Annotated in this window: 99 protein-coding genes, 1 tRNA gene and 1 pseudogene (1 of these 101 running past the window's edge); 47 read left to right on the plus strand and 54 right to left on the minus strand. The window is 65.9% G+C overall.

Annotated features, from left to right (window positions below):
* Positions 1-777 (plus strand): annotated as a pseudogene (locus tag ACT4ML_RS18670) (DUF7282 domain-containing protein); the annotation flags it as partial.
* Positions 778-962: 185 nt separating this feature from the next.
* Here the strand turns inward: ACT4ML_RS18670 and ACT4ML_RS18675 are convergent.
* The gene (locus tag ACT4ML_RS18675) at positions 963-1,466 is read right to left on the minus strand and encodes a DUF7344 domain-containing protein (protein WP_138244624.1); all 504 of its coding nucleotides are present in this window, start codon (positions 1,464-1,466) and stop codon (positions 963-965) included.
* Between the two features lie 361 nt (positions 1,467-1,827).
* Positions 1,828-1,989 (minus strand): DUF7563 family protein, encoded by a 162-nt coding sequence (locus ACT4ML_RS18680; protein ID WP_007109247.1) that lies wholly within the window; start codon positions 1,987-1,989, stop codon positions 1,828-1,830.
* Positions 1,990-2,590: 601 nt separating this feature from the next.
* On the opposite strand from ACT4ML_RS18680, the gene ACT4ML_RS18685 reads away from it, so the two are divergent.
* The 3 genes from ACT4ML_RS18685 to ACT4ML_RS18695 all read left to right on the plus strand — a co-directional run bounded on the left by ACT4ML_RS18685 (position 2,591) and on the right by ACT4ML_RS18695 (position 4,614).
* Positions 2,591-2,923, plus strand: a complete 333-nt coding sequence (locus ACT4ML_RS18685) for a winged helix-turn-helix domain-containing protein (protein ID WP_138244623.1) — start codon at positions 2,591-2,593, stop codon at positions 2,921-2,923.
* 229 nt (positions 2,924-3,152) lie between these two features.
* Positions 3,153-3,428: a PadR family transcriptional regulator gene (locus tag ACT4ML_RS18690; RefSeq protein WP_006431458.1), complete on the plus strand. Its 276-nt coding sequence runs from the start codon at positions 3,153-3,155 to the stop codon at positions 3,426-3,428.
* A 196-nt stretch (positions 3,429-3,624) separates the two neighbouring features.
* Positions 3,625-4,614, plus strand: coding sequence for a DUF1616 domain-containing protein (locus ACT4ML_RS18695; RefSeq protein ID WP_444722222.1), 990 nt, complete (start codon positions 3,625-3,627; stop codon positions 4,612-4,614).
* Between the two features lie 321 nt (positions 4,615-4,935).
* Here ACT4ML_RS18695 and ACT4ML_RS18700 read toward each other — a convergent pair whose 3' ends face one another.
* The gene (locus tag ACT4ML_RS18700) at positions 4,936-5,472 is read right to left on the minus strand and encodes a DUF7344 domain-containing protein (protein WP_138244621.1); all 537 of its coding nucleotides are present in this window, start codon (positions 5,470-5,472) and stop codon (positions 4,936-4,938) included.
* Positions 5,473-5,939: 467 nt separating this feature from the next.
* Here ACT4ML_RS18700 and ACT4ML_RS18705 point away from each other — a divergent pair, with 467 nt between their 5' ends.
* From ACT4ML_RS18705 to ACT4ML_RS18725, 5 genes are read left to right on the plus strand one after another with little or no spacing between them, the layout of a single operon-like run.
* Positions 5,940-6,527 carry a DapH/DapD/GlmU-related protein gene (locus ACT4ML_RS18705; RefSeq protein WP_444722223.1) on the plus strand — a complete coding sequence of 196 codons (588 nt, stop codon included), beginning with the start codon at positions 5,940-5,942 and terminating at the stop codon, positions 6,525-6,527.
* Positions 6,524-7,741 (plus strand): DegT/DnrJ/EryC1/StrS family aminotransferase, encoded by a 1,218-nt coding sequence (locus ACT4ML_RS18710; RefSeq protein ID WP_444722224.1) that lies wholly within the window; start codon positions 6,524-6,526, stop codon positions 7,739-7,741. The genes ACT4ML_RS18705 and ACT4ML_RS18710 overlap by 4 nt, the downstream gene beginning before the upstream one ends.
* Complete coding sequence (locus ACT4ML_RS18715) at positions 7,738-8,763, plus strand: Gfo/Idh/MocA family oxidoreductase (RefSeq protein ID WP_444722225.1); 1,026 nt, start codon at positions 7,738-7,740, stop codon at positions 8,761-8,763. Before ACT4ML_RS18710 ends, ACT4ML_RS18715 begins: the two co-directional genes overlap by 4 nt.
* Positions 8,763-10,250 (plus strand): nucleotide sugar dehydrogenase, encoded by a 1,488-nt coding sequence (locus tag ACT4ML_RS18720; protein ID WP_444722226.1) that lies wholly within the window; start codon positions 8,763-8,765, stop codon positions 10,248-10,250. The genes ACT4ML_RS18715 and ACT4ML_RS18720 overlap by 1 nt, the downstream gene beginning before the upstream one ends.
* Positions 10,243-11,337 (plus strand): glycosyltransferase family 2 protein, encoded by a 1,095-nt coding sequence (locus ACT4ML_RS18725; protein ID WP_444722227.1) that lies wholly within the window; start codon positions 10,243-10,245, stop codon positions 11,335-11,337. Before ACT4ML_RS18720 ends, ACT4ML_RS18725 begins: the two co-directional genes overlap by 8 nt.
* A 148-nt stretch (positions 11,338-11,485) precedes the next feature.
* Here ACT4ML_RS18725 and ACT4ML_RS18730 read toward each other — a convergent pair whose 3' ends face one another.
* On the minus strand, positions 11,486-11,692 hold the full coding sequence (locus tag ACT4ML_RS18730) for a hypothetical protein (RefSeq protein ID WP_444722228.1): 207 nt from the start codon (positions 11,690-11,692) through the stop codon (positions 11,486-11,488).
* Between the two features lie 105 nt (positions 11,693-11,797).
* The gene (locus tag ACT4ML_RS18735) at positions 11,798-12,898 is read right to left on the minus strand and encodes a DUF354 domain-containing protein (RefSeq protein WP_444722229.1); all 1,101 of its coding nucleotides are present in this window, start codon (positions 12,896-12,898) and stop codon (positions 11,798-11,800) included.
* Between the two features lie 163 nt (positions 12,899-13,061).
* On the opposite strand from ACT4ML_RS18735, the gene ACT4ML_RS18740 reads away from it, so the two are divergent.
* Positions 13,062-14,051, plus strand: a complete 990-nt coding sequence (locus ACT4ML_RS18740; RefSeq protein ID WP_444722230.1) for a glycosyltransferase — start codon at positions 13,062-13,064, stop codon at positions 14,049-14,051.
* 95 nt (positions 14,052-14,146) lie between these two features.
* Here the strand turns inward: ACT4ML_RS18740 and ACT4ML_RS18745 are convergent, their stop codons facing one another.
* The 4 genes from ACT4ML_RS18745 to ACT4ML_RS18760 form a co-directional block, all read right to left on the minus strand.
* Positions 14,147-15,118: an NAD-dependent epimerase/dehydratase family protein gene (locus tag ACT4ML_RS18745; protein ID WP_444722231.1), complete on the minus strand. Its 972-nt coding sequence runs from the start codon at positions 15,116-15,118 to the stop codon at positions 14,147-14,149.
* A 5-nt stretch (positions 15,119-15,123) separates the two neighbouring features.
* Positions 15,124-16,053, minus strand: coding sequence for a DUF362 domain-containing protein (locus ACT4ML_RS18750; protein ID WP_444722232.1), 930 nt, complete (start codon positions 16,051-16,053; stop codon positions 15,124-15,126).
* On the minus strand, positions 16,050-17,159 hold the full coding sequence (locus ACT4ML_RS18755; RefSeq protein WP_444722233.1) for a Gfo/Idh/MocA family protein: 1,110 nt from the start codon (positions 17,157-17,159) through the stop codon (positions 16,050-16,052). Before ACT4ML_RS18755 ends, ACT4ML_RS18750 begins: the two co-directional genes overlap by 4 nt.
* A gap of 121 nt (positions 17,160-17,280) precedes the next feature.
* Positions 17,281-18,213, minus strand: coding sequence for a polysaccharide deacetylase family protein (locus ACT4ML_RS18760; RefSeq protein WP_444722234.1), 933 nt, complete (start codon positions 18,211-18,213; stop codon positions 17,281-17,283).
* A 269-nt stretch (positions 18,214-18,482) separates the two neighbouring features.
* Between ACT4ML_RS18760 and ACT4ML_RS18765 the strand changes: the two genes are divergently transcribed.
* Positions 18,483-20,075, plus strand: a complete 1,593-nt coding sequence (locus ACT4ML_RS18765; protein WP_444722235.1) for an alkaline phosphatase family protein — start codon at positions 18,483-18,485, stop codon at positions 20,073-20,075.
* A gap of 96 nt (positions 20,076-20,171) precedes the next feature.
* Here ACT4ML_RS18765 and ACT4ML_RS18770 read toward each other — a convergent pair whose 3' ends face one another.
* Positions 20,172-21,569, minus strand: a complete 1,398-nt coding sequence (locus ACT4ML_RS18770; protein WP_444722236.1) for a PAS domain S-box protein — start codon at positions 21,567-21,569, stop codon at positions 20,172-20,174.
* Positions 21,570-21,758: 189 nt separating this feature from the next.
* On the minus strand, positions 21,759-23,066 hold the full coding sequence (locus tag ACT4ML_RS18775; protein ID WP_444722237.1) for a hypothetical protein: 1,308 nt from the start codon (positions 23,064-23,066) through the stop codon (positions 21,759-21,761).
* 383 nt (positions 23,067-23,449) lie between these two features.
* Here ACT4ML_RS18775 and ACT4ML_RS18780 point away from each other — a divergent pair, with 383 nt between their 5' ends.
* The gene (locus ACT4ML_RS18780) at positions 23,450-25,243 is read left to right on the plus strand and encodes a hypothetical protein (protein WP_444722238.1); all 1,794 of its coding nucleotides are present in this window, start codon (positions 23,450-23,452) and stop codon (positions 25,241-25,243) included.
* Between the two features lie 672 nt (positions 25,244-25,915).
* Complete coding sequence (locus tag ACT4ML_RS18785; RefSeq protein ID WP_444722239.1) at positions 25,916-26,869, plus strand: hypothetical protein; 954 nt, start codon at positions 25,916-25,918, stop codon at positions 26,867-26,869.
* 720 nt (positions 26,870-27,589) lie between these two features.
* Here the strand turns inward: ACT4ML_RS18785 and ACT4ML_RS18790 are convergent.
* The 4 genes from ACT4ML_RS18790 to ACT4ML_RS18805 form a co-directional block, all read right to left on the minus strand.
* Positions 27,590-29,656, minus strand: coding sequence for a right-handed parallel beta-helix repeat-containing protein (locus ACT4ML_RS18790; protein WP_444722240.1), 2,067 nt, complete (start codon positions 29,654-29,656; stop codon positions 27,590-27,592).
* Between the two features lie 489 nt (positions 29,657-30,145).
* A complete protein-coding gene (locus ACT4ML_RS18795) occupies positions 30,146-31,609 on the minus strand; it encodes a flippase (RefSeq protein WP_444722241.1) in 1,464 nt (487 codons plus the stop codon).
* Between the two features lie 34 nt (positions 31,610-31,643).
* On the minus strand, positions 31,644-32,816 hold the full coding sequence (locus tag ACT4ML_RS18800; protein ID WP_444722242.1) for a Gfo/Idh/MocA family protein: 1,173 nt from the start codon (positions 32,814-32,816) through the stop codon (positions 31,644-31,646).
* Between the two features lie 502 nt (positions 32,817-33,318).
* The gene (locus ACT4ML_RS18805; protein ID WP_444722243.1) at positions 33,319-33,915 is read right to left on the minus strand and encodes a DUF7344 domain-containing protein; all 597 of its coding nucleotides are present in this window, start codon (positions 33,913-33,915) and stop codon (positions 33,319-33,321) included.
* 822 nt (positions 33,916-34,737) lie between these two features.
* Here ACT4ML_RS18805 and ACT4ML_RS18810 point away from each other — a divergent pair.
* Positions 34,738-35,697 carry a transcription initiation factor IIB gene (locus ACT4ML_RS18810; RefSeq protein ID WP_444722244.1) on the plus strand — a complete coding sequence of 320 codons (960 nt, stop codon included), beginning with the start codon at positions 34,738-34,740 and terminating at the stop codon, positions 35,695-35,697.
* Here ACT4ML_RS18810 and ACT4ML_RS18815 read toward each other — a convergent pair.
* On the minus strand, positions 35,690-35,878 hold the full coding sequence (locus tag ACT4ML_RS18815) for a hypothetical protein (RefSeq protein WP_444722245.1): 189 nt from the start codon (positions 35,876-35,878) through the stop codon (positions 35,690-35,692). The genes ACT4ML_RS18810 and ACT4ML_RS18815 overlap by 8 nt on opposite strands.
* A gap of 135 nt (positions 35,879-36,013) precedes the next feature.
* On the opposite strand from ACT4ML_RS18815, the gene ACT4ML_RS18820 reads away from it, so the two are divergent.
* Together ACT4ML_RS18820 and ACT4ML_RS18825 are read left to right on the plus strand one after the other, a co-directional pair.
* Entirely contained in the window at positions 36,014-37,939 is a 1,926-nt protein-coding gene (locus ACT4ML_RS18820; RefSeq protein WP_444722246.1) for a DEAD/DEAH box helicase, read from the plus strand.
* A 131-nt stretch (positions 37,940-38,070) separates the two neighbouring features.
* Complete coding sequence (locus ACT4ML_RS18825) at positions 38,071-39,795, plus strand: helicase HerA domain-containing protein (RefSeq protein WP_444722247.1); 1,725 nt, start codon at positions 38,071-38,073, stop codon at positions 39,793-39,795.
* A gap of 70 nt (positions 39,796-39,865) precedes the next feature.
* Here the strand turns inward: ACT4ML_RS18825 and ACT4ML_RS18830 are convergent, their stop codons facing one another.
* Positions 39,866-40,987 carry a DegT/DnrJ/EryC1/StrS family aminotransferase gene (locus ACT4ML_RS18830; protein ID WP_444722248.1) on the minus strand — a complete coding sequence of 374 codons (1,122 nt, stop codon included), beginning with the start codon at positions 40,985-40,987 and terminating at the stop codon, positions 39,866-39,868.
* Positions 40,988-41,233: 246 nt separating this feature from the next.
* Here ACT4ML_RS18830 and ACT4ML_RS18835 point away from each other — a divergent pair, with 246 nt between their 5' ends.
* Together ACT4ML_RS18835 and ACT4ML_RS18840 are read left to right on the plus strand one after the other, a co-directional pair.
* Positions 41,234-42,862 carry an alkaline phosphatase family protein gene (locus tag ACT4ML_RS18835; protein ID WP_444722249.1) on the plus strand — a complete coding sequence of 543 codons (1,629 nt, stop codon included), beginning with the start codon at positions 41,234-41,236 and terminating at the stop codon, positions 42,860-42,862.
* Positions 42,859-43,869, plus strand: a complete 1,011-nt coding sequence (locus ACT4ML_RS18840) for a lipid II:glycine glycyltransferase FemX (RefSeq protein WP_444722250.1) — start codon at positions 42,859-42,861, stop codon at positions 43,867-43,869. The genes ACT4ML_RS18835 and ACT4ML_RS18840 overlap by 4 nt, the downstream gene beginning before the upstream one ends.
* A gap of 132 nt (positions 43,870-44,001) precedes the next feature.
* On the opposite strand, the gene ACT4ML_RS18845 is transcribed toward ACT4ML_RS18840, so the two are convergent.
* Positions 44,002-44,226, minus strand: coding sequence for a hypothetical protein (locus tag ACT4ML_RS18845; protein WP_444722251.1), 225 nt, complete (start codon positions 44,224-44,226; stop codon positions 44,002-44,004).
* Positions 44,227-44,528: 302 nt separating this feature from the next.
* A complete protein-coding gene (locus tag ACT4ML_RS18850; protein WP_444722252.1) occupies positions 44,529-44,822 on the minus strand; it encodes a MarR family transcriptional regulator in 294 nt (97 codons plus the stop codon).
* A gap of 388 nt (positions 44,823-45,210) precedes the next feature.
* Here ACT4ML_RS18850 and glmM point away from each other — a divergent pair, with 388 nt between their 5' ends.
* Positions 45,211-46,536, plus strand: coding sequence for a phosphoglucosamine mutase (glmM, locus tag ACT4ML_RS18855; RefSeq protein ID WP_444722253.1), 1,326 nt, complete (start codon positions 45,211-45,213; stop codon positions 46,534-46,536).
* An 84-nt stretch (positions 46,537-46,620) separates the two neighbouring features.
* Here the strand turns inward: glmM and ACT4ML_RS18860 are convergent, their stop codons facing one another.
* Entirely contained in the window at positions 46,621-46,827 is a 207-nt protein-coding gene (locus ACT4ML_RS18860; RefSeq protein WP_138244590.1) for a DUF7563 family protein, read from the minus strand.
* Positions 46,828-47,218: 391 nt separating this feature from the next.
* Between ACT4ML_RS18860 and glmU the strand changes: the two genes are divergently transcribed.
* Positions 47,219-48,400, plus strand: a complete 1,182-nt coding sequence (gene glmU, locus ACT4ML_RS18865; RefSeq protein ID WP_444722254.1) for a bifunctional sugar-1-phosphate nucleotidylyltransferase/acetyltransferase — start codon at positions 47,219-47,221, stop codon at positions 48,398-48,400.
* Between the two features lie 450 nt (positions 48,401-48,850).
* Here the strand turns inward: glmU and glmS are convergent, their stop codons facing one another.
* A complete protein-coding gene (gene glmS / locus ACT4ML_RS18870) occupies positions 48,851-50,662 on the minus strand; it encodes a glutamine--fructose-6-phosphate transaminase (isomerizing) (RefSeq protein WP_444722255.1) in 1,812 nt (603 codons plus the stop codon).
* Positions 50,663-51,319: 657 nt separating this feature from the next.
* On the opposite strand from glmS, the gene ACT4ML_RS18875 reads away from it, so the two are divergent.
* On the plus strand, positions 51,320-51,502 hold the full coding sequence (locus tag ACT4ML_RS18875) for a DUF5786 family protein (RefSeq protein WP_138244587.1): 183 nt from the start codon (positions 51,320-51,322) through the stop codon (positions 51,500-51,502).
* Between the two features lie 190 nt (positions 51,503-51,692).
* Here the strand turns inward: ACT4ML_RS18875 and ACT4ML_RS18880 are convergent, their stop codons facing one another.
* The 6 genes from ACT4ML_RS18880 to ACT4ML_RS18905 form a co-directional block, all read right to left on the minus strand.
* The gene (locus ACT4ML_RS18880; protein WP_444722256.1) at positions 51,693-52,448 is read right to left on the minus strand and encodes a helix-turn-helix domain-containing protein; all 756 of its coding nucleotides are present in this window, start codon (positions 52,446-52,448) and stop codon (positions 51,693-51,695) included.
* A 241-nt stretch (positions 52,449-52,689) separates the two neighbouring features.
* Entirely contained in the window at positions 52,690-55,968 is a 3,279-nt protein-coding gene (locus ACT4ML_RS18885; protein ID WP_444722257.1) for a bacterio-opsin activator domain-containing protein, read from the minus strand.
* Between the two features lie 243 nt (positions 55,969-56,211).
* Positions 56,212-56,634: a universal stress protein gene (locus ACT4ML_RS18890; RefSeq protein ID WP_444722258.1), complete on the minus strand. Its 423-nt coding sequence runs from the start codon at positions 56,632-56,634 to the stop codon at positions 56,212-56,214.
* Between the two features lie 377 nt (positions 56,635-57,011).
* Positions 57,012-57,740, minus strand: a complete 729-nt coding sequence (locus ACT4ML_RS18895; RefSeq protein WP_444722259.1) for a cytochrome c biogenesis CcdA family protein — start codon at positions 57,738-57,740, stop codon at positions 57,012-57,014.
* 1 nt (position 57,741) lies between these two features.
* Complete coding sequence (locus ACT4ML_RS18900; protein WP_444722260.1) at positions 57,742-58,332, minus strand: redoxin domain-containing protein; 591 nt, start codon at positions 58,330-58,332, stop codon at positions 57,742-57,744.
* Between the two features lies 1 nt (position 58,333).
* Complete coding sequence (locus ACT4ML_RS18905; RefSeq protein WP_444722261.1) at positions 58,334-59,107, minus strand: SCO family protein; 774 nt, start codon at positions 59,105-59,107, stop codon at positions 58,334-58,336.
* A 185-nt stretch (positions 59,108-59,292) separates the two neighbouring features.
* Here ACT4ML_RS18905 and ACT4ML_RS18910 point away from each other — a divergent pair, with 185 nt between their 5' ends.
* The 3 genes from ACT4ML_RS18910 to ACT4ML_RS18920 all read left to right on the plus strand — a co-directional run bounded on the left by ACT4ML_RS18910 (position 59,293) and on the right by ACT4ML_RS18920 (position 63,455).
* On the plus strand, positions 59,293-60,420 hold the full coding sequence (locus ACT4ML_RS18910) for a DUF7350 domain-containing protein (RefSeq protein WP_444722262.1): 1,128 nt from the start codon (positions 59,293-59,295) through the stop codon (positions 60,418-60,420).
* Between the two features lie 287 nt (positions 60,421-60,707).
* Complete coding sequence (locus tag ACT4ML_RS18915; protein WP_175416325.1) at positions 60,708-60,884, plus strand: hypothetical protein; 177 nt, start codon at positions 60,708-60,710, stop codon at positions 60,882-60,884.
* A 1,365-nt stretch (positions 60,885-62,249) separates the two neighbouring features.
* Positions 62,250-63,455, plus strand: a complete 1,206-nt coding sequence (locus ACT4ML_RS18920) for an orc1/cdc6 family replication initiation protein (protein ID WP_138244579.1) — start codon at positions 62,250-62,252, stop codon at positions 63,453-63,455.
* Positions 63,456-63,653: 198 nt separating this feature from the next.
* On the opposite strand, the gene ACT4ML_RS18925 is transcribed toward ACT4ML_RS18920, so the two are convergent.
* Complete coding sequence (locus ACT4ML_RS18925) at positions 63,654-64,802, minus strand: M24 family metallopeptidase (protein WP_444722263.1); 1,149 nt, start codon at positions 64,800-64,802, stop codon at positions 63,654-63,656.
* A 220-nt stretch (positions 64,803-65,022) separates the two neighbouring features.
* Here ACT4ML_RS18925 and ACT4ML_RS18930 point away from each other — a divergent pair, with 220 nt between their 5' ends.
* The 3 genes from ACT4ML_RS18930 (at position 65,023) to ACT4ML_RS18940 (ending at position 68,288) form a co-directional block, all read left to right on the plus strand.
* Positions 65,023-66,738, plus strand: a complete 1,716-nt coding sequence (locus tag ACT4ML_RS18930) for an alpha,alpha-trehalose-phosphate synthase (UDP-forming) (protein WP_444722345.1) — start codon at positions 65,023-65,025, stop codon at positions 66,736-66,738.
* A gap of 3 nt (positions 66,739-66,741) precedes the next feature.
* Positions 66,742-67,578: a trehalose-phosphatase gene (gene otsB / locus ACT4ML_RS18935; protein WP_444722264.1), complete on the plus strand. Its 837-nt coding sequence runs from the start codon at positions 66,742-66,744 to the stop codon at positions 67,576-67,578.
* A gap of 356 nt (positions 67,579-67,934) precedes the next feature.
* Entirely contained in the window at positions 67,935-68,288 is a 354-nt protein-coding gene (locus ACT4ML_RS18940; protein WP_138244576.1) for a winged helix-turn-helix domain-containing protein, read from the plus strand.
* Between the two features lie 47 nt (positions 68,289-68,335).
* On the opposite strand, the gene ACT4ML_RS18945 is transcribed toward ACT4ML_RS18940, so the two are convergent.
* The 5 genes from ACT4ML_RS18945 to ACT4ML_RS18965 all read right to left on the minus strand — a co-directional run bounded on the left by ACT4ML_RS18945 (position 68,336) and on the right by ACT4ML_RS18965 (position 73,112).
* On the minus strand, positions 68,336-69,145 hold the full coding sequence (locus ACT4ML_RS18945) for a peptidase M10A and M12B matrixin and adamalysin (RefSeq protein ID WP_444722265.1): 810 nt from the start codon (positions 69,143-69,145) through the stop codon (positions 68,336-68,338).
* 53 nt (positions 69,146-69,198) lie between these two features.
* Complete coding sequence (locus ACT4ML_RS18950) at positions 69,199-69,519, minus strand: hypothetical protein (protein WP_444722266.1); 321 nt, start codon at positions 69,517-69,519, stop codon at positions 69,199-69,201.
* 236 nt (positions 69,520-69,755) lie between these two features.
* Positions 69,756-71,861 carry a bacterio-opsin activator domain-containing protein gene (locus ACT4ML_RS18955; RefSeq protein WP_444722267.1) on the minus strand — a complete coding sequence of 702 codons (2,106 nt, stop codon included), beginning with the start codon at positions 71,859-71,861 and terminating at the stop codon, positions 69,756-69,758.
* A gap of 147 nt (positions 71,862-72,008) precedes the next feature.
* A complete protein-coding gene (locus ACT4ML_RS18960; RefSeq protein WP_138244572.1) occupies positions 72,009-72,260 on the minus strand; it encodes an MTH865 family protein in 252 nt (83 codons plus the stop codon).
* Positions 72,261-72,350: 90 nt separating this feature from the next.
* Positions 72,351-73,112, minus strand: coding sequence for a hypothetical protein (locus tag ACT4ML_RS18965; RefSeq protein WP_444722268.1), 762 nt, complete (start codon positions 73,110-73,112; stop codon positions 72,351-72,353).
* Positions 73,113-73,306: 194 nt separating this feature from the next.
* On the opposite strand from ACT4ML_RS18965, the gene ACT4ML_RS18970 reads away from it, so the two are divergent.
* Positions 73,307-73,696: a ribbon-helix-helix domain-containing protein gene (locus ACT4ML_RS18970; RefSeq protein ID WP_444722269.1), complete on the plus strand. Its 390-nt coding sequence runs from the start codon at positions 73,307-73,309 to the stop codon at positions 73,694-73,696.
* Positions 73,697-73,740: 44 nt separating this feature from the next.
* Here ACT4ML_RS18970 and ACT4ML_RS18975 read toward each other — a convergent pair whose 3' ends face one another.
* From ACT4ML_RS18975 to ACT4ML_RS18990, 4 genes are all read right to left on the minus strand, one after another.
* Complete coding sequence (locus ACT4ML_RS18975; RefSeq protein WP_444722270.1) at positions 73,741-75,351, minus strand: cobyric acid synthase; 1,611 nt, start codon at positions 75,349-75,351, stop codon at positions 73,741-73,743.
* 60 nt (positions 75,352-75,411) lie between these two features.
* Positions 75,412-76,884 carry a hypothetical protein gene (locus tag ACT4ML_RS18980; protein ID WP_444722271.1) on the minus strand — a complete coding sequence of 491 codons (1,473 nt, stop codon included), beginning with the start codon at positions 76,882-76,884 and terminating at the stop codon, positions 75,412-75,414.
* Entirely contained in the window at positions 76,881-77,636 is a 756-nt protein-coding gene (locus tag ACT4ML_RS18985) for an ABC transporter ATP-binding protein (protein WP_444722272.1), read from the minus strand. Before ACT4ML_RS18985 ends, ACT4ML_RS18980 begins: the two co-directional genes overlap by 4 nt.
* A 104-nt stretch (positions 77,637-77,740) precedes the next feature.
* Complete coding sequence (locus ACT4ML_RS18990; protein ID WP_444722273.1) at positions 77,741-78,430, minus strand: cob(I)yrinic acid a,c-diamide adenosyltransferase; 690 nt, start codon at positions 78,428-78,430, stop codon at positions 77,741-77,743.
* Between the two features lie 129 nt (positions 78,431-78,559).
* Between ACT4ML_RS18990 and ACT4ML_RS18995 the strand changes: the two genes are divergently transcribed.
* Entirely contained in the window at positions 78,560-78,919 is a 360-nt protein-coding gene (locus ACT4ML_RS18995; protein WP_444722274.1) for a helix-turn-helix domain-containing protein, read from the plus strand.
* A 42-nt stretch (positions 78,920-78,961) separates the two neighbouring features.
* On the opposite strand, the gene ACT4ML_RS19000 is transcribed toward ACT4ML_RS18995, so the two are convergent.
* The 4 genes from ACT4ML_RS19000 to msrA all read right to left on the minus strand — a co-directional run bounded on the left by ACT4ML_RS19000 (position 78,962) and on the right by msrA (position 82,549).
* Complete coding sequence (locus tag ACT4ML_RS19000) at positions 78,962-80,182, minus strand: FAD-dependent oxidoreductase (RefSeq protein WP_444722275.1); 1,221 nt, start codon at positions 80,180-80,182, stop codon at positions 78,962-78,964.
* Between the two features lie 128 nt (positions 80,183-80,310).
* Entirely contained in the window at positions 80,311-80,736 is a 426-nt protein-coding gene (locus ACT4ML_RS19005) for a CBS domain-containing protein (RefSeq protein WP_444722276.1), read from the minus strand.
* A gap of 107 nt (positions 80,737-80,843) precedes the next feature.
* A complete protein-coding gene (locus ACT4ML_RS19010; RefSeq protein WP_444722277.1) occupies positions 80,844-81,863 on the minus strand; it encodes a hypothetical protein in 1,020 nt (339 codons plus the stop codon).
* Positions 81,864-82,018: 155 nt separating this feature from the next.
* Positions 82,019-82,549, minus strand: coding sequence for a peptide-methionine (S)-S-oxide reductase MsrA (msrA, locus tag ACT4ML_RS19015; RefSeq protein WP_444722278.1), 531 nt, complete (start codon positions 82,547-82,549; stop codon positions 82,019-82,021).
* Positions 82,550-82,669: 120 nt separating this feature from the next.
* Here msrA and ACT4ML_RS19020 point away from each other — a divergent pair, with 120 nt between their 5' ends.
* A complete protein-coding gene (locus tag ACT4ML_RS19020) occupies positions 82,670-83,440 on the plus strand; it encodes an enoyl-CoA hydratase/isomerase family protein (protein ID WP_444722279.1) in 771 nt (256 codons plus the stop codon).
* Between the two features lie 81 nt (positions 83,441-83,521).
* Here the strand turns inward: ACT4ML_RS19020 and ACT4ML_RS19025 are convergent, their stop codons facing one another.
* Entirely contained in the window at positions 83,522-84,187 is a 666-nt protein-coding gene (locus tag ACT4ML_RS19025) for a 2,5-diamino-6-(ribosylamino)-4(3H)-pyrimidinone 5'-phosphate reductase (RefSeq protein WP_444722280.1), read from the minus strand.
* 174 nt (positions 84,188-84,361) lie between these two features.
* On the opposite strand from ACT4ML_RS19025, the gene ACT4ML_RS19030 reads away from it, so the two are divergent.
* The 5 genes from ACT4ML_RS19030 to ACT4ML_RS19050 all read left to right on the plus strand — a co-directional run bounded on the left by ACT4ML_RS19030 (position 84,362) and on the right by ACT4ML_RS19050 (position 90,434).
* Positions 84,362-85,051, plus strand: coding sequence for a metallophosphoesterase family protein (locus ACT4ML_RS19030; protein ID WP_444722281.1), 690 nt, complete (start codon positions 84,362-84,364; stop codon positions 85,049-85,051).
* A gap of 21 nt (positions 85,052-85,072) precedes the next feature.
* Positions 85,073-87,583 carry a polyphosphate kinase 1 gene (gene ppk1, locus ACT4ML_RS19035; protein ID WP_444722282.1) on the plus strand — a complete coding sequence of 837 codons (2,511 nt, stop codon included), beginning with the start codon at positions 85,073-85,075 and terminating at the stop codon, positions 87,581-87,583.
* A 264-nt stretch (positions 87,584-87,847) separates the two neighbouring features.
* Positions 87,848-88,075, plus strand: a complete 228-nt coding sequence (locus ACT4ML_RS19040; protein WP_444722283.1) for a DUF7511 domain-containing protein — start codon at positions 87,848-87,850, stop codon at positions 88,073-88,075.
* 274 nt (positions 88,076-88,349) lie between these two features.
* On the plus strand, positions 88,350-89,345 hold the full coding sequence (locus ACT4ML_RS19045; protein WP_444722284.1) for a PhoU domain-containing protein: 996 nt from the start codon (positions 88,350-88,352) through the stop codon (positions 89,343-89,345).
* Between the two features lie 105 nt (positions 89,346-89,450).
* Positions 89,451-90,434 (plus strand): aldo/keto reductase, encoded by a 984-nt coding sequence (locus ACT4ML_RS19050; RefSeq protein WP_444722285.1) that lies wholly within the window; start codon positions 89,451-89,453, stop codon positions 90,432-90,434.
* An 89-nt stretch (positions 90,435-90,523) separates the two neighbouring features.
* On the opposite strand, the gene ACT4ML_RS19055 is transcribed toward ACT4ML_RS19050, so the two are convergent.
* The 3 genes from ACT4ML_RS19055 to ACT4ML_RS19065 all read right to left on the minus strand — a co-directional run bounded on the left by ACT4ML_RS19055 (position 90,524) and on the right by ACT4ML_RS19065 (position 94,845).
* Positions 90,524-90,895 carry a 30S ribosomal protein S8e gene (locus tag ACT4ML_RS19055; RefSeq protein ID WP_138244553.1) on the minus strand — a complete coding sequence of 124 codons (372 nt, stop codon included), beginning with the start codon at positions 90,893-90,895 and terminating at the stop codon, positions 90,524-90,526.
* A gap of 203 nt (positions 90,896-91,098) precedes the next feature.
* Positions 91,099-92,586, minus strand: a complete 1,488-nt coding sequence (locus ACT4ML_RS19060; RefSeq protein ID WP_444722286.1) for an outer membrane protein assembly factor BamB family protein — start codon at positions 92,584-92,586, stop codon at positions 91,099-91,101.
* A gap of 3 nt (positions 92,587-92,589) precedes the next feature.
* Positions 92,590-94,845, minus strand: coding sequence for an NADP-dependent malic enzyme (locus tag ACT4ML_RS19065; RefSeq protein WP_444722287.1), 2,256 nt, complete (start codon positions 94,843-94,845; stop codon positions 92,590-92,592).
* Between the two features lie 153 nt (positions 94,846-94,998).
* On the opposite strand from ACT4ML_RS19065, the gene ACT4ML_RS19070 reads away from it, so the two are divergent.
* Entirely contained in the window at positions 94,999-95,466 is a 468-nt protein-coding gene (locus tag ACT4ML_RS19070; RefSeq protein ID WP_444722288.1) for a phosphopantetheine adenylyltransferase, read from the plus strand.
* Between the two features lie 200 nt (positions 95,467-95,666).
* Here ACT4ML_RS19070 and ACT4ML_RS19075 read toward each other — a convergent pair whose 3' ends face one another.
* Positions 95,667-95,975 (minus strand): transcription initiation factor IIB family protein, encoded by a 309-nt coding sequence (locus ACT4ML_RS19075; RefSeq protein ID WP_444722289.1) that lies wholly within the window; start codon positions 95,973-95,975, stop codon positions 95,667-95,669.
* A gap of 233 nt (positions 95,976-96,208) precedes the next feature.
* Between ACT4ML_RS19075 and ACT4ML_RS19080 the strand changes: the two genes are divergently transcribed.
* The 4 genes from ACT4ML_RS19080 to ACT4ML_RS19095 all read left to right on the plus strand — a co-directional run bounded on the left by ACT4ML_RS19080 (position 96,209) and on the right by ACT4ML_RS19095 (position 98,636).
* Complete coding sequence (locus ACT4ML_RS19080; protein WP_006431372.1) at positions 96,209-96,382, plus strand: hypothetical protein; 174 nt, start codon at positions 96,209-96,211, stop codon at positions 96,380-96,382.
* 46 nt (positions 96,383-96,428) lie between these two features.
* Positions 96,429-96,513 (plus strand) — tRNA-Leu (locus tag ACT4ML_RS19085).
* 541 nt (positions 96,514-97,054) lie between these two features.
* Complete coding sequence (gene dacZ / locus ACT4ML_RS19090) at positions 97,055-97,867, plus strand: diadenylate cyclase DacZ (protein ID WP_138244548.1); 813 nt, start codon at positions 97,055-97,057, stop codon at positions 97,865-97,867.
* A 1-nt stretch (position 97,868) separates the two neighbouring features.
* Positions 97,869-98,636, plus strand: a complete 768-nt coding sequence (locus tag ACT4ML_RS19095) for a mechanosensitive ion channel family protein (RefSeq protein ID WP_006431370.1) — start codon at positions 97,869-97,871, stop codon at positions 98,634-98,636.
* A gap of 65 nt (positions 98,637-98,701) precedes the next feature.
* On the opposite strand, the gene ACT4ML_RS19100 is transcribed toward ACT4ML_RS19095, so the two are convergent.
* The gene (locus tag ACT4ML_RS19100) at positions 98,702-99,523 is read right to left on the minus strand and encodes a nucleoside phosphorylase (RefSeq protein WP_444722290.1); all 822 of its coding nucleotides are present in this window, start codon (positions 99,521-99,523) and stop codon (positions 98,702-98,704) included.
* Between the two features lie 60 nt (positions 99,524-99,583).
* Here ACT4ML_RS19100 and ACT4ML_RS19105 point away from each other — a divergent pair, with 60 nt between their 5' ends.
* Entirely contained in the window at positions 99,584-100,018 is a 435-nt protein-coding gene (locus ACT4ML_RS19105; RefSeq protein ID WP_444722291.1) for a DUF488 domain-containing protein, read from the plus strand.
* 193 nt (positions 100,019-100,211) lie between these two features.
* The gene (locus ACT4ML_RS19110) at positions 100,212-101,261 is read left to right on the plus strand and encodes an RNA-guided endonuclease TnpB family protein (protein WP_444722292.1); all 1,050 of its coding nucleotides are present in this window, start codon (positions 100,212-100,214) and stop codon (positions 101,259-101,261) included.
* 240 nt (positions 101,262-101,501) lie between these two features.
* On the opposite strand, the gene cdd is transcribed toward ACT4ML_RS19110, so the two are convergent.
* From cdd to ACT4ML_RS19145, 7 genes are all read right to left on the minus strand, one after another.
* Positions 101,502-101,900, minus strand: a complete 399-nt coding sequence (gene cdd / locus ACT4ML_RS19115; RefSeq protein ID WP_444722293.1) for a cytidine deaminase — start codon at positions 101,898-101,900, stop codon at positions 101,502-101,504.
* Between the two features lie 74 nt (positions 101,901-101,974).
* A complete protein-coding gene (locus tag ACT4ML_RS19120; RefSeq protein WP_444722294.1) occupies positions 101,975-103,021 on the minus strand; it encodes an ABC transporter permease in 1,047 nt (348 codons plus the stop codon).
* The gene (locus ACT4ML_RS19125; RefSeq protein ID WP_444722295.1) at positions 103,014-104,261 is read right to left on the minus strand and encodes an ABC transporter permease; all 1,248 of its coding nucleotides are present in this window, start codon (positions 104,259-104,261) and stop codon (positions 103,014-103,016) included. The genes ACT4ML_RS19120 and ACT4ML_RS19125 overlap by 8 nt, the downstream gene beginning before the upstream one ends.
* The gene (locus ACT4ML_RS19130) at positions 104,258-105,901 is read right to left on the minus strand and encodes an ABC transporter ATP-binding protein (protein ID WP_444722296.1); all 1,644 of its coding nucleotides are present in this window, start codon (positions 105,899-105,901) and stop codon (positions 104,258-104,260) included. The genes ACT4ML_RS19125 and ACT4ML_RS19130 overlap by 4 nt, the downstream gene beginning before the upstream one ends.
* Positions 105,902-105,905: 4 nt before the next feature.
* Positions 105,906-106,958 carry a BMP family lipoprotein gene (locus ACT4ML_RS19135; protein WP_444722297.1) on the minus strand — a complete coding sequence of 351 codons (1,053 nt, stop codon included), beginning with the start codon at positions 106,956-106,958 and terminating at the stop codon, positions 105,906-105,908.
* A 129-nt stretch (positions 106,959-107,087) separates the two neighbouring features.
* Entirely contained in the window at positions 107,088-108,533 is a 1,446-nt protein-coding gene (locus ACT4ML_RS19140; RefSeq protein ID WP_444722298.1) for a phosphomannomutase, read from the minus strand.
* Positions 108,534-108,615: 82 nt separating this feature from the next.
* On the minus strand, positions 108,616-109,254 hold the full coding sequence (locus ACT4ML_RS19145) for a MaoC family dehydratase (RefSeq protein ID WP_444722299.1): 639 nt from the start codon (positions 109,252-109,254) through the stop codon (positions 108,616-108,618).
* 266 nt (positions 109,255-109,520) lie between these two features.
* On the opposite strand from ACT4ML_RS19145, the gene ACT4ML_RS19150 reads away from it, so the two are divergent.
* The 5 genes from ACT4ML_RS19150 to ACT4ML_RS19170 form a co-directional block, all read left to right on the plus strand.
* Positions 109,521-109,835 (plus strand): AbrB/MazE/SpoVT family DNA-binding domain-containing protein, encoded by a 315-nt coding sequence (locus ACT4ML_RS19150; protein ID WP_138244539.1) that lies wholly within the window; start codon positions 109,521-109,523, stop codon positions 109,833-109,835.
* A gap of 8 nt (positions 109,836-109,843) precedes the next feature.
* On the plus strand, positions 109,844-110,329 hold the full coding sequence (locus tag ACT4ML_RS19155) for a hypothetical protein (RefSeq protein WP_444722300.1): 486 nt from the start codon (positions 109,844-109,846) through the stop codon (positions 110,327-110,329).
* 42 nt (positions 110,330-110,371) lie between these two features.
* Complete coding sequence (locus tag ACT4ML_RS19160) at positions 110,372-110,920, plus strand: poly(R)-hydroxyalkanoic acid synthase subunit (RefSeq protein WP_444722301.1); 549 nt, start codon at positions 110,372-110,374, stop codon at positions 110,918-110,920.
* Entirely contained in the window at positions 110,917-112,500 is a 1,584-nt protein-coding gene (gene phaC, locus ACT4ML_RS19165; protein ID WP_444722302.1) for a class III poly(R)-hydroxyalkanoic acid synthase subunit PhaC, read from the plus strand. Before ACT4ML_RS19160 ends, phaC begins: the two co-directional genes overlap by 4 nt.
* Before the next feature lie 105 nt (positions 112,501-112,605).
* On the plus strand, positions 112,606-113,258 hold the 5' portion of the coding sequence (locus tag ACT4ML_RS19170) for a beta-ketoacyl-ACP reductase (RefSeq protein ID WP_444722303.1). Its footprint extends 91 nt past the window's final position; the window shows 653 of its 744 coding nt (coding positions 1-653); the start codon lies at positions 112,606-112,608; its stop codon lies beyond the right edge, outside the window.

Here is a 113,258-nt window from a genome sequence, read left to right on the forward strand (position 1 = left end):
GAGCCCGTCGATAACGAGACCGACGAGGAACCCGTCGACAACGAAACCCCAGTCGATGAGGAGCCCGTCGATAACGAGACCGACGAGGAACCCGTCGACAACGAAACCCCAGTCGATGAGGAGCCCGTCGATAACGAAACCGACGAAGCTCCGGTCGATGAGGAACCCGTCGATAACGAAACCGACGAAGCTCCGGTCGATGAGGAACCCGTCGATAACGAAACTGACGAGGCTCCAGTCGACGAAGAGCCCGTCGATAACGAGACCGACGAGGAACCCGTCGACAACGAAACCCCAGTCGACGAGGAGCCCGTTGACGGAGAAGTGACGGCCGATTCGTTCGAGGTCGCTGATCTCGAGGCACCCGAGAGCGCCGCAGTCGGTGACACGCTCACCGTGATGGCGACGATCGAGAACCCGACCGACGAGGAGCGCACCGAGCGAACCCAGTTCCGTCTCGACGGTGACCTCGTCGCCGAGCAGAACGTGACGCTCGAGGGCGGCGAGAACGATACCGTCGAGTTCGAGGTCGAAACGAGCGACTTCGAGGCCGGCAGCTACGTCCACATGGTGCTGACCGACCAGTCCGGCGAAGTCGCGATGATCGAACTGACCGAGGAGACCGAGACCGGCGTCGACGACACCGAGTCGAACGACACCGGACTCGGAGACGATGAGAACGAAACGAACGAGACCGACGACGGTCTCGACGCCGACAACGAGACTGACGGCGTGACGACCGACGACTCCGCCGCGATCGGATTCGTCGTAGCCTAAGCGGAGAGACCCAACGGACAGCGCGTCTTTTCGCGCCGTTGCGGTGACGACGGCGACGGTACTCGATTTTTCAACGACGCTGCCACCGCCATTGGCCTCGAGAGGGCGGTCGGTGTCGACGGACTGGTATCACGGAACATCGACCGACCGGTTCGTCGAGAGAAACACGGAGTCTGCTGTGGTCGCTACCCGAGTAGCCGATAGAGGCTGCTCGCCGCGACCGCGAGGAACACGAGCACGCTCGAGAGCACGGGATCGATGCTCGAGGCGAGCGGCAGATCAAGTCCGGCCAACGCGATGACGGCGAGGCCGAGGATGCAGAGGCCGAGGTGGAGCCGTAAGACCTGCGAGTGATCGTCGGCGTGGCCGTCGACGTACTGGAGCACCTCGTCGAAGTGACGGCCGGACTGGATCGTCTTCGCGTCGGAGTCGTACTCGATCACGGCGTCTTCCTCGAGTTGGGGGAGATGCGTCTGCTGGAGCGAGACGTAGACGCTCTTGTAGAGGTTGTTCGGGACGGGCGTCGTCTCGGACTCGGTCGCGGCGATCTCGGTCGCCACGTCGGAGACGTCGATCTGTCCGCCCTCCTCCGCGAGCAACTGAACGATAGCCCGCCGTCTATCGTTGCCGAGGATGTGAAACACCTCACTCTCCGCGAGCGGTTCAGTCCTGTCCGTTTGAACTGACATCGATCAGAGAGAAGGGGGACGGGCTCTCGAGGGACAATCCACCACCAGTGACCATGTATCCCCACTTCACTCACCACTAACTTTAACTTTTGCAGGTTACGCCATCGTTCGATTCCGACCGCGAACGCGAGTGTTTCGCGAACGACGGTAGGAAGCGAATACGGGCGTCCATGCCGTCGGTTCAGTCGGTCGAATCTCTCCGACAGTCGATGGTGAGTGCCGGGATGAAGACGACGGGTGCCGGTCCGAAGAGAGCGGACCGAGCCGGCGTGCGGTCTCGAGCCGGTCTCTGTCTGCTTCAACGGAGCGGCGGCTCGGGTATCGAGCGTGACTGACAGTGGGAAATGAGAAACCGGAGGGCTCAGTCTCCGGGGAGATGACCGCCGGATTGCATCTCCCGATAGGTCGTACAGGACGGACAGCCGTGAACGATGTCGCCGTTATCTCCGAAGACGCGAGCGAACTGCTGTGTCACGTGCGTCCCGCAGTTTCGACACCGAGCACCGGCTGTCGACGATTCCATGGGCTTCCAATCGTGTTGTGTGGAGTTCATGGTTTGGGGGGTGTACTCGGACGCGTATCCCGAATTCGCCGTCGGCCGAAGCGGTCGTCCCGGCCGTGGCGGACTCGGTTCGGCGGCGGTACCGCCGATCTCCCGCGATACCCGTCCGGGCATCATCGTATCGAGGGGAGCAAACGCGAATAAAGGACGTTGACCGTTCACTCGAGGCGGTGGCGTGAGAACCGGGAAACACCCTCTTTCCGGCCGATATGCGCCGCGAGACGTTTTAAAACTGCAGAATACGGAATACGCGCTCGATCGACCTCAATCCGAATTCAGCCGTATTGGGCCGTGTTGGGCGGTCAAACGCTGAGTTGATCGGATCGAAAATGGACCGAAAGCTGTGGTTTCCGGATCGAAATACGATCTTACGTCGCGCAACGAAATTGCGCCGGACAATAAGGTACATCGTTATAAAATACCACTATCGCTTACCGATTTTTGTGCTGGAATGTAATGGTGGAACCCCCGACAGTGGTGGCCCAACTGCCGACTGTCTCGAATCGTCACCTCTCACGGAGAGCGAACGGATCCTGCCCGTCATCAACGGGTGACCACGACTATGTCAACGCAAGCGAGTAACACGCGATCGGAGTCGACTGCCAATCCATCGGCCCAGCTCGATGTCCTCGGGGACGACTGTGCCCGGACGATCCTCATGGCGACGAGCGACGGCCCGAAGACGGCAAAGGAACTGACCAAACGGACGGATAGTTCGTCGGCGACCGTCTACCGACGAATCAACAACCTCCTCGAGAGCGATCTCGTCGCGGAGTGCGTGCGGTTCGACGACGACGGGTCGCACACGACCGCCTACGAGGCGACCGTCGATGTCCTCCGCGTTCGGATCGACGCGGACGGGATCGATGTCGCAGTTTCGGATACCGAGGACTAATCGACCTCGAACGTCTCGAGCACTGACCACTCGGCGCTCTCTACGAATCCTACCGACACTGCCACGTGTTGGCCGACTCGAGCGCGGAGACGATTTCGCGCCCGAAACCGGAAACCGGTTGCGGAATAGTCAGTTTCGACCGAGTAATTCCGTTTAAATGGGACGAACGGGTCCTGTATGAGACGGATAACAAATATCTATTCAGTAGAACGGTCAGTGTGATTGAGCAATGCACGATCTGACCGGCTTCCAGCGTGATCTGTTGTACGTGATCGCTGGTGCTGACCGACCGTCGGGGCAGACCGTCAAGGACGAAGTCGAGAAGTACTATAGTTCGGAGATCAATCACGGGCGGCTGTATCCGAACCTGGACACCCTCGTCAATAAGGAACTGGTCGAGAAGGGGCAACTCGACAGGCGAACGAATTACTACGCGATCACAGACGCCGGTCGACAGCGGATCGAAGAGCGCCGGGAATGGGAGGCACAGTACGTCGACTTCTAGGGGCGAACGCCGATCGGGACGGAGACCGGACTCCCGATGAGTGTTCTCTATCGCGTTCTGAGCCGGTCAGCAGCCGGTTTGTATCGGTAACTCGGCCATAACAAAGAACCGAAACGTGGAGCGATGCCACGAGAATGGCATTCGTATGGTCAGTACGTAGATCGAACGCCGAACGGCGAACGCCGGTGTATCGTCGATGAGCCATCGGACGAGTACCTGGACGCGGTTCGAATTCGTTCGTCGTTACCCGTTCGACCTCGCGGCGGTCTCGATCGGCGCAGTGTTCGCATATCTCGTCGTGACGTCGTTCGCGAGCGAGAGCACCCTGCGGTTGGCCGTGACGTTTCCGCTCGCCCTCTTTCTCCCGGGCTATGCGCTCGTTTCGATCCTGTTCCCGGCCGGCGCACGAGACGCACGGGAGACGGCGTCGACGGCCGCCGAGAGCCGCCCGCGCGGAATCGACGCCACCGAACGCGCGGGACTCGCCTTCGTTCTATCGCTGGCGATCGCCCCGCTCGTCGTCTTGCTGTTGCCGCTCGTCGGATTGTCGTTGACCGCGACGTCGATCGCCGCCGCTCTCGTCGTCGTTACGGTCGTCACCGCGCAGGTCGGCGTCCTGCGACGGCTCCGAACGCCGGCCGGGGAGCGGTTTTCCGTCTCGCCCATCGCGAGTCTCGGGTCGCTCGGACGCGGCGATACGGCGCTCGCGACGGCCTCGTCGATACTGCTCGTATTGGCGGTCGGGACGGCGGTCAGTGCGCTGTTCGTGGCGTTTCTGCTCCCCGCGTCGGCGGGCGGGTTCACCGAACTCGCCCTCTATAGCGAAGACGAAGACGGGGAGATCGTCGCCGGCGAACTGCCCAGCGAGGTCGAGTCGGGCGAATCGATCCCGCTGACGATCGCGATCGAGAATCAGGAGGGGAGCGATCAGGAGTATACGGCCATCGTCCAGGAACAGCGCCTCGAGGACGGTGAGGTCGTCGACAGAGCGGAGTTACGGCGGATCGAGGCGAGCGTCTCGGACGGCGCGACCGGGACCGGGGAGCGGTCGGTGACGCCCACGGCGGAGTCGGGCGAAACGGTTCGGATCAGCGTATTGCTCTACGAGGGCGAGCCGCCGGCGTCGCCGACGAACGAGAACGCGGACGAGGAAACCCACTTCTGGGTAACGGTCACCGGCGAGTAACGCGCTGCCGACGGCTCGAGAAGCGATCGACGATCGAAGCGTCATCCGTCGGCGGGCGACGGTTGGGATTCGAGTTCGATTTTACTGGTCTCCGACGAGAGCGGCGACTGGATGGTTCTCGGTCGTTCGACGGAGAGGAGTACGGACGAGACGACGATCTCGTCAGCGAACGGCACAGAGACAATCAGTCACGGCCACCGTGGCTGGTGGCTGTCACAGCTGTCGCCGTCTCGAGCACCGACGTTGAGCAGTTTCGGAAGACGGGTGGACAGGAACAGCTGCGTGTGAGTGCGACGGGGACCGCAGTAACACGACCGGTGATTATCGACTCGCACGTCCGAACGGGAGGGCGAGTCCCGGACGACGCGAGACGTGCTGTGCGACCGAGAGAACGAGGACGGCGAGACAGAGCACCAGAGCGACGACCGGCGCGGCGGCCGTCGTCAGCGGGCCGATCGCGAGCGCCGAGAGCCCGAACGCGACGACGCCGATCGCGGTCACGGCGGCGTAGAGCCGGTGCCACTGTCGCCGGTCCTCGAGGTGACGATCGAGGTACGGCTCGAAGCGGTCCTCGCTCGGCAGGAGCTCGATCTCGTGTCCGTCCGGGTCCCAGTCGACGATCCCGTGGTCCTCGAGCATCGGCAGGTGGGTCTGGTACAGCGAGATGTAGACCCGCCGGCGCTGGGTCCGGGTCACGTCGTCGGGAGCGGTGTCGTTCTCCCAGGCGGCGACCTGCTCGACGAGCGGTGCGAGATCGCAGGAACCGCCCTGTCGTTTCAGGAACTGGACCGTGCGCCGCCTGCGCGCGTTGCTGAATACGTCGAACAGTTTGGCCTGTGTGAGTTCGCTGTCAGACATGTGTGTCCTCGTCGTCTCGGATCGGATCCCGTTCCCGTCTGACGGGTGTAGTCGGATTCCTCACAGTACCGGGTGCCAGCCTGTGACACTTTACTATCACTCGGCTACCCCTGCGAAAGGGAATTGTACCAGTTAGCGGCGATGACTGACTCCTACGCCGATGTTTCAGCGCTCGAGGCGGGTGCGAACGCACGATCGCGGCCACGCGCGGACGGCTCGCGGCGATCGCGGTCACACCCCCTCGGCGAGGCTGTAGTTCGCGGCTACGGGACGCTCAGGCCGGGGATAACAAAGCCTCGTTACCGGCTGTTTGAGCACGATTGCCCACGCGGGTATCGATTCACTATGAAACGAATACGCGACCGACCACGATGTCGATTAGCGGTCCGAACGGACGCGACGACGCGGTGTCGCGTTCGCTCGAGCGAGACCCGGAACGACCCCCGTGACGACGGCGGTGATTCGCGATGAGCGAGGCGATTCGCGACATCGTCCGCGGCGACGACTGTACGATCGAGGACGCGACGGTCGGCTACGGCGAGTTCGACGAGCCGACGCGGATCGGCGACGACGCGACGATCAGGGCCGGTTCGATCGTCTACGGCGACGTGACGATCGGCGACGGGTTCGCGACGGGACACGACGTCCTCGTCCGCGAGGGGACGACGATCGGCGACGACGTGCTCGTCGGCACCAAGACGGTCATCGACGGGCAGACGACGATCGGCTCGCACGTCAGCCTCCAGACGAACGTTTACGTCCCGACCCAGACGACGATCGGCGACAACGTCTTCGTCGGGCCGGGGGCCGTGCTGACGAACGACCAGTACCCCGTCCGGACCGACGACGGACTCGAGGGGCCGACGATCGAGAACGGCGCGTCGATCGGCGCGAACGCGACGCTGTTACCCGGCGTCACGATCGGCGAGAACGCGTTCGTCGCGGCCGGGGCCGTCGTCACGGAGGACGTGCCGGCCGACAGCATGGCCGTCGGGTCGCCGGCGACTATTCGGGACTTACCGGAGGAACTGGAGGGGGCGAACCAGCTCGCATGACCGACACCGAGACGAATCCCGAGACGGAGACGAGCATCGACGCCGGCACCGGTACCGGCGCGGGAGCGGACACGACCGAGGCCGAGATCGACCCCGAACAGGGCGCGACGCCGGTCCCGATCGCCGATCCCGAACTCAGCACCGACGCCGTACAGCGAGTCGAATCGATTCTCGAGGACGGCCGGCTCGCCGACGGCCCGGAAGTCAGGGCGTTCGAGGAGGAATTCGCGGCCTACTGCGGGACCGAGACGGGCGTCGCGACGGCCAACGGGACGACCGCGCTCCACGCCGCGCTCGAGGCCGTCGGGCTCGAGGAGGGAGAGGCGGTCATCACCTCGCCGTTTTCCTTCGTCGCGAGCGCGAACGCGATCCGGCTGGCGGGCGGGAAACCGGTCTTCGCCGATATCGACCCCGAGACGTACACGCTGGATCCGGCCGACGTCGAACGGGTACTCGACGAGCGGGACGACATCGTCGGCATCCTCCCGGTTCACCTCTACGGCCTGCCGGCCGATATGCCGGCGCTGTGTGACATCGCCGAAGCACACGACCTGTTCGTCATCGAGGACGCCTGTCAGGCCCACGGGGCGAAGATCGACGGCGGGCGAGTCGGCGAGTTCGGCGACGCCGCGTGTTTCTCGTTCTATCCGACGAAGAACATGACCACCGGCGAGGGCGGGATGATCGTCACCGACCGCGACGACGTCGCCGACCGCGCCGCGAGCTACGTCAACCACGGCCGGGACATGAGCGGTACCGGCGGCTACGATCACGTTGCTCTCGGTCACAACTACCGCATGACGAGCGTCGCGGCGGCGATCGGCCGCGTCCAACTCGAGCGGATCGCCGAATTCAACCGCGCGCGCCGCGAGAACGCCGCCTTCTACGACGAGCGGCTCGCCGACCTCCCGCTCGAGACGCCGACGGAGCCGACCGGCTCCCGGCACGTCTACCACCAGTACACCGTTCGAACCGACGACCGGGACGCCCTCGAGGAGACGCTCTCCGAGCGCGACGTCGGGACGGGCATCTACTACGAGACGCCGATCCACCGCCAGCCGGCCTACGAGACGGTCAGCACGGCGGCGGCGTCGCTCCCGGCGGCCGAACGGGCGGGTGACGAGGTACTCTCGCTGCCGGTCCATCCCGGCCTCTCCGAGCGCGACCGACGGACCGTCGTCGAAGCAGTTCGCGATCACTTCACTACCCAATGAGCACCACCAGACGGACGGACGAGACGACCGACGAACCGATCCGAGCCGGCGTCATCGGCGTCGGCTCGATGGGCGAAAACCACGCGCGCGTCTACGACGAACTGCCGGCGGTCGAACTCGCCGGCATCACCGACCGCGACGAGGAGATCGCCCGGCGGGTCGCCGCCGAGTACGGAACCGAACCGGTCGCCCTCGAGACGCTCCTCGAGCGCTGTGACGTCGTGACGGTCGCCGTCCCGACACACGCCCACTACGAGACGGTCTCGACCTGTCTCGAGGCGGGCGTCGACGTGCTCGTCGAGAAACCGATCGCGGAGACCGTCGAACAGGGCCAGCAACTCGCCGAACAGGCCCGCGAGGCCGGACTGGTCTTACAGGTCGGCCACATCGAGCGATTCAATCCGGCGGTCCAGACGGTCGCGGACCTGATCGACGATCTGGACGTGATCAGCGTCGAAGCCGAGCGACTCGGGCCGCCGATCGATCGGGCGGCACCGGGCAACGTCATCTTCGACCTGATGGTCCACGATGTCGACATCGTCGGTTCGATCCTCGACGACCGGCCCCACTCGGTCACCGCGATGGGGACCGAAAACGGCCAGTACGCCACCGCGACCATCGAGTACGACGACGTCGTTGCGACGGTAACGGCGAGCCGCGTCACCCAGAAGAAGGTGCGCAAACTCACCGTCACCGCCCGCGAGTGTCTCGTCGAGGTCGACTACCTCGAGCAGTCGGTGTTGATACACCGCGACTCCTACCCCGAGTACCTCACGGACGACGGGCAGTCCCGGTACCGCCACGAGAGCGTCGTCGAGCGGCCCCGGGTCGACACGGGCGAGCCGCTCCGGAACGAACTCGAGTCGTTCGTCGCGGCCGCTCGAGACGGCTCCGAACCGGCGGTCACCGCCGAGGACGGCATCCAGGCCCTCGAGACGGTCCAGTTGATCGATCGGCTCGCGATGGGGCCGGTAGACGAAACCGATGACGAGCCGCCACAGGAACCGGAGGTGGAGGCCTGATGGCGGAATCTCCGACCGATGGAGAGGGGCTCTACGGCTCGAGCCAGTCGCCGGGCCGACAGCGCGACCGGGTAACGAGCGGCGACGTTCCGGTCGCCGTCTACGGGCTCGGCAAGATGGGGCTCCCGCTCGCGGCGGTCTACGCCGAGACGACGGGGAACGTCACCGGCGTCGACGTCGATCCGACCGTCGTCGAGACGATCACCGACGGCGAGAGCCACGTCGTCGGCGAGCCCGGCCTCGACGACCTGGTCGCCGAACAGGTCGACACCGGTCGCCTTACGGCGACGACCGACGGGTCGGCGGCCGCAGACGCGGCGCGGATCCACGTCATCATCGTCCCGACGCTGCTGGACGACGAGAACGAGCCGAACCTCGCGACGGTCGAATCGGTCGCCGACGACATCGCGGCCGGCCTCGAGCCCGGCGATCTGGTGATCGCCGAGTCGACGCTCCCGCCGGGGACCTGTCGGGACGTCCTCCGGCCCCACCTCGCGAGCGAGAGCGGCCTCGAGCCCGACGAGTTCGGGCTCGCGTTCTGTCCGGAGCGCACGTCCTCGGGGACGGCGCTGCGGGACATCCGCGGCCAGTATCCCAAGGTCGTCGGCGGCGTCGACGACGAGAGCACGCGCGCGGCGGCGATCGTCTACGACGAACTCTCGGACAACGACGTTCACCCGGTCTCGGACGCGACGACCGCGGAGTCCGTCAAGGTGTTCGAGGGAATCTACCGCGACGTGAACATCGGGCTGGCAAACGAGTTGGGTCGGCTCGCGGACGAACTCGATATCTCCGTTCGCGAGGCGATCGACACGGCCAACGACCTGCCGATGTGCCAGCTCCACGACCCCGGACCGGGCGTCGGCGGCCACTGCATTCCGTACTACCCGCACTTCCTGCTCGGCCGAACCGACGAGCCGATGGCCGTGACCGAGACGGCGCGCCGGGTCAACGACGAGATGCCCGCGGTCGTCGTCGACCGCCTCGAGCGGGAACTCGCGGCGACCGGCACCGACCTCGCGGACGCCTCGGTCGTCGTCCTCGGGATAACGTATCGGCCGGGCGTCGAGGAGACCCGCGCGTCGCCCGCGCTGGGGATCATCGACGGTCTGCGCGAGCGAGGGGCCGACGTCGCGGGCGTCGACCCGCTCGTCGATCCGGCCGACTACGGCGCTCGAGCCGTGGGAATCGACGAAATCGCCGACGAGGGGTTTGACGCCGCCGTGGTCGTCACCCCGCACGCGGACTTCGACCGGATCGACTGGCCCGCCCTCGAGCCGATGGTGGTCCTCGACGGCCGGGACGCGGTCGACCTCTCGGCGACGGCCCACCGCGAGTACGACCTCGGCGGCTCGAGCGACGGCCGACCCCCGCGGGGGTCGCCCGCTCGCGAGGGCGGTGCCGGGTCGACGGAGACGAACGAGCGAGCGGCCGCCGCCGACGGCGAACCGGCGGCCCACCGCACGGACGGAGGGAACGATGTATAAGGGCAAACAGATCGGCGTCGTCGTGACGGCCTACGACGAAGCGGCCTTCGTCGGCCGCGTCATCGAAACCGTTCCGGACTTTGTCGACCGGATCTACGCAATCGACGACAGGTCGCCGGACGAGAGCTGGGACGTGATCCAGCGGGTCGCCGACCAACTCAACGAGGAGGCGGACGACGAGACCGCCGACTCGGAGCTCGCGGTGGCCGACGGCGGCGATGGTCGCCGCGTCGTCCCGATCCGCCACGAGGAGAACCACGGCTACGGCGCGGCGGTCAAGACCGGCTACCGGCGCGCCGCCGAGGACGGGATCGATGTCGTCGCGGTGATGAACGGCGACGGACAGATGGATCCCGCTATCCTCGACCGGATCATCGACCCGGTCGTCACGGGCGAGGCCGACTACGCGAAGGGCAACCGGCTGCTCAGTGCCGAGGACCGCGCGGACATGTCGACGTTCCGCTTCGTCGGGAACGCGATGCTCACCGGCCTCTCGAAGTTCGCCTCGGGCTACTGGTCGATCGGCGACCCCCAGAACGGCTACACGGCCATCTCGCGCGAGGCGATCGAGGAACTCGACCTCGAGTCGATCACCGACCAGTACGGTTTCCTCAATCACCTCCTGACCCACCTCAACGTAGCGGGCTGTCGGGTCGCTGACGTGCCCATGTCCGCGGTCTACGGCGACGAAGAGAGCAGCATCAAGTACGTGCCGTTCGTCCGGTTCGTCTCGCTGCTGTTGCTCCGGAGCTTCTGCTGGCGGCTGAAGACGCGGTACGTGGTCCGGTCGTTCAACCCGGCCGTCGTCTACTACGCCGCCGGGACCGCGGGGCTGGCCGGCGGCGCGGCGGGCGTTCTCGGCTCGGCCGCTCGAGCGATCGACGGAAACGACGGGTTCACGGCCGGCCTCGCCTCGTTCGTCGCCGGCCTGCTCGGGCTCGTCTCGCTCGGCACCGCGATCAGGCTCGACGCCGAGGCCAACGAGGACCTCGAGGTCCCGTGTGCCGACGCGACGGAACAGGAGCGACGCGACGGAGCCGACGGGGATCGCGACGAGCGAGCCCCGGCACGGAGCGAACCGCGGTAACGGGCTCTCTCGAGCGGGCGCGATAGTCGAACGAGAGTGCGTCGTTCGAGTTTCGGACGGTTGCGAGCGACGAGGAGAATTTCTGCCGATCGGTCGAACGACGAACGATCTCTCTACTGACGGACCGATCTCGTGTCGTCGATGTCGGTCACTCGATCGAGTACGTCACGATGTCCTCTCCCTCACAGGCGGGACACTGGGTCGTGCCGGCCGAGACGTTCGTCCCACAGTTTCGGCACTCGTGGACGACCGTGACCGAGGGCACGTTGTCGCCGCCCTCCGGGGCTGTGTCGGGTGATTCAGCGGCTGTCTCACCGCCGGAGAACAGCTCACTGAGGAGTGTAGAGAGACTCATAGAACGGGGGACTAGTCGGCTCTTTTCCGGAGATGACCAAAAGTGTTTCGTGACCGGCGAACCGACGGAATTAGCGATATCGCCGCGAGATCCCGCCGAGCACCGCTACATCGACCGCGATCGCGGTTGCAGCACTCGCTTCGTCGATCGCTCGAGGCGCTCGAGTTCGCCGCGGGACGTGGCCACGTCGACGAGCAGGTCGGTGAGGTTCACGAGGTCGCCGACGTACTCCCGCCGCTGTTCTTGCCACCGAGCGTTCGCCTCGTCGTCGGCGAGGATCTCGAGGGAGCGATCGCGGACCGCGTCGTACGAATCGAACTGCTCGGCCAGCCCGGCGCGCTCGAGTTCTCGGAACTCGCCGTACTCGTGGTCGTCGGTGCCCCGATAGCGGAAGGCGGGCGTGCCGAGCAGCGCGGCCTCGGTGGCCATCGTGCCGGTGTCGGCGACCAGCAGCGAGGCCTCGGCCATGGCGTCGTGGATCAGCGCGGGATGGAGGTCGTAGGACCGCGCGGGGAGGTCCCGAAGGTCCATCTCACCGCCCTCGTCGGAGACGAAGACCGTCGCGTCCTCGCTCAGGCGCTCGATCAGGTCCCGTCGCTGTTCGGGGCGGAACCCCTCGAGGTCCGCGTCGTGGAGGGCGTCGAGGGCGTTGAATCGGACGAGGACGTACGGCTCGTCGGGTTCGACGTCGAGGTACTCCCGGACGTCGCTGTCGGCCTCGAAGACCTCGGGGTGGAGATAGGCGCACTCCTTGAAGCCGTCGAAGGTGTAGTGGGCGTCGCCGAGATCGCGGCGGGTCACTTCCGGGGAGAGGATACAGTCGGCGAAGGGCCGCGAGACGGTGTGGTTGAAGTCGCCCGGTTCGTCGTCGAGGACGAGCACGACCGGCGTCCGAGAGAGCGTGCCGGCGTAGGCCGCGTAGGGGCCCCGACCGAAGATCACGTCGGGATCGAACCGGACCGCTTCGGTCCCGATGGTGAGGAACTGGCCGCCGACTTCGCGAGCGAACCCGAGCCTCGAGTAGCCCTCCGTTTCGTGGTCACCGTACACTCGGTAGGGCATGTCGAAATAGTCGAGTAGGTCGGTCGTACAGGCGTACTCCCGGGTCAGCACGAGCACGTCGTGTCCCGCACGCTCGAGGCGGTCGACGGCGTGTCGATACAGGTGGACGTGTGCTGGCGTATTCGCCAAGACGAGGATCCGCATCGAGGATAGCTACCCGTCGTCGACCCTTTGTAATACCATCGCTACGGGGGTTCGCGAGCGGAAGTCGCCGTATACGGTCCGCACGTCTAGGTGTACGTGAAGAAAACTCGAGCGGGCCCTGCGGATAACAAAACGCCGCGAGGCCGTCTCTTTCCCCACCGAGATGCACGTCCTCACGCTTACCGCAAACGCCGACGCTCCCTTCATGAATCAGCAGATGGCCGCGCTCGAGGATCGAGGCGTCTCCTTTACCACGGTGCCGGTGGCCGGGGAGGTCGACGCCGACACCGATCGGAGTCCGGCGGATTACATCCGGACGGTACCGGAAGTCATCAAGGAGGCCGGAAACGGCTACGACCTGATCCACGCCCACTACGGACTGACGGCACCGATGGCGCTCGCACAGCTCCGCAAGCCGGTCGTCCTCTCGCTGTGGGGGTCGGACGTCCACGGTCCCATCGCCCCCGTCAGCCGGGCCTCCGCGCCGTTCTGTGACGAGGTCGTCGTCATGTCCGAGGAGATGCGGGAGGTGCTCGGCCGCGACTGTACGGTGATCCCCGACGGGGTCGACTTGGAACTGTTCCGGCCGGAGCCACAGGAGCAAGCGAAGGCAACCGTGGGCTGGGACGACGACGAATCTGCATACAACGTGTTGTTCCCGTACTCGCCCGCACGCGGGGTGAAGAATTATTCGCGGGCCGAACGCGTCGTGAACGTCGTCGACAACCTCCTCGAGCGCCCGGTCCGGCTCCGGACCGTCTACGGTGTCGACCACGACGCCGTCGCGGACTACATGAACGCGGCCGACGCGCTCGTCCTGACCTCCGACAGCGAGGGGTCGCCCAACTCGGTCAAGGAGGCGCTCGCCTGCAACCTCCCCGTCGTCGCCGTCGACGTCGGCGACGTTCGGGAGCGACTGGCCGGCGTCGACCCCTCCCACGTCGCAACGAGCGACGAGGATCTCGTTCGCGGACTGATCGACGTCCTCGAGCGCGACGAGCGGTCGAACGGCCGCGAGGCCGCCAGCGAGGTCAGCATCGAGCGGACGGCCGACCGAATGCTCGCGGTCTACGAGCGGGTCGCCGGGACGGTGATCGAGACCGAGGCCAGCAGCGAGCGAAAGCGGGTTCAGGGCGCGGCCGGGCTCGAGTGAGCCTCGCGGTCACGACAGGTTACAACTTCTGCTGAGGACCGATTCCAGACAAATAGGGCTTCTCCCGCGTCGATTTCCGAAGCAAGGAGCGACGACTACCGCATTTCCGTCCGATACCACTCCATCGCTTCCGGAACGTGGTCCTCGATCGGCCGGTACTCGTAGCCCAGTTCCTCGCTCGCTTTCCGCGAACTGTAGAACAACCGCTGGGTCGCGAGATTGGCCATCTGCCGGTCGAAGGGGAACATCCGGCGGTCGGCGACGGCGTCGACGACCTCGGCGACGGGGCCGGCGGCCTGAATCGCGGTCGCCGGGACGCGGATCCGGGCGGGCGAGCCGCCGGCGGCGTTGGCGATCCGGGAGACGGCGCACTCGTAGGAGAGGTTCTCGCCGCCGAGGATGTAGTGTTCTCCGCTGGTGCCGTGCTCGTACGCGGCGAGAATGCCATCGATGACATCCGAGACGCCGACGATGCTCAGGCCGCCCGGGAGGTGGGCGGGCATCGTCCGGTCGACGCCCATCGAGAGCAGTTGGGCGGTGAACTCCTCGTCGCCGGGACCGAAGATCGAGGTCGGATGGACCGTGACGGCGTCCCCGTCCGTTTCGGCGTACCGATCGACGAGGTCCTCCGCCTCGGCCTTCGACGCCTGATAGGCGCCGATCGGCTCGGCCACGTCCGTCTCGTCGGCGAGCTCGGCGTCCGCCGGGGGACGGCGCGTGCCGGCGGTGCTGGTGAAGACGACGCGGCCCGTATCGCCGTCGCGACAGGCCTCGAGCACGCGCTCGGTTCCGTCGCGGTTGACTTCCCAGACGGTCTCGGGGCCGGCGCTCCAGAGGCCGATCCCCGCGAGGTGGAAGACGGCGTCGGCTCCGTCGACGAGATCGCGCAGGGTCTCGCCGTCGGAGAGATCGCCGACGTACCACTCGACGCCCTCGAGGTCGCCCCGGTCCGAGGTCGGGCGGCTGAGCCCGCGGACGGTCCAGCCCTCCGCGAGCAGGCGGTCACAGAGCCGCGAGCCGAGGAAGCCGGTGGCACCGGTGACCGCGGCCGTGCGCGAATCGGTCATCACGGTCATCGACCGCCCTCGAGTTGCGGCGGGACGGCGTCGCCGGACACCGCCGCGTAGACGCGGTAGGCGGTCGAGACGGCGGGGTGGGTCTCGTCCGGCGGCGGCAACTCGCCGTCGGAAACCCGTTCTCGGAGCCGGTCGAAGTCGACGTCGCCCTCGACGGAGACCGGTCCGTCGTCCCCGCGAGCCGTCTCGAGGGCCGCGTCGGTCTCGAGCGAGCGGCCGAGCAGTGCGGTCGCGGTCGCGTCGATATCGACGGGAGAACCGGCAAACAGGGTATCGCCCGCGGCGGGCGCGTCGCCGTAGACGGTCGTGGCGTCCAACACGGCGAGGGCGGGGTCGACGGTGCGGGTCGCCGCGACCGGCACCCGCGCGGGATCGGCGTCGCAGTCGACGGTTCCGGCGAGCGTTCGCATCGCGCCCGCGACCGGCCCGTCCTCGGACGGCCGCAGCGACGGGACGACGACCGCGGTGCTCTCGGCGAGCCGAGTCGGAACCGAGACCGCGGTCGGGCTCCCGTCGACTTCGCAGATGTCGTCCACGCGGCGGTCGTCGGCCAGATCGACGAGATCCGCATCGAAGCGCTCGAGCAGGCTCGCGTAGCCGAGGTACTCGGCGGTCCGATCGAAGGCGATCCGGTCGTCGCTCGCGCCGGCGACGGCGATTTCGGCGTCCGTCCGCCCCTCGAGGCGGGCGACGATCGCCCCGATCACGGCGGGGTCGGTGACCATGCCCGAGGAGGGGTGAAACGGGTAGTGGGCGTCCGGAACGAGCGTGATCCGGTCGGCGTCGGCCAGCGTCTCGAGGGCGGGCTCGAGGAGGTCCCGAACGGGCGACTCGAGGGCCGCCATCCGGGCGTCGACATCGGGAATCCAGCTGCCGCGGCGGTCGGCGGCGTCGACCGCGGTCGCGCGGACCGGCGTCGCGCTCATAGGGTCACCTCCGGCGTCTCGGGTTCGGCCGTCTCGTCGTCGCTCTCGGCGGCCAGCTCGTAGGCCGTTTCGGCGAGTTCGATCGTTCGCCGACCGTCGGCCCCGTCGACTGGCGGCCGCTCGCCCTCGCGGATCGCGCCACAGAAGTCCGCCAGCGCGTCGTAGTGGGCCTGCAGGTAGAATGTCGGCCCGAAGACGTCCGGCTCGTCGTTCGTGAACCGGCCGGCGACGTTCGACAGGGCGGACTTGGCCGCGCCCGCGTAGAAGTTCTCGGGCAGGTGCTCCTGGTTGCTGATCGTCCCCGTCACGCCCTCGAGGCGCAGCCGGGTGTTGACCTCCGGGAGCTGCTCCCACTGGTAGGTGCCACAGTGGAGCGTGATCGTCGTCCCCGTCTCCGGAGCCGCCATGAGCACGGTCGCGGCGTCTTCGGCCTCGGTCTCGAGCGTTCGTCCCATCGACGCGTCTTCGACCTCGAGGTCACCGAACAGCCACTCGAGGAGGTCGAAACAGTGAACGCCGAGTTCGACGAGGGAGCCGCCGCCGGCGGCGTCGGGGTCCATCGGCCACTCCGGCGGTGCCTCGTCGGCGGGCGGCTTCCCCAGCGGGTGGTCGTTGAGCCGCGTGATCGAGGCGTAGGGGACGTGGCCGACGCCGCCCTCGTCGTAGGCCTCCTTGACGCCAGCCATGTCGGGCTGGTAGCGCAACGTGTGATCGACGCCGACGGCGATGCCCGCCTCGCGGGCGGTCTCGAGCATCTCGTCGGCCTCCTCGGTCGAGCGAGCGAGCGGTTTCTCGACGAAGACGTCGACGCCGGCCTCGGCGGCCCGTTCGACGGCCTCGGCGTGGAGGAACGGCGGCAGTGCGACGACCGCCGCGTCCAGTTCCTCGGACTCGAGCAGCGTCGCGTAGTCGTCGTACGTTCGAGACACGCCGGCGCGTTCGGCTCGGTCGCGGTTCCCGGGAACGGCGTCGGCGGCCGCGACGACCTCGACGTCGGGCATCGCGACTGCGGACTTCAAGTGTACCAGACCGATGTTGCCGACGCCGAGTATCCCGAGGGACAGTGCACTCGAGTCGGTCCATCGATTCAGAAGCGGTGGTGCCATCTGCCCGAAAACGGGTCGGCTGCGGGCTTTGTTATCGTCGTCATACCCGTCCGCGACGGGGAGTAGCGCCTCCATTCGACCGCCGGTCGGCGATCGGCGGTCTGCGGTCAGCGGTCGGTGGTCAGTTCCAGCTCGCCGTCGCCTGCTCGTCAAACCCCGAGGGACTCACGATCCGATCGGCGACGTCGGCCAGCGTCTCGACGGTGAGATCGGTCGCGGACCGCTGGCGCTCGAGGTGGGAGAGGATCGCTCGCATCCGCTTGTCGTCTCGCTCGCGGGTCAGGTTGTTCGGGTGGAGCCACATGTGAAAGAGGCCGTCAGTGCGTGCGGCCTCGTCGATCCCGCGGCGAGCCAGCGCGACCATGGGGTCTTCCCAGATCGATTCCGCGACCGTTCGCGCCGGCCCCTCGAACCCGAAGAGGAACATCGACGCGGGGACGTTGACCAGGCCGTGCTCGTCGACGACCGGCTCGACCAGCATCGACTGATCCCGGATCGTCGAGTCGAAGACGCCCCGAACGCCGTCTCGAGTCGGCGATTTGCCGCGGTAGGCCGTGACGCCTTGCTCGGCCAGCACGTCGCGGTGGCCGATATCGTTGCGCGGATAAATGAACGAGTCGATCGACTGGTTCCAGTCGGCCGCGATCTCGCGGCTGCGCTCGAGTTCGGCGACGGCGAGATCGCGGTCCGTCTCCGGGCGGCCGAACAGGACGTGGGAAAAGGAGTGGCTGGCGAACTCGTGATCGACGTCGGACTCGAGCACGTCGTCGACGAGGTCGGGACCGAACCGAAGCTCCTCGCGATCCGCCCAGTCGGCTCGCTCGTGCTCGAACCACCCGTCGGGGGCCGGATGGTCGGCGTGGCTGCCGTCACAGGAGTCGAGCATGAGGTGGCCGACGACGGCCCACGTCGCGGGCACGTCGAACTCCTCGAGGAGTTCGACCATGACCGACCAGCCCCGCCGGCCGGCGTCGACGCGGTCGTTCGGCGGTTCGGCGAGGTCGTGAAATCCCCAGCCGAGTTCGGCGTCGAGGGAGATTACGACGCTGCCCACTGATCCCACCACGATTGAACGCGTTTCATATCCGGACGGTCGCGTTTGGATGGCTTTGTTATGGAGGTCTTGTCGAGACCGCGACCGGACACCACTGGGCGCGTGAGCCGTCCAGTGAGCGCCGGCAGACGGACGAGCGCCGACCGATGCGGTAACGTCACCGAACAGCGTTGCCTCGAGCGGAGCGGTCCCTGAAACCTCTCTATAACAAAGCGCTCATCGGGCGACTCACAGGACAGCAGGCGTCTTCGACGTCTCATACAATAATCATGAGCGGATCTACGACTCCCTCCGAGCGAGCGTTCGTGCTCGGACTCGACGGCGTGCCGTGGAGACTCATCGAGCGATGGAGCGACGAGGGGGAACTCCCCAACTTCGCCCGGATGCGCGAGGAAGGCGCGTCCGGAACGCTCGATAGCACTCGCCCACCGACGACGCCGCTCGCGTGGCCGTCGATCGCCACGGGGGTCTGGCCGGACAAACACGGGATATACGGCTTCCAGAACCTCTCGTCGGAGTATAGCCACGAGATGTATACGAGCCAGGATCTGGCACAGCCGGCCCTCTGGGACCAGCTCGGGCCGGCCCACGTCGGGAACGTCCCGATGACGTATCCGGCCCGCGAGATCGACGGCACCATGGTCACGGGGATGATGACGCCCTCGACGGACCGGGAGTTCGCGCATCCGCCCGACCTGCAAGACGAGATCGACTCCCGCATTCCGAACTACGAGATCAGCCTCGACTATCCCGAGTACGCCGACCGGCTGGACGACTTCGAGGTCGCCGTCGACGACATGCTCGCGAAGCGCCGCGAACTGATGCGGACCCAGATGGACCGCGCGGGCGACGACTGGCAACTGTTCTTCTTCGTGTACACCGCACCGGACCGGTTCCAGCACCTCATCTGGGACATGGACCGGTTGCTCGCCCACTACAAGAAACTCGACGAGGTCCTCGGCGAGGTCATGGACTACACGGACGACCACGACGCGGACCTCTACGTCGTCTCCGACCACGGTTTCGGTCCGATCGAGGACCTCGTCTACGTCAACCGCATCTTAGAACAGGAGGGATACCTGTTCCGGCGCGAGGACGACGGGACCCGCGGCGCGCTCGCGAGCCTCGGCATCTCCCGGGACGCGATCACGGGCGCGCTCAATCGGGTCGGAATCACCGAGGAGACGCTCGTCCAGTCGCTGCCCCGGCGGCTGGTCGACTCCGTCGCCGAACAGATCCCCGGCGATCACGCGCTCTACGACGTCGACTACGACCGGACCGTCGCGTTCGTCCACGACACCGGCAACTGCTACATCAACGACACCGAGCGCTTCGACAGCGGCGTCGTCTCGCCGAGCGAGGTGCCGCAGGTGAAAGCCGACATCCGAGCCGCCTTCGAGTCGGCGACCGACGACGACGGCGAGGCGCTGCTCGAGGTCCACGACGGTGACGAACTGTTCCCGACGGACGAGGACTCGCCGGATCTGGTGGTCGGCGGCCGCGGCGTCTACGAGTCCCGCAGCGGGATGGCAGACGAGGTACTCGGCGACACGGGGACCTACGACGCGAGCCACCGCAGCGAGGGGATCGTCCTCTGTCGCGGGCCGTCGATCGCTCCCGGCGCGGAACTCCGCGGGGCTCGAGTGGTCGACGTCGCCCCGACGCTGCTCCACGGGATCGGCGAACCGGTTCCAGAGAACTCCGACGGCCGGGTGCTGTTCGACGCCTTCGATGAGGCGGGCACGCCCGCGAAGACCAAAGTCGAGCGCACGACGCTGACGCGAATCGAGAGCGACGAGGAGGTCGACGAGGACTTCGACGACGTCGAGGATCGGCTGAAGGGCCTCGGCTACATGGAATAACGCGGCCGATCGGAGACCGTTCCGAGCACTGTTCTACAGCCCCGCTGTGGGGGTCTCGCGTCCGGATACTCAGTTAGCCGTGGGCCACACTGCGGACTACAGCTGTCCGCGCGGCAGCGTCACGGTGATCGCGTTTCCCGTCTCGGTGCGCTCGAACGCGATGTGCCCGTCCGAGAGATCGACGACCCAGTAGACGAGCCACAGTCCCAGTCCGGACGTGTGATAGACGTCGTCCATCTCCCAGTCGCCGGTCAGGACGCGAAACTCGACTTCCGGAATCGGCGGGCAACTGTCCCGAATCTCGATATCGACCGTCTCAGGCCGAGATCGAACGGTAACCGAGATGTCAGGCGACTTGTCTGGCGCGTGGTCGACGGCGTTCTCGAGCAGTTCCGTCACGGCCAGTTGGATCTCGTACAGTGCGTTCGCGGTCGCCGCGTCCGGGAGCGCCGTTCGGATCGTCGCGTCCGGATACCGCTCGCGTATCGGTTCGACCGCGTCGGCGACGACGGGGACGAGATCGATCGCGTCCGGGACCGACTGCGCCGTGAGCAGCTCGATGATTTCGCGTTGTTTGTCGGCGCTCTCGAGGAGGTCCGCCCCCTGCTGTCGAATGATCTCCGCGCGCCCGTGAGACGGCTCCTCGGCCTCGCGGGCGATACACTCGGCGTTGCCGAGGATGACCGACAGATCGTTCCGCAGGTTGTGCCGAAGGAGGTTGTCCATGACGGCCAACTGGCGCTCCCGCCGCCGCCGATCGGTAATGTCCCGAGAGAAGCCGACGATCCGGACGACCTCCCCGTCTTCGACGATCGGTTCGGAGCGCACCCAGACCCAGCGGCCGTAGTCGGTGGTCGGGTTGACGCGATACTCGACGTCGACCGACTCGCCGCTCGAGACGCGGCGCATCGCCTCGCGAACGCAGGGAACGTCGTCGGGGTGGACGACCTCGAGAAACTGCTGTGGGTCCGCCTCGAGGTTCGCGACGGACTGGCCGAAGACGTCTTCGTAGGCCGGGTTGACGAACAGGACCTCGGACCAGTCGCCGTCGAACATCCAGAGCACGTCGCCGACGGTGCCGGCGATCGTTCGGAGCCGGCTTTCGGCGTCCCGGCGGTCTCGCTCCGCGGCTATCTGATCGGTGATATCGCGCGAGCTAACGGCGTATCCCTCGAGGGCATCGTCTGGCAGGTCGGTAAAGCGACTCTCCAGCCACACCCACTCGCCGCTCCGGGTCGCGTGGCGATACCGAACCGTCGCCGACCGGTCGCCCGTCGCGCTGACTCGCTCGAACCGATCCGCGACCGTCTGCCTGTCGTCCGGATGGACGTACTCTCGGGACTGTTCGCCGACGAGTTGTGCCGGTTCGTAGCCGAGAAGGGACTCGCTCGCGTCGTTGACGTAGAGATACCGCCCCGACTCGTCGACCACGGCGAGTTTGTCCTGGGCGTGCTCGAGCAAGATCGAGGCTAGATTGCCGATATCCACGTCCATTGCCCTACTGTGCAGTGGGTTCTCACGGCGCAAAGAAAAACGTGGTGGGACGGATACGGAGCTGAACCGGCGGAAACAATCGTTCGGCCGGCCGATACACACCGATCAGAAGAGCGTCGCGGGCCGCGAAACGGCGATATCGGACGAGTTACCGATCGGGTCGGACGAGTCACCGATGAGACCGGACAGTCACCGATCCGATCGGACGCGTCGAAGTCCGGCCTTCGCCATGATCCATGCCGGATAGACGGTGTTGTAGACGGTACTGGGAGCATTCCTCGCACCCGCTCGAAGCAGTCGATGGGAGAGCGGCGGCTCCGACGCCGAGATCAGTTCGTCCAGTTCGGCGGTCTCGAGCCACTCGAAGAAGGTTCGTTCGGCCGGCGTCGCGGGCTCCGTCTCGCGGGCGCGATCGCGGATGTCCGCCCACATGTGTCGCTCGTCCTCGCCGAGCACCCAGTCGCCGCGCTCGAGGGACCGGCGGAGTTGGTGGTAGTCCGAGTCGGCGAACGGATAGCCGTGATCGGCCGGCTCGAGCCCGGAGAGGCGGAGTCCGACGGCGGTGCGGTAGCACTTTTCACACTCGCCGCAGTTGCCCGCCATCTGGTCGTTGCAGGTCTGGAGTTGGAGGGTGGGGTCCTCGGTGCGGACGTAGTCAGCGATGACGTCGAGCCGTTCCTGTCTGGTAAGTTCGTAGGCGTCGTGGTGACACTGCGTGCCGGCCCACCGGACGCGCTCGTCGATGTCGGGTCGGGACCCCCACTCGAGGTCGATCCCGTCCCAGTGGGTTGCGGCGACGTAGAGGTCCTCCATCCCGCGTGCGTAGGCCATCGGCGCACAGAGGCCGAGCAGCCCGAGCCCGTGGCCGACGGAGCTGTACCAACCGCCGTCGACGTGGCGCTTGTAGTGGGCCAACAGCATGGGATGGTCGAGAAAGGAGAGCATGTTCGATTCGACGAACGCGGTCTCGCAGTCGTGGTCGTCGGCGAAGCTCGAGACGCGCGATCGCAGGGCGTCCCACTTCTCGTCGTCCGCGGAATCGGGGGTGATCGTCCAGCCCCGGATACTGACCAGCGTCGGCGATTCCTCGCGGTGGCGGACGTACGAACACGTCGAGTCGACGCCGCCGGTAAAGAGCAGGCCGCTCTCGTCGCCGGCTTCGGGGTCGGCGTCGGTCGTCTCCTTGGCGTAGAGAGTTCCGCCCTCGAGGAAGTCGTGCATCTCGCACAGCGACTCCTTGACCTCCTCGAGCGCCCGGGCGAACGTCGCGTCGACCTCGTCGACGTAGACGTCCGCCCCGTTGGCCCACGCGACCGGGCAGATCTGTGCGAGGACCGGGATCGCGAGCACGCCCTCGGGGACGTCCTCGATCGACACGTCGTAGCTGGTCCGGAACGGTTCGTCGCTGAAGAACCGCTCGAGGTCGGCCGAGGAACGAACCGAACACTCGAGGGTCCCGTCGTCGGCGGTGATCCGATCGATGATAATCGATGACATAGGTGAAAGGCGTGTAGCTCTCGAGTGAGTGGATCACGAGCGGCTACAAAAACCACCAGAACCGTTGATCGGTCCGAAATCGAGAAAGCAATCCATAGACGACTGTTCGAAATCGATAGGTGCGACATACTCCGATTGGGCGGAGAGTGACGGCAGTTCGGTCCCGATTTCGGGGCAGATCGCTCCCGATTGCGGAACGAATCGCCCGCTCGAGTCTCGGAATTCGCGGAGACGAACCCGCTTTGTCGGTCGACTCCGTACTCGCGGGCCCGCTGCCGGCCAGTGATTTCGACGGTAGGAGACGTATAACAAACCACGTCAGCCCCGACCTCACGGGCAACGATGTATCTCGAGACTGGCCCCGACGAGCACGGTGAGAGGGTATGAGACGGTCGACGCTCAACGTGACGGTCGCGGTCGGGTTTCTGGCGGTCGCGATGGGGATTCTCGTATCGAGAGCGAACCCCGCGACGGCCTACGAGTCCTCGGTCTACGCGGGACCGCCGACGATCGTCTGGGCCGGGTTCGCGCTCGCGCTCGCCATCGCGGTCGGGACGACCCTCTCGTGTCGCGGTCGCCAGCAAGGGTTCGGAATCGCGCTCGGCGCGACGACGGTGACGGCCATCGTGAGCCTCCCCGTGATCCGGAACTACTACTTCGCCGGCATGGGCGACGCGCTCACGCATCTGGGCTGGACGCGGGACATCATCAACGGCGGGACCGCACCGCACGAGCTGTTTTATCCCGGGCTCCACGCCATCGCGACGGTGCTGTACTTCGTCGGCGGCGTCCCGATCGAACGCGGGCTCCAGATCGGTATCGTCGTCCTGTTCGTCCCGTTCGTCGTCTTCGTCCCGCTCGCCGTCCGCGGCATGGCCGGTAACGGACTGGCGGTCGGTCTCGCCGCGATCGTCTCCTGGATGGTGCTCCCGGTCAACAACATCGCGACGTTCATGGGCGTCCACACCAACTCGAACGCGCTGTTTCTCGTCCCGGCCGTGGTCTTCGCGGTCGTCGCCTACCTCCGACGGCGGTCGACGCTCGAGCGGCTCCCCTTGGGACTGTCGCCGTTCAGCGCGCTCGTGTATCTGACCGCCCTCGCGCTCCTGTTGGTCCACCCCCAGCAGATGTTCAATATCGTCGTCCTCGTCGGCGCGATCAGCGGCGTCCAGTATCTCGCCCGACGGCGGTTCGACGATCACCCGATGCTCGAGCATCCGACGACGTACGCGCACACGATCACCCTCGGAGGAATGTTCGGGCTCTGGGCGCTGGGCAACGAGCGGTTCAGGAGCGCCGCGACCGGGCTCGTCTCCGGCCTGTTGATGCAAGATATCGGTGCCGGAACCGAGGTCGACCAGCGGGGCGGATCGCTCACCGAGATCGGCGGCAGTCTCGCCGAACTGTTCGTGAAGCTCTTCCTCGACGCGGCGATCATCGGCCTCATCGTCGGCCTGTTCGTGTTGGCCGTCTGGCTCGGCCGGACGCGACTCGACGGCGAGACGAAATCGCTCGTCAACTACGTCGCGCTCGCGCTCGTCCCGCTCGGCGGGCTGTTCGCCGTCTACTTCGTCGGGACCCCGACGATGGCGTTCCGACAGGTCGGCTTCATCTACGTGCTCCTGACGATCCTCGCCGGGATCGCGCTGGCCCAGTTCGTGGGCGGGCTCTCGGGCGCGATCACCAGACCGGGAGCGAACGCGGTCACGGCGCTGGTACTCGGGGCCTGTCTCGTGCTCGGGCTGATGACGGTGTTCGCCTCGCCGCTGATCTACAACCCGGGCCAGCACGTGACCCCCGAAATGGCGAGCGGGTACGAAAGCGGGTTAGACCACGGGGCCGAGGACGTCCCCTACGCCGGCATGGGGTACGATCCCTACCGGTACGATCACGGGATCAACGGCATCTCCGGCGGCGGCGACAGGATCGGCGGCGCGTCGGCGGCCACCGGCTCCGTCAACGCCACCGTGTTCTCTCAGGGCAACTACAGCGGGGCCTACCCGACCGACGAGTACTACTTCACCGTCACGGAGTGGGACAGAACGAAAGAGATCGCCGTCTACGACGAACTCAACTACCGCAACGCCGCACTCGAGGGGCTCGATACCGAGCCGGGTGCGAACAAGGTCATCTCGAACGACGAGTTCGAGATGTACGCCGTCAGCAGCGAGCCGTAGGGTCCGATCGGTCGATGCCGCGCGACTCGCCGTCGGCCCCGTCGACACCGTCGCGGCTCGAGCCGGCGTGAGAATTCCCCAGCGCTCGACTCGCGTTCGGGTCCGACCGAGGAGGAACTGCGTACGGCTCCGCGGCCGATCGCCGATGCGTCGCTCCGCGTGTTCGAAACTCGAGCGAGCCGCAGCGTCGAACCCATCAGGGACCACACTGCACTCGAGGGGCACCGGCCGCCAGTTCGTGACGACTCGGACCGCGACGGGTGAGCGGATAGTTCTCGAATGGATCACGGTATCAGTTACCACTCGTTCCGATCGAGGCCTCGTCCATACTAGTCGTGGATCGATCAACGGGCGCAAACCAGGCGGTAATAGACGATTACGACTCGAGAAATACGATACTGCCCGATCGAAACGGCCCGTCGCGACCAGTCGGTCCAGTCGCTCCGTCACTGCCGAATACGGTGTCAGATTCGATTCTGCGCGCGATATTCCGATATTTCCTCGGAAAAGACGCTGTTACGGGACGAATCTCAGTCAGCAATTCGTTCGTATCTTCGTGACTAAATGTCGGTAGATTCTTCGGCATTCTACAACGTTAGAAATATAGTCTGTAAATTTAAGCCATAGCGCCAAGGAAAAGTTTATGAGTGTAAGTTGGTGTTACGGAATTGTATGGCGCAGAACCCCCGTACGTCCGAGACGGAACCTACTCCGACTGCAGGCCGTAATAGCGGATTAACCCGCCGTAACTACGTTCGCTCGCTGGCCGCGGTGGCGACCGCAGCAACCGCGATCGGCGGAGCCGGCGCCGCGGCCGCTGCCGAGGACGACTACGAGGTCATCGAAGCCCAGGGACAGACGATCACCATCGACGCCGGTGAGACCTGGGAGAACAAACTCATCGACATGACCACCGGTCAGGACATCATCGTCACCGCCCACAGCAGCGACTGGACGATTCGAAACGTCGGCTTCAAGGGCGAGAACACCTCCGGCACCGGGACCGCCACGTTCGGCATCTCCGATACGAGCGGCGGTACGTCCACCGTCGAGAACGTCTACCTCGGCGACGGCGCGAGCACGGGTAACACCAATCCGAACGGCCACGGGCAGACCGCCTTCTGGGTCGCTCCGGATCACAACGGCCACATCGATTTCGAGAACGTCAACATCCAGAACTTCTCGGACAACGCGATCTACGGCTCCGCCCCCGGCAACAAGGGCGGCGGCACGATCCACATCGACAGCAGCTTCGCCGCGAACTGTTACGTCTCCCACTTCCGACTCGGCACCGAGGGCAGCAAGGTCACCAACTCGAGCGTCTACGTCGACGGCAGCGAGGGCTACGTCGGCCGCGGTATCTGGGCGTGGGCCCCCGGCACGGTCGAGGTCGAAGGCTGCCAGATCGAGATGAACGGCCAGAACAACGCCATCGTCGCCGGTGCGAACGGCAACCCGACGGAGGTCACCGTCGCGGAAACCGACTACGACGAACAGGCCGGAATTTCCGAAGAGGCCGGCTCGAGCGTCCAGGTCGGCGACAGCGTCGGAACCGACCCCAGCGCGTTCATCCCCGACGGCGTGCCGACCAGCCCCGAAGAAGCGGCCTCGGGCTCCCAGAACTAACGCGATCGTCGCCGCGATCCCGCTGACGCACCCCTCCACCGAACCGCTGACGCCCTCCCCGCTGACGCAACCCTCTCCACCCCGCTGACGCACCCCTCCACTTCACGCAGTCCCCCGCTGACGCACCCTCCGCCGCGTGATGATGTGCACGCGGCTTCACCGCGCGCGATTGCTGACTCGTTTTCCGTACTGCTTCGCTTCGTTCGACCGGATTGCCGATCGCCACCGAGGAGGCAACGATTCCAGCCTCGAGTTCGTCGGCGGTCGCAGTATCGACTCGGATCGTACAGAGCAGAAACCGTGGCCCTGCAGCCGGTTGTAACTCTCGAGTCCGAGCACCGAGGCCGTCGCTCTACGCCTAGCTCGAGGTAGCCAAGACGGCGACCACCGGTTCGTTCGGCTGTCGTGACAGCCAAAAATCGCACCGACAGCCGGGCGAACTGCCGGCGGTGGCGCGATACAGAACGATCCACCAGTTCCTGTAACCCACTACTCGAGCCACAGTAAGAAACGATCAGTTTGGAAATCGGAGCCGAGCTGGGAGGTTGTGACGGTATCGACAGTCGGAGAGCATTGCCTATCGCCCGGCGAGTGAACGGGCCGAAACCGTTTATTCGAGTCAGGAATCGTGACGTATCAGGTTCTCACGGGCCGGGAATCGAGAGGAAGAGCCGAAATCGACCGAGCCGATCCGAAATCGTCACCGAAACCGCGACGGAATTACTGTTTACGTGCGTTGTACTGGACGTCGACCGTCGCGTCGCCGAGGATTTTGAAGTCCTCGATGTCGCCGTCGAACCAGTAGGCGTCGAGCCAGCCGGCGACGCCGCCGCGGACCGTCGTGTCCTCGACGATATCGTCGGCGTCGATCGTCGCGTCCCGGTACTGGGCCTTGATGACTTTGCCGGTCGCGCGGAACGAGTACGTACTCGGCTTGGAAGCGCCGGTGCCGTCGAAGACGATCGCGTGCGGGAGGAGCTCGGGGTCGCCGTACTCCTCGAGGTCGATCTCCTCGCCGTCGACCGTGATCGTTGCCTTGCCGCCGGTCATCGTGACGTCGGTCAGCGTCCCGGAGAAACGGAAGCGGAGACTGTCACTGGTGACGGTGCTCTGGACCGTCGAGCCCGAGATCGTGGTCGCTTCGTCCTCCGGATCGTCCTCGCCCGCGAACTCGATCTCACCGTCGACCGTGATCTCGAATCCGACGGGGACGCCGGGTCCCTGTACCTCGAGGACGTGGGGGAGGTCGTCGCCGAAGTCCGAGGGATTGACCCGCTCGCCGTTGACGGAGACCGTTCCGGGGCCGTCGACGGTCAATTCTTCGATCTCGCCGCTGAATTTGAAGGCGTCCTTCCAGTCGGCGACGCCGCCGTAGACGGTACCGCCCTCGATGGCGTCCTCGTCGTCGATCGACGCGCCGTCGTAGCTGCTCCGTTCGACCTCGCCGCTGACGGAGAATTCGTAGCGAGTCGAGTCCTCGTCGCTCCCGTTGATGAGGATGATGTTCTGCAGGACGTCGTCGATGTCGGCGGGGTCGATCTCGACGCCGTTGACGCGGACGGTCGCGTTACCGTCGACCGACAGGCGCTCGATCTGGCCGTCGAACCGGAACGCGTCGAGGTAGTCGGCGACGGTGCCGCTGGCGCGTTTGCCGTCGACCGACGCTGCTTGGTCGATCGTCGCGTTTTCGTCGGTGCTCGCCTCGACCGCGTCGCTGACGACGAACTCGTAGCTCGTGGTGTCCGACGTGCCGTTCCCGTCGAAGACGATCGTGTTCGCCAGCGACGATTCGTTCGTGTCCTGTTCCGGATCAGGGCTGGGCGACGGCTCGGACGAGCCACCGCTCGCGGCTTCTTCGGCCGAGGTCGGGACGCCGTCGGGAATCGAGAGATCGGGGTTAGAACCGAGCCCGCTTCCGCGGGAGAGTTGGACGTTCCCGCGCTGGCTGATCCCGTCGAACTGCGTGTTGTCGATGCTGATCCGCGTCGTTTCGCCGTTCCGGCCGAGGTGGATCGCGTTGGTGTAGGACCCGGAACTGAAGTGGCAGTTCGAGACCTCCATCCGTCCGGGGTTCCAGCCCCAGAAACAGCGGCCGTTGTACCGACCGTTACTGTCGTTGTACGCCACGGAGTTCGTACACTTCGAGCCGTTGGAGCTCAGCCGGTAGCTCGAGACGTAGTTGTTCGCCGCGTAGCAGTTATCGATGTGGACGGTGCCGCCGTTGCCGTTGTAGCCGGGGGCGGACGCGTAGATCCCGTTGTTGGGCCAGTCCTGAACGTTACAGTTTCGGATGTCGATGTGACCGCTGTGTTCCGGGGCGACCCAGATACCACACTGTCCGTGGGAACTGTAGCTGCTCGGCCGGAGACAGCCGTCTCCCATGTAGACGTTTTCGATCGTCGACGTGTTGCCGTCGACGTCGGCGACCGCGATCGCGTGCCTGTCGTGTCGGTGGGTCCCGACGAAGCCGACGTTCCGGATCGTCCAGTTCGTCGACTCTCGAGCGTAGAGCCCGAACCAGTTGCCGTTCGAGAAGTCGATGATCTTGTTCTCGAAGACCTCGCCGTCGTCGATGTTGTACCACTCGTTGGAGGCCTCGATGACCTCGTAGTCCTCGGCGGCGGCCGCGCTGCCGGTCGCCAGTCCGCCGCCGATCACGGATGCCGCACCCGTTAGCTTCAGGTACGAGCGACGGTCCAGTAATCTATTATTACCGCTCGTATCGCCGCTCTCGGGGCCGCTATCCGCAGATTCGCCGTCATTCAATACCGAATTGTCGCGTGCCATGCGTTCGGGTAACGATAGTATGCCACCATAAACTTTCCCCTTAATTCTGTATAAAATAAACAGACTATCAGAGATTCATTGCTATTTCTTGTTTAATATATTGTACTAGAGTACAATTGTTTTATATTGGAATCGATAGACGGCACCGGGGTAATACGCTATTACCGCCGTTTCGTCCGGCTATTCGGACCGTCAACACCGGCGATAAGTTACAAAGGACGGACAGAATGGAACGCAGACTGAACGCCGATCGCGGCAACCGACAGCGGTCCGGTCCGTTCGCACTGACGTTCTGGGAACGAGATACGTTCGGGGCTGGAACTCGCGGCTCTCGGAAGGCAAAGCGGCGGCCCAACGGAGCGCGGCGACCGCGGGTTCCGACGGACCGCCTCGAGCGGTGACCCGTTCGGGTGACGGTCTCGGGCGACTCGAGTGACGCGGCCGTCGACGCGGTGAACGCGGCGCGTCACCGCGATAGCCCGCAGTCGGTCAGATGTGGGCTTTGATCTCGTAGACGTCGACGAGCCCGCTGGCGACGGACAGCACCGCCCAGACCGCGACGCCGGCGGCGATGACGGCGAGCAGGGTCGCGATCCCGGTGACGAACGGCTGTAAGGCGACGACGGCGGCGGTCATCGCGACGGTCACGCCGCCGGCGGCGCCGATCGACTTCCCGAGTCGCCGCCAGTGAAGGTCGAGTTCGCGGTCGATGAGGTAGACGTTATACACCACCATGAGCCCGTAACAGAGCGCCGTCGACGTCGCCGCGCCGACGACGCCGATCGCCGGGATCAAGACGAGGTTCAAGCCGAAGTTCAGCCCGCCGGTGATCCCTTTCCCGATCGCGCGTTCGGTCGCCCGGCCGAGGTAATCGAGGCTATCGTTGGTGATCTTGTCGACCGCCTGAAAGAATACGAAGACGCTGAACACCTGTAAGACCGGCGCAGCGCCGGCGAACTCCTCGCCGAAGACGAACCGGATTCCGGGGTCCGCGAGGAGGACGATCCCGGCGACCGCCGGCAGGTACAACAGGAGGACGTACTCGAGGGACTGCTCGTAGACGCGGGCGGCCCGCTCGAGTTGTTCGGACGACTTGTGCTCGCCGAACGTCGGCGCGACGGTAAAGCCCAGCGAGTCCGCGGGCGCGATCACGAACGTCGAGACCTGCTTGGCGAGTTCGTAGAAGCCGACGGCGACCGGGGTCAGGAAGAAGCCGACCATCAGCGTGTCGACGCGTTTGTATAACGTGTTCGCACCCTGTGAGGCCGTCAGCGGCAGACTGTACCTGACGATGCGTTTCGGGAGGCCGGGCTCGCCGGCGTCGGTCGTCGGATACGACGCGAGGATTTGATAGAGGAAGTAGCTCCCGACGAGCACGGCCACCAGATAGCCGGCGATGAAGCCGGCCAGCGCGCCGTACGCGCCGAAGCCGGCGACCACGAAGAGGACGATGAAGCCGAGTCGCCCGACGCTCGAGACCGTACTGGTCGCCGCGGTCAAAGTGACTTTGCCGAAGCCCTGGAACGCGATCAGCAGGTAGCCGTGCGCGACCTTGACGACGATGTAGATGACACCGAGCGCCAGTAGCGGTACCAGCCCCGGCTCGCCGTAGGCGGCGGCGATCGCGTCCCGGAAGAGGAAGAACAGGACGCAGACGACCGCCACGGTGAGGACGTTGAACGCGATCGACGAGCGGACGATGTGGCGGATCTGGGACTCGTCGGTGTTTCGATACTCGGTGACGAACTTCGCCATCGACTTCGGGATTCCGAGGGTTCCGAACAGGGTCCCGATCGAAAAGACGGCGATGGCGAGGAAGATCAGTCCGTACTCGTCGGGCGAGAGGAAGACCCGCGTGAGCAACAGAGTGATCGCCCCTTGCGCGCCGAGTCGAAGCAGTTCGGCACCGAACGTGGCCTTGACTCCGCGGACGAGGCGCTGTGAGAGTGACATTGGAAACGAGGAACTGGGCGGCTATCGCCGGTCGCTACAGGTCGGCCGGAACGGACTCCTCGTCGTCGGACGTGGCGGGCTCCTCCGCCGGCGCGGCGTCGGCCGCTTCCGACGGGTCCGCCGCTTCCGCCGTACTCCCCTCGCGGCTCGGCTGGGCGGCGTCGCGGATGGTCTCCATGATGCGGATCGTCCACTTCGACTGCTCGAGGGGCACCGGGACCTCGGCGTCGCCCTCGATCGCGTCGACGAACTCGTCGAAGATCGCACAGTGGGAGTTCGTCTTGGTCTCCGACTCCCAGCTGTCGTCGAACCGCGAGGTCGCGACCGCTTTGACGTTCTCGAGCGTGCTGGAGGCCTGCGCGAGGGAGACGTCGAGACTCTTCTTCGAGCGGGCGATGACCGAGGAGGTGTAGTCCTCGTCGACCTCGTAGAGCGACTGGTTGATCTCGTCGACGATGAGCGACTTCTCGGAGCCCGTGATCACGTGGAGGCGCTGGGGCAGCGTCCCCGAGAGCATCGTCACGTTACAGAGCGCTCCCTCCTCGGAGACGTACTGTGCTTGGGCCTGATCGTATTCGAAGTCCTCCTCGTAGTCGTCTGAGAGGACGGTCTGTGCGGAGACGTCGTCGTCGCGTTCGGGCCAGCCGCCGATGCCCAGAATCGAGTAGATCGGGTGGGGAAGCCCCTCCTCGAACTCGCCGCCGGGGAGCTCGAACACCCACGACCCCCGGTTGACCTGGTCGGGCGGGGTGAGTCCCGCGTAGAGCGTATCCACGGACTTGACGTGGCCGAGTTCGCCGGCGTCGATCAGCTCGCGGGCCTTGCGGACCGCCGGATAGAACAGGTGGTTGTGGATGACCGTGACGGGCGTGTCGTGTTCGCGCGAGAGGGTCTGCAGCTGCTCGACCTCCTCGGCCGTGACGGTCGCGGGCTTCTCGATGATGACGCCGACCCCGGCCTCGATCGCCTGGCGAGCGATCTCGAAGTGGGTCTGGACCGGCGTACACACGTGGAGACAATCGAGTTCGTCGAGGAGTTCGGTGAAGTCCGTGACGGCCATCGTCCCGAACTCCCGGGCCCGTTCCCGAGCCAGTTCCTCGTCGAGATCACAGACCGCGACCAGTTCCATATCCGGGTTGTTCTGGGCGCCCGCGAGATGCGCTCGCGAGACCGTTCCTGCGCCGACGACTGCGGTTCGAACGACCATGACAGAGCGGACAGTACTCCGATCATTAGTTTTAGTCCGATTACTTCACGAGCGCCAACTATCCCTCGGCACGCCGGCCGAGTATGGACCTGTTACTGATACTGACGATCATCACTTTCGACAGCCCGACGCGATGAGACCCGGGATCGACCCGCCGACACCGGCATCCGACGGGACCTGCACTCCGCTCGAGCGAGTCGCGCTCGAGTCAGGCGATGTCTCTCGAGGATGTAGTTTCGAAGAGGCGGCTCCCGCGCCGGGAACAGCTGCTGGCACGCGACTGTTCCGGTACTGGATGACGGTCGTCGGGAGCCATGTGAACGTACGCAATCGGGTGGTAAAAACCCTTCTCAACGGTCCGACAACAACGGCCCGTGTGGGATCGATCGACGAACGGACAGCTACCGCAGGCTGCTGGCGCTGGTATGTGGATGCGGAACGACAGAAGTACTCCGACCGGTTGTCGTGGATTACGATTCGGACCGTCGCCGTGAACGGTGGATCACTCGATCCGAGAGAGTTTGCCGTCGACGTTGCGTTCTTGGGACCGGTTCCGGACGACGTGTGCGGTCGAGAGACAGAGGAAAGCGGCGACGACGACGCCCGCGAGGGCGGCAAGCGGCACAGCCGACAGCAGCGGCGCGCCGAGAACCGCTGCGCCGAGGAGGGCAGTACCGACCACGCTGAGCCCGGCGTACCATCGATCCCAGCGGTCCTGACGATGGGTGTCCGTATCGAGGTACATCATCAGCAGATCGGCGTTGTCCGCGAGCGAGATCAGCCCGCGATCCTGATCGTACTCGACGATCCCGGCGTCGTCCATCTTCGGCAGGTGGGTCTGGTAGAGGGCGACGTAGACCCGTTTGCGTTGGTCGGAGCTGAGCGCGTTGACCTCGGTATCGTTTTCCCACGCCGCGATCTGTTCGGCGAGTTCGCCGAGGGTCACCGTTTCGTCGGCTTCCAGCAAGTACGCGAGGACTTCCCGGCGACGGCGGTTCTTTAAGAGCTCGAAAATAACGTCCTTGGAGAGCCGTTCGTCCTCGTCGGCGTCGGCGACCGACGCGATCTCGTCCGGGAGCGACGTATCGATCGAGGACATTAGGCCGTCCCTCCGGCTGTATAGACTCCATTCGAGCTGCGGGTCCCCTGACGCCGAGGCTTCGTCGTCCCGAAGCGTCGGCTCGCCGGCGACCGCTGTACGTTCGAACGGCGGGTCGAAATCACGATTGACACACCAAGTTGAACACCAACAGAGATACTCTTAAGCACAGCCACGTTTCGCACCGTCTGCAAAGGAGGTACGGAACGACTTCGGGACGGTGCCGTCGCGACGCCTGACCGCCGCTGGGACGGGCGATTCCGGCCGCCGTCGAAGCCGATCGGTATCGACTGATTGCGGGCGTATATCGGCGGCGTACGGACGCCCCGTCGGCGGAGGAACCCGACGTTGGTGCGGCCCGGCGGACTGGTTCCAAACACGGCACTGGTACCGAACGTTCGAACCGACCAAGATAAAGTCGAACGACAGTTCACAGCCGAACGACGGATTTACTCCGTGAAGCACCGATTTACGGAATCAGCTCGACGCAACGATCGCTAGATTTCATGTGGCACGTACACATTGGCCACGGTGGGTCGAAACGGGCGATCGACGGCCGTTTCACCCGGTCACGACCGATGGGACACGGTCTCGATACGACCGTCGCACCTGTTTGCTCGAGGCAGCTGACGGTCGTATCGTTCATCTACCTCTCTTCGGTGGTATCGCCGGAAGACGATCGACGACTCCCGGTATATGAGTCGCCGTGATCGGTCCGCTGAATCGACACACTGACTGGCGACCGGCGCTCTCGTAAGTCGGTGTTTCCCGCGAAACCATGTGAACCCCTTACAGTGGCGGCATGACTTTCCTCCGGTACTGATGACGCGGTCTATCATCGATCAACACAGCACCGAATCACAGGCCGAGGAGGTTGAGACCGGTCTGTGTCCCGACTGCGAGACCGACACGATCGTTCACGATCCGGACCGCGGGGAACAGGTCTGTGCGGAGTGTGGCCTCGTCCTTACCGAAGATCCCATCGATTACGGGCCGGAATGGCGCGCGTTCAACGCACAGGAACACGACGAGCTGTCCCGCGTCGGCGCGCCGCTGACTCAGTCGATGCACGACCGGGGGTTGACGACGACCATCGACTGGCGAAACAAGGACGCGAACGGCCACTCGATGTCGGCCGATAAACACGGCCAACTCCATCGACTCCGGGTCTGGCAGGAACGAATCCGAACGAAAAACGCGGGCGAACGCAACCTCAAGTACGCCCTCTCGGAGATCGACCGCATGGTAAGCGCGTTAGGCGTCCCCAAGCCGGTCAAAGAGACTGCAAGCGTCATCTACCGGCAGGCGCTCGAGCAGGACCTCATCCGCGGCCGCTCGATCGAGGGCGTCGCGACCAGCGCGCTCTACACCGCGTGTCGTAAGGAGGACATTCCCCGGAGCCTCGAGGAAGTAACGTCCGTTTCACGCGTCGACCAGCGAGAGATCGGCCGGACCTACCGCTACATCGCGGACGAGTTGGACATCAACTTGGAGCCGACGAACCCCCGACAGTTCGTCCCGCGGTTTTGCTCGGAGTTAGACGTCGACAAGGGCGTCGAAACCAAGGCCATTGAGATCATCGATCGGACGACCGAGCAGGGGCTACACTCCGGCAAGTCGCCGACGGGGTTCGCCGCCGCGGCCATCTACGCCGCCGGCCTGCTCTGTGACGAGACCATCCCGCAACGCGCGGTCGCCGACACCGCACAGACGACCGTCGTTACGGTTCGGAACCGCTATCGCGAGCAACTCGAGGCGATCGATCAGCAGCCGGCTACATGATCGATCGCTCGTCCTCGGTCGTCTCTCCGGTGTAGAGTTCCTCGTCGGCCAGCGCGTGGAGGTTGGCGTAGGGGACGAACGCGATGAACTCGTCGTCACCGTCGTAGAGGTCGACGCCGTTCTCGGCCCGGTCGTACCGTTCGCATTCGATCTGTCCCTCGGGGAGGATCGCGCGGTACATACTGAAACCCCACACCGTCCAGTCAAATATAGCTATCCGGGCTCGAGAGAGCGACGGACACGTCGCGGGAGCGCGGTCGACGAACACCGCTGGCGAGCGAAATCGGTTTACCCGCACCGCCGCTACGACTCGCCAGTGACCGACGAACGTTCTTCGACGCCCACCGACGAACAGCGAAGCGAGCCCGCGGACCCGACCGACGCGGCGGCGACCGACACCGGCGAGGAGAACGAGACGGGCGACTCGAGCGACGACGGCGACGAGTTCACGATCGCCGACTTCCACGACGCCAGCCAGCGGGAGGGACGCCCAGTTCTCACCGCCGCGGCCGTCTCCCGCGCCCTCGAGATGCCCCACGAAGACGCCACCGCCCGGCTCGAGACCCTCGCCGAGCGGGGCGAGCTACAGCGCCACGCGGTCTCGACCGATCCGGTGGTCTGGTATCCGACCGAACTCGAGGACCTCACCGATCGCGAGCGGGTGGTCGTCTTCCCGAAGCGCCGGGAGATCGTCGTCGATCGACCGGATCAGTTCACGCGCGCGCAACTCTCGCAGTTCGCCCACCTCGCGGACGGGAACGGCGAGCAGGGCTATCGCTACGTCGTCCGGCCGGAGGACATCTGGGGGACGCCACACGACTCCTTCGAGGCCCTCGCGCGGACGATGCGGCAGGCGCTGGGTCAGCGCTCGGAGCGACTCGAGGACTGGGTCGAGAGCCAGTGGGACCGGGCCCACCAGTTCCGGCTGGTGACTCACGAGGACGGCTACACCGTCCTCGAAGGCCAGAGCGCGGAGATCATGGGCAACGTCGCCCGCCAGAAGTTGGACGAGGAACACGTCCACGCGCCGATCTCCGAGACCGAAGACTGGGTCCAGGAGGGCTCGGAAGCCGCGATCAAGCGCATCCTCTACGAGGCAGGGTATCCGGTTCAGGACCACCGCGAACTCGAGTCCGGCGAGGAACTGCCGATCGATCTCGAGGTGTCGCTGCGGGACTACCAGCGGACGTGGGTCGACCGCTTCGCCGAGGCCGGCGAGGGCGTCTTCGTCGGCCCGCCGGGCAGCGGGAAGACCGTCGCCGCGATGGGCGCGATGGCCCACGTCGAGGGCGAGACGCTCGTACTCGTACCGAGCCGCGACCTCGCCCAGCAGTGGGCCGATACGATCATCGAGTACACCTCGCTCGAGGCCCACCAGATCGGGCAGTACCACGGCGGCCGCAAGGAGGTCCGCCCGGTGACGATCGCGACCTACCAGATCGCGGGGATGGACCGCCACCGCTCGCTGTTCGACGACCGCGAGTGGGGGCTGGTGGTCTTCGACGAGTGCCAGCACGTCCCCTCGGACGTCTACCGGCGCAGTACGCACCTGCAGTCCAAACACCGGCTCGGACTGTCGGCCAGCCCGATTCGGGAGGACGACCGCCAGACCGAGATCTTCACCCTCGTCGGACCGCCGATCGGCACCGACTGGGAGGCGCTGTTCGACGCGGGCCACGTCGCCGAACCCGAACTCGAGATCCGCTACGTGCCGTGGGGCGACGACGAGCAGGCGAACGCCTACGGCTCCGCCGACGGGCGCGAGAAGTACCGGATCGCCGCGCGCAACCGGGGCAAGATCGACGAGGTCCGCTACCTGCTGTCGGCCCACCCCGACTCGAAAGCCATCGTCTTCGTCGACTATCTCGAACAGGGCCGGGAGCTCTCCGAGGCGCTCGAGGTCCCGTTCCTCAGCGGCGAGACGCCCCACCACGAGCGCCGGCGGCTGTTAGACGAGTTCCGCCGGAACGAGCGCGATCTGTTGCTCATCTCGCGGGTTGGCGACGAGGGGATCGATCTGCCGACGGCCGATCTGGCGATCGTCGCCTCCGGGCTCGGCGGGAGCCGCCGGCAGGGAACACAGCGGGCCGGGCGGACGATGCGACCCGCCGGCGGCGCGCTCGTCTACGTGCTCGCGACGCGGGGCACGCGCGAGGAGGACTTCGCCCGGAAACAGCTCCAGCATCTGGGCCGCAAGGGGATGACGGTCCGCGAGCAGACGGTCGAGCGCGACGAGGACTGAGCCGACTCGACTCGCGGGAGCCCCGCGGTCCGGCGGCTATCGAGGACGGAGCCGAGGCCAATATTCAAGGTCGCGGGTTCGAACTGTACGGATAGTATGAACGAACCGCGCGGACGCGAGGTGGTGGGCCAGTGAGCGACGAGGAATCCAAACAGCGACAGATACTCGTCGGCGAGACCGATAGCGGTGCCGACCTCAAGCTGCCCGTCGTCGAACTGCTCACCGGTCGCGGATTCGTGACGGGGAAATCGGGCTCCGGCAAATCGAACACCGCGTCGGTGATCGCCGAGGAACTGCTCGAGGCCGGCTACCCCCTTCTGATCGTCGACACGGACGGCGAGTACTACGGACTCAAAGAGGAGTACGAGATGCTCCACGCGGGAGCCGACGAGGAGTGTGACATCCAGATCGGGCCGGAACACGCCGAGCAGATGGCCACGATCGCCCTCGAGGAGAACGTGCCCGTCATCCTCGACGTCTCGGGCTACCTCGACGAGGACGTGGCAGACGAGTTACTTCGGGAGGTCGCCCGGCAGCTGTTCGTCAAGGAGAAGAAGATGAAGAAGCCGTTCCTGCTGGTCGTCGAGGAGGTCCACGAGTATATCCCGGAGGGCGGCGGCGTCGGCGAGACCGGCAACCTGCTGATCAAGATCAGCAAGCGCGGGCGCAAACACGGCCTCGGCATCGTGGGGATCAGCCAGCGCCCGGCCGACGTGAAGAAGGACTTCATCACGCAGGCGAACTGGCTCGTCTGGCACCGGCTGACCTGGGACAACGACACGAAGGTCGTCGGCCGGATCATCGACACCGAGTACAAGGAACTCGTCTCCGACCTCGACGACGGACAGGCGTTCGTCCAGACCGACTGGACCGAAGTCGACGTCCGGAAGATCCAGTTCCGCCGCAAGCGGACCTTCGACGCGGGCGCGACCCCCGGACTCGACGACTTCGAGCGCCCCGAACTCAAGTCCGTCTCCGACGCGCTGGTCGGCGATCTCCAGAACATCTCCGAGCGCAAGGAGCGCGAACAGGACCGGATCAACGAACTCGAGACCGAACTCGAGAAGAAGGAGAAACGCATCGAGACCCTCGAAGACGAACTCTCGTCGGCGCGGGACGTCTCGAGTGCGGCCAGACAGATGGCCGACGCGCTGAGCAACACGGACACCGTCCAGTCGCAACTCCCCGGCGAGGGCGGGGATCTGCGCCGGCTCCACGAGGAGATCGCCGATCTCGAGGCCGATCGGGACGAACTACAGGAAGAACTCGAGGCGCGCGACGAGCGGATCGAGGGTCTCGAAGACCGACTCGCGGGACAGTCGGCGGAAGTCGATCGGCTCCGATCGGAGAACGAGCAGTTACGCGCGGTCGTCCGTGACCTCGAGAGCGACGAAAGCGAATCGGCGAACGACGAGAACGCTGCAAACGACGACGATTCGGCATCGTCGATCGTCCAAGCCGGCGGTGACGACATCGAGTTCGGCTACACGCCCGCCGACGAGGAGCCCGATCGAGAGACGACAACGGACGACGAGCCGGGATTCGTCGTCGCGGACGAAGAGCGCGAACTGGCGGACCTCCTCGAGGTCCAGTGGATCAGCGATCGGGTCGCTCGCGCGTGCGAGGGATCGCAGTGTTCGGCCGAAACGGCCGAGGCGATTCTGGGGCTGTTCGCGACGGAGGGCCGGCTCCGGACGGAGACCGTCGCCGCTCGAGTCGACCGCTCGCGGGTCGCCGTCCAGAGTCTCGTCTCGGAGCTGCGCACGGAGGGGCTGCTCGAGCGATCGGCCGAACGGACGTACGCGCTGAGCGACGACGTCCGCGCGGAGCTGTCGGCGACGGCCGCCGATCAGTAGTGCGGACCTCGCGTTCGGTCGACCGGATGGAACTCGCGTTCGGTCGGCTGCCGCGGCAACAGAGACGACCTCACCGCCGTAATCGATCGCCGACCGCCTCGATCGCCGACGGCTCGATCCCCTGATGAACCGGCAGCGCGACGAGTTCGTCCGCGAGCCGGGTCGACGTTTCGTAGGTCTCGTCCTCGCGCACGGATTGGCGGAGTATCGGCCACGTGTGGGCACCGACGACGCCACAGTCCTCGAGTTCCGCGAGGAACGCTTCCGGATCGCTCGCCCGCACGGGGAACTCGTACGGACTGATTCCCTCCGGCAGCCGTTCGAAGAGCGGAGTCAGGTCGTCGCGACCGTCCACGATTTCCTGCCACGCCCGGAAGTTTTCCCGGCGGGCGGCCCGGATCGCGTCGGGATCGGCGGCGTCCGCGACGGCCGCCGAGAACCGCGACATGGGGACTTTCGCGGCCTCGTAGCGGCCGCTCGGATCGACCGACGACGAGTCGTCGGCGCCGTCGGAGAGAAAGGCGTCGACCGATCGGTGGAGCGACGGGCTGGTCTCGAGGACGCGTTCGGCGACCGAGGCGGCCACGAACCGGCAGTCGCTGGCCGCGATCCGGCCGGAACGGCCGGCCAGCGAGGAGGGGGAGAACTGCGATTTGACCTCGTCGTCGGTGCAGTAGAGCAACGCGCCGTCGGGGACCGGCAGCAGTTTCCGCAGGGTCGTGATGCCGAGGTCGCCGTGGGTGCCGAGCAGCGTTCCGTCGTGAACACTGAGCGGCGAGTGGGCGTTGTCGTCGACGTGATAACAGTCGTACTCGTCGGAAAGCGACGCGATTCGCTCGAGGCCGGGCTGTGGGAACCCGAAGTAGTTGACCGACATGACGGCGACGGTGTCGTCGTCGATCCGGGACTCGAGATCGGCGAAATCCGGTGCGAGTGTCTCCTCGACGGCGTAGAACCGGGACTCGAGCCCGAGGTCGTGGAACGGCTCGACGACGGCGGGCGAGAGGTAGGCGGGAACGAGGACGTTCTCACCGGAGTCGACGAGGCCCGCGAGCCCGTCCCGGAGCGCGACTTTCCCGGCACCGTAGTAGGTGTGCGTGCTGTCCGGTGCGTGCCGATCGACGAACGGATCGATCCCGGACCCCGATTGCGAGACTGCAACGTCGAATACGGAGGGGGTAGCGCTGATCATGCGTGAGATGGGTGTGAAGAGACGGTGGCAGTAGCGACGAGCATCGGCGTAATACGGTGACGAGCGGGGCCTTAGTGATACGGACGGTACAGCTCGCGATCGCGCGGAAATCCGCGCGTACACGAATCGCTCGATCCTGACAATCACGCGGGCTGAACTACTATTCCGACCGTAGAGCCGGCAGCGCGAGCTTACGGCTCTCGAGCCCGTTGCATAACAAAGCCGAACCGACCGGACAACGCTTCCATGGCAGGTTCGACCGACGACAAAGACCTTCGTCTGCTCGTCGTTGGGCTGGACGCCGGCTGTCGGCCGGTGCTCGAGCCGTTGTTCGAGTCGGGCGAACTTCCTACCCTCGAGGGGGTGTTCGAGCGCGGGACGGCGGGACCCCTCGAGTCCCAGATTCCGCCGTGGACGGCGAGCGCGTGGCCGTCGCTGTACACCGGCAAGAATCCGGGCAAACACGGCGTCTACGATTTCCTCTCGTTCGACGGCTACGACTGGAGCGTCGTCAATGGGACCCACGTCCGGGCGCGCCCGGTCTGGGAGCTCCTGAGCGATCACGGGCTCTCGAGCGTCGTCGTCAACGTTCCAGTGACCCATCCCGCGCGGGCGTTCGACGGCGCGTTGATTCCCGGGCTGACCGCCCCCGAGGACCCGGACTGCCATCCGGAGGGAATCCTCGAGGACGTCAAACTGGCCTGTGGCGGCGATTACTGGCTCTACCCCCGGAGCGGGCCGGCACCGGCCCGCTCGATCGAGGGGTACGAGCAGACGATCGAACTCCGGGGGAAGGCGTTCCGGTATCTCTGCCGCCGGATCGCGCCCGACTTCGGTTTTCTGCAGTTCCAGCAGACCGACTCCGTGTTCCACGAGCGACCCGGGGACAAGAAGGCGATCGAGGCGGTCTACCGCGAGGTCGACCGCCAGCTCGCCGAGACGCTCGAGCGGACCGACCCCGACAACGTCCTCGTGGTCAGCGACCACGGCATGGGGAAAGTCTCCGGCGACGCGTTCCGGATCAACGAGTTCCTCCGAGACGAGGGCTACGTGCACTCTCGGAGCGGCGGCGAGGGGATGCCGAACTGGTCGAAGTCCTGGGAGAACGACCTCCTCGAGGGGGCCGAGGCCGGCGACCACGAGTCGAGGCCGCTCGAGCGGGCGATGAACCTCGCCGCGACGGCCGGGCTCACGACCCAGCGCGTCGCGAGCGCGCTCGACCGCGTGGGCCTGAAAGAGGCGATCGGCACGCGGGTGCCCAACGACGTGATCCGGGCGGCGAGCGAACAGGTCGACTTCCCGGCGTCCCGGGCCTACGTCCGCTCGAAGAGCGAACTCGGCGTCCGCATCAACCTCGCCGGTCGCGAGCCGAACGGGCAGGTTCCCGAATCGGCATACGAGACCGTCCGCGAGGAGCTGATCGAGACGTTGTCGGCCGTGCGGACGCCCGACGGCGAGCCGATGTTCGACGCCGTCGAACCCCGCGAACGGTACTTCGAGGGGGACCACATCGACGACGCCCCCGATATCGTGACGGTGCCGGCGGGGTTCGACAACGAACTCGACGCCGACCTCGGCAAGACGCGGTTCGGCGAGCCGATGGAATCGTGGAATCACAAGCGAACCGGCGTCGTCGCGGCCGCCGGCCCGGCGTTCGACGCGTCCGCCGCTCTGGAGGACGCGTCGATCTTCGACGTCGCACCGACGATCTGTTCGCTGTTCGACGTGCCGGTCGACGCCGCGATGGACGGCGACCCGCTCCCGGTCGTCGACGGGAGCGCGGAGCGAGCGTACCCGGCCTACGACCGGGAGACGATCACGGCGACCGACGACGGGACCGTCGAAGACCGACTGTCCGACCTTGGTTATCTATGAGTATCGAGATACGCGTCCTTGATCCGCGAACCGATGCAGACGAGTGGAACCGCTACGTCGAACGATCCGACGGAACGAACCCGTTCTTCCGGGCCGAAGCGCTCCGGTTGCAGGCCGAGGACACCGAATCGACGCCGCACCTGCTCGCCGGCTTCAAGGGGCAGGAGCCGGTCGGCGTCTTCCCGGTCTTCGAGTACACCAAGGGGCCGGTCACCGGTGCCTTCTCGCCGCCCCCACACTCGTGGACGTCGTACCTCGGCCCGTCGCTGCTGAACGTCGACAAGCTGAAACAGCGCAAGGTCGACCGGCGGACCAAGCGGTTCATCGAGGGCTGTCTCGAGTGGGTCGACGACGAGATCTCGCCGCTGTACTGCAAGTTCGTCACGGCGGAGTTCGACGACATCCGGCCGTTCGTCTGGAGCGAGTACGACGTCGAACCCGAAAACACGTACGTCGTCGACCTCGAGGGCAGCGAGGACGACCTATTGAAGCGGTTCAGCAGCGACGCACGGAGCAACATCCGGAACGCTGACGAGGACAATTACACGATCGAGGAGGGCGACGCCGACGACGTCGAACGCATCGTCGAGAAGGTCAGGGAGCGCTACCAGAGCCAGGACGAACCGTTCCGGCTGAGTACCGACTTCGCTCGCTCGCTCTACGAAACGCTTCCCGACGGGGCAATCCGGCCCTACGTCTGTCGCGTCGACGGCGAATTCCTCGGGGGGATCTTGGTCGTCGAGTCCGAGCGGACGCGGTACCGGTGGCAAGGCGGCGTCAAACCCGACGCCGACGTCGATATCGCTATCAACGACCTCCTCGACTGGCACGTCATGCGCGACGGCCTGCACGGCTCGGTCGAGGAGTACGACCTCGTCGGGGCCGGCGTGCCGAGCATCAACCGGTACAAGGCGAAGTTCAACCCGCGACTCGAGACCTACTACGAGATCACGTCCGGTTCCTTCGGGGTCGACGTGCTGGTCGATCGGTATCAGAAACACCGATAGCACGGTCCCTGTCGGCGAACGCGTCGTCTTCTCCGCACCGCTCATCCGAGAGAGCGATCGCGTCCTCGAGAACCCGGTACTGTCGGGACGGAATCGCAGTAAAAACGAGCGAGCGTCCCGTCCCCAGTTCCCTCACTCGGAGCCGTCTCCGCTCCGCTCGAGGATGTCGCCGGGAACGCGACAGCCGCAGGGGCTGGCCTCGTGGGTCGTAGGGCCGTAGCTCACGACCAGCGCGATGGGCACGTCACAGCGCGGACAGCGGACCGGTTGCCGTCCCGTCTGTGAGGTGTTCGCAGCGATCGAGTCGCCGTCGAGCGTGAGTTCGTCGTCCGCGGACGACTCGGCGTCGTCGCTCATCCGTCCCTCCCACTGCGGGCGGAGACCGGCCCCCGGTGTGACCACTGGCGTCTGATTGATGTTCGAACGCGGTACTGTCGTCGTGCGAGACGTTTATGTCTCGGAGGAAGCAAGTGGAACATGGCTTCGAAACTGCACGGTTTGGAAGCCAGTCTCGGGTGTCCTATCACCCGGGGCATTTCAACGCATGCCCCCTCGCTCGTTGGAGCTGACTTCCAACTAAATGTCGGCTCGTTAGTGTCTTATAACTAATGGATTCTGCAGGTCGGAGTACGGCGGACCGCTCGAATGCGACGGGAAACTCACTCGGCGAGCCGATACTTCGACTGCCGGGCGTCCTCGAGACAGACCCGGCTGGTGACGAGGTCCTGATCCGCTAACTTGCCGAGCGCGTAGCGAACGGTCCGGGGACACAGTCGGGACTCGGCCGCGATCCCTTCCTGTGTCAGCGGGGCCTCGTACTCGAGGACCTTGTAGACCAGTTTCGCGCTGGGCGGGAGCTCGGCGAGCGTTCCGTCGCCGGTCCCGTCGTCGCCGCTACTCTCGCCGGACTCGGCGGCCTCGTCGATCTCGCGGTCTGGTTCGGTCGTACTCATAGGCGGTGTCCGATGGGGGCGGCCGGTTCGGGTTCGGATCGCGGCGCTCGAGTCGGCGATCGATCGACGCGTCTCGCGGTCGGCCGGAGCCGAGTCGCACTCTGGTCGGCGATCCGAGCCCGGGCGTCGGCGGCCTGCTGTACCGGTTTCATTCTCACTCGAGCGTACCGGTGTGACTCATATATACGGCACCGACAGTTCAGAAATACAGGGAGATACTAACGATCGGTCGATCGGCCTCGCAGTCGCGGCCATCGCCGCGAGCCGTCGCTGTCGAACGCCGCGTGCGATGGCGGAGCGGCGGCGATATCGAGGTCTGGCTCCGTTGCGGACAGCCAATCGGATTAACCCGTGCATAGTAAGGCGCTCGCCCCTGTCAGGGGGAGGTATGTTCGGAACCAGCGGTATCCGCGGACGGGTCGGAAGCGAGGTGACGGCGGCGTTGGCGCTGTCGGTCGGCCGCGCGGTCGCCTCGGAGGGACACGAGCGCGTCGTCGTCGGTCGCGACGTTCGCGAGAGCGGATCGATGTTCGTCGACGCGGTCGGCGCGGGACTGCGCGAGTGCGGCGCGGACGTGTTGACGGTCGACGTCGAGGCGACGCCGACGATCGCTCGCGCGATCGACCACCTCGAGGCCGACGCGGGCGTCGTCGTGACGGCCTCGCACAACCCGGCGACGGACAACGGAATCAAGCTCTGGAACCCGTCCGGGAAGGCGTTCGGACCCGACCAGCGCGAGGCGATCGAGCGGCGGATTCGCGAGGACGACTACGAACTGGCCGACTGGGACGGCGTCGGGGACCGCTCTCGTCGCGACGGCGTTCGGGACCACCACGCCGACGCGCTCCGGGGAGCGGTCGACCTCGAGCGCGAGCCCAGCGTCGTCGTCGACGTGGGCAACGGTGCCGGCGGGATCACGGCGGCGGTGCTCGACGATCTCGGCTGTCAGGTGCGGACCCTGAACGGACAGGAAGACGGCTCGTTTCCCGGACGGCCCAGCGAGCCGACCGAGGAGACCCTCGAGACGCTGTCGACGCTGGTCGCGGCGACAGACGCCGAACTGGGAGTCGCTCACGACGGCGACGCCGACCGGATGCTGGCGGTCGACGGGACCGGTGCCTTCGTGCCGAAAGACGCGTTACTCGCCCTGTTCGCCCGCGAGGCGGCGGGTGACGGGGACCGCGTCGCCGCGCCGGTCGATACCAGTCTCGCCGTCGACGACGCGCTGGCCGGCGTCGGCGCGTCGCTGACGCGCACACAGGTCGGGGACGTCTACGTCGCGGAGCGGACGACAGAACCCGATGTCGTCTTCGGCGGCGAGCCCAGCGGCGCGTGGATCTGGCCCGAGGAGACGCGCTGTCCGGACGGCCCGCTCGCGGCCTGTAAGCTGGTCGAACTGGTCGCCGAACGGGGATCGCTGTCCGACCTCGTCGCCGATATCGAGCAGTATCCGATCCGGCGAACGTCGATCGAAGTCGAGGACAAAACGAGAGTGATGGCCGACGTGGCCGACCGGGTTCGCGAGCGATACGACGAGATCGAGACCCTCGACGGCGTCAGAGTCGAGACCGAGAGCGGCTGGTTCCTGCTCCGTGCGAGCGGCACACAGCCGCTGATCCGCGTGACCGCGGAGGCGCGGTCGGCAGCCGACGCCGAGGAACTGTTCGAGACCGCACGGGCGCTCGTCACCGAGACGGTCGCGGTGGACGCCTGAAAGGGGGCGTGCTGTCCCACGAGAGCTACGAATCGACGGCGAGCGAAGACGTTCGACGGCGCTCGAGTCAGCGGGGGACGAAACTTATCTCGCTTCTTTCGGGATGAAATCGGAGGTCTTCATCTCACGGTACGTCGCACAGTCGGGACAGGCGTGGACGACGTCGCGGTTGTCGCCGAAAACGCGAGCGAACTGACGCGTCACCTGGTTGCCACAGTTGACACATCGAGGGGCGGTCGTTTGCTGGCCGGACGTCATGGGCGTCCACTTGGCGGATGAATCCGTCGACATCAACAACCCGTAGCGACAGAACGGTATTTACTATAGACCGCATAATTCGCCTCGAGACCGTTAGTCGAGTATTTCGACGGCGATCGACCGGTGTGAGAGACAGTTCCGATATCGAGAGTTTCGAGGGCTCTTTCGTGAGAAATGAGATATTTCGAGACGGTAATACAGTATTTCACCGGCGATGAATGGCATGTTGACTGGTAGATCGGGCGGTGTCGGTCGGGACCGGCGAGAGCGGTGACTCGAGCGCGACTCGGGTTTGAGCGCGACCGGGACCGAACGCGAAATCAGGACCGTCGTCGACGCGGAAAGTAGTCAGAAAACCGATTAGTTCTGGTCCGTAGCTGTAATAACTATATAATTATCCGCCGGATCGGGGTACGTGAGCGTGATGAAAGCCATCGTTCTCGCCGCAGGACAGGGTACACGGATCAGGCCGCTCTCCGCGTCCCGTCCGAAACCGATGCTCCCGGTCGCCGATCGGCCACTCGCCGCACAGACGGTCGATACCGCCGTCGACGCCGGTGCGGACGAAATCGTCCTCGTGGTCGGCTACGAGGGCCAGACGGTCAGAGACTACTTCGGCGCGGAGTACCGGGGCGTGCCGGTCTCCTACGCCGTCCAGACGGAACAGGCGGGGACGGCCCACGCCGTCAACGCCGCCCGCGAACACATCGACGGTCCCTTCGCAGTGCTGAACGGCGACAACCTGTACGACCCGGCGGCGATCGACCGCCTGTTCACGGAGTGTCCGGCGGTCTGTGCCGCCGAAGTCGCCGACCCGCGGAACTACGGCGTCCTCAGCACGACCGACGACACCGTCATCGACATCGTCGAAAAGCCCGAGGAACCGCCGACGAACCTCGCCAACGCCGGCGCGTACGCCTTCCCGGCGGACGCGAAATCGTGGCTCGAGGTCCCCGCGAGCGAGCGGGGCGAACGCGAGATCACGGACGTGCTCGCGCGGGTCGTCGAGCAGTACGCGGTCACGCCGGTGACCCTCGAGCGGTGGCTGGACGTGGGCCGGCCGTGGGAACTACTCGAGGCGAACGAGTGGAAACTCGCCGCCCTCGAGCGCCGGATCGACGGCGCGGTCAGCGACGCGGCCCACCTCGAGGGGCGGGTGGTCGTCGAGGAGGGCGCGACAGTTGAGCCCGGTGCCGTGATCGAGGGCCCGGTGTTGATCCGATCGGGTGCGACCGTCGGGCCGAACGCCTACGTCCGCGGCGCGACGCTGATCGGGAAAGACGTCTCGGTCGGCAACGGCGTCGAAGTGAAAAACAGCGTCCTCTCGCGGGGCACGTCGGTCAGCCACCTCTCGTACGTCGGGGACAGCGTCCTCGGGCGAGACGTCAACTTCGGCGCGGGGACGAACGTCGCGAATCTCCGTCACGACGATGCGGACGTCTCGGTCACCGTCAAAGGCGAGCGCGTCTCGACGGGTCGACGGAAGTTCGGCGTCGTCGCCGGCGACGGAGTCAAGACCGGCATCAATACGAGTCTCACACCCGGCCTGAAACTCGACACCGGCGCGACGACCGAGCCCGGCGAAACCGTCGAACGGGACCGGTAAGATCCGGTTCGAATCGGTCACCTCGAGTTCTCGACCGACTCCTGATAAAGTTGAGTTTTTGACATACCATAGCTATCAGGTGTTCCCTTTATATCGCATCGAACTCCTAGCCTAACTGGAGGGTATCGGTCGATACCCACGAGTCCGGTGGTGTCACCACCGGGACGTTCGATCGCCAGAGTGACCCTCCACGTTCGATTCCGACATCGTTCGAGTACGGGTCGTACACCGACGCCGTGCGGACCGGACTACGGGGGTGGTCTCGTCCTGCGGCCTCGATGACCCCTACTCGAGTCCGATTGTCGTTCTGCCGTGCCGCCGATACGAACTAATCCGGGAGCAGTCGGTCTCGGAGACGAAACGGAACTGTGACTCGAGTCCAGCGGATGGAACCGCGAAGATGCCGGCAACGAAAAGAGTCGAGCGGCGGAACCGGACTGTGGTACGGGTCTACTCGACAGTCACGCTCTTCGCGAGGTTCCGCGGCTTGTCGATCGGCCGGTCGAGGAGGTCGGCCGCGTAGTAGGAGACCAGCTGGAGCTGGACGTTCGCGAGCAGCCCAGCTAGATCCGGCTCGGTCTCGGGAATCGAGAGGTGCTCGTCGGCGGCCTCGACGGCCGGATGGCCGTCCGGACAGACCGCGATGACGGGTGCGCCGCGAGTCTGGGCCTCCTCGGCGTTTTTCAGCGTCTTCTCGTCCTCTTCGCCGGTGAAGATCGCGAACACGGGCGTCTCGGGCGTAACCAGCGCTAGCGGACCATGTTTGAGTTCGCCCGAGGCGAAGCCTTCGGCGTGCTCGTAGGTGATCTCCTTGAACTTCAGCGCCCCCTCGAGCGCCACGGGGTAGCCGAGGCCGCGGCCGATGAAGAAGTACGACTGACTGTCGCTGTAGCGCTCGGCGATCGACTCGGCGGTCGACTCCGCGAGCAGGTCGTCGATCCGTCCGGGCATCGACTCGAGTTCGGGGAGCAGCGACTCGAGGTCGGCCGGCGGCTCGTCCCGGAGGTCGCCGGCGATGCGCTGGCCGAGCAGCGTGAGCATGACGGCCTGCGAGGAGAACGTCTTCGTCGCGGCGACGCCGATCTCCGGGCCGGCGCGGATGAACAGCGCGTCATCGGCCTCGCGGGCGGCCGTCGAGCCGACGACGTTCGTCACCGTGAGCGTGCGAGCCCCCTCGGCCTCGGCTCGCCGGAGCGCGTTGAGCGTGTCGGCCGTCTCGCCGCTCTGGGTGACTGCGATCACCAGCGTGTCGTCGTCGACCGGCGGAGCCGAGACGCTGTACTCGTTTGCAAGCAGCGCGGTCGACTGCACGCCGGCCTGATTCAGCGTGAGCGAGCCGTACAGCGCGGCGTGGTAGGAGGTGCCACAGGCGACGAACTGGACGCTGTCGACGTCGTCGAAGGTGCCGGGTTCGAAATCGGACAGGGCGATCCGCTCGATCGCGGAATCGACCCGCCCCTCGATCGCCTGGGCCAGCGACGTCGGCTGTTCGTTGATCTCCTTGAGCATGAAGTGGTCGTACTCGCCTTTCCCCGCCTGCTCGGGATCCCACTCGACCGTCTCGGGCGTGCGCACGACGGAGTCGCCCTTGAGGTCGGTGAACTCGACGCCGTCCTCGTCGACGATGACGACGTCGCCGTCCTCGAGGTAGACCACGCTGTCGGTGTACTCGAGGAAGGCGGGCACGTCGCTCGCGAGGAAGTACTCGCCGTCTTCCATGCCGACGACGAGCGGGGAGCCCTGTCGGGCGGCGTAGAGGACGTGTTCGCCGGATACCATCGCGGTGACGGCGTAGCTGCCCTCGAGTTCGTCGATCGCCTGTCGGAACGCCGCCTCGCTGTCGTATCCCGCGTCGAGGTAGTACTGGACGAGGTGGGGGATGACCTCGGTGTCGGTGTCGCTCGTGAACTCGTAGCCGTTCGCCGCCAGCCGTTCCCGGAGCGCGGCGTAGTTCTCGATGATCCCGTTGTGGACGACAGCGACGTCCTCGCTCTCGTCCGTGTGCGGGTGGGCGTTCGCGTCGGTCGGCGGCCCGTGGGTCGACCAGCGCGTGTGGCCGATTCCGACTTCGCCCGAGAGCGGTTCGCCGATCGATTCCTTCAGTTCCTCGACCCGCCCGGACCGTTTCTGGACCTTGATACCGGAGCCATTCTGGACGGCGACACCGGCCGAGTCGTAGCCCCGATACTCGAGGTTCTCCAGTCCGGTCAGAAGCGGCTCGAGCGCGTTGCCGTCGCCGACGCGGCCGATAATTCCACACATCTGCTGATCACCGACCGTCGGGCCGTTCGAGACGGTCGTGTGGCCCGGACACGATAGCAGTTCCCGCGGACGACGCGTCGTCGGACCGACCGGTCTCCGGCGGAGAGAGGAGATCCAACGGGGCGGCCCGGTGATCCATCGCGATTGGTCGAGAGGGTGGACGGTACGCAACCATGAGAGCATTTCAAACCTCCCGAACCCATTACTATAGACGGACTACTGAATCCCGTAGTCCGCGTGTACTCCGCCACTGACTGGCAGTGACAGGAGTATCACATGCTGAGAGCTGACGTTATTTCTATCCATTATTTCCATTCGCAAATCTCTCAGCGCCCCGCTCGAGCCGAATTTCCGCCGTCTGACGCGGTCGTCCGAATCGTATGCCGACCGAACAGCCGACGGCCATTCGAGTACGAAGCGACGAACGGGCGGTATTTGCTGCCAACTAGCGGTAGGGAGCGGAAACAGGCGACATCGAACCGTCGCGCTGAACGGGGGCCGGTCGGAAGTTCGAAACGGGTTCGATCGAGCCTCGAGCGGGCGCTGAGCGGCCCTCGAGCAGAGCGGTCGCCCCGCGTGGCCCGCCGCGGAGCGAGCGGCGAGTACCGAGATGGAACAAACCGCCACACCTTTTGCAGTGGCACGGGAGTATCGAGTATGGGTTTTGGTAGCTACGACGAATCTGAACAACAAGAGCAGACGACCGACGACGAGGACGTAGAGGCCGTTAACGTCCACGAAAACGAACATCAGGGCGAAATGTCGTTCGAGTCCGACGTCTCGACGGACGAGCTGGTCGATCAGCTCGGTTCGATGAAAGACGACGAAGACGAAGAGTAAGCCGGTCCGGAACGGAGCGCGGCGTCGATGCGAGCCCGGCCGCACTCGCGCGACGCCGTCTCGAGACCTCGATTCCGGCTCCGATCGGCTCGGTCAGTGGTTTGATTTTCTCATTTCCGACTCGACGCGGAGCGATCGGGACGGCTCGTCTCGAGATCGAGAAACGGAATCTAACGGCGCGGGTCGGCGCTCAGGTGAGCGTCGCCGCACAGAGTTCGCCGATCGCCCGCCGGAGCCGCTGGGAGACCGCCGACTTCGAGACGTCGAGTCGGTCCGCGAGTTCGTCCTGGGAGATGCCGCGCGGAACGTCGAAGTACCCCTCCTCGTGGGCGGCGACGAGTAACTCCTGTTGTTTGTCGGTCAGGGCGACGACGCCGTCGTCCTCGTCGTCGGAGACGCGGAGGTGATCGACCGTGACCGAGATGTCTCGTTCGCGACAGTACTCGTTGAACGCGACGAGGCGCTCGCGGTCGGGGAACCGAAGCTGGACGAGCCAGCCGTCCCGAGCGCTCGAGAGTTCGAGAACTCGGCCGCCGACGGCGGCGGTTTCGGCGGTAAAGGTGCGCGCGCAGTCGGTGATTGCGACGCGGTACACTCGCCTGTCGGGGTAGCGGTCGACGAGGACCGGATCGGTGACGGTGGGGTCCGTCTCGAGCCCGGTTTCGAAGTCGTCGAAGTCGGAGCCGTAGGCGGTGACAAAGACGAGGGTTCGCCCCGGTTCGACGGCGGTCCAGTACTCGGGTTCGACGGTGACATCCGAGGCGTGTCGCAGCGTCGAGCGCAGGAACAGTTCCGGGTGATCGAGTCGGAGCTGAGCGACGATTCCGCCCTCGGCCTCCGATCGGATCTCGGACCGGTCGCCGGTGTCGGCGACGGTCTCGGTCGCGGCGTCGGTCACACCCTCGGTCTCGGCCACATCTTCGGCGTCGGCGATATCGATGCTCATCGGACCATCCGCCATCCGGAGAGATGACCGTCGTAATTGCTTCTTACCTCGAACGCACTCATTGAACGACGTATTACGAGCCGACTACATGGTCGTGGACGCTATACACGGAACCCACGCCGGATTCGACCGCTATATTGATTCATCCGTCAGATAGTCGTCCGTTTTCGCTGATACGGAAAGGGCGAATTATCGCGACGAAATAGCCGGTAAGAACTCTATACCGGTCGGTCGTCGCGGCTCACTCGCCGGCGCGTTCGTCGAACAGCAACGCGAACAGTTTCCGCTGGGCGATCCGGAGGTGCCGGCTGAACGTCGGCTGCGAGACGCCGAGCGACTCGGCGACCTCCTCGCCGGTGCGCTCGCGGGGCCACTCGAAGAAGCCGCCGTGATAGGCCGCCTCGAGCGTCCGACGCTGTCGCTCCGAGAGGTCCTCGGCCAGCCTCTCGAACGGCCGCGCGGAACGCGGCGGCCGGTCCCGCTCCCGGCGCGCGACCAGTTCCGTTCCGGGATGAACCGCCTCGAGCGCCCGGAGAAACGAGCGGACGCCGACCGGGTCCCCGAGGTCGATCACGAGTCTGGTCCGATCGTCGACCGGTGCGAGCGACCGGAGGACGCCGCCGTACTCCGCGACCGTCCGCGCGACGGACGGCTCGGCGGCCTCGGCGACTCCGATCTCGAGGACGGTGTCGCCGGGTCCGCGACCGGCGACCGAGACCGAGTCGACCGCCGGCAGCGAGCCGACGGTCTCGGGAACCGCGTCCGTATCCGCGTCGTCCTCGGCGTGGGCGACCGAGCAGAACACCGTCGAACCACCCGACGATCGGGGAATCACGGCCCGAACGTCGACCCGTCGGCCGAACCGGTGAGCGATCGCCGAGAGCGGTTCCGAGCCGTCGCGGAGGACGACCTCGAGTTCGGTGACGCGATCGGCGAGGAGCGCGCGTCTCGTCTCAATCGCGGCGATGACCTCGCCGGCGATCGCCGCGAGGTGTTCGCAGGCGCGGCGGGTGGTGTCGTCGAACGCCGACGACCGCTCCGCGTACGCGGTAAGCGTTCCGTAGCGGAGGTCGCCCGATTCGATCGGGACACTCAGTACGGCCCGAAAACCCCGCTCGAGCGGGCGGTGTCGCCAGTCCTCTCCGTCGAAATCCGCCGACCGGCTAAGAGTGTTGGTGGTGTCGGTGTCGGTATCGAGAGTCTCGAGGACGACTGAGTCGCGGACGCAAGCGGCGGTCCCGGTCGGCGAATCGGCGGTCCGATCCAGCGGGACCGTCATCGACTCGAGGAACTCGCCGTCGCGACCGGCCCACGTTTCGGGGACGATCCGCTCGCGGCCGTCGTCCGCGCGGCCGACCCACGCGAGTTCGATCCCGTCCGCTCGACCGGCCGCCTCGAGGGAGACGATCGCCTCACAGAGCCGCCGTTCGACTCCGTCGCGCGTCTCGGCGTCTAGCAGTGACTTCGATTCCTCCCACACGCGTTCCGTCCGCTCCGCGACGGCCTGCAGCCGATCCCGGTCGCGCCGGCACGTTCGGAGCGTCTCGGCGCGCTCGAGGCCATCGAGTGCCGTCCCGGCGGTGTCCGAGAGGATTTCGATCGACTCCGTATCGATCCCGTCGAACGCCATCGGCTCCGTACTCGTCGCGAGGACGAGCCCTCGGTTCGCGACCGGGACGGCGAGGACTCGCTCAGCGCGGAGACCGGTGCGGGAGAGCGCGTCGCCGAGTTCCGCGCGATCGTAGACGGTCGGCTCGCCGCTCTCGAGGAGCCCCGAAAGCGGCGTGTCGTCGGGCTCGATCGGCGGCGGCTCGATCGCTGGCCGGTCGCCGCCGGGAGGCTGCTCCGTCGCCGTCGTCTCCCTCGTCGCCACCGTCGCCGGTCGGAGCCGGTCGTCGTCGACGAGATACCAGACGGCCGCGTCGGCGTCGGCACACTCGCGGACGGCGTCGGTGACCGCCTCTCGAACGGCGGACGGTGTCTCGGCGCGGCGAAGCGTCGCGACGGTCCGCCGGATCGTCGACAGCGCGGCGGCGCGGGAGTCCCGCCTGTCGCGGACGACACAGAGCGTTCGGTCGGGATCCGGCAGCGGCGCGACGAACACGTCGACGGAGACGGTCGCGTCGGTCGCGAACTCGCCCGCGACGGGGTCCATCCACCTGACGACCGGCGAGCGGGCCCGCTCTCGGATCGTCGCCGCGAGGTCGTCGTCGAACACCGCCTCGAGGTCCCGGCCGACGAGCGAGTCCGTCCCGGCGAGGTCCAGCAGGGCCGGGTTCGCCAGTCGGACCGTCGAGTCCTCGAGGACGGCGATGCCCTCGTCCAGCGCGTCGACGACCGACTCGAGGAGCGCGAGGCGGTCCCGGTCCGTCGCGGCCGCGCCGGACGCGGCGTCGGGTACCACCTCTCGCGCGTGGACCGAGACGCCGTCGTCGCCGGGATGGACGGCGACGACGAGCCGGGCCTCGAGGGCGGGAGCGTCCGTCTCGAACTCGACCACCGAGTCCGTCGTTTCGGCCTCCCGGACCCGATCGGCGAGTGTCGTGCCGACCCCGTCGGGAAGCAGCTCCCAGACGACCGTTCCCGACGGGAGATCGCCGTCGAGCGATCGCTCCGCGAGGTCGGCGAGCAGCCGACCGGCCGCTCGATTGGCGAACCGGATCTCGCCCCGCGGTCCGAGGGTGAAAAACGCGTCTTCGAGCCGGTCGAGCCCCGCTCGAGCGTCCTCGCTGCCGGCCGCGTCGGTCGCCGCACCCGCGCCGGCCCGGGTGACGACGACCCCCTCGACGGCCGGGTCCTCGAGCCGGTTCGTACAGGTCAGGTCCGCGACGCGCCACGTGCCGTCGGCGTGGCCCAGTCGGACCGTGACCCGTTCGGTCGTCCCGACCGGGGCCGCGGCGACGGACGCGAGCGCCTCGCGAGCCGCCTCGCGATCGTCCGGGTGGACGAGCCGGGCGATCGTCGTTCGCTCGAGTTCGGTCGGCGTGTACCCCATCCGCGACTCGACCGCCGGGCTCGCGTACTCGATCTCCCCGTCGGCGTCACAGACCCAGACGACCGCCGCGGCGTGCTCGAGGATCGATCGGTGGCGGCGGTCCGATTTCTCGGCGGCCAGCCGATACCGTTCTCGCTCGGCGGCGTTTTCGACGCGCGCGGCGAGTACCGCCGCGGACGCGTCGCGGTCGACGACGTCGCTCGCCCCGGCCTCGAGCGCTCTGTCGGCGGCTTCCCCGTCCGTGACGGCGATGATCGGGCGGTCGCCGATTCGGGCCGCGAGCCGCTCGAGCGTCGCGTCGGCCGGCGTCGATCCGTCGCCGGTCGGCGCGAACGGGCAGACGACGCAGTGTACCTCCCGGTCGGCGAGTCGCTGGCGGGCTCCCTCGAGCGTTCGTTCCCTGAGCAGCGAGACGCCGTCGAATCGCGCTGCGAGCGCGGCCATCGCGTCGTCGGCCGGGTCGGAGTCGCCGGCGACCAGCACGCACAGCGCGTCGCCGACGACGGTCGCGGTGCTATCGCTCATCGGACGGACACCCCTGACGGGGAGACACGCGTGTGCGTGTGTCCGGCCAGTGGTTCCCGCACCGAGTCGGGTTCGGTCTGACCGCTCTGGGTCCGCGAGCCGACGGGGGCGCGAGCGAGACGAGCGGCCACGATAGCGGCCGCATCGGTCGCTCGCCGATTAAGTATCTGTTTCGTACTCGCGAGTAACACGGGAGTAGGAGTCCGCGTCACCGATTCGGTCACGCTATCGGCCCGACGATCGTCAGGGTCGTTCGCGAACGGTGAGGACCGGCACCGGCGCGTTCCGGACGATTTCCTCGGCGACGCTGCCCGAGATCAGGTGATCGAGCCCGGACCGGCCGGCCGTCCCGACGATGACCATATCGGTCGGGTTCGTCTCCGCGAAGTCGACGACCTGTTCCTGCGGGACGCCATGGCGGATGTCCGCGGTCACCTCGACGCCGTTTTGCGACGCCGCGTCTCTGGCGTGTTCGGCGGCCCGCTCGGCTTCGCTTTCCGGATCCGAGCGCAACTTATCCTCCTTGTTCGCGGCCTGTGGCCCGTCCTCGGAGACGGACAGGACGTGCAGGGTCGCGTCGAGTCCGCTCGCCAGTTCGATCGCGTGATCGGTCGCCCGTTCGGCGGCGTCGCTCCCGTCCGTCGCGAGCAGCAAATCCTGATACATCGCTTGCATACTCGTTCGGGAGACGGCGGGATAGGTTCCTGACCTGCCGTTGCCTGCCGGGCCCGCGACCCGATCCTCAAAAGACGACGTCCCAGACGTGCCCGCAGTTCCGACACTCGAACTGTCGCTTCAACCCGTCATCTGTCACCGATCGATCGACTTCCACTCCCGACTCCTCGAGGCAGTTCGGGCACCGATATCGGCTCACGAACCGGACCCTGTACGTGATCGGCGATAAAGCAATCACCCTCATAATTTGGATTAAGAAGCGAAAATGACAGGTTCAATACTGCCTCGTCGATATCGGTTACGGGATCAGGCAGCTTCGGACGAGTCGGACGGCTTCGGACGACGAATGTGGTCTCCGCACACCGCGATCAGGGGACGAGGACGACGATGGCGGGATACAGTTGCCTGACGACATCGAGGACATTGATGACATCGAGGACGACGATGGCGAGATACAGTTGTCCGATGCCGGCGACGATCATGACCGCGCCCGCGATACGCTTGAGCGTGCCAGTATAGGCCGCGAGTCGGCCGGCACTGGCAACGAGCCCCATCCCCGTCGCGACGGTCAGCGAAACCATGAGCACGACGAAACTCCCGACGTACGTTCCGAGGAGGATCGCCGCCGAGGTCGTCGGGAGCGAGAGCGCGCGGGTGACCACGCCGAAGAAAACCGGTGCGACACAGCCCGCCGCCGCCAGCGCGTAGCCGACGCCGAAGATCGCGAACCCGAGCACGCTCGAGCGTCGCTTCGGAAGCGCGATCGACGGCGACGGCGCACGGCCGAAGACGACCAGAAGCCCGAACGCGATCAGGACGATCCCGGCGACGAGTTCGAACCAGGTGACGGCCGACAGCGTCTCGTGGCCGACCCAGAACGTCGCTCCGAGCAGGACGCCGAAGGTAACGAGCACGCCGAGACCGGCGACCAGCCCGCGACTTAGCGCACCGCCCAGCGACGCCCGATCGCCGTCGGTCTGGCTGACGTAAAAGCCGACGTACCCCGGGAGGAGCGGGTAAGAACACGGCGAGAAAAAGGTCGCAATCCCGGATATCAATCCGAACGAGATCGACGTCACGAGCGCCGAATCGATCATGCTATTCGTCCCCGTCGGCAGCGTCGCCGTCCTCGAGGGCCCGTTCGATCCCGGCGACGAGTTCGTCCGCGGTCTTGACGCCGGTCTCGGCCCACCGAACGCGCCCCGAGGCGTCGATCGATACGGCGGAAGGGTAGGGCGTCCCCCAGTAGAGGGAGGTGAGTTCCGCGGTCGGATCGAGACCGATCGTCCAGTTGCCGTCGTGGTCGTCCCACCACGCGGCGAGTTCGCTCTCGCTGATCGATTCGCTCGTCACGGACAGAAAGCGGACCTCGTCACCGACCCGTTGGTGTGCCTCGACGAGCGCGTCCATCTGTTTCTTACAGGGCGCACACCACGTCGCGAAGAAGTCGACGAAGGTCGGCCGATCCGACGCCGGAACACGAACGGTACCGGCCTCGCTCCCGGGCGCGTCGACCGTCTCGATCTCGAGGGGGTCGCGGCGCTTCCCGACGATGCCGGACGACCCGTCGGAGTCCTCCTCCCCGGTACTGGAGTCACTGGGGGACGGGATACCGAACGCGGCGACGGCACCGCCGCTGACGAGCACGCCCGCGCTGCCGATGCCGGCGAGGAGATCGCGTCGCCGCATCCTATTCGGTCACCCCCACGACCGTTCGCGCGTCCTCGACCATCACCTGCGTGTTGACAGTTTCGCGCTGGTTGGATGCTCTCGGGTAGGCACGCTCGACGATGCCGCGATCGTTGACGAGTTGGACGAGGGCAGAATGCGTGAACGTGTACTCGCCGCCGGAATCGGACGACTCGTTCGCCGATTCGTTCGTCGATTCGTTCGCCGACCCCTCCGACTGCTCGTCGTCTCGCTCGAGCGGGAGTCCGAACGTCTCGTTGAGGAGGGTTTTGGCCGTCTCGTTGTCCGCCGGTCGGAGGAAGTGCCAGTGGTCTGCATCGACGTCGATCCCCATCTGCGTCCCGTACGACCGGAGGGGGTCGGCGGTGTCCCGGTCGGGATCGAACGTCACCGCGAGCAACCCGAGCTCGTCCGCGTAGTCGCTGTCCATGGCGTCTTCCTGTATTCGATGGAAGTGCTGGAGGAGTTGCTGGCACATGCCGTCCGGGCAAGACGAATAGAAGTACGTGATCACGAACGGGCGCTCGCCGACGAAGTCCTCGAGCGAGACGGTCTCCTCCGCGAGCGGGTCCTGGAGGGAGAACGACGGGAACTCCTCGCCGTGAATCGGATACGAGGGATCGCCTCGTCGCACGTCCGGATTCCCGAGGACGGTATCAGTGTCGTCCGTATCGCCCGTGTTCTCGCCGTCCCCGCCGAGTGCCTCGCCGAGGCAGCCGGCAACGCTAGTCAACCCTGCGATTCCGGCCGTGCCGAGGTATGTCCGCCGGTCCATGTATAGATCGTAGGAACGCCGAATCAAAGGTTCATTGGTTCGGTTCACGAAGGGGCGCGGGTTCATCGAGACGTTCCACCGGATCGACCGAACCGTTCGGCGGACGGTGAGGCGACCGCGGGCCTCGCCGCCCGTTCGAGCGGCGAACCAACAGGCGTTTTGTCACCGGTGCCCAACGACCGCTAATGAATCGTCGGGGTTTCCTCCGTGGCGCGGCCGGGATCGGAGCCGTCGGAGCCGCCGGGCTCGCGGGCTGTCTCGAGCGGCTCGGATTCGAAGAAGAGTCCGCGTGGGCGAACCCGCCGCTCGTGGAGAATCGCCCCGACGCGGTCTATCTCCCCTCCTCGCGCGAGGAGATGCGGAGCTACGGAACGGCGGCCGACGGCGACTACGCGGTCGCGCTCTCGTATACCTTCCCACACCGGTTCTGGCTCGTCAACGGCGACGAGACGGAACTCGTCGAGGTCAGCACCGACGATAGCCTCCACCTCATGACCACCGTCTGGGACCGCGAGACGCGCACCGTCCTTCCGGTGGACATGCAACTCGAGATCCGGCAGGACGGCTCCCCGATCGACGACGGCATCTCCTCGCCGTGGCCCATGATCTCCCAGCGGATGGGGTTTCACTACGGTGACAACGTCCGGCTCCCCGGCGAGGGCGAATACACGGTCCGCGTTCGAGCCGGTCCGGTCGGGGGCGACCTCGAGCGAACCGGCGGGTTCGAGGGCCGACTGGAATCGCAGGGATCGCTCGAGGTCGACTTCGAGTACACCCGGTCGGACATCAACGACCTCTCGTTCCAGACGATCGACGAGAATCGGTGGGGCGACGAGGGCGCGCTGTCGCTGATGGACCACGGTGACGGCGGCGATCACGAGTCCGGACACGGCGACGGCGACATCGGCCCGCCGCCGATGGGGCAGGCCCCAGCGCTCGAGGACCTCCCCGGCGAGTCGCTGGGCACCGAACGCAGCGGCGACGCGGCGTTCGCCGCGCTCGTGACCGACGCCGATCGGTTCGCCGACGGCGGATCGTATCTGGCAGTGTCTCCCAGAACGCCGTACAACGACGTTCTCCTCCCGCTCACGTCGCTGTCCGCGACCGTCGAACGCGACGGCACTGTCGTCGGCGAGGGATCGCTCGCGCAGGCGCTCGACGACGAGCTCGGATACCACTACGGGCTCGCAGTCGACGAACTCGCGACCGGGGACCGCGTGACGGTCACCGTCGACGCGCCGCCGCAGGTCTCTCGCCACGACGGCTACGAGACGGCGTTCTTCGAGTTCGAAGACATCACGTACACCGTCTAGTCATGTCGCGGCGGCTCGAGCAGCGGGCGGTCTGCCGTCGGGGCTCGGAACGAGGAATACATAGCACGAGCGGCGGTCGATTTCGGCACGGAAATCACGGCTTTCGGACGGCAACAGTCTTCAGGCGGGTTCAAACGAACGGCGAGCGACCGATGGGGGACTCGCTTCTCGACCCTGCCGATCCGGCGCGTAAATCCGCCTATATAGCGATCGAACGATCGGAAGGGACTGCCAGCGTTCTCGTACGGCTTCGATAACTATCGGGGACCGTGGACTATGCTCGAGTGATGTCTCGCACAGATCATGCAGATATGCATATCGGCTGTCCGGAGTGTGACGCAACGGTCGACGCGTCCGTTCCCCCCGGTCCGGGGATCCACGCGGAGAGCGACTCGAACCGACTGCTGGGGAAGGAAACCCGGTGCCGGAACTGCGGTCACGAACTCGAACTCTACTACTACTGAACCCGGCCCGGACTACTGAGTCCGGCCCGGGACGACCGGAATCGGCTCGCGGTCTCACCGGACCGCCCAACGCGCGAGAGTCGAATATCGTCGCCCGCCGAGCGGCGACATCTCCGAACGTTGAGCGACGGCTACTCTCCGAACCCTGAGCACGGTTCCCGCCGGTGATGCCCATCGTTTTCTCGAGAGAGATCGCGACTCGAGCGTAAGAGGCGGCCACACCGTGTTTCCGGTGAAATGTATCGGGTCAGCGAGACGGCGGTGGGTCACGAGAGTGTGACACACCGTGTTTCCGGTGAACAGAACCGCGATTGGGTTCCGAGACTGTCGCCGTAATCGATGGGAGAGAGATCGGTTCGCGGACACCGTATTTCCGGTGTATTCGAGCGCATCCGGGGGCCGGGTCGACCTCGAGCGATCGGAAACGCAGTGATCGTCGGACTCGAGTTCTGCGGGTCAGTGTAGAGAATCGCTCGTGGGCGTGGAAACGTGTCCCGGAACAGCTGCCATACTGTCCCGGACGGATCCGTGCTGAACGAGTCGTGTCCGAACGCATCTGTGCCGAACGGAACTCCAGTAAGCGGACACACCGGGTTTCCGGTGAATCAGTGCCTCGTCGGCCGGTGGACCTGTCTCGAGTGACCCGACCGAACGGCAATAGTTCGAAGATTGCGCTCACACCGTATTTCCGGTGAAATGGTACAGACGGGCGGTCGATACTGCAGACCGAAAGCCAGTTCAGAAATCCACGGACGAATCGTAGCGCGCGGTTGGGCGTGGAACTGGTCGAGGAACCGGAAGCGTGATTCAGCAGTCACACACCGAGTTTCCGGTGAAACCCGTCGACGGGTGAACCCCTCTGCGAATCGCGTCTCGATATCGGACGACCGATGTGGTCGACTCCGCTACGGCCACCCCTTCTTCGGACACTTCTCTATCCGTCTATAGAAATATATAAATATATGTTATGAGTAAAGTCCACTAAGTGAATCGAGATACTTTTTGACGAGATGTCGAGAAGAGGAGCGCACTTGTTCTGATGGGCCAATTCGGCTCCGATGACCGCTCTCCGCTCTCGCCGGCACGGGCGATATCGTACTGCACATCGGGTTTCCGATGACGGAACCCCCGTTTCAACTGCACCCCTCACCCGTCGTTTCCCCGTTTCACCGGAAACACGGTGTGTGTCCACGCCCGCTCGTTCACCGACATCGTTCGACGAGTGCGAACCGCTCGAGGTTACCGAACTAAAACGAAATGGTCGAAAACACACCGCTTGACGCCATCTGCGGCGCTTTCCCGTCCGCGCTCGAGCCCGCGCTGCCAAACGGAAACACTATTTCACCGGAAATCCGGTGTTCGACCATGTCGAGTTCCGGCGACGACCTGTTCACGCGCGACGACCCGATCTTCGAGAACAAGGAACTGCTCGAGATCAACCACCTCCCCGCGGAGGGGCGAATCGTCGGCCGGGACGACGAGATTTCGGAACTCGCGAACGCGGTCAATCCCGCGATCTTCGGCCAGAGCCCGAGTAACCTTCTGATCTACGGCAAGACGGGTACGGGAAAGTCCCTCTGTGCGAAGTACATCTCGGAACGGGCCGTCCGCGTCGCAGGCGACGAGGACGTCACCTCGGCGTTCGCCTACGTCGACTGCGCACAGGACAACACGGAGACCCAAGCCGTCCAGACGATCGCCCACGCGCTGAACGAACCGGCACGCACCGACGTGCGAATTCCCGATAAGGGGCTCAGCACCTCGACGTACTACAAGCGTCTCTGGAAAGTACTCGACTCCCAGTACGACGTCGTCCTCGTGATTCTCGACGAGGTCGACAAGCTCGACGACGACGACATCCTCATGCAACTCTCGCGTGCGGGCGAGGCCGGCAAGCTCGAGTCGTGCAAGATCGGGGTGATCGGCATCAGTAACAAGATCAAGTACAAGGATCGGTTGGACGAGCGGGTCAAGTCCAGCCTCTGTGAGCGCGAGTTCGTCTTCCCGCCCTACGACGCGAACCAGCTCAGAGACATCATGCAGGCCCGCAGCGACGCGTTCAAGGACGGCGTCCTCGAGCCGTCGGTGATCCCCCGGGCCGCGGCGCTGGCCGCCCGCGAGCACGGCGATGCGCGGAAGGCGATCGACATCCTCCGTTACGCCGGGGAGATCGCCCAGTCGAAGGGCAGCGAAACGGTCCGAGAGGAGTTCGTGGTGCAGGCCCGCGAACGGGCCGAGACCGATCGATTCCGGGAACTCATCCGCGGCTCGACCCCGCACTCGCGGTACGTCCTGCAGGCGCTTGCAGTCCTCTCGCTCAACGCGACCGAGGAAGACGGGTTCCGGACGACGAAGATCTACGATGTCTACGAGGAGATCTGTCGGCAGGAGCGCTCCGATCCGCTCTCGCTCCGGCGGGTCCGCGACCTGCTGAAAGAACACGCGTTCCTCGACATCTTGGAGCAGGCCCGCCGGAGCGGCGGCAGCGCCGAGGGCAGTTACACCGAACACCAGTTACTCGAGGATCCGGAGGTCGTACGGACGGTCCTCGTCGAGACCGACGAGTCGTAGGGCCGCGTACCGCCGGTTCATTTCGCCGCAATTAGCATATATCAGTGGGCAACGCGCCGACATTTCACCGGAAACCCGGTGTCCCCGTTCGACACCGCCTCGAGCCGGCAGCGTGTCACTCCCTACGCAACAGTGGCTCACCACTCAACGGCGGCTTCCCACTCAGCAGTGGCTCACCACTCAGCGGCGGTACCCGGCTCAACAGCCGGTTTCCCAGCCGCGCGGCGTGTCGTTCAGTCGCTCGGCACCGTCCTCGGTCACCGCAACGAGGTCCTCGATCCGGACGCCGAACTGACCCTCGAGGTAGACGCCCGGCTCGACGCTGAAGACCATGCCGGGCTCGAGTTCGCGATCGTTGCCCGCGACGATATAGGGCGGTTCGTGGACTTCGAGTCCGACCCCGTGGCCGGTTCGGTGGACGAAGGCGTCGCCGTAGCCGGCGTCCTCGATGACCGCTCTGGCCGCGCGGTCGACCGACCCGGCCGTAACGCCCGGCTCGATCGCGTCGATCGCGGCCTGTTGAGCCTCTTTGACGGTGTCGTGGACCCGCTCGTACTCGGCGGGCGGCTCGCCGACGACGATCGTCCGCGTCTGGTCGCCGGGATACCGGCCCGTTCCGGCCTCGAGATCGGCGTCGACGAACGCGCCGAAGTCAAGGACGATCGGCTCACCGGCCTCGATCTCCCGCGAGCCGCCGTGGTGGTGGGGTCGGGCACCGTTCGGCCCGGCGGCGACGATGGTCTCGAAGGCCGGCTCCTCGCCGCCCGCTGCGACGAGCAGTCGGTCGATCTCGCTCGCCAGTTCCGATTCGGTCATGCCGACGAGGTCGTCCCCACGCGTGCGGATCTCGAGCGAGATGCGGTCCGCGAGTTCGCCGGCCCGCCGGAGCGCCGCGAGTTCGACGTCGTCCTTGCGGATTCGTAGCGGCTCGAGGACGGAACTCGCGAGACCGAACTCGGCGTCGGGCAGTAGCTCCCGGAGATCCTGCGTGAACGTCGCCCACAGCCGGTCGTCGACGAGGACGGTCGCCGGCTCCGTCCCGCCGAGCGAATAGCCCGTCAGTACGTTCTCGGCAGTCTCGAGCGGGTCGTCCGCGTCGGTCCAGCAGCGCAGTCGAAGGTCCGCAATCGGAAGCTCGGACAGCTGGTCCTCGTACATCGCCGGCGCGACCAGCGCGGGATCACCGGTGTCGGGAACGAACAGCAACAGGTGCCGTTCGGACGGCGATTCCTCGAAGCCGGTCAGATAGGTCAGGTTCGGACTCGGAAAGCAGACGACCAGATCGGCGTCGGCGCGCTCGAGTCGACGCTGACAGGCCGCGATCCGGCGATCGAACGGGGATTGCATGGGAAAGGATTCGCTCGAGCGGAAAATCAACGTTTGGTTGGGACGGGGCTTGCGCGATGATCTGTACGGAGTGATCTATCGCTCCCCGCTCGGTCTCGCTGCGGTGACTCTCACGCGGGGCGAACAGTCGGGATACCGCGATTGCTAGCGGGAACGTATTAACCCCCCAGCGATCGCAGGCCGCGAGGCAACCCGTGGGGACGCTGTGGTATTTCAGCGAATGCGAGTTACCGAGCGGTTGTCGTCGACGACTGTACGCAAACGACAGCGACGGGCCGACGGCCGCGGCCGAACGGACGACGAATCCGGCTCGAGCGGCCCGACCTGTCCCGGTTCGTTGATCGTGGTTTCGAACCGGCAACCGTATCGTCACGAGTACGAAGACGACGCTCCGGCGGCGGACGCCGATTCCGCGAGCGGCGACGGCTCCCCGCCAACGGGGACCGACGGCGGCGCTCGTTCGACGACCGACACGCGATCGATCACGGTCGACGAACCGACCGGCGGCCTGACGGCCGGCCTCGATCCCGTGGTCCAACGGACGAACGGGACGTGGATCGCGTGGGGCGACGGCGACGCCGACTTCGACGTGACGGACGAGCGGAACTGCGTCGCCGTCCCGCCGGACGAGGAAGCCTACACGCTGCACCGCCTCGATCTCTCCGAGGAGGCGGTCGACTCCTACTACTACGGCTTCAGCAATCGGGTCCTCTGGCCGCTCTGTCACGGGTTTCCCGACCTAATCGAGGACCGATCGAACGACTTCGAGTGGTATCGGACGGTCAACGAGCGGTTCGCCGAGGCGGTCGCCGACCACGCGACCGACGACTCCGTCATCTGGCTGCAGGACTACCACCTCGCGCTCGCGCCGCGGATGATCCGGGAGTCGGTCCCCGCCGGCGCGACCGTCGCCCAGTTCTGGCACATCCCGTGGCCGTCGCCGTCGACGTTTCGGCACTGCCCGGCCGGCGGTCACATCCTCGAGGGGCTGCTCGGCAACGACCTGCTCGGCTTCCACGTCGAGCGGTATGCCGATCAGTTCCTGGACTGCGTCGACCGGTTCCTGCCGGGAGCGACCGTCGATTACGCTCGTCGAACGGTCCGATACGAGGGGACGACGACGCGGGTCGTCGCGACCCCGATGGGCGTCGACGCCGAATCGTACGACCGGGGAGCGCGGTCGACCGACCCTGATCGACTCTCCGCGCTGTTCGAAGAGTACGGGATTCCGAAAGGAACGATGCTCGGACTGGGGTTGGACCGCCTCGACTACAGCAAGGGGATTCCCGAGCGGCTGGCGGCCCTCGAGCGGTTCTTCGAGCGGAATCCGGACTGGCGCGGCGAGTTTACGTTCGTCCAGAAGGCGACGCCGTCGCGCACGGAGATCGACACCTACGAGGAGTACGGCGAACTCGTTCGCAGCGAGGTCCAGCGGATCAACCGCCGCTTCGAGACCGACGACTGGCAGCCGATCGTCTACACCGAGGACGTCCTGCCCGAGGAAGACCTCTATGCGCTCTACCGGCGCGCGGACGTGATGGTCGTGAGCCCGTTGATCGACGGCATGAATCTGGTCGCACAGGAGTACATCGCCGCCAGCGTCGACGGCGACGGCGCGTTGCTGCTGAGCGATCGGACCGGCGCACACGATCGGCTGGGCTCGCACGCCCTGACGATCGATCCGACCGACACTGACGGGGTGGCGTCCCAACTCGAGCACGCGCTCTCGATGCCGCCGTACGAGCGCCGACGGCGGATGAACACGCTTCGCCAGCGCGTCTTCAACGGCGACATCGAATCGTGGATGGACACGCAGTTCGACTGGATCAGACGCGTCCACGGCGACCGGCGGCCCGGCGACGCGAGCGCGGAAACCGGCTCTGGCTCCGGCTCGGACTCGGGCTCCGACTCGAAAGAACCGACGCCGCCAGCGTAGCCGATGGCCCGAACCGAGTCACAGCCGCGGCCGCTCGAGGAGCGGAAGCCGCGACTCCGGGACCGGCTCGAGGACGCCGCCGGACTGCTCGTCTGTCTGGACTTCGACGGGACGCTCGCGCCGATCGTCGAGGATCCGGACGCCGCGGCACCGACCGAGCGAAACCGGGACGCGGTGGCTGCCCTCGCGGAAACCCCGGCGATAACGACGGCGGTCGTCAGCGGCCGCGCGCTGGCGGACGTCCGCGAGCGCGTCGACGGCCCGGCGATCTACGCCGGCAACCACGGGCTCGAACTCGCCCGTAACGGCTCCGTCGCCGTCCACCCGATCGCGCGCAAACGCGCCACCCGGATCGACCGTCTCTGCTCGATCCTCGAGACCGCGCTCTCGTCGGTCCCGAACTGCCGGATCGAAAACAAGCGCCTGACGGGAACGGTTCACTTCCGGTCCGTGCCGCCGGCCGCCGAACCGATCGCCCGGCGGATTACGCGCGAGGTGGTCGACCGGTTCGGCGGCGACGCCGTCGAGGTTTCGGCCGGGAAACGGATCCTCGAGATCGGGCCGGACTTCCCGTGGGGGAAGGGGAACGCGGTCGAGTTGATCGCGGCCGACGAACCGCCGGCGACGACCGTCGTCTACGTCGGGGACGATGTCACCGACGAGTCGGCGTTCCGGGCCGTCGAACCGGACGGAATCGGGGTCCGCGTCGGTGGCGACGATCCCTCGAGTGCCTCCTGTCGAGTCGAGTCACCCGCGGAGGTCGCGTCGCTTCTCTCGTGGCTCGGCTCGACCGGTGCCGAACTGGTCGACGGTCCCGGCCCGACCGCGACCGTCGATTGACGCCGACGGTCGGGACGGTGGCGTCGTCCCGGCTTCGCTCGACCGATTCATTGTCCGTGCCGTCGGCTCGCTCCTGTGTGGTGTCCGACGAAGGAGGACGACTGTAGGGTGGGGTGGGAGCCGAGTACGGGCAGGTGGTGACCGAGCCCGATACCGGGGAGCAGCGGTTCGTGAACCGGGCTCGGTTCGACTGCGACGGTGGGGATCCGTCTGGGGGTCGCTCGACCCACCCGATCGGGCATACGTTATGTCCCCATTTAATATTGTGGGTGGCCATTACCATCGAAAACAGCACGTCTCGAGCCGAAAGTATTAGTTACCACTGGAAATATAGACCGGTACGAGAGTGAACGAGAGTGAAACTCCGCCAACCAACTGATTTCCTGATCCTCGAGGCGCTCGAGGACAAGGGACGAAACGTCGCAACGAATCTGGCTGCACACACGGGAAAGAGCCGGAAGAACATCAACACCAGACTGCCGGTGCTCGAGGACTACGGGCTCGTCAACAAGATCGGACCCGCCGAGCGGTCCGGGCTCTACGAGATCAGCTCCGCGGGGAAAGCGGCGCTGGTGTACCGAGATCAGTACGACGAGGTCGACGACTTCGAGGCGCTCATCGAAGGGCCAAACGCCGGAACGGACCAGGAGGGCGAGCCACAGGCCAGTTTCGCCCGCGGTGAGGACGACGACGACGAAACCGAGGAGTAACGGGACGAGCGACTCGACGTCGTCTCGATTCCGTCGCCGGCCGGTCGTCACCGCGTCCCGTTTCGTCGCTCCGGGAGCGATCGGTCGGCTCGCCGAGCGGTGCCGTTCGAGAAAAGCCCGCCCTCGTAGGCCGCGAGTTCGCGGCGGGCACACGACGAAAAGGCGAGGCTGAGTTTCCGTTTTCGGTCGTCCGTGCTCGGAATCGCCGTCCCACAGTGCGGGCGGTCCGTATCGTACGACGGATCCCACGCGTAGCTGCTGAGCATCGGCGTCGCGATCACCGCCCCATCGCGGCGGAACGCGACGCCGTGTTCGTGTTCCAGTCCGAGCGCGTGTCCGATCTCGTGGACGAGCACCTGAATCGACCGCGTCGGCGTCGCGTACGGAACGATCGAGCGCGCGTCGTCGTCGACCAGTTCGTCGAACGACTCGAGGGCGGCGATGTGTCTGGCCCCGCCGACCGAGGCGATGTGGGGGATTCCGTATCCGGTCGGTGCCCGTTCCATCTCCCCGTCGGTCACCAGCAGGTTGACGTCCGACACCGGTTCGAGGTCGCGGCGGCCGAGCGTGCCCGCGGCGACGGCCCTCGGCCACTCGCCGCGGATGGTGAGTCGCGCGGCATCCTCAGTCGAAACCGAGACGGAGCCGCCGATAGAGACGTCGAGTGTCCAGTGCTCGAGGGCGAACGCCTCCCCGAGATACTCGAGGATGCGATCGGCGATCCCGTCGTAGGTCGCGGCCCGTTCCGAGAACCAGATCCGGACCGCGAGCGTCTCGTCCGGGCCGCGCGTCGCGTACGCTAACGTGCCGAGCGAGGCCATCGACCCGACCGTTCCGAGGAACACGCGACGCTTCACGGGCGACATCGGTCGGACGACGCCCAGTGTTCGCGGGTGAACGACGACACGTATTACCTCTCGGTCGGTGCCGTCTCGCCCTCGTCGGTAGCCGTTCGACTCGACCCCGTCGCAGGCGATCTGTCTCGAGGATCGACGACTCGAGCGCGGCCGTCGGCGACGCGGATTTCGACCCCGGTCGGCAACTCGGCGGGCTCGATTGGCGCGAGCGAGAGCAACGCCTCGGCTTCGGTTTCGACCAGCCACCGGTCCGGCGCTCGCTGTCGCATGCAGAGCGCCCACGCGCCGGTCCGCAGCCGCCGCCTGACCTGCCAGTCGGTGTAGTACCGGTTATTCGACCCCTCGAAGAGGGCCCTGAACGGTACTGCTACCACGGCGACCCCACCCGCGATCTGTGGCCGAACTGCGTCCCCCGAACGGTCGTCATTCTAGCCGATCGATCGGTCGTCTCCCGCATCGCTACTGGGGTTCATATGGTCGATCTTTAAGAAAACATGAGAGTCACTCCAGACGGAACTCCTCCCGAAATCGCCCTGTGAGTCCTACGACCTCCGGAGTCCGCGGACTCGCTCGGCGCAGTCGCCGCCGACGGAACGTACCTCGAGGCCGGCTAGCTGTGTCCGCCGCTCTCGAAGAACTCGCCGAGAATCGCCTTGAGCCCCTTCCGCAGGTGCTGGTGCATCGTCGGCGGCGAGATGTCCATCGCCTCGGCGATCTCCTCGCCGGTGCTCTCGCGCGGCCAGTCGAAGAAGCCGCCGTAGTACGCGAGTCGCAGCGTCGTGAGCTGGCGGTCGGTGAGCCGATCGAGGATCCGGTTTCTGCGCTGGGCCGCCGTCCGAACCGGTCGATCGACCTCCCGCCGAGCGACGAGTTCAGTGGTCTCGTAGACGAGCGTCAGCGCCTCCGCGATCTCTCGGACATCGGCGTCCTGGGAGACCTCGACCAGACAGGTCCCGACGCCGTTCTCGACCGTGACATCCCGGATCGTCGCGCCGTGATTCGTGAGCGTCCGGACCCCCGACTTCGCCAGCCGCATCTCGATCGTACAGCCCTCCTCGCCGTCGTGAATGAGTCGACACTCCTCGACGGACTCGTGCTCGCTCGCCGCCCCGAGGACCGTCTCGCCGTCGAGCCCGTCGATCGTGACGTACTGAAAGGTCCGCCCGTTCGCCGTGGTGCCCGCCCACTCGAGCGAGCAGGTACAGCCGTACTCCTCGGAGAGATCGAACGCGAACGTGTCGCCGCCGTCGATCCGAAACTCGAGTTCGACGACGGTGTCGGCAAAGAGCAGTTGGCGGTTCTTGACGGCCATGATAGTGAACCCGATCGTCTCGCCGAGCAGCCTGAACCCGGCCCGCTCGCGTTCGCTGAACGCGTCGTCTCGACTCGCGAGGACGGTGAGAACGCCGTAGGTCGCGTCCTCGTGGGTGATCGGGACGGCGATTGCGGATCGGACATCGTCCGCGCGGGCGGCTTCCTGTAGCGGCTCCGGGACCGCCTCGTCCTCGAGAATCCGGTTCGTCGTCCGGATCTCGCCGGTCTGGATCGCCCGCATGGCCGGACGCTCGTGGTCGCCGTCGAGGTCGCGGACGCGGTCGAGGTAGGTCTCGGCCTCGCCGGCTCCGGTCCGGAAGGATAGTCGGCCGTCGCCGGTCCGCTCGGCGATCCACGACCCGCAGTACAGCTCCGAGTCGACGAGCTGTTCGCAGACCTCGTCTTCGATGGCGTCGCGGGCCGGCGCCTCGACTAGCGTCTCGATCACCTGCCGGACGACCGCGTTGATCCGGTTGAGCGTCTCGAGTTGGTCCTGTCGCGAGCGGAGTTGTTGTTCGCGCCGGACCCGTTCGGTGATGTCTCGTGCCAGCCAGACGACGGCCCGTCGGCCCTGAATTCGCTGGTCGATCGGGACGACGCGGGCCTCGAACCGACGGCGGCCGTCGGTCGTCTTCGCGTCGTACTCGACCGATTGGACGTCGTCGGTCCTGATCGCCCGATCGAGACAGTCCTGCAGTTTCGCGGCGACCTGATCGGGAAACGCGTCCTCGAGTTGCGTTCCGGGAAGCTCGTCGACGGCCGTCGAGTACAGGTCGGCCGAGTCGGGTCGGACCTTCGCCTCGAGATACGTGCCGTCCTCGCCGATGACGAAGGCCTCGTCGGGCAGTTCGTTGGCGAGAATGCGGTGGTATCGGCCGTCGTCGCCGTCCGACGGCGGCTGGGGTTGTGACCGAACCGTCGAGACGATCCGATCGATCGGGTCCTCGTCGCGTTCGGTCGGGACGTACTCCGTCGCGTCCGCCCTGAGCGCGACGGTAGCGAGCCGTTCGCTGCCCTCCCGTGGCGCGACGATCGTCGAGAGGTCCGGTCGCACAGCGTGGACGCGCTGGAGGACCGTCTGTATCTCGCCGGGACAGTCGAGTTCGAGGACGACGGCACGCGGCGGGGCCGATGTCGTCGCGCCGTCAGCCGACGACGCGTCCGCCGACGTGGCCTCGCCGCCGTCGGACACCTCCGCCTCGCTCCCCTCGGAGGTCGCATCGTCGGCATCGCCGTTCGCGTTCGACGGCACCGATCCGAGGACGCTCTCGAGGTCGCCGGATGCGGGGACCGTTCGAACGTCGTGCTCGATCGCCTTCTCGAGGCGCGGCCGGAGATAGCTCTCTCCGACTCGAGTGTCCGTTACGACGACGATCGATTCCGATCGGTGTGTCCCGTTCATCCGTTACCCCCTGTTTGCTCGGCTTCGGTCGTTTCCGTCCGTCACCGCGCTCCGTTCTATCAACGCGGATTCGGAATAAAAGCCTGCTGGTCGTTCCTCACCCGTCGACGGGACGCCGTCGGGAACCGCCGTCCGAGAGCCGCCGGCTCACAACTCGCCTCGTTCCCGGAGCTGTGCTAGCAGGTCGTCGACGAGCGACTCGACGTCTTCGTACGGAAAGTCACCGCCGGAGGTCTTGGTGTTCAGTTCCATCGCAGTCATCGAGAAGTCACCGGATTCGAACGTCGTCCCGGGACCGTTCGGCAGCGCCGGGACGAGATCCATCGGCCCCGAGACCGGATAGTCGGCGTCCTCGAAGGCGTCGATCATCTGCTCGCGGAGTTCGGCTTCGTCTGCCATTACGTACCGCGATTCGGGGCCCGAAATAATAAAGCTGCAGGTGGGCGCGAACGGAGCAGAGCCGCCGGTTGTGACTCGGCGGCCGGTTGATCAGAGCCGGCGCATGAACTCGGGGAGAATCCCCCGCTCGCTCGAGTCGGCGGCCGCGGCCGGTTCGCCGGCGGGACGGTCGGTCCCGCCGTCGTTGCGAGCCTCGGCGAACGGGTCGGGATCCGAGCCGTCAGCACTCGCAGCGGCCGCTGTCCCGGTGTCGCTTTCAGTCGGCGTCGCGGCGTCGGTTTCCGTGGTTGCGGCGTCGGTCCCCGTGGTTGCGGTATCGGTCCCCGTCGTCGCGTGCTCGCCCGTTCCCGACCCTGCGTCCGTTTCGGCGGTGGCTTCGACGGCGGACTCGAACGCCGCCTCCGATTCGGGGCCGAAGTAGTAGGGATCGCTCGGGGACAGATACTCCCGGAGCCGGATGTTTCCGTAGCCGGCCAGCGCGAGCGCGGGGACGAATAGCGGTTCGATCCCGAACAGCGTCGGTCCTGCCGTCAGAATCACGAGGAAGACCGAGAGCGGCGAGTAGACGAGAAACGCGACGAGCCGAAACGCGTTCCCGACGTAGGCGTCGAGGACGTAGGCGTACACGCCGTACGCGCCGACGAGCAGGCCGATATCGGCGTAGAGACCGACCAGTAGTCCGACATCACCGGCGACGAAGCCGTGGATCTGGACCGCGATCGCGCCCGTCAACACCGTCGTTCGATTGACGTAGGTCTCGTCGAGCGCCATCCCGAACACCAGCACCGCGAGCTGGATCAGCGGCGCTGCGATCCACCACGGGAGGGAACTGAGGAGAACGCCGGGATACACGTCGATTACACCAACTCACTCGAGTGAACCCGGTCCGAGCCCTTTAACGTTCGTTCCGTTTCGAGACTCGATACGGACCCGTCGAATCGATCGCAACTGCGCACTCGCTGTGCCGCGATCGGACACATCGGAATACAGACACATATTTTGAACAGTAGAAACAATAATTAGTCAGCAGCGAGCAGTGTCGGGACATGGCGAAAGATACCGTCAGGTACCCCGACGACGTGGTCGAAGAGATCGACGCACTCGTCGAAGACGGTATGTTCGAGAGCAAGTCCGAGTTCTATCGCTTCTCCGCGGAGTACGTGCTCACCCTGATCGATTCCGACCACGAGGTGAAGACCTTCAACTTCGACGAGATCAAGACGGAACTCGATATCAGCGAGGAAGACCACGCCAAAGCGCTCGGGGCCGACGGTGGCACGTTCTTCCTCGACGCCGTGATCAACGTCCGAAAACACGGTCTGCGCGGCAACTACGAGGCCGCCGAACGGTTCATCGATACCCACTACGACGAGACCGATCAGGAGTGTATCATCCTCGAGGAACTGCTCGGCACCTACCGCGGCGACTCGGCGTAATCAGTCGGACACCGCCGGAGATGCTCTATCGGCTGCAGATCGACTCACTCCGCTTCTCCATCTCTTGCTCCGAACGGCTCGCCGAGCGCATCCAGGTCGACGTGCTCGCGAACGAGCCGTGCCGCCCGGTCGGACGGCGTCGATCCGGTTTCGTCTCCCGCCATCGACGAGGCCGACGACTCCTCGGCTGTCGGCCGGTCGACGCCCGCCCTCTTCGCAACGGCGTCGAGAAACGCCGTCCGCACCGATTCGTTGTCGAACAAACCGTGCAGATACGTTCCGAGTACCCACCCGGCGGCCGCACTCGAGTCGCCGAGCGGCCGGTTCACATCCTCGAGCGCCCGCGTCCGACCGGCGTGGATCTCGTACCCCGACGCGGAGCCGTCGGCCCCCGAAAGCAGCGGCGAGGCGGTGCCGTCGACGGGAACCGTCGTCCGCTCGAGGCGCTTGTCGCCCTCGAAGCGGGTCTCGACCGGCAGCAATCCCAATCCGTCGACGACGTCGTCCTCGCCCGTTCCCTCAAGCGCGGCGTTGGTGATCCGCTCGCCGAGCATCTGGTAGCCGCCGCAGACGCCGACGACCGGGCCGTCGAAGGCTGCGAGCGCGTCGGCGAACCCGGCTTCGTGAAGTGCCAGTAGGTCGTCGACGGTGTTCTTCGTGCCCGGCACCACGACGGCGTCGGCGTCGACGCCCGCGAGCGGGTCGCCCCGCCGGTCGCCATCGACCGGCACGTAGACTACCGAGACGCCGGGTTCGGCCGCCAGCGCCTCGAGGTCGGTCGCGTTCGAGATTCGGGGGAGTCGGGGGACGGCGATCCGGATGCGGCGGTCGTCCGGGACGCCGTCGTCGTCGCCGACGATGCCTCGTTCCTCGCTGCCCGGGAGGCCGACGCTGTCTTCCTCCGGCAGTCCGGGGTCGTCGTAGGGTAACACGCCCAGAATCGGGACGCCGGTCTCCGTTTCGATCTCCTCGATACCGGGCTCGAGCAGCGACGGATCCCCGCGGAACTTCGTGATGAGCGCGCCGACGATACGGTCGCGGATCGCGTCGGGGACGAGTTCGATGGTCCCGTAGAGGCTGGCGAAGGCCCCGCCGCGTTCGATGTCGACCAACAGGAGGATGTCGGCGTCGGCGAAGTGGGCGGTCTCGACGTTCGCGAGATCTCGATCGTGGAGGTTGATCTCGCCGATGCTGCCCGCACCCTCGGCGACGACCACGTCGTTGTCGGCCGCCAGCCTGCGGTAGGACGCCTCGGCGGCCTCGCGCGCTCGCTCCCAGTACTCCTCGTAGTAGGTGCCGGCGGGGACGTGATCGTGGGCCTCGCCCTGCAGCACCAGTTGGCTCTCGCCGTCGCCCCGGGGCTTGAGGAGCACGGGATTGCAGTCGGTGGTCGGCGTGGTTCGGGCCGCTCGAGCCTGTACGAACTGGGAGACGCCTATTTCTCCCCATCGCGCGTCGGCGCTCGCTCCGGTCCCGTCGTCGGCTCCCTCGCCGCCCTCCGGGCGGACGACGACGCGGGCGTTGTTGCTCATGTTCTGGCCTTTGAACGGGGCGACGGCGACGCCGCGGTCGGCGAGCAGCCGACAGAGACCGGCGGCGACCGTCGACTTGCCGACGTGGCTCGCGGTTCCGGCGACGAGAAGGGTTCTGGTCATCCGCGTTGGGACGTATTCGTACGGCCGGTAGTATCGTCCTATCGGTTCGATCCGCCGTCCTCAGCCGCTGCGATACCGCGCGTCCCAGCGCGGCCCGGCGCGACTCGAGAGGACGATCCCGACGACCCCCAGCCCGATCCCGGCGACGCCGAGACCGGCGGCGAGTTCGAGCGACGGCGGGACGACGACGAAGCCGGCGACCAGCGTCGGCACGAGCGCGACGGCGACGCCGAGGGTGAACGTCGCGAAGCGGACGGCGTCGAAGAGGAACTCGTTGGGATCGAAGCCGGCGATGTAGACGGTCAGACCGTAGTAGTACAGCGCGTAGCCGGCCAGCAACACCGCTCCGACGACGGCGTCGGGCAGCGTGGCCTCGAACCAGAGCACGGCCGCCAGATAGGGCACGGCGACCGTCGGCGCGCCGACCAGGACGAACGCGATCCGCTTCGCGCGGAAGACGTCCTCGATCGAGACCGGGTAGGTGAGGTAGGCCTCGAGCGAGTCGAACTGGGTCAACCAGTTGTACGTGGTAAAGGCCGAGAGGCCGAGGACGCCGCCGAAGAAGATTCCGGGCGCGGGCGCGATGCCGGTGATCGAGTCGACGACGCCGACGAGCGCGGCCACGAGTGCAAGCAGGATACTGGCCGAGACGAACGGTTTCCAGACGCCGCCCGACGAGCGCGCCAGATCGAGCAGCGACTTCGTGACGAGCGCTGCGTTGTCGATGGGGAGGGCCTCGCTGAGCCCGGCGAACCGGTCGGTCGCGGTCCGCGAGGGGCGGCCGTAGGTCGGATCGTACAGCAGGAGCGACCCCGCGGCGACGACGAGGGCGACGGCGGCCAGTCCGCCGGCGGTGACCGGGGAGCCGTCGATCGGAACGAGAACGGATCGGAGGGTGCCGAGCCCGCCGATCACCCAGATCCCGACGACGGCGACCGCGATCGCCAGTCCGATCGCCCACGGTGGCGCGCCGCGGGTGCGGACGGCGATCAGCGCGACGGTCGTCGCCATCCCGACCGCGAAGACGAGACACAGCGAGAGCCAGAACAGTCCGACCGAAAGCGGCGTCGTCGCCGAGAGGCCGTCGACGGCCACGCTCCCCAGCGCCATCGGCAACACGAACGCGACGCCGTAAAACAGCGCGTCCTTCAGGAGGAACGCGCCCAGTAGCCGCCGGCGCGAGAGCGGCAGCGTCGTCGACGACGAGAGCAGCAGCGACAGCCGGCCGAACACGTTCTCGAGCATGTCCGAGCCGGCAAAACCCGCGGTGCCGCTGTAGAGCCCGAACCCGAAGGCGAGGACGTGCAGGCCGCCAACGACGGTCTCCGTCGCGGTGCCGGTCTCGACGAGCGCCACGGTCCCACTCACGGCCAGCAGTGCGATGACGAACGGGAACAGCGCGAACCGCCAACCGCCGAACAACTGGGTGTGGAGTCGCCACTCCTCCCGGAAGAGCACCGCGAGCAGTCGTCGCATCGAGAGGCCGGCTCCCGTCCCCGTCCCGACCTGCTCGGGAGTCGTGGCCTCCGTCATACGTCTACGTGCTCGAGCGTCGGGGTATCTCGCGCGTCCTCGCCTTCGACGCGGTCGAGGAACACCTCGAGCAGCGACTCGTCGCCGTCGTCGTCCGCGAGCGAGCGCTCGGTCACGAGTTGCCCGTCGGCGACGATGCCGACGCGGGTACAGATCTCCTCGGCGACGTCGATGTTGTGCGTCGAGACGAAGACGGCGTTGTCGCCGGCCGCGTAGGAGACGAGGAACCGTTTGACCTGTTCCTGGACGAGCGGGTCGAGGTTCGCCAGCGGCTCGTCGATGAAGACCACGTCGGGCTCGTGGACGAACGCCTGCGCGATCATCACCTTCTGTTGCTGGCCTCGAGAGAGGTCGGTGTGCAGCGTGTCGAGTTTACTCTCGAATCCGAGGCGGTCGGCCCACGCGGCGGTCTGCTCGGCGACCCGCTCCGGTTCGAGGTCGCGCACTTCGCCGACGAACTCGAGGTACTCGCGGGGCGTGAGAAAGCTCGGCGGCGACCCCTGTTCCGGCAGGATACCGACGTTCCGACGCGTCTCGATCGGCTCCGCGACCGGGTCCGTCTCGAGGACTGAGACGTCGCCCGCATCCGGTTGAATCTGGCCGGTCAGCACTCGGATCGTGGTCGTCTTGCCGGCACCGTTCGGGCCGAGAAAGCCGTACAGTTCCCCTCGCTCGACGGCGAATTCCATTCCGTCGACGGCGGTGACGGAACCGTAGGACTTCCGCAGCCCGTCTACGTGAATCGCACCCATTGAACAGCGATTCGTTCTCAGGATTTGATCATAACTGTGGTGGTAGGCGAATAGTAACAGGTCGGCGTCGCCGCCGGCCGTCGCGGGTTGCTGCAGTGACGTGATCAGAACTCGGTCCCGCGTCGCGCCCGCTGGCCGTCGTCGATCGGGTGTTTCACCTTTCTAACATTCGTGATCAGGTCGGCATGATCCTCGAGGTATGTCGGCTCGGCGTGGCTGCCACAGACGACGAGTTCGAGGTCGTCGGGTTTCCGTTCAATGAGATCGAGGACGTCGTCTTCACTGACCAGATCGCGGTCAGCGGCGTAGAGCACTTCGTCCAGAATCAGCATGTGCATCCCCGCCTCCGGCGGCGCGTCGAGGTCGATCGGCGCGTCGAGGTCGGCGTCGCTCGCCGCCTCGAGCAACTCGCGGGCGCGCTCGAGGCCCGCTTGGGCCTCGGCCTCGTGGTCTGCCTCGTCGCTGCCGTCTGCCATCCCGTGCCAGCCGTAGTGGCCGAGGTTCTCGTAGCTGATCCCCGGCAGCGCGGCCATCGCGTTGTACTCGCCGCGGACGGCGTCGACGCTCGAAGCCCCCCCTTTCATGAACTGGAGCATGTGGACCCGGTAGCCGTGGCCCGCGGCCCGCATCCCCATGCCGAGGGCGGCCGTCGTCTTTCCCTTCCCGTCTCCCCACCAGACCTGGACGAGGCCGAACTCCTCGGGGGCGGCGGGTTCGATTCCCTCGGCCTCGGGCGTTCGGCCCTGCCCCGGCGTGTTCTCGACCGCGGATTCGGGCGTTCGATCGTCGCTCATACCGAGTCCGTCGGCCCCGTCGCACATGTAGTTGCTCCATCCGATTCCCTCCGTGTCGGGTCGCGGCCATCCAGTGACACCCCCAACCAAACGTGTCTTTAGGCCTCGCTCCTAACGTGGCTGCACCCAATGTCCCTCGAGTTCTCCTCGTCCGACGGCTCCCCGGAGTTCGAGCGCGTGATCGCCGCACTCGACGACGGTGCCTGCCGGGAGATCATCGCGGTGCTCGAGGACCCGATGACCGTCGACGACATCGCCGAGGCAGCGGATCGCCCGCTCTCGACGACCTACCGAAAACTCGACTGCCTGACGGAGGCCGGACTGGTCGAGGAAGCCGCCGGCGTCCGCGAGGGCCGCCATCAGAAGGCCCGGTACGTCGCCAATCTCGAGCGGGTTTCGATCGACCTCGACGACGCAAACGAGTTGCGTGCCGAGATCGACCACTCGACGGAACACGACTTCTGGTCGGAACTCAGTCGCGAGTTCTGAGGGGATTCTATCACCCGCTCGGCTCGAGCGCCGACGCTGACGCTATTTTCCGACGATGTCGGCGTCGGTCGGTCCCTGCCCGTCGAACTGCCGGACGAACTCGTCGAGCCGGGCCGGATCCGACGCGCCCGGCAGCCGCTCGTCGGCGGTGACGCAGTCGGCGTCGACGCCGAGCCGATCACAGACGAGATCCGCCGTCGCCTCGGCCATCCGGCGGTAGGTCGTCAGCTTGCCGCCGACAATGCTACAGCAGTTCTCGAGGTCCTCGTCGCCGTGATCGAGCAGGTGAAAACCGCGCGAGATCCCGCGACCGCCGCGAGCGGCCTCGTCGGGTTCGTACAGCGGGCGGACGCCCCACCACGTCCGGACGCGGTCGGCGTCGGCGACCGGCGGGAGCATCGCCGCACATTCAGTGACCGTCTCCTCGATCTCCCAGTCAGCCCGTTCGTAGTCGTCGGGATCGCCGACTGGAACGCTCGTCGTCCCGAGGACGGCTTCGCCGCCGTGTGGTACGATGATGTCGCCGTCGTCGGGCTCGCGACACCGGTTGCACACCGGCTCGAGGCCGTCGTACTCGACCGAGACCATGACGCCGCGGGTCGGGCGCATCTCGACGGACACGCCCGCCATCTCGGCGATCTGTCCCGCGTACGGGCCGGTCGCGTTCACGACGTAGCTCGGCCGCACCGTCTCGTCGGCATCGCCGCCGAGTGCGACCGCCGTAATCCGGCCGTCTTCACGCCGTATCGACTCGACCGGTGCGTGGGGGCGAACGTCCGCCCCGTGTGCTCGAGCGTCGGCCGCGTTGGCGGCGACCAACCGCGACGGGAGGACCACGCCGTCGGGGACCCACATCGCGCGTTCGACATCGTCGGAGAGGTCCGGAACCGCCTCGCGGACGGTGTCTCCGTCGACGACTTCGGTCGGAATCCCAACGTCCTCGCAGGCGTCGCGTTTCGCGTCGAAATAGGCCGGATCGTCCTCGGCGAGTTGTACGAAGAGCCCCTCGGTCTCCCGAACGCACGCGCCCCCGATCCGGCGCAGGATCCGGTTCTCCGCGAGGCACTCTCGAGCCTCCGGGCCGTCGGCCTCGGCGTAGCGCGCGCCGCTGTGGAGCAACCCGTGCGAGCGACCCGAGGTTCCCGACGCAAGCCCGTTCCGATCGACGAGCGTGACGTCGACGCCCCTGAGCGCGAGGTCTCTGGCGATTCCCGCCCCGGTAGCGCCGCCGCCGATCACGAGAACGCCCGTTTCACTGTCCATACTCGAGCGAGGGCGTCCAGACTGACGTACCTTTCACTACTCGGGCCGAACTCCGAAGAAACGTCTCGGATGTCGGCGGGATCGAATCGTCTCGTTTCGTCTCGAGCTGTCCGCGCTCGACGACGGGATTACGGACTGTAGTCGGGCGACTGGGCTTCGATCGTATCGGCGACGTTATCGAGTTGCTCGCCGATCGTGGCGACCAGATCGTCCAGTGTCGCGACGCCGGCCAGTTCGCCGTCGTCGTCGACGATCGGGAACCGGCGGACGTTGTTGTCGCGAATCGCCTCCGAGATGGTGACCGGGTCGTCGTCCTCGTGGACCGTCACCGGCCGTTCGGTCATCACGTCCGCGACCGATACCGACCCGACATCGTCGTGGTCGTGGATCGCGAGCGCGGCGTCGCGGTCGGTGATCATCCCGATCGGTTCGTCGTTCTCGGTGACGATGACCGAGCCGACGTTTTCCGCCTCGAGCCGCTGGGTGATCTCCTCGAGCTGGCTGTCGGGACTGGTCGTGACGACGTCTTGGGGGCCGAGTTTGCCGACGGACATGGTTCGACTCGACTGACGCCCGGCTCGGTATTCAGTGGTGAGCTTTCAAGCGAAACCGTCGCGCCGGGACGAGCGGCGTTCCGACTCGAGTGTGAACCGATCGCTCGTCACCGGTACCCCAGTACTCGGAGCTTTTCGGTCACTTCTTCTTCGTCCATCCGAGCGGACTCGATCGGCGCCTCTTCGACGGTCCGCCTCCGATCGTCGCTGTCGACGATGTGCCACGGGACCCGTCGCAACTCGTCGGCCGCCAGGTACTCGAAGTGGCCGTATTTTCTGTCCGTGAACGGCAGGAGCCGTTCACCCAGCAGCTCGCCGTGGTCGGCGGAGATAACGGATTTTCCGGGGAGCTCTCGGGTCAACTGCTCGGCGTACGGAAGGACGAGTTCGAGGGTTTCGGCGTACGCTCGACGGAGGTCAACGATGTCGATATCGAACGCGTCGTCCTCGACGACGCGGTACAGTTGCACGTTCAACGCGCCGAACCGATTCCCGCGACCGCCGCGTGAAAGCGACGAGAGATCACCCTCGGACGCGATCTGCTGGTAGATCTCCAGCCCGGTCTCGCCGATGAGCGGAACGTGTGGCTGGAGGAAGTGGACGATCAGCCGCTTTCGCGGATGCCGCTCGTGGGCTTCGATCGCCTTCTCGACGACGGTTTCCGGACGGATGACGTAACTGTCCTCCAGTATCTCGGGGTTCGTGATCGCGTCCGCGTCGACGGCTTCGGCCTCCGTGACCGGTTCGGGCGGCACCGTGTAAATCGCGTGAAACACGTCGTCGCCGATGTCGGCCGTGAACGCGTTCCCGCTGACGTAGACGGTATCGTGATGGGTCTCTCCCGAGAAGTTCGCGTCGATCCACCCCGGGCTGCTCGAGCCGGCGGACAGCCGGGACTCGAGGGTGCCGTCGATCCGATTGCGGGCCGCGAAGGCGTCGTATCGACAGGCGTCGAGTATCAGCAGGTCGTCCCAGTCTTCCGCCATTACGTCGACGCCGTCCCCGTGGCGGAGCTCGTAGGCGGTCCGATGGGCCGACCAGAGGTACTTGCAAAGCTCCGTCCAGACGAGGTCGGGGTTGCGGAGGCCTTTCCGGACGCTCCCCAGCGAATACTTTGTGAGCGGCATTCCCACGTTAGGATGTCTCGGCAAATCCGATATAGTGCAGGGGTGGACCCGCAAGCACTGAGAGAACCGCCGCCGTCTCTCGAAGAAGAGTGGGAAACTCCGTTCCGCGTTTTCGGGATCACGCCACTGGGTATCCGTCTCCGCTGACGGTCTCCCTAGTGTTCCGCGGCGACGTTCTCGGCGAACTTCTCGCGGACCTTCTCGACTTTCGGGGCCGCGTGCATCGTACAGTAGGCGTCGTTGGGATTCTTCTCGAAGTAGTCCTGATGCTTCTCCTCGGCGCGGTAGAACGTCTCGAGCGGCTCTAACTCGGTCACCACGTCGTCATCGTACTCGGAGTCGAGCGCGTCGATGTAGGCCTCGGCCTGGGTCCGTTGGTCGTCGTCGTGATACAGGACGATGGAGCGATACTGGGTTCCGACGTCCGGTCCCTGTCGATTGAGTTGCGTCGGGTCGTGGGTCGCGAAGAACACCTCGAGCAGTTCGTCATAGCTGATTGCGTCGGGATCGTATTCGACCTGTACGACCTCCGCGTGCCCGGTGTTCCCGGAACAGACCTCGCGGTAGGAGGGGTCGTCGGCGTGTCCGCCGGCATAGCCGGATGTGACCGAGTCGACGCCCTCGAGTTCCTTCATCGCCGCTTCGGTACACCAGAAACACCCGCCGCCGAACGTGGCTCGTTCCATGGTCAGTCGTAGGGCGCGACCGAGGAAAGATGTGACGGGTGGCCGTCGGGCGGCGCGACGACACTGGTCGCGGTCGCCGCCGTGCGAACTGATTTGACGGAGGCTAGCAAACGCCGGACTATGTCGTGGGACACAGTTCGACTCGAGTGGGACGACGACGTGGCGACGCTGACCGTGGACCGACCCGACGCGCTCAACGCCTTGAACGTCGCGACGCTCGAGGCGATGGGTGAAGCCCTCGAGGAAGCGGCCGCCGAAGACGCGCGGGCGCTCGTCCTGACGGGGGCCGGCGACGCGTTCATCGCCGGCGCGGACATCACCTACATGCAGGACCTCTCCGCGGAGGCGGCACAGGAGTGGGGCGAACTCGGCCACGACGTGGCCGACGCGCTCAAGGCGTTTCCCGCGCCGACGATCGCGGCGGTCAACGGCTACGCGTTCGGCGGCGGCTGCGAGATGGCGCTGGCCTGTGACCTGCGGGTCGCCGGCGAGTCGGCGCTGATCGGCAACACCGAGATCGATCTCGGAATCATCCCCGGCTGGGGAGCCACCCAGCGGCTGCCGCGGCTGGTCGGCGACGCGACCGCGCGCCGGATGATCTTCCTCGGCGAGCGACTCGACGCCGACTCGGCCGCCGAGGCGGGCCTGTTCGGCGAGGTCGTGGCGGACGACGAACTCGAGACGGTCGCCGGCGAGTTGGCCGAGCGGATCGCTTCGAAACCGGCCTTCGCGATGCGGACCGCCAAGCAGGCGCTCAATCGGGGCTACGAGGGCTCGCAGGAAAGCGGCCTCGCGTACGAGAAACGCGCCTTCGCGAGCCTCTTCGGCACGCACGACCAGCGTGAGGGGATGGCGGCGTTCGTCGAGGATCGGGAGCCGGAGTTCGAGTAACTTATAGTAGCCACTGAAACGATGCACACACTGATCGCAACGTCGTCTGGCGATCAGGAACGCATTGACTTTCAGTGGCTACTACCGGTCGTCGACGCGCCACGTGAGCACGACCCCGTCATCGAGCCGGTCGACCGCCTCGAGGTCGAGCGCCGGGAACTCGGCGACGAACCCCTCGCCGTCGGCCAGCGTCGGCGCGTCGCGGCCGCCGATGATCGTCGGGCCGACGAACACCCGGAGTTCGTCGACCAGTCCGGCCTCGAACAGCGAGAAGATGAGTTCGCCGCCGCCTTCGACCATGATCTGCTCGAGGCCGGCCTCCTGCAGCGCCGCGAACGCGCGCAGGAGGTCGACCCGGTCGTCGCCGGCCGTAATCAACTCGGCGCCGTCGGCGAGGTCCATCCGGCGATCGACGGGTGCGGCCTCGCTCAGACAGACGTAGGTCGCCGCCGCGTCGTCGAGGACCGCCGCGTCGGTCGGCGTGCGCCCGCTCGAGTCGACGACGACCCGCGCGGGGTTCGCCGGCCGGCCGTCCTCGCGGCGCTTGGCCCGCAGCTCGTCGTCTTTGACGGTCAGGTGCGGATCGTCCGCGAGGACGGTGCCGACGCCGACCGCGACGGCGTCGCTCTCGGCGCGCAGCCGGTCGACGCGCGCGAAGTCGTCCGCGCCGCTGATCGCGATCTGCTCGCGCCGGCGCGAGGAGAGCTTGCCGTCTGCGCTCACGGCGGCGTTGACGATGACGTACATATCCGTGCTGTGGCGGGGATCGTACAGAAATCCCCCGGTCTCGACACTGCGGTTCGACGCGGCGTACGCCACGAATTCGCCGTCTCGTGACCGCTATGCGGTGCTATATAGCGTACAATACGGAACATATAAACGACTTATCCGGTTTCGCCTGAGGGTTCGAACGCATAACACGTGACGACCGCCAACTCCGCGTTCGACGACACGGTATCGTTCGACCACCGGCACATCGACCTCGAGAACCGAGACGACGTCTACGTCGTCGGCGACGTCCACGGCTGTCTGGACGAACTCGAGGCGCTGCTGGGAACGCTCGACCTCGGCGCGAACGACCTCGCCGTGTTCGTCGGTGATCTGGTCCGAAAGGGGCCGGAGAGCAAAGCCGTTCTCGACCGCGTCAGGCGGTCACCGCGGCTGGTCTCTGTCCGCGGCAACAACGAGCGAAAGCTGCTCGAGGGCGACGCCTCGCTGCCGGCGCTCGACGCGGTCGATTACCAGTACATCGAGTCGCTTCCGACGGCGATTTCGTGGGACGGCGGGCTCGTCGTTCACGGCGGGGTCGATCCGAGCCGACCGCTGTCGGGACACTCGGGCGACGACGTGCTGACGATGCGGTCGCCGGACGGCGACGGCTACGACGGCCCGTTCTGGTTCGAGACCTACGAGGGGCCGCCGCGGGTCTTTTTCGGCCACACGGTCCTCGAAGAGCCGATCGAGCGGGAGTGGGCGGTCGGACTCGATACGGGCTGTGTCTACGGCGGCGACCTCACGGCCTACGACGTCCGCCGCGACGAGTTGCGCAGCGTCTCCGGGACGGGGCACGTGGAGCGGCCGTCCGAGAAATTCGTCGCGGCAGATGGCTGACCGCGACGGGGGGATTTCGGGATGAACGAACGAGATTCGGAAGCGAACGACGAGGCAGTATCGACTACGGAGGAACAGGCAACCGACGAGGCGGCGAGCGGACGCACGGAGTTCGCGTTCCGGTCGTTATTCGACGGCGGAGACGCGGAAGACGACACGGAGACCGATGCCCGCTCGCCCGCTCGAGACGGGTGGGGAGAGGACAGCGAATCGGCCGCCGAAGCCGACGGGGTCGAACTGGACCCCGATTCGATGCCGGATGGCGAGGCAACGACCGATGCCATTCCGGGGACGGATGAACTCGGGGAATCCGAGGAAATCGACGAATCCGACGAGTCCACCGACACCGTCGAGACCGAGTGTACCGATGCGACCGACGGAGTCCACTGGGAAGCGGACCCGGATCGGAACGAGTTACCGGTCGTCAGGTCAGACGACGCGGAGACATCCCGGGCGGATGTCGACCTCTCGGACCCGTCGTACTACCTGAACCGCGAGCTCAGCGAACTCGCCTTTCAGCGCCGCGTCCTCCACGAGGTGCTGGACGCGGACAACCCGCTGTTAGAGCGCGTGAAGTTCCTCGCGATCGTCACGACGAACTTAGACGAGTTCTTCCGCAAGCGCGTCGGCGGACTGAAACAACAGATCGCGGCCGGCGTCACCGAGGAGACGCCGGACGGCCGTACGCCCCGCGAGCAGTGGGAAGCGGCCCTCGAGGAGGCCCGGCTGCTGTTCGAACGGCAGGCCGCGTGTTACCGCGAGGAGATCCAGCCGGCGCTGGCCGACGCGGGGATCCACATCGTCGACTACGACGACCTCACGGTCGTCGAGCGCCAGCAACTGCGCGAGTACTTCGAGAGTTCCGTCCTGCCGACCCTGACCCCGCTGACGTTCGATCCGGCCCACCCGTTCCCGTTCATCTCGAACCAGAGCCTCTCGCTCGCGGTGCTGACGCGGGAACGACCCGGTGCGGAACTGACCTTCTCCCGCGTGAAGATCCCGCGCAACCAGCTCCGGTTCGTCCAGTTCGGCGACGACACCCGGTACGTCCTCTTGGAGGACATCGTCCGAGCGAACCTCGATCTGCTCTTCCCGGACGTCGAAGTCGTCGACACCGCCCTCTTCCGGGTGACGCGCAACGCCGAGGTCAGACGCGACGAGGAGGTCGCCGAGGACCTGATCGAGATGATCGAGGAAGTCATCGAGGAACGGCGCTTTGCAACCGCCGTCCGGCTCGAGATCGAGCCCGACGCGCCCGAGCGGATCCGCGAGATCCTCACGCGCGAGTTGGACCTCGACGACCGGGAGGTGTTCGACCTCGAGGGCCCGCTCGACTATCGGGACTTCGCCGACCTGACCGATCTCGATCGGCCCGCGTTGAAACTCCCCGAGTGGTCGCCACAGCCCCACCCGCGGCTGGGGCGCTGTGAAGACGCGACGAACGTGTTCGACGCGATCGGCGACGACGACGTGCTCGTCCACCACCCGTATCACTCCTTCGAGGCGACCGTCCAGCGGTTCCTCGAGGCGGCGGCCAACGATCCCGACGTGCTCGCGATCAAGGCGGCGATCTATCGGACCGCGAGCGATTCACAGATCATCGAGAGCCTGATCGAGGCCGCTCGCAACGGCAAGCAGGTCGCCGTCATGGTCGAACTCAAGGCCCGCTTCGACGAGGAGAACAACCTCGAGTGGGCGAAGAAACTCGAGGAGGAAGGGATCCACGTCGCCTACGGGACGATCGGCTACAAGACCCACACGAAGACCTCGCTGGTCGTCCGCGAGGAAGCCGACGGGGTGCGGCTCTACTCGCATATCGGAACCGGCAACTACCACTCCGAGACCGCGAAGAGCTACGAGGATTTAGGACTGCTGACGGCCGACCGCGATATCGGACAGGACCTCGTCAAGCTCTTTAACTACTTCACCGGTCACTCGATGCACCGGGACTACCGGGAACTGCTCATCGCCCCGGGGAACATGCGCGATCGCTTCGTCGACCTCGTCCGCGCCGAAGCCGAGCGCGCACGCAACGGCGAAGACGCGCGCATCGTCGCCAAGATGAACCGCTTGGAGGACCCGGAAATGGTCCGGGAACTCTACGAGGCGTCGATGGCCGGCGTCGACATCGATCTCATCGTCCGGGACATCTGCCGGCTCCGGCCCGGGATCGAGGGCGTCAGCGACACGATCGACGTCTACAGCGTCGTCGGTCGCTTCCTCGAGCACTCGCGGATCTTTTACTTCCGAGCGGGGGGCGACGACCGATACTACATCGGCTCGGCCGACTGGATGACCCGCAACCTCGACAATCGGGTCGAAGCGATCACGCCGATCGACGATCCGCGACTTCAACGGCGGCTCAACGAGGTTCTCGAGACGCTGCTCTCGGACGATCAGAACCGGTGGGTGATGCGATCGGATGGGAGCTACGAGCGGTGCCAGCCCGCGGGAGACGGTTCGACGACGAACGTCCACGAGACGTTCATGCGGTCCGCACTCGACGACGTGCGGACCAGCGCTCGAAAGTAGCGACTCGAGCCGCGAGGTCGGTCTCGACGGCAGTATCCGGTGCGTAGTGCTTTCTCGCGTATCGTTTCTCAGCACGTAGTCGACGGATACGTGCACTCGATCGCCCCTGCTCGTCCCGCTCGATACCTCGGTAAACACCGGACTCCCGGCAGTCAGCGGCACTGATACGGAGCCCCTATGACCCGTATGGATCTCTCAATATAACAATTAGCAGTGGCTTTGTACGTATCACCGGTCCCTTTCCATACGCGACTGCCCCCGACCATGACCGGATCCACCAACGATTACGACGATCAGTCATCCCGAAAGCGACTGGCCGCGGCCACGCAGTACTCCGACGAAACGATCGACCTCGAGTCGATCGTCGTCCGATACGAGAACCGACCCGATCGGTGTACGATCACGCCGCGTGAGTGTCCCGAGGCGGAGCGGATGACGACGTGGCTGTCGGCGAACACCAGCGTCGTCGTCGACCTCGCTGACGTTCGGTAATCCGGCCCAGTGCCATCTCGGATCGAGTCCGAGGATCGGTCGTCGGTTCGCCGTTCTCGAGTGCAACGGTTCGGACTTGACTGGTTCGATAGTCGATCTCCGTCTGTACGGCCCCTCTATATATCTCTATATATGTCAACCGTTATCGATTGAGGTGTACTGACCAATGGGTACCGAAAATGCCGATATAAGGCCACTCTCCGAGGATAAATCGATAATCCATATGGCTCTATAGACTAGTGGATTTATATTGTTGCAGTCGGAACCCGTTCGTATGGAGACGCGAAAGGTTCAGGTGACGGGAGGGTCGACCTTCACCGTCTCGTTGCCGAAGACCTGGGCGACGGACAACGATGTCAGCAGCGGAACCACAGTCGAATTCTACCCCGAAGGGGACGAACTCCTCCTGACGCCCGAACGGGAGACGCGCCGCGAGGAAGGGACCATCGACGTCTCGGGACTCGAGGGCGAAGAACTGATGCGAGCCGTGATGACGATGTACGTCAGCGGGTTCGACGTAATCTCGCTCGAGGCGGGCCGGATCACGACCGAGCAACGCAGCGCGATCCGCGATGCGACCCAGCGACTGGTCGGCGTCGAAGTCTTAGAGGAGACGGGCGACAGCGTGGTCATTCAGGACCTGCTCGACTCCTCGGAACTCTCGATCGTCAACGCCGTCACGCGCATGCGCCTGATCGCTCAATCGATGCTCGAAGACGCGGTGACCGCACTGATCGAGAACGACGACGACATCGCGTACGACGTGATCGATCGCGACGACGACGTCGACCGGCTCTGGCTGGTCGTCTCGCGGATCTTCCGCGCGACGCTGCGCTCGCCTCGCGCGGTCGAGGAACTCGGCGTCTCTCGCGAGGACTGCTTCGACTTCCACTCGAGTGCTCGCCAACTCGAGCGGATCGCCGACCACGCCGTCAAGATCAGCGACATCGCGCTCAAGCTCGACGACCTCCCCGCCGACGTAGCCGACGCGATCCACGGCCTTCACGCCGAAGCCGCGACCGTCTTCGAGCAGTCGATGGACGCGCTATTCGCCGAGGAAGCCGACGAAGCGAATCGGCTCGGCCACGACGCCCTCGCGGCCGTCGTCGACATCGACGAACACACGCGTCAGATCGACGACATGCTTCGCGATCTCGAGCCCGCACAGGCCCAGTCGCTGGGGCTGATCGTCGACTCGCTGTCCAGAAGTGCCGACTACGGCGGCAACATCGCCGAGACGGCGTTACAGAAGGCCGCACCGCGGCCCTGAGTCGCGCTCGGAAATCACGCGGACCCGCGGACTCGTTTTCCGTCGTATCAGTCCCCGAAGGTATCCGTGGTGGCTTTACCCACCGCCGAGCCGAGAGACGACAGTATGGAGTATACGCGTCTCGGCGCAACGGGGCTGGAAGTCTCCCGGCTCTGTCTCGGCTGCATGAACTTCGGAACCGACCAGCCGTGGATGGTCCACGATCGCGAGCAGGCCCGCGCGGTGATCGACCGCGCCCTCGAGCTCGGAATCAACGTCTTCGACACGGCGAACGTCTACTCACAGGGCGAGAGCGAGGAGATCGTGGGCGCGGCCCTCGCCGATTCCGACCGCGATCGATCGGAACTCGTCGTCGCGACGAAGGTGTACGGCCGGATGCACGAGGGACCGAACGGGGAGGGTCTCTCCCGCAAACACGTCCTCGAGCAGGCCGACGCGAGCCTCGAGCGGCTGGGAACCGACTACATCGACCTCTACCAGATCCACCGCTGGGACGACGAGACGCCGATCGAGGAGACGCTCTCGGCGCTCGATTCCCTCGTCGACGCGGGCGACGTGCGCTACGTCGGCGCGAGCACGATGCCGGCGTGGAAGTTCATGAAGGCGCTCTCTGCGGCCGACGTCGACAATCACGAGCGCTTCGTCTCGATGCAGTGTGAGTACAACCTCGTCGATCGCCACGAGGAGGCGAACGTCTTGCCGCTGTGTGCCGAGCAGGATATCGGCGTCCTCCCGTGGTCGCCGCTGGCCGGCGGCTTTCTGACGGGCAAATACGAACGAGACGAAGACCCCGATTCGGGTCGGGCCGCGACGGACGAGTTCATGCGGAAACGCTTCACCGACGAGAACTGGGCGGTCCTCGAGCACGTCCGCGACATCGCCGATGCCCACGACGCGACGCCGGCACAGGTCGCGATCGCGTGGTTGCTCCGCAAGGATACCGTCGACGCACCCATCGTCGGCCCGCGGACGATCGACCACCTCGAGGACGCCGTCGGCGCGCTCGAGATCGAACTCAGCGACCGGGAGATCGAGCGGGTCGAAGCACCGATCACACCGGTCTGGAACCCCGACATCGGGGACGTCTGATCGACCCCAGAGAGAGCTGACGGCTGAAAGACGAGCCGCTACCGGACGACACGCTTACGAGTTACGGCGAATCGAAAATGGGATCGACGTTACTCGAGGAGAACGGCGTTGACCTGACCGGTCTGTCCGGGACGGGAGGTAACGCGAGCCTGCCCCTCGCTCGTCTCGATGACGGCGCCCTTCGTGATGATGTTCCGGCGGATGTAGTTCGGGTTGGCGTCGTTCTCGACGACGTCTTCGATCTCCGCGGAGACCGTCTCGCCGCCCTTGTTGACGCTCGCGACGTCCGTCGAGAGCGCTCGCGTCTTCGTGACGTTCCCGCGAGCGTCGACGGTTCGGAATCGCTGGTCGCCGACTTCCGTCTCGGTCGGGAGTCGACCGAGTTCGTCCTTGCGGCGCTTCCGAACGTTCTTCAGTCGACCACCGGTTCGCTTGCGCGTAGAGCGTCCCTGATCTTGCATACCCGGTAAAAATCCGGGCGTATACTTGAATGCACTGCTACGACCTTTTGCTCTGCGGGCGCGGCTTCGCCGCGCCCTCGGCAAAACGTCGATGAAAAGCACTCCTCCCTCTGTTCCGGGCCGCTTCGCGGCCCTCCACATCGGTCGTCGGCCCGCTCGCTCAGCCTTCGGCTTCGCTCGCGGTGATTAACGGTGGACCGCACTCATTCGTCCGGCACCAGACAGTAGGCGTGGCCGCGCTCCTCGAGTTCCGTTTCCTCCTCGTCGTCGTAATAGTTCGAGAAGACGCCCCGTTCGGCGTAGTAGATGCGGCCGTCTCGCGGGATCGCACCGCTGGTCACGTGGCCGCGGTTCTCGACCCGCCAGCGCCGCTCGCCGGTCTCTCTATCGAGGGCGTACAGGTGGGTGTCGTAGGTGCCGACGAGAATCGTGTCCGCGGTCGCGGTTATCGACCCGATGACGCGACCGCCGACGTTCGTCGCCCACAGTTCGTCGCCGGTGTCGGTATCGAGGGCGTACACGCGCCGGTCGTCGCTTCCGACGTAGACGACTCCGTCCTCGGGATCGATCGCCGGATTCGACATGACGATGTCGCCGGTCTGGAACGACCACTCCTCGCTGCCGTCCTCGAGATCGAGGCGGTAGAAACGGCCGTCCCACGAGCCGACGAAGGCCGCGCCGTCGTAGACCGGGATTGTCCCCTTGATCTGCGCGCCGAGGTTGAACCGGCCGCCCGCCATTGGATCGCCGTCGGGGCCGCCCTCGCCGCCGGCCTGAAACGACCACGCGAACTCGAGGGAGGGGAACTCCCAGCAGTAGACGACGCCGTCGTTCGAGCCGGTGACGAGCCGGCCGGCCCGGCAGTCGATCGCTGGTGAGGGATGGGGCATCCCCCAGATGCGGTCGTCGCTCCACGTGGGGGTCCCGGTCGCGGCGTCGATCTCCCAGAGCGTGCCGCTGGCGGGATCGCTGTGCTCGGTGAGCAGGTACAGGTTGCCGTCGATGTAGGCGGGACTCGAGCCGATCGCGATCGCGTTGCCGAACTCGCGGGCCGACGTTCGCCAGATCACGTCACCGGAGGCGATATCGATGGCGTAGCAGTCGCCGTCGTAGCCGCCGATGTAGGCGGTGCCGTCGACGATCGCCGGTGTCCCGTGAAAGCCGAGGCTTCTGGACGCGCCGGTATCGATTCGCCACCGGCGGTCTCCGGTCGGCGTGACGGCGTCGATTCGGCCAGTGTCGCTCGCGACGAGGATGGTCTCGCCGTCCGGTGTCGGTCGGGGGGTCGACTTGGCCGCGGTGTGACCGATCCCGTTGGTCGGGAACGACCAGTCGACGCGAACGGCAGACGGGACGGTCTCCTCGGGGTAGTAGCCGTACCGGCGCAGGCCGCGTCGAAACATCGAGATGTCGTCGTCTGCCGGAAGCGGGACGTAGCCGTCCGCTCCGGCGGCCGAAACGACCGACGAACAGTCCGGTGGCGAACGGTACCGTCGTCCGGTACAACCGGCGAGCCCGATCGTCCCGGCGGTCCCCGCGGTACAGAGGAGTCGCCGCCTCGAGAGCCGCGTGTCGCCGGCGTCACGGCTGTGTCGCTCCGCGACGGCCGTTGCCGAGGATCGATCGGCGTTGGCGTCTCGGCGGCCGGGACTCGAGTCGGCGTCCCGTTGGTCGGCGGCGTCCTCGCTCACGCGTTACTCCTGTTGGGCGTCGACGACCGCCACGCCCGCCAGATTCACGATGTCCTTGACCTCGTCGCCCCGCTGGAGGACGTGGACCGGCTTGTCCATCCCGACCAGCATCGGGCCGATGGCGTCGGCCCCGCCGAGTCGCTGGAGCAGCTTGTAGCCGATGTTGCCCGACTCGAGGTTGGGGAAGACCAGCACGTTCGCGGGCTCGTCGAGTTCGGAGAAGCCGTAGGTGCCCTCGAGGATGTCCTCGACGACGGCGGTGTCGGCCTGCATCTCGCCGTCGACCGTGAAGTCGACTTCGGGGTCGTCCTGTAACATCGCGGCCGCCTTGCGCGGCTTTCGGGTTCCCTCGTTGTCGACGCTGCCGAAGTTGGAGTACGAGAGCAGGGCCGCTCGCGGCTCGATGTTGAACCGTCGCGCCAGCTTGCCGGTCTGCTTGGTGACCTCGGCGAGGACCTCCTCGTCGGGGTCCTGATTGACCGTCGCGTCGGCGATGAAAATCACGCGGTTCTTGAACGTGAGCATGTAGACGCCGGCGGCGTAGTCGACGTCGTCGTCGGTGCCGACGACCTGCAGCGGCGGTCGCAGCGCCGAGGGGTAGTGATGGGAGAGGCCGGTCAGCAAGGCGTCGGCGTCGCCCTGTTCGACCATCACGCTCCCGAAGTAGTTCGTATCGCGTTCGATGAGTTCGCCGGCCTCGCTGCGCGTGATGCCCTTGCGGGCGCGGAGTTCGTGGAGCCGGTCGGCGTACTCCTCGTAGTCGCCGACGGACGGATCGGCGACCTGTGGCTCGAAGTCCAGCCCGAGGTTCGCGGCCGTCCCCTTGATCTCGTCTTCGTCGCCGATCAGGACCGGCAGGGCGATCCCCTGCTCCTGGATCTGGTAGGCCGCCCGGATCATCTTCTCGTTTTCGCCCTCCGCGAGCGCGACCGTCTTGGGGTCGCTCTTGGCCTTGTTGAGGACGACGCGCATCATCTCGCGGGACTTCCCGAGGCGGGCCTCGAGTCGTTCCTCGTACTCCTCGAGGTCGATTTCGGTGCGAGCGGCACCGGACTCCATCGCGGCTTCGGCGATCGAGGGCGCGACGCGGAAGAGCACGCGGGGATCGACGGGCTTCGGGATGATGTAGTCGGGGCCGTACTGAATCGGCTCGTCGCCGTAGGCCTTGACGACCGCGTCGGGCACGTCCTGTCGGGCGAGTTCGGCCAGCGCCTCGGCGCAGGCGACCTTCATCTCCTCGTTGATCTCGGTCGCGCGCACGTCGAGCGCCCCGCGGAAGATGAAGGGGAACCCGAGGACGTTGTTGACCTGATTCGGGTAGTCCGAGCGGCCGGTGGCCATGATGACGGTGTCGTCGCGGGCCGCCTTGGCCTCCTCGTAGCCGATCTCGGGGTCGGGGTTGGCCATCGCGAAGACGATCGGATCCTCGGCCATGGACTGGATCATCTCCTGGGAGACGATGCCGCCGATCGAGAGGCCGACGAAGACGTCCGCGCCTTCCATCGCGTCCGCCAGCCCGCCCTCGGGCAGATCGCGGGCGAACTGCTGTTTGTACTCGTTGATATCGCCCTCCGCCGCGCGCTCCTCGGTGATGATCCCCGAGGAGTCACACATCGTGATGTTTTCCTTCTGTACGCCCAGCGACTCGTAGAAGCGAGCCGACGCGATCGCGCTCGCGCCGGCACCGGAGAAGACGACCTCGAGTTCCTCGAGGCTCTTCCCGGCGATGTCGGCGGCGTTGAGCAGCGCCGCACCCGAGATGATCGCGGTGCCGTGCTGGTCGTCGTGGAAGACGGGAATGTCGATCTCCTCGCGCAGGCGCTCCTCGATGGTGAAACAGCCCGGCGCCTTGATGTCCTCCAAGTTGACGCCGCCGAAGGTCGGCTCCATCATCTTGATGGCCTCGACGATCTTGTCGGGGTCGGCCTCGTCGAGTTCAACGTCGAAGACGTCGATGTCGGCGAAGCGCTTGAACAGCACGCCTTTGCCTTCCATGACGGGCTTGGAGGCCTGTGCGCCGATGTCGCCGAGTCCGAGCACGGCCGAACCGTTCGAGACGACGCCGACGAGGTTGCCCTTCGCCGTGTAGCTGTAGGCATCGGTCTCGTCCTCGTCGATCTCGAGACACGGCGCGGCGACGCCGGGCGAGTACGCGAGCGAGAGGTCCCGCTGCGTGTTCGTCGGTTTCGTGGTCGAAATCTCGATCTTTCCGGGTGGATCGGTCCGGTGGTACTCCAGTGCGTCCTCGTCTAGTCCCATACCGGGTGACACTGCAGGGGACTACTAAAAACAATGCGAAGGGGAGTTTCGACAGTCGTCGAACCTCCGCGGTCGGAACGGGCTCCAAGACGCCCCCGCGAGAAAATACGGCGTTTCGACCGTTTTATACGCACCGCGGCAGTGAAGTGGGGTATGGACGTCGCGCTTGGTGGGACCTTCGACCCCGTTCATGACGGCCACCGGCGGCTGTTCGAACGGGCGTTCGAACTCGGGGACGTGACCGTCGGGTTGACCAGCGACGAACTCGCGCCGAAGACACGAGACGTCGACCGACGCGTCCGCTCCTACGACGAACGGAGCGCCGACCTCGAGACCGAACTCGAGTCGATCGCGGCCGATTACGACCGCGAATTCGAGGTCCGCATGCTCGAGTCGCCGACGGGAATCGCGACCGAACCCCAGTACGACTACCTCGTCGTCTCCCCCGAGACCCGCGAGGGCGGCGAGCGGATCAACGAGATCCGACGCGAGCGCGGCCACGACCCGCTCGAGGTCGTCGTCGTCCCGCACGTGCTCGCCGACGACGGCGACATCATCTCGAGCACCCGGATCGTCAACGGCGAGATCGACGAACACGGAAATATCGTCACCGACGACTGACGCGGCCGCCGACCGATACGAGTCAAGCCTACCGATCGACGTGGGCTGGTCAGTTGGCGCGGCGAAGAGCGCGATACTGCTCGAACGACGCTTCTGATGGCAATTTCCGATAGAAACACCCCGGTACGTTCGTTCTCGTATCGTATACTTATGCGAACCCAGTCCGCCACTGTGCGGGTAACAGTCCCTGTACGAGCGTCTTACCACCGCGGCGGCTCGAGTCCGGCCGACTCGAGGAGGTCCTTCCAGCGCGATTGGATCGAGAGCCGAGAGACGTCTGCGGCCTCGGCGACCGCCCCCTGCGTGCGGCCGTCACCGGCGACGAGCGAGCCGGCATAGAGGCTGGCGGCCAACACCGCTCGTTTCGAGCGATCGGCCGCAGGAACGTCGGCGAGGAAGAGATCGACCGCACACGACCGCGCTTGCGATGAGAGCTCCAGTCGGTCGGCGACGGCCTCGAGTTCCTCGAGCCACGGTTCGTACTCGACGCGATCCCGGGCGCTGTGCATACGAACGGCTACCGGAGCGGCCGGCATAAACGTACGGACCGCGGCCTCGGCGACACCGGTCACCCGGCGCGAGGCCGCGGCGTCCACCAATGGTCCACTACGGACGGCAACGTTCAGATACGAATACCTCGGAAATACGGCCGTTCTCGGTCGATTTCACTAGGAGACGACTACTAAACCAGCCGTCAGCCGAAGGTGAGACCAGCACCCGTCGCGGCGGCGGTCCGACCTCTATGAAAGAGCCAACCTGCAAACTCGTCTGTACCGGCTGCGGGCTCGAGATGCCCTACCGGGAGCGGTCGCTGGCCGAACAGGCCGCGGAGCTACACCAGCTTCGGGACCCGGAACACGTGACGTTTATCGTCCCGCCGGATTGGTCACCGGAGGAGCCGGTCAAACACAGCTAACTCGGACCGACAGGTACTTACTCGATTCGCGAAAATCGGGATACGAGCGCGGGTAGCCAAGCTAGGCCAACGGCGCAGCGCTTAGGACGCTGTCCCGTAGGGGTCCGCCGGTTCGAATCCGGTCCCGCGCATTGCTGTCGCGAGCAAACTCGCGAGCGACAGCGATGGCCGACCGGTTCGAACCCTGCAAGGAACACGCAGCGACCATCGGGAGCGAGCATTTCTTGCTTCGGTTCGAATCCGGTCCCGCGCACTGAACGAGTTTTCGAGTGAAGGAGCAGGAGCGGATTCGCGGCCCAGAGGACAAGCGAAGCGATGTCCTCGAGGTTCGAATCCGGTCCCGCGCGTTTTCACAGCGAAACTCTCGAGAACCGTAAAACTCGACGATCGGTTCGAATTCTGGTAATCACAGCACGAGCGGCACCAAGAACCCCATTCTTCACCCGATGCGAATCCGGTCCCGATATGACCGCATCCTCGAGCGACCGCAAAAATAGACAGACAAGGTACAGAGCCGGGAACGAGTTCACGGGCGACTCGGGCCACGCGCTGTGATCGATCCAGCCGATAGGTGCCGATCGCTAATTACGCCCGTCCGAATCGGAGAATATCGGCAGACACGCGTCAGACACTCCATAACGCTTATTCACGCAGGCCCGGGTTGTATCATCAATGGCCGGGTTAGACGACGTGTTCGGGGAGCTCTTTGCGAGTGTCGATGCAGTTGTGCTCTTTTCGCCCAGCGGCTCGTACTACGAACGGTTCGCAGATGTCGAGGACCTCGACGTGGTCGTCGTCGGCACCGAAAACGCCGTCGGCGCGGAGACGTTCGTCGAACTCCCCCTCGAGTTCGAGGAGATCACCGACCGGATTCGGTTCGGTCTCGAGGGCGCACTCGAGCAGGGCGTGATCGAGGACGGCGACGACCTCGCCTGTGCGACGAGCGTTTTCAGCGACAGTATCGATACGGTCTCTCGGGTCCGGGCGGATGCGGAGACCCAGACGGGGATCTACGACCTGTTCGTCAAATCCCGCGCGGACCCGGAAGTGGTCAAGGCGGTCCTCGAGCTGGCGATCGAACTGGGACAGAAGGGCCAGAAGGGGAAGCCGGTCGGCGCGCTGTTCGTCGTCGGTGACGCGGGGAAGGTGATGAACAAGTCCCGCCCGCTCTCGTACAACCCCTTCGAGAAGTCCCACGTCCACGTCGGCGATCCGATCGTCAACGTCATGCTGAAGGAGTTCTCGCGGCTCGACGGCGCCTTTATCATCTCCGATGCGGGGAAGATCGTCTCGGCCTATCGCTACCTCGAGCCGTCGGCGGAGGGGGTCGACATGCCGAAGGGACTCGGCGCGCGACACATGGCCGGCGGTGCGATCACCCGGGATACGAACGCCATTTCGATCGTGCTCTCCGAGAGCGACGGGCTCGTCCGGGCGTTCAAGGCCGGTGAACTTATTTTGGAGGTCGATCCGGAGGCGTACTGATATGGTAGCGTGGCAGCCGCTGTTCAACGAGCCGGCCGTGATAGCGGCGGCGGTACTGGCGCTCGGGTTCGTCGTCGGCTACCTCGTCGGGCGGCTCAACGAGGAACTGCTCTCGGCCTCGGGAGTGCCCGAGGCCGTCGAGGGGACGCCGTTCGAGCGGACGGCTCAGTCGATCGGCACCTCGACCGTCGAGATCGTCGCGCGCCTGAGTTCGTGGTTCATCTACGGGATCGCGGTCCTGACCGCGATCCACATCGCGCAGTTGCTCGATACGGACGCCTTCTGGCTTCGTGTCACGGAGTTCATCCCGCAGCTGTTCATCGCCGTTCTCGTGCTCATTCTGGGATTCATCGTCGCGGACAAGTCGGAGCTGATCGTCAGCGAGTACCTGCGCGGCGTCAAGCTCCCCGAGGTGTCGGTCATCCCGAAACTGGTGAAGTACTCGGTGCTGTACGTGACCTTCATCATCGCGCTCGGGCAGGTCGGCGTCCACGTGCTGGCCCTGCTGATCCTGCTGACGGTCTACGCGGTCGGCATCGTCATCGTCGGTACCGTCGCGTTCAAGGACTTCCTCGTCTCGAGTGCAGCGGGGATCTATCTGTTGCTCAACCAGCCCTACGGGATCGGCGACGAGATCCGGATCGGCGATCAGACGGGCATCGTCCAGGAGGTCGACCTGTTCGTCACCAAGATCGAGGACGATTCCGAGGAGTACATCGTCCCGAACCGGAAGGTCTTCGAGAACGGGATCGTCCGGATGCGGGACTGACCGGACGCGTCAATTGGCGGGACGCATTGATTCTGTAGATTCCTCGAGCGGGAAGACAGCTATCGCTACTCGAGCGAGAGGCCGGCGTGCCAGCGGTCGACGCCGGCCTCGCGTTTGACTGCGTCCATTTTCGCCAAGAGTTGCGTTGCGAGCGACGCCGTCTCGGCGGCGCGAGATTCGCCTTCGGTCCTGAACTCGCCGGTTTCGCGGTTGGCGTAGACGGTACAGACCGCACCCGCACGGAGTCCGTACAGGTTCGCGATCGTCAGGACGGCGCTGGCCTCCATCTCGATGTTCGTGACGTTCGCTTCTTTGAGTTCGTCGAGCAGGTCGTCCGCGCCGGCGGCTTCGAAGCCGTCGAAGCCGGGCCGGCCCTGCCCGGCGTAGAACGAGTCCGCGCTCATCGTGATACCGGTGTGGTAGTCGTAGCCGAGCCGTTCGGCGGCGGCGACCAGCGCGGAGACGACCTCGTGATCGGCGGCGGCCGGGTAGTCCGGCCGGACGTACTCGTCGCTGGTTCCCTCTTGGCGGACCGCACCCGTCGTGATCACCAGATCGCCGACAGCCATCTCGGGCTGGATCGCCCCGCAGGAGCCGACCCGAACGAAGGTGTCGACGCCGACTCGAGCCAGTTCCTCGACGGCGATCGCGGCGGAGGGACTGCCGATGCCGGTCGACGTGACCGAGATCGGCGTTTCCTCGTACGTGCCCGTCGCCGTCCGGTACTCGCGGTGGTGAGCCCGGATCTCGTGGTCGTCCCAGAAGGCGACGATCTTCTCGAGGCGTTCGGGATTGCCGGGGAGGAGCACGGTGTCGGCTACGTCCTCGGGACCGACCTCGAGGTGGTACTGGACATCGGCGTTCGGGTCTTCGCTGTCGCGAGCCATTGAGTACCGGCGGTTCGATCCGACGGTGTATATAAATGCGGGGCACACGTGGCTCCTGATATGGAACGCGGGACGCTCGCGGACACCTACGTCGCGGCGATCCAGCACGGTCTCGCCGAGTTGCCGGCGGACGCGACGCGCGTCGGCGTCGTCCGCCAGCCGACATCGTGGTTTCACTCGGCCGTCGACGAGAACCGGCCCGAACTCGGCCCGCCGGCCGACCTGCTCGAGGAGATGCGCGACGCCGCAGAGGAGATGAAGATGCAGGGGCTCTGCGAGGAGGGCGCACACAACGCCGCGTGGGATCGGGTCGGGTTCGAGGACGCGTACCGGGAGTATCTCGAGGACTCGAGCGAGGCGCGGGACGCGATCGCGACGCTTGCCGATCGGCTGGCCGCCGGCGAATCGCTGGCACTGGTCTGTTTCGAGAACACCGAGAAAAAGCGGTGTCACCGGACGATTCTCAGGGAGTTCCTCGAGGAGACGACATCGTAGCGTGGGCGCGGTCGTGGGGCCCCGCGGAATACGAATACGGTCCGGAACCGCCGCCCCGTTACGGAAGTGCGAGGAGAAAGCCCCGCCCTTTAGGGCGGGGATGAATCCGACAGTCGATGACACAAACCACCGACGATAGCATGGCCTGCTATTCCAACAGATATTTAAGATATTTCACATAATTGCAAATGTAATGGTCACGGTGACTGTCACCGCGAAGTTCCACAACCCATCCCTCTCACGGCGGAAAGAGTGGCAACACGCCTCTTGCCTCTATCGTGATACCAAACAGTTCTGTATCGGCGGATGGGAGAACGGCGACTTCGGGAAATCCGTGACCACGGCCAGCATCGACAACGAACTCTATTCAGCTATTCAGAACCAAGCCATTCGAGAGGCGAAATCCGACCACAACAAGGACGGGGAGGTTCGCTACCGAGAGAGTCAACCGCTCGCCGTCAACAACCAGAACTGGGAACTCGACACAACCGAGAACGGTACAGTTGTCGTCGGCTTCCCGTGCGTCTTCCAGTGGTGGTACACCCCGATAGAGGTGTACGACGACATTGCCGACCCCGTAGACCGACTGGTCAAAGGAGACGTCGACAAGTCTCGTCTACAGGTCTACCGTCGCGGAGACGACTGGTATTGTACGTTCAACATCGAGTACGACGCCGACACGTCGGGTGAGACACCCATCGGCGTCGATATTGGCGAACGACACATCCTCGCTGTGACGGCCTACGGCGAAGACGAGTCGATGCTGGTGTCGGGTGGTGAGGCGAAGTACGTTCGACGCAAATATCGTTCCCTACGCGAGTCGCTTTCGGAAGCGGGTGCGCTTCGCGCACGCAACCGTGTGGGTGACAAAGAACAGCGTCGAATCAAGGACTTGAACCACAAACTCTCCCGTCGCCTCATCACGTTCGCGGAACAGTTCGAGAATCCCGTCATTCGGCTGGAAGACCTCGAAGGTATCCGTGAGAACAGTTCGTGGTCGGGTGTCCATTCGTGGCATTTCCACCAACTCCAACAGTTCATTACGTACAAAGCCGAACGTGCTGGTATACGTGTCGAAACGGTTGATGCGTACCATACCAGCCAGCGGTGTTCGGAGTGCGGTTCGATGGGAACCCGTGATGGCGACCACTTTTCCTGTTCAGAGTGCAACCGTGGACGCCACGCCGACCTGAACGCTTCGGAGAACATCGCACAGCGGGAGGGTGAACCATGCACGGCCTAACACTTCGGGTGAGGCGAACCGTGCTACCTCGTTGGTTGAATAGCCAGCCGTCATTGACGCCCGTTGTATGCGGGGAGGAAGGCCCTATTGACAGGGCTACACGCGCTGAAAAGCACACCGATGGTCACAACTCGGTGGCGACCTTCAACGTTCCACGCGAAAGCGTACTTGAGAACCAAGGAAACGCGCAACCTGAATATCCCCGTCGGGGAATCCTCGCCCTTTAGGGCGGGGAGGATGTCAATCGAGCGTTTCCTGTGTGATCGTGTTCGGCAACAGTTCCCCGAGCGTGTACTCGCTGGGATCCTCGTCCTCACCCTCGTCGCAGATGACGACGAGGTCGTCGTCGCAGAACTCGGCGAGGGTCTGGCGACACATCCCGCAGGGCGTGACGGCGTCCCGGCGGCCGGAGCTGACCGCGAGCCGCGAAAACTCGCGGTGGCCGTTCTTGACCGCCTCCGCGACCGCGACCTCCTCGGCGTGGAGGCTGTTGCTGAAGTTCGCGTTCTCGAGGTTACAGCCGACGAAGACCTCGCCGTCGTCGGTCTCGAGGGCGGCGCCGACCGGGTACTCGGAATAGGGGACGTGAGCCCGTTCCTGAACGTCGCGAGCGGCGTCGATGAGGTCGTGTGCAGTCACGACGGGTGATAGCTCGAGCGGGTGTAAGAAGGCATCGACCGGTGGGTTTCGACGGGCGCTGTGGCCGGCGACGGTCAGTCCTCGCCGGACTCGTAGTGGTCGCCGGCGGCGTCCGGCAGTCGGGTGCGTCCGACGAGCACGAGGACGACGATGACCGCCATGTGCGGGATCGTCCGAATGAGTTCCGTCGGAACGGAGTAGCCCGCCGTCTGAAGCATGTCCTGCATCGAATTGAGCCCCGCGAAGAGGAACGACCCGATGAGGGCACCGATCGGGTGGTAGTTCGCGAGCAGGTAGGTCGCGATCGCGATGAACCCGCGGCCGTTGATCGCGGTGTCGCCGGCACCGGTGAACGTGCCGAGCGTCCCGAGGGCGAAGCCCGCGCCGCCGAGTCCGGCGAAGACGCCCGAGAGGAGTACCGCGGCGTAGCGGACCCTGTGGACGTCGATACCGGCCGTATCCAGCGCTTTCGGGTTCTCGCCGCTCGCGACCACCCACCGCCCGAAGTTCGTCCGGGAGAGGAGATACCAGCCCGCGACAGCACCGACGAGCATGATGTACACCTGCGGTTCGGTGTCGAACAGCAGGTAGCCGACGAGCGGAATCTCCGACAGCACCGGGAGGGTCACCTTCCCGAACCGAGTGATACTCGCGGTGTTCGGGCTCTCGAAGAGGATCTGCGAGGCGAACGGTGCCAGCCCGAGCGAGATGAGCCAGACCGCCAGCCCGGCGATGATCTGGTCCGCCTCGAACTCGAGACAGACGATCGCGAAGACGAGTGCGAAGAGGACGCTGACGAGGACGCCGGCCAGCAGTCCCCACCACAGATTCGTCAGGCCGAACGTCGTGCCCGCGTCGCCGAGCCAGTCGACGACGATGATCGAGGAGAACGCCGAGACGATCAGCAGGCCCTCGATGCCGATGTTGATGACGCCGCTCTTCTCGGCGAAGATACCGCCGATCGCCGCGAGGGCGATCGGAACGGCGAGTTGGAGCGTCGACGTCTGCCAGCTCGCCGGCGTCAGCCAGAGACCGAGCAGTAAGACGGCGACGGCACCGAAAGCCGTCGCGAGCGGCCGCCGAGCGAGGAGTTCGCGTGTTCGGTCCAGCGGGTTACGCATCGCCGTCACCCCCATCGTCGGCCGCCGAGTCACCGCCGTCGGGCCGGACCGGCTCCGTCGTTCCGAAATCGACGTATCGTCGGCCGATCAGCCGGAAGAATTCCGGCATCGCGACGAAGAGGATGATGAGCCCGGTCAGGACGCCGACCAGTTCCTTGGGAACGCTCGTGGCGGTCCCGATCGATTGCGAGCCGCTCTCGAAGATGCCGAACAGAAACGCCGCCGCGCCGACGCCGATCGGGCTGTTGCCGGCCAGCACCGAGACGGCGATGCCGTCGAAGCCGAGCGACGGCACGTTCTCGAGCCACTGGCCGTGGACCATCAGTACCCAGAAGGCACCGCCGATCCCGCCGAGCGCACCCGAGAGGGTCATGCTGGCGACGGTCATCCGCTTCTCGTCGACGCCGCCGTAGGCGGCCGCACCCGGCTGCTCACCGCTCGTCCAGAGCTCGTAGCCGAACGATGTCCGAGTGAACAGCCACGCGATGCCGATCATGAGCGCGACGGCGAACGCGAGTGCGAGCAGCGAGAAGTTCACCTCGTCGAACCCGATCACGGGAACGTTCGGTATCTCGGCGTACTGGGGAATCGGTCTCGTCTCCGGATTACTACTATCGGGGTCCTGAAACTGCCAGGAGAGCAGCGTCGACGTGATGCCGGCAGCGATAATGTTGAGCATGATCGTCGTAATGACCTCGTTGGCGTCGGCGTAGGCCTTGAGCGCGCCCGGAATCGCGCCGTAGAGCCCGCCACCGAGCGCGCCCGCGAGGACGCCGAGCGGGATGAGGACGACGGTCCCGACGAATCCGCCGGGAACGACCGACGCCGCGTAGACGACAGTCACGGCCGTCGCGAGGCCACCGACGACCAACTGTCCCTGCGTCCCGATATTGAGCAACCCGGCGCGGAACGCGACTGCGACCGACAGCCCCGCGAAGATCAGCAGCGTCGTCTGCTGGAGCGTCATTGCGAGGCGGTAGTTGGTCAGCGACCAGCCACTCTCGAGCGGGTGGCCCAGCGCCCCGAAGAACAGCTCGTAGTAGACCTGCATCGGGTTGTAACAGAACGTCGTCCCGCCCAGCTGGAGGCCGGTCCGACAGGAGGCGAACGCTCCGGAGACGAAGACGAGGATACCGCCGATGAGGACGGCGGCCAATAGCGCCGCGACGCTGATGACGATCCGGTCGAGGACCGACAGTCGAGCGAGCCGCTCGAGGACCGACTCGAATCGGTCCCTCACTGTGACTCACCCGCCTCGGAACTGTCGTGGGTCTCCTCGTCCGGCCGTTGGCCGGCCATGCGGAGCCCGAGGTCCTCTTCGGTGACGTCGTCGGGGTCGGTGACGTCGATGAACTCGCCCTCGTAGATGACCGCCAACCGGTCCGACAGCGACCGGACCTCGTCGAGATTCGAAGAGACGAGGAGGACCGCGACCCCCTCCCGGCGAAGCTCGAGCAGGCGGTCGTGGATGAACTCGGTCGACCCGATGTCGACGCCGCGGGTCGGATGGGTCGCGACGACGAGCGAGGGGTCGCGTTCGAACTCGCGGCCGACGATGAACTTCTGCTGGTTGCCCCCGGAGAACGAATGCGCCTCCGCGTCGGCGTCCGGCGGTCGGACGTCGTAGGTCTCGATGATGTCTTCGGTGTGGTCGCGGACGCCGTCCCAGTCGATGCGGCCGCCGGCGGCGAACTGCGGCGATCGCTGGCTCCCGAGGAGGCCGTTTTCGACGAGGTCGAACGGCATCACGAGCCCGCGTTCCTGACGATCCTCCGGGATGTAGGCCATCCCGTTCTCGATTCGCTGGCGGCGGGACCACGCCGTGATGTCCGTCCCCTCGTAGGTGATCGTCCCCTCGTCGGGGGTCCTGAGGCCAGTAATCGCTTCGACCAGTTCGGCCTGTCCGTTGCCGTCGACGCCGGCGATACCGAGGATCTCGCCCGCGTGCACGTCGAGGTCGATCCCGGAGACCGCCTCGACGCCGCGGGCGTCCTCGACGGTAACGTCTCGCGTCGAGAGGACGGCGTCGCCCGTCTCGACCGGCTCCGATTCAGCCTCGAGGATGACTTCACGGCCCACCATGCGCTCGGCCAGGTCTTCCCGATTCGTCCGCCCGGGGTCGACCGTTCCGACGGACTTCCCGTCCCGGAGGACGGTGATCGCGTCGGCGGCGTGGGTCGCCTCCTCGAGTTTGTGCGTGATGAAGATGATCGTCTTCCCCTGGGCGGTAAGTTCCTCGAGGACGTCGTAGAGGGCTTCGACCTCTTGGGGTGTGAGAACGGCGGTCGGCTCGTCGAGAATGAGGACGTCCGCACCGCGAAACAGCGCCTTGAGGATCTCGACGCGTTGCTGGACGCCGACGCTTACGTCTTCGACGGCGGCGTCCGGATCGACCTCGAAGCCGTATCGGTCACAGAGGTCGCGAATCTCGCGGCGGATGCGGTCGCGATCGATCGCCATTCCGAACCACTTCGTGGGTTCGTTCCCCAAGGCGATGTTCTCGGCGATCGTCATGGGATCGACCAGCATGAAGTGCTGGTGGATCATCCCGATGCCGGCGTCGATGGCGTCCCGGGGTGAGTCGAACGTCTGCTCCTCGCCGTCGACGACGACCCGTCCCTCCTCGGGCTCGTAGAGTCCGTAGAGGACGTTCATCAGCGTCGTCTTGCCGGCCCCGTTCTCGCCGAGCAGGGCGTGGACGGTTCCCCGTTCGACGCGGAGATCAACGTCGTCGTTCGCCACGACACCTGGGAATCGCTTGGTGATGCCGTCGAGGTGGACGGCGAGATCGCTCCCCGTCTCCGAGAGACCGGCAGCCCCCCGCCCCACCGATTCGGTCGATTCCGTCCCGTCAGTCGTTTCCACTTCCGACTCGGTCATACGGTTACAGGTCGCTTGGGACGTCGATCTCGCCGTCGATGATTGCTTGCCGGGACTCCTCGAGTTGGTCTTTGATCTCCTGTGGGATCTCGTCGCCGAGTTGGTCACCGTAGACGGCGCCGACGCCGTCCTCCTCGAGGCCGAGGGTTTCGGACTCGCCGCCCTCGAAGTTGCCGTCGACGACGGATTGGATGGCGTTGTAGACGGCGTTGTCGACGCGCTTGACCATGCTCGCGAGGATAACGTCGGCGAATTTATCGTTGGAGAGCGACTGGTCGTCGTCGACGCCGAGCGCGAACCGCCCCTCGTCTTGGGCCGCCTGGAAGACGCCGATACCGGTTCGGCCGGCCGCGTGGAAGATGATATCCGCGTCGTTGTTCTGGTACATCGATCGGGCGGTCGACTGTCCCTGGCCCGTATCGTTGAAGTCGCCGACGTACGAGGTGACGACCTCGGCGTCGTCGTTCGCGTACTCGACGCCGGCTCGGAAGCCGGCCTCGAACGACTGGATCAGCGGCGTTTCGGTGCCGCCGACGAAGCCGACGGTGCTGGCGTCGGGGTTCGTCTCGCCGGTACCGGCGGCGAACTCGCGATCGGTTAGCAGGCCGGCCAAGTGACCGACTTGGAACGAGCCCTCGGGCTCGCCGAAGGTGTAGCTCCGAACGTTGTCTTCCTCGACGACCTCGTCGACGATGATGAAGTTCTGGTCCGGATAGTCGGGGGCGTTCTCCGCGAGTGCACCTGCCTGAGCGTAGCCGATACAGTTGATCAGATCGTAGTCGCCGGACTCGGCGAAGTCCCGCTGTGCGCTCTCGAACTGGCCTTCGTTGTCCGGCTCCGTTTCCTGGAACGAGAGGTCGAAGTCCTCGCGCGCCTCCTTGACTCCCTGCTGTGCCATGTCGTTGAACGAGTCGTCGCCGGTGCCGCCGGTCGCGTACACCATCCCGACCTGATACTCCGTGTCGCCGCCGTCGCCGAACCCACCGACGCAGCCGGCGATACCGGCGAGTCCGACTGCACTCGCACCTTCGAGAAACCGCCGTCGATTCTGTGCCATGTGCCGGGATAGCGCAGGGACGTGGTATATACCCGTCGAAACTTCGGAATCTGACTGGTCGGGTGTCAACTATTCGTCTGCTATTCGGTCCATCGTTGTGATCTGTCGTCGATAACTGATGGGTCCGGCTTACGCGGTTTCGGTGACTGCCGTCTCGATGACCGCCCGCGCCTCCGCGACGAGTTCGTCGACGGAATCGCTCTCGGCGTAGAGGCGCACGTAGGGTTCGGTGCCGCTGGGGCGGACGAGCAGCCACGAGGCGTCCGCGAACTCGAGGCGGACGCCGTAGTCCGTGTCGACGGTCGCGTCCGGGAACGCCTCGGGGAGGTCGTCCTCGAGGGCGGCCATGACGTCGGATTTGGCCGGGTCCGGGCACTCGACGCTGACCTTTCGGTAGGGGCGTTCGGTGACCGGCTCCCGGAGCGAGTCGGTGTCGCCGGCGTCGGCGACGAGCGCGGCCACGACCGCGGCGCTCGCGACGCCGTCGATCCAGCCGCCGAAGGCGGTGTGGATGTGTTTCCACGGCTCGGCGGCGAAGACGATCTCGGTGTCGTCGGACCCGCGGGAGCGCTCCCGGGCGATCCCCTCGTGAAGCGACCCCAGTCGGACGCGTTCGACCCGGCCGCCGGCCGCGCGGACCCGCTCGTCGATGCGTGCGGAGGCGTTGGGTGTGGTGACGACGACGGGGTCGGCCGCGTCGCTGTCCGCCGCGTAGCGGGCCGCGACGACGGCGAGGACGGTATCTTCGTGGATCACCTCACCGTCGGGGCCGAGGACGACGAGCCGGTCGGCGTCGCCGTCGTGTGCCAGCCCGAGGTCGAAATTGCCGCTCGCGGCGTTACCGCTCGCCTCGTCCGAGGCGCGTGGGGCCTCGCTGTCCCCAGCGAGGAACTCGGTGAACTCCGAGAGCGTCTCCGGGGTCGGTTTGCTCTCCCGGCCGGGGAAGTGGCCGTCGACGGACGCGTTGATCGCGACGACATCGGCCCCGAGGCGCTCGAGGACCTGCGGCGTCGCGAGCGCGCCGACGCCGTTCCCGCAGTCGACGGCGACCCGAAGCCCCGCGAGGGGGTTGTCCGGGCTCTCGTCGCCGTCTCGAGACCGAGCGCCGAATTGCTCGCGAACGTAGGTTTCGACGGCCGAGCGGTAGCGATCGAGGACCGCGAGCCGCTCGGACTCGCCCCACTCGTCCCAGCGGGCGAGCCGGGAGTCGTCGCTCGCGACGCGGTCGTCGATGATCCGTTCGGCGTCGCTGTCGTACTCGACGCCGTCGACGAAGAGTTTGATGCCGTTGTCCTCGGGCGGGTTGTGGCTCGCGGTGAGCATCACGCCGCGACGCCCCTGCGAGGCGAAGGCGAGTGCGGGCGTGGGCACCTGTCCGACGCGGCGGACGTCCGCACCGGCGCTCTCGAGGCCGGCTTCCATCGCCGCCGCGAGCGCCGGCCCCGTTACCCGGCCGTCGCGGCCGACGACGAACGTTTCTCCGGGCTCGCCGGCGGCTCGACCGACCGAAAGCGCCAGCGACGGCGATACCTCATCGACCGGACCGCGGATTCCCGCGGTTCCAAAGAGAGTCATGTGCGCCCGTTCCGCGAGCAGCTACTTAGCAACGTTGCAACGGCTTGATCGACGGCAACGGGCCTCGAGCCGTCGAAACCGGCTATTCGGCCGGCAGGTCGTCGATCAGGACGACGGCCTCGCCGTCGATCACGGTCGCGTCGTCGTCCTCGTCGCGGACGACCGTCTCGAGCCGGTACTGGTCGTTGCCGAGGTCCTCGACGATCTCGACGCGGGCCGAGACCCGATCGTCGATGCCGACGGGGCCGCTGAACTCGAGGTCCTGCGAGAGGTAGATGGTGAGGCCGGGGAGCCGAGCGAGGGCGGCGCTGATGAGCCCGGAGACGAGCGTGCCGTGGACGATGCGTTCGCCGAAGCGGGTGTCGGCCGCGAAGTCCTCGTCGAGGTGGAGTCGGTTCGTGTCGCCGCTGACGGCGGCGAACGCCCGAACGTCCTCGTCGGTCAACGCCTTCTCGAAGGTGACGGTGTCGCCGACGCTGATGTGGTCGGGGTCGTCGACGGTCCGGTCGAACTGCCAGTCGAGATCGGCGTAGTCGACCGACGGGACCGACGGGGCGACCCTGTTCGTCTCCGGCTCGTCCTCGCCGTCGGTGGACGGGACCATCGCGGAAACGGCCGCACGGTTCGCCGCTGTCGCAGTTCGAAGAAACCCTCGCGTCATCGCCGACCACGCGTTCGTCATGGCCGTCAGGTTGTCTTCGCCGCGGTTCTGGTATGGCATCTACGGGCGGCTAAGAGTGGGGTATATATTACTTCTTTGGCTGTCACAACGCGGTTTTACCGCTCTGAAATACCGGTAAAATCCGGTTGGAACGCCGCTCTCTGGCACAGGTAGCCCGAAATCGTGACTCCCTCGAGTCATCCCTAGCCAGTCGTGACGGTCACCAGAACCGTCAATCGGTGCGCCGATCCGGTCTATACCATTCTCTGCCATCTAATGGTATCTAGTGGAAAGGCTTATCATGTCTGCGATCCAATGATCTATCGATGACGGACGACTCCGACCGATCGCCCTGGTTCCCGCCCGCGATGTTTACCGAGCAGATGCAGGAAGCGGGCGAACAGGTCGCGGAATCCCAGCAGGAGATGATGAAACAGTTGTTGCAGGCCACGTCGGCGAACCCGCTCGAGAACACGTCGGCCTTCGGGCCGATGAACATGGGTACGGCGACGTTCAAGGCCCGCGTCCAGAGCGGCGGTCGGATCAGCATTCCCGGCCCCGAACGGGAGGCCCTCGACATCGAAGAGGGCGATATCGTCCAGACGATCGTCGTCCCCGTCAAACGCGACCGAGAGGAGTAATCACAACCATGACCCAGAACCCATTCACCGCAGTCTTCGACGCACAGCGCACCGCACTCGAACAGAGCCAGTCCCTGACCCACGACGCCCTCGAGGCCCAGCAGACCTCGATCAGCGCCTTCGCCGACGCGATCGAGACCTCGAGTTCGCTCGCCGAGTCCAACGCCGAGCTGACCAAGGGCGCGATCCACGCCTACTTCGACGCCCTCGAGGCCTCGCTGCCCGAGGAGGCCGCCGACTTCGGCGAACTCCGCGAACTCGTCGACGAGAGCTTCGAGTCGGCCACCGAGGCCCAGACCCAGTCGATCGACGCCTCCCTCGAAGCGCTCGAGGAGTCCGAAGTCGCCTACGAGGAGTTCGCGGCGAGCTACTCCGAGGTCGTCGACACCTCCTTCGACGCAGCACTCGAGGCCCACGAGCAGGTCGAGGAGAACGTCGGTGCCGTCGCCGAAAACGTCGAAGAGGCCGCCGACGAGTTCGACGTCTCGGCGTAACCCGGGGAACCGCTTTTCACAGTACGTAATCAATTTTCACCCATGTCCGACTCACAACCCCCCGTGCAGGACTGGAACGCGTTCGCCGAACAGTGGAACGAGCAATTCCTCGAGGCGCTCGAGGACAACATGGAGGCGCAGGCGGAGTTCGTCGAGAGTTGGTCAGAGACGGTCGGCGAGGTCAGCGAGGACAACGAACTCTCCGACGGCGTCGAGGGCTACGCGAAGGCCTACGAGACGTGGATGACCGCCTCCCAGCAGATGGTCGACCGGATGAACGACCAACTGGAGGGCGAGGACGTCGACATCGAGGAGTTCCGCGACATCTGGCTCAACACGGCAAACGACGCGTTCAAGGACGTCATGTCGACGACCGCCTTCGCCAAGATGACCGGCGAGACGGTCGGCGACGTGCTCGAACTCCAGCAGGAGGCCGACGAGGCGGCCCAGGAGACGCTCCGGACGCTCGGGTTCGCGACCGAGGAGGACGTGGTCGAGATCGGCGACCGCCTCGTCGAACTCGAGCGCCGCCAGCACGCCGTCGAGGAGAAACTCGACCGCGTCCTCGAGCACCTCGAAACCGAGCAATGAACAACCCCTTCGCAACCGCGCTGAACATGCAACGGCAGGCCTGGGAGGCGACCGCCGATCTGGCCGAGAAGACGCAGGTCGCCCCCGAGCGCACCGAAACCGTCGAGAACATCGAGGTCGGGCAGACGCCGAGCGAGGTCGTCTACGAGGAGAACAAGCTCCGGCTCCTCCACTACGAGCCGATGACCGAGGAGCAACACGATATCCCTATCCTCGTCGTCTACGCGCTGATCAACAAGCCGTACATCCTCGATCTCCAGCCCGACCGCTCGGTCGTCCAGACGCTGCTCGAGGCCGGCTTCGACGTCTACCTGATCGACTGGGGCGAGCCGTCCAAACTCGACCGCTCGCTCTCGCTCGACGACTACGTCAACCGGTACGTCGACAACTGCGTCGACGTGGTCCGCGAGCGCTCCGGGCAGGATTCGATCAACATCCTCGGCTACTGCATGGGCGGGACGAAGTCGGCCATGTACGCCTCGCTGTACCCCGAGAAGGTCGAGAACCTCGCGCTGATGGCCTCGGGGCTGTGCTTTGCCGGCGACGGCGGCGTCCTCGAGCTCTGGGGTGCCGAGGACTACTACGACCCCGAAGCTGTCACCGAGACCTTCGACAACGTCCCCGCCGGGTTCTTAGACGTCGGCTTCGCGCTGATGGACCCGATCGCGAACAACGTGACGAAGTACGTCCGGTTCTACGACAACATGGAAGACGAGGACTTCGTCGAGAACTTCGCGCGCATGGAGCGCTGGCTCGACGAGGGGATCGATATGGCCGGCGAGGCCTACGAGGAGTTCATCCGCGACATCTACCAGGACAACAAGCTCTACGAGAACGAGCTTCGGCTGGGCGGGGAACACGTCGACATCACGACTATCGACATGCCCGTCCTCCAGATCGTCGCCGAGTACGACCACCTCATTCCTCCGGAGGCCTCCAAACCGTTCAACGACGCGATCGCATCCGAGGATACCGAGGTCCTCGAGTTCCCGACGGGCCACATCGGGATGTCCGTCTCCTCGCGGAGCCACGAGGAACTCTGGCCGCAGGTCTGTGACTGGTTCGAGGAGCGGTCGAACGGAACCGAAGTCGAATCAGAGCCCTCGACGCCCGAGCCCACGGACGCGGACGCCGCCCTCGCCGAGGACGTCGAAGGCGACGAATCCGGTGCCGAAGATCTCGCGGACGGCGGAGCGAGCGTCGAGACCGGGTCGGATGCCGAGACGGATCTCGACGCGGAGACGAGCGACCGTCACGGCGAGGATCGTTCCGCGGACGAAATCGTCGAACGCGGCGAAGATGACGTGCAGGCGGAACCCGCGGAACCCGGCGAGATGACCGTCGACGAGGACGTCGTCGAGGAAGTCGCGGGCGAGGAAGCCGCGTCCGAAATCGAGGCCGAAACCGACGATCTCACCGATCTGACTGGCGTCGGCGGGGCGTACGCCGACGATCTCACGGCGGCCGGGATCGAGACGTTCGACCAACTCGCCGCGGCCGACGTGGCCGAACTCGCCGCCGAAACCGGCATCTCGCCGAGCCGGCTCGAGGACTGGATCGAACAGGCTCGAGAGCTGTAGCGCGGTCTCCTTCCCGTCGGGGGCCGCCAGTCGGGTTGTTCTCTTCCATAGTCGGGTGGCAACTAACGAGTTGTTATTTATCACCGGTCGTCGAATGTGTGACTCATGTCCATGGATGGTCGCACCTGCGTAATCACGGGGTCGGCGAAGGGGATCGGTCGCGGAATCGCCGAGTACCTCGGCGAAGAGGGGGCGAACGTGGTGATCAACTATCGGACCTCCGAGGGAGACGCCTACGAGGCCGTCGACGCCATCGAGTCGGCGGGCGGCTCCGCCGTCGCGGCCCAAGCCGACGTGTCCACCCGCGAAGCGGTCGAACACATGCGCGAGGTCTGCCACGAGGCCTTCGGCCAGTGCGACGTGCTGGTGAACAACGCCGGCATCACCGCCGACAAGCAGTTCACCGAGATGTCCCGCGAGGAGTGGGATCGCGTGATGGACGTCAACCTCGGCGGCATGTTCAACTGCACGCAACTGTTCTACGACGACATCTGGAACGCCGACGAGGGCCGGCTGATCAACATCTCGAGCGTCGTCGGGAAACAGGGCAACTTCGGACAGGCAAACTACGCGGCCGCCAAAAGCGGGATGTTCGGCTTCACGCGGACGATCGCGCTCGAACTCGCTAAGGGCGGCTCGACTGCCAACTGCGTCGCACCCGGGTTCACCCGGACGGACATGCTCGAGAGCGTCCCCGACGCGGTGCTCGAGCGGATCGTTTCGGGCATCCCGCTCGAGCGGTTAGCGGAGGTCGAGGA

The organism is Natrinema sp. LN54, from assembly GCF_052439245.1.
GTDB lineage: Archaea > Halobacteriota > Halobacteria > Halobacteriales > Natrialbaceae > Natrinema > Natrinema versiforme_A.

Excerpts from the sequence above, each read along its gene's own strand:
- ACT4ML_RS19105 (WP_444722291.1), top strand. The coding sequence starts at position 99,584 with ATGGAACGCGGGACGCTCGCGGACACCTACGTCGCGGCGATCCAGCAC.
- ACT4ML_RS18765 (WP_444722235.1), top strand. The coding sequence starts at position 18,483 with ATGAGCGGATCTACGACTCCCTCCGAGCGAGCGTTCGTGCTCGGACTC.
- ACT4ML_RS18970 (WP_444722269.1), top strand. The coding sequence starts at position 73,307 with ATGGCGAAAGATACCGTCAGGTACCCCGACGACGTGGTCGAAGAGATC.
- ACT4ML_RS18830 (WP_444722248.1), bottom strand. The coding sequence starts at position 40,987 with ATGATCAGCGCTACCCCCTCCGTATTCGACGTTGCAGTCTCGCAATCG.
- ACT4ML_RS18875 (WP_138244587.1), top strand. The coding sequence starts at position 51,320 with ATGGGTTTTGGTAGCTACGACGAATCTGAACAACAAGAGCAGACGACC.
- phaC (WP_444722302.1), top strand. The coding sequence starts at position 110,917 with ATGAACAACCCCTTCGCAACCGCGCTGAACATGCAACGGCAGGCCTGG.
- ACT4ML_RS18975 (WP_444722270.1), bottom strand. The coding sequence starts at position 75,351 with ATGACCAGAACCCTTCTCGTCGCCGGAACCGCGAGCCACGTCGGCAAG.
- ACT4ML_RS19055 (WP_138244553.1), bottom strand. The coding sequence starts at position 90,895 with ATGCAAGATCAGGGACGCTCTACGCGCAAGCGAACCGGTGGTCGACTG.
- ACT4ML_RS18685 (WP_138244623.1), top strand. The coding sequence starts at position 2,591 with ATGTCAACGCAAGCGAGTAACACGCGATCGGAGTCGACTGCCAATCCA.
- otsB (WP_444722264.1), top strand. The coding sequence starts at position 66,742 with ATGGCCCGAACCGAGTCACAGCCGCGGCCGCTCGAGGAGCGGAAGCCG.
- ACT4ML_RS19020 (WP_444722279.1), top strand. The coding sequence starts at position 82,670 with ATGTCGTGGGACACAGTTCGACTCGAGTGGGACGACGACGTGGCGACG.
- ACT4ML_RS19075 (WP_444722289.1), bottom strand. The coding sequence starts at position 95,975 with ATGCACAGCGCCCGGGATCGCGTCGAGTACGAACCGTGGCTCGAGGAA.
- ACT4ML_RS18795 (WP_444722241.1), bottom strand. The coding sequence starts at position 31,609 with ATGTCACTCTCACAGCGCCTCGTCCGCGGAGTCAAGGCCACGTTCGGT.
- ACT4ML_RS18995 (WP_444722274.1), top strand. The coding sequence starts at position 78,560 with ATGTCCCTCGAGTTCTCCTCGTCCGACGGCTCCCCGGAGTTCGAGCGC.
- ACT4ML_RS18915 (WP_175416325.1), top strand. The coding sequence starts at position 60,708 with ATGTCTCGCACAGATCATGCAGATATGCATATCGGCTGTCCGGAGTGT.
- ACT4ML_RS18730 (WP_444722228.1), bottom strand. The coding sequence starts at position 11,692 with ATGAGTCTCTCTACACTCCTCAGTGAGCTGTTCTCCGGCGGTGAGACA.
- ACT4ML_RS19095 (WP_006431370.1), top strand. The coding sequence starts at position 97,869 with ATGGTAGCGTGGCAGCCGCTGTTCAACGAGCCGGCCGTGATAGCGGCG.
- ACT4ML_RS19040 (WP_444722283.1), top strand. The coding sequence starts at position 87,848 with ATGACCGGATCCACCAACGATTACGACGATCAGTCATCCCGAAAGCGA.
- ACT4ML_RS18895 (WP_444722259.1), bottom strand. The coding sequence starts at position 57,740 with ATGATCGATTCGGCGCTCGTGACGTCGATCTCGTTCGGATTGATATCC.
- ACT4ML_RS19050 (WP_444722285.1), top strand. The coding sequence starts at position 89,451 with ATGGAGTATACGCGTCTCGGCGCAACGGGGCTGGAAGTCTCCCGGCTC.
- ACT4ML_RS19005 (WP_444722276.1), bottom strand. The coding sequence starts at position 80,736 with ATGTCCGTCGGCAAACTCGGCCCCCAAGACGTCGTCACGACCAGTCCC.
- glmS (WP_444722255.1), bottom strand. The coding sequence starts at position 50,662 with ATGTGTGGAATTATCGGCCGCGTCGGCGACGGCAACGCGCTCGAGCCG.
- ACT4ML_RS19000 (WP_444722275.1), bottom strand. The coding sequence starts at position 80,182 with ATGGACAGTGAAACGGGCGTTCTCGTGATCGGCGGCGGCGCTACCGGG.
- ACT4ML_RS18840 (WP_444722250.1), top strand. The coding sequence starts at position 42,859 with ATGAGTATCGAGATACGCGTCCTTGATCCGCGAACCGATGCAGACGAG.
- ACT4ML_RS19130 (WP_444722296.1), bottom strand. The coding sequence starts at position 105,901 with ATGACCGAGTCGGAAGTGGAAACGACTGACGGGACGGAATCGACCGAA.
- ACT4ML_RS19120 (WP_444722294.1), bottom strand. The coding sequence starts at position 103,021 with ATGCGTAACCCGCTGGACCGAACACGCGAACTCCTCGCTCGGCGGCCG.
- ACT4ML_RS18720 (WP_444722226.1), top strand. The coding sequence starts at position 8,763 with ATGGCGGAATCTCCGACCGATGGAGAGGGGCTCTACGGCTCGAGCCAG.
- ACT4ML_RS18860 (WP_138244590.1), bottom strand. The coding sequence starts at position 46,827 with ATGTCGACGGATTCATCCGCCAAGTGGACGCCCATGACGTCCGGCCAG.
- ACT4ML_RS18845 (WP_444722251.1), bottom strand. The coding sequence starts at position 44,226 with ATGAGCGACGACGCCGAGTCGTCCGCGGACGACGAACTCACGCTCGAC.
- glmU (WP_444722254.1), top strand. The coding sequence starts at position 47,219 with ATGAAAGCCATCGTTCTCGCCGCAGGACAGGGTACACGGATCAGGCCG.
- ACT4ML_RS18930 (WP_444722345.1), top strand. The coding sequence starts at position 65,023 with ATGCGAGTTACCGAGCGGTTGTCGTCGACGACTGTACGCAAACGACAG.
- ACT4ML_RS18960 (WP_138244572.1), bottom strand. The coding sequence starts at position 72,260 with ATGGCAGACGAAGCCGAACTCCGCGAGCAGATGATCGACGCCTTCGAG.
- ACT4ML_RS18715 (WP_444722225.1), top strand. The coding sequence starts at position 7,738 with ATGAGCACCACCAGACGGACGGACGAGACGACCGACGAACCGATCCGA.
- ACT4ML_RS18920 (WP_138244579.1), top strand. The coding sequence starts at position 62,250 with ATGTCGAGTTCCGGCGACGACCTGTTCACGCGCGACGACCCGATCTTC.
- ACT4ML_RS18740 (WP_444722230.1), top strand. The coding sequence starts at position 13,062 with ATGCACGTCCTCACGCTTACCGCAAACGCCGACGCTCCCTTCATGAAT.
- ACT4ML_RS18910 (WP_444722262.1), top strand. The coding sequence starts at position 59,293 with ATGAATCGTCGGGGTTTCCTCCGTGGCGCGGCCGGGATCGGAGCCGTC.
- ACT4ML_RS18755 (WP_444722233.1), bottom strand. The coding sequence starts at position 17,159 with ATGGCACCACCGCTTCTGAATCGATGGACCGACTCGAGTGCACTGTCC.
- ACT4ML_RS19155 (WP_444722300.1), top strand. The coding sequence starts at position 109,844 with ATGACCCAGAACCCATTCACCGCAGTCTTCGACGCACAGCGCACCGCA.
- ACT4ML_RS19140 (WP_444722298.1), bottom strand. The coding sequence starts at position 108,533 with ATGACTCTCTTTGGAACCGCGGGAATCCGCGGTCCGGTCGATGAGGTA.
- ACT4ML_RS18890 (WP_444722258.1), bottom strand. The coding sequence starts at position 56,634 with ATGTATCAGGATTTGCTGCTCGCGACGGACGGGAGCGACGCCGCCGAA.
- ACT4ML_RS19135 (WP_444722297.1), bottom strand. The coding sequence starts at position 106,958 with ATGGCACAGAATCGACGGCGGTTTCTCGAAGGTGCGAGTGCAGTCGGA.
- ACT4ML_RS19160 (WP_444722301.1), top strand. The coding sequence starts at position 110,372 with ATGTCCGACTCACAACCCCCCGTGCAGGACTGGAACGCGTTCGCCGAA.
- ACT4ML_RS18985 (WP_444722272.1), bottom strand. The coding sequence starts at position 77,636 with ATGGGTGCGATTCACGTAGACGGGCTGCGGAAGTCCTACGGTTCCGTC.
- ACT4ML_RS19025 (WP_444722280.1), bottom strand. The coding sequence starts at position 84,187 with ATGTACGTCATCGTCAACGCCGCCGTGAGCGCAGACGGCAAGCTCTCC.
- ACT4ML_RS19080 (WP_006431372.1), top strand. The coding sequence starts at position 96,209 with ATGAAAGAGCCAACCTGCAAACTCGTCTGTACCGGCTGCGGGCTCGAG.
- ACT4ML_RS18790 (WP_444722240.1), bottom strand. The coding sequence starts at position 29,656 with ATGGCACGCGACAATTCGGTATTGAATGACGGCGAATCTGCGGATAGC.
- ACT4ML_RS18785 (WP_444722239.1), top strand. The coding sequence starts at position 25,916 with ATGGCGCAGAACCCCCGTACGTCCGAGACGGAACCTACTCCGACTGCA.
- ppk1 (WP_444722282.1), top strand. The coding sequence starts at position 85,073 with ATGAACGAACGAGATTCGGAAGCGAACGACGAGGCAGTATCGACTACG.
- ACT4ML_RS18705 (WP_444722223.1), top strand. The coding sequence starts at position 5,940 with ATGAGCGAGGCGATTCGCGACATCGTCCGCGGCGACGACTGTACGATC.
- ACT4ML_RS19150 (WP_138244539.1), top strand. The coding sequence starts at position 109,521 with ATGACGGACGACTCCGACCGATCGCCCTGGTTCCCGCCCGCGATGTTT.
- ACT4ML_RS19045 (WP_444722284.1), top strand. The coding sequence starts at position 88,350 with ATGGAGACGCGAAAGGTTCAGGTGACGGGAGGGTCGACCTTCACCGTC.
- ACT4ML_RS18735 (WP_444722229.1), bottom strand. The coding sequence starts at position 12,898 with ATGCGGATCCTCGTCTTGGCGAATACGCCAGCACACGTCCACCTGTAT.
- ACT4ML_RS19110 (WP_444722292.1), top strand. The coding sequence starts at position 100,212 with ATGGTCACGGTGACTGTCACCGCGAAGTTCCACAACCCATCCCTCTCA.
- ACT4ML_RS19065 (WP_444722287.1), bottom strand. The coding sequence starts at position 94,845 with ATGGGACTAGACGAGGACGCACTGGAGTACCACCGGACCGATCCACCC.
- ACT4ML_RS18770 (WP_444722236.1), bottom strand. The coding sequence starts at position 21,569 with ATGGACGTGGATATCGGCAATCTAGCCTCGATCTTGCTCGAGCACGCC.
- ACT4ML_RS18900 (WP_444722260.1), bottom strand. The coding sequence starts at position 58,332 with ATGCGGCGACGCGATCTCCTCGCCGGCATCGGCAGCGCGGGCGTGCTC.
- ACT4ML_RS18990 (WP_444722273.1), bottom strand. The coding sequence starts at position 78,430 with ATGAGCGACGATCGAACGCCCGAATCCGCGGTCGAGAACACGCCGGGG.
- ACT4ML_RS18810 (WP_444722244.1), top strand. The coding sequence starts at position 34,738 with ATGACGCGGTCTATCATCGATCAACACAGCACCGAATCACAGGCCGAG.
- glmM (WP_444722253.1), top strand. The coding sequence starts at position 45,211 with ATGTTCGGAACCAGCGGTATCCGCGGACGGGTCGGAAGCGAGGTGACG.
- ACT4ML_RS18780 (WP_444722238.1), top strand. The coding sequence starts at position 23,450 with ATGAGACGGTCGACGCTCAACGTGACGGTCGCGGTCGGGTTTCTGGCG.
- ACT4ML_RS19010 (WP_444722277.1), bottom strand. The coding sequence starts at position 81,863 with ATGCCGCTCACAAAGTATTCGCTGGGGAGCGTCCGGAAAGGCCTCCGC.
- ACT4ML_RS18775 (WP_444722237.1), bottom strand. The coding sequence starts at position 23,066 with ATGTCATCGATTATCATCGATCGGATCACCGCCGACGACGGGACCCTC.
- ACT4ML_RS18725 (WP_444722227.1), top strand. The coding sequence starts at position 10,243 with ATGTATAAGGGCAAACAGATCGGCGTCGTCGTGACGGCCTACGACGAA.
- ACT4ML_RS18695 (WP_444722222.1), top strand. The coding sequence starts at position 3,625 with ATGAGCCATCGGACGAGTACCTGGACGCGGTTCGAATTCGTTCGTCGT.
- ACT4ML_RS18745 (WP_444722231.1), bottom strand. The coding sequence starts at position 15,118 with ATGACCGATTCGCGCACGGCCGCGGTCACCGGTGCCACCGGCTTCCTC.
- ACT4ML_RS18955 (WP_444722267.1), bottom strand. The coding sequence starts at position 71,861 with ATGAACGGGACACACCGATCGGAATCGATCGTCGTCGTAACGGACACT.
- ACT4ML_RS19145 (WP_444722299.1), bottom strand. The coding sequence starts at position 109,254 with ATGCCATACCAGAACCGCGGCGAAGACAACCTGACGGCCATGACGAAC.
- ACT4ML_RS18925 (WP_444722263.1), bottom strand. The coding sequence starts at position 64,802 with ATGCAATCCCCGTTCGATCGCCGGATCGCGGCCTGTCAGCGTCGACTC.
- ACT4ML_RS19100 (WP_444722290.1), bottom strand. The coding sequence starts at position 99,523 with ATGGCTCGCGACAGCGAAGACCCGAACGCCGATGTCCAGTACCACCTC.
- ACT4ML_RS18815 (WP_444722245.1), bottom strand. The coding sequence starts at position 35,878 with ATGTACCGCGCGATCCTCCCCGAGGGACAGATCGAATGCGAACGGTAC.
- ACT4ML_RS18680 (WP_007109247.1), bottom strand. The coding sequence starts at position 1,989 with ATGGAATCGTCGACAGCCGGTGCTCGGTGTCGAAACTGCGGGACGCAC.
- ACT4ML_RS18885 (WP_444722257.1), bottom strand. The coding sequence starts at position 55,968 with ATGAGCGATAGCACCGCGACCGTCGTCGGCGACGCGCTGTGCGTGCTG.
- ACT4ML_RS18800 (WP_444722242.1), bottom strand. The coding sequence starts at position 32,816 with ATGGTCGTTCGAACCGCAGTCGTCGGCGCAGGAACGGTCTCGCGAGCG.
- dacZ (WP_138244548.1), top strand. The coding sequence starts at position 97,055 with ATGGCCGGGTTAGACGACGTGTTCGGGGAGCTCTTTGCGAGTGTCGAT.
- ACT4ML_RS18850 (WP_444722252.1), bottom strand. The coding sequence starts at position 44,822 with ATGAGTACGACCGAACCAGACCGCGAGATCGACGAGGCCGCCGAGTCC.
- ACT4ML_RS18700 (WP_138244621.1), bottom strand. The coding sequence starts at position 5,472 with ATGTCTGACAGCGAACTCACACAGGCCAAACTGTTCGACGTATTCAGC.
- ACT4ML_RS18980 (WP_444722271.1), bottom strand. The coding sequence starts at position 76,884 with ATGACGGAGGCCACGACTCCCGAGCAGGTCGGGACGGGGACGGGAGCC.
- ACT4ML_RS18905 (WP_444722261.1), bottom strand. The coding sequence starts at position 59,107 with ATGGACCGGCGGACATACCTCGGCACGGCCGGAATCGCAGGGTTGACT.
- msrA (WP_444722278.1), bottom strand. The coding sequence starts at position 82,549 with ATGGAACGAGCCACGTTCGGCGGCGGGTGTTTCTGGTGTACCGAAGCG.
- ACT4ML_RS18675 (WP_138244624.1), bottom strand. The coding sequence starts at position 1,466 with ATGTCAGTTCAAACGGACAGGACTGAACCGCTCGCGGAGAGTGAGGTG.
- ACT4ML_RS18690 (WP_006431458.1), top strand. The coding sequence starts at position 3,153 with ATGCACGATCTGACCGGCTTCCAGCGTGATCTGTTGTACGTGATCGCT.
- ACT4ML_RS18805 (WP_444722243.1), bottom strand. The coding sequence starts at position 33,915 with ATGTCCTCGATCGATACGTCGCTCCCGGACGAGATCGCGTCGGTCGCC.
- ACT4ML_RS18710 (WP_444722224.1), top strand. The coding sequence starts at position 6,524 with ATGACCGACACCGAGACGAATCCCGAGACGGAGACGAGCATCGACGCC.
- ACT4ML_RS18880 (WP_444722256.1), bottom strand. The coding sequence starts at position 52,448 with ATGAGCATCGATATCGCCGACGCCGAAGATGTGGCCGAGACCGAGGGT.
- ACT4ML_RS19070 (WP_444722288.1), top strand. The coding sequence starts at position 94,999 with ATGGACGTCGCGCTTGGTGGGACCTTCGACCCCGTTCATGACGGCCAC.
- ACT4ML_RS18835 (WP_444722249.1), top strand. The coding sequence starts at position 41,234 with ATGGCAGGTTCGACCGACGACAAAGACCTTCGTCTGCTCGTCGTTGGG.
- ACT4ML_RS18750 (WP_444722232.1), bottom strand. The coding sequence starts at position 16,053 with ATGAGCGCGACGCCGGTCCGCGCGACCGCGGTCGACGCCGCCGACCGC.